The following is an 82,393-nucleotide window of genomic DNA, read 5'->3' on the forward strand; positions in this document are numbered from 1 at the left end:
GACTGCGACGTGGGGAATGCTCCCACGAACCCCAGCGGGTAGACCTGCCACCAGATGGCATGCTGGACCCAGGCGGGTTCGGTCACGGCACTGGTCACGACGGCGCGATCAGCCGACGGCTGCCAGTGTTTGGGCGGTGATGATCGCTTGTGCCACACCGGAAATGATCGCGGCGGCCTTCAACGCCTCCTGGATGGTTTCCCGGCCGACACCGGCTTCGCGCAGCGTGTGCTCGTGAGAGGCCACGCAATCCGGGCATCCGTTGATCGACGACACCGCGAACGACCACAGCTCGAAGTTCGCCTTCTCCACGCCGGGGTTGGCGATGATGTTCATCCGCAACCCCGCGCGCAGATCGTCGTACTTGCCGTCCAGGAAGCCCCGGCCACGGTAGAACACGTTGTTCATGCCCATGATCGATGCGGCTCCCAGCGCCGCGTTGTACGCCTCGGCGGACAGGATGTCGGCCGCCTCGGCCCCAATCTCCGTGAGCACCTGCGTGTTCCGGGTCGCCGCGGCGCTGGCCAGCAGCGTCCCCCACAACTGCTCCGCGTCGAGCTCGGTCGTGCGGGTGATCGAGCCCAGGTTGAGCTTCAGGTCCTTGGCGTACTCCGGCAACGCATCCTTGAGGTTTTCTACGCTCATCTCGCCCTCCTAATCCGACCTTATGCGATCAGGTGAGAATCAGGCCGATTGCTTGAGCAGCTCGGTGGCGTCGAGCGTCGGGTCACCCTTGCGCCAGTTGCATGCGCACAGCTCGTCGGACTGCAGTGCGTCCAGGACCCGCAGCACTTCTTCGACGTTGCGGCCCACGGAACCCGCGGTGACCGAAACGAACTGGATCTCGTTGTTCGGGTCGACGAGGAAGGTCGCCCGGTCCGCCACACCGTCGGCGTTGAGCACACCGGTACCCAGGCTCAGTTCCCGCTTGATGTCCGAAAGCATCGGGAAGGGCAACTTCTTGAGGTCCTCGTGCTGCGCACGCCAGTTGAAGTGCACGAACTCGCTGTCGATCGACACGCCGAGCACCTGCGCGTCGCGGTCTTCGAATTCGTCGTTGAGCTTGCCGAACGCGGCAATCTCGGTCGGGCACACGAAAGTGAAGTCCTTCGGCCAGAAGAACACCACGCGCCACTTGCCCGCGTGGTCCTCGTTGGTGATCGTGGTGAAGTAGTCCTCAGGCTGCTTGGCGTCGACCTTGGACAGATCGCCCGCGATCAATGCAGTCAGCTCGTAGGCGGGGAACTGGTCGCCGATGGTCAGCAGAGGCATATCGCTCCTTGTCTGGATTTAATCAAGATTAGCTTTCCTTCACCATGGTGCCGCGTACCCTAGGTGAAGTAAAGGTGATATTTCCCACTAGAGTTATAGCCATGACCTATAAGAGTTATCAACCCACGATCGCCGGCCTGCGCGCGTTCGTCGCTGTCGCCGAGAAACGGCAATTCAGCAGTGCGGCAGCGGCTCTCGGCCTGAGCCAGTCGACGCTGTCGCAGGCTCTGGCGGCATTGGAAGCCGGGTTGGGCACCCAACTGGTCGAGCGCTCTACCCGGCGGGTGTTCTTGACAACGGAGGGCACCCAGCTGCTGTCGCGTGCCCAGGCCGTCGTGGAGGCGGCGGACGCGTTCAGCGCGGCGGCCGCGGGTTCGTCGGACCCGCTACGGGCCGGCGTGCGGCTGGGATTGATACCCACGGTCGCGCCCTACGTGCTGCCGACAGTGCTGGCCGGCGTTGCCGAGCAGCTGCCGGAGCTGTCGCTGCGGGTGACCGAAGACCAGACCGAACGGCTGTTGGCGGTGTTGCGGGAGGGCGCGTTGGACGCGGCGTTGATCGCCTTGCCCGCCGAGGGCGCCGGCCTCACCGCGATCCCGATCTATGACGAGGATTTCGTGCTCGCCCTACCCCCGGGCCATCCGTTGGCAGGCAAGCGCCGAGTGCCGGCGGCCGCCCTTGCCGACCTGCCGCTGCTGTTGCTCGATGAGGGGCACTGCCTGCGCGACCAAGCCCTCGACGTCTGCACGAAGGCGGGTGTGCGAGCGGAGCTGGCGAATACCCGGGCGGCATCGCTGGCGACTGCGGTGCAATGCGTGACCGGCGGCCTGGGCGTCACGCTCATTCCGCAGAGCGCGGTGCCTGTCGAGGCGTCCCGAAGCCGGCTGGGCCTCGCGCAGTTCACCGCGCCCCGCCCGGGCCGGCGGATCGGTTTGGTTTTCCGGTCGTCGAGCGGGCGCGACGCGTCCTACCGTGAGCTGGCGGGGCTCATCGGCAAATTGGTCAGCGGCCAGCACCAGGTTCGGCTGGTGAAGTAGGCGGCCGCCGGCTGTAAGTTCTGCGTATGGAGAAGGTCATCGCAGTGTTGAGGCGCGCCGAGCCGGATGACGCGTGGTGCGCACGGCAACGCGGCCACGTCGCCGACGCGCTGCTGCAGCTGGGCGTCGCCGGGCTGCAGATGAACGTTCGTGACAGCGCCGTGCGTCACTCGCTGATGACACTGACGACCTTGGATCCGCCAGTGGCCGCGGTGGTGAGCATGTGGACCCAGCAGTGCTACGGCGACCAGACGACCGCGGCACTGAAATTCCTCGCCCAGGAATGCGAGCAGCTGGCCGCCTACCTGGTGACCGAGTCGGTCCCACTGAGCGCCCCGCCCGTCGAACCCGGCACCCGCACACCAGGTCTGGCCAACATCGCCTTGCTGCGCCGGCCTGCCGGCATGGATCAGGCGACCTGGCTGGACCGTTGGCAGCGTGACCACACGGCGGTAGCCATCGAAACGCAGTCGACGTTCGGTTACACCCAGAATTGGGTGGTGCGGGCGCTCACCCCGGACGCACCGGGAATCGCGGGCATCGTCGAGGAGTTGTTCCCGGACGAGGCCATCACCGACCTCAAGGCATTCTTCGGAGCCGCCGACGACGACGACCTACAGGACCGATTGGGCCGAATGGTCGCCAGCACAACCGCATTCGGTGCCAACGAGAACATCGACACCGTGCCGACCAGCCGCTACGTATTCGAGACACCGTTCCGGGATTGAGGACCGCGCATGACAACACTCGACGAGGCCGTCGCGCTGGCCAAGGGAGAAAGCGGTCTGGCGGTGATATCCACCGTTCGCGCCGACGGGACGGTACAGGCTTCGCTGGTCAACGTGGGCCTACTGGCGCACCCTTCGACTGGCGAACAAGTCCTTGGCTTCACCACCTACGGGAAGGTCAAGCTGGCCAACCTGCGCGACAGGCCGCAGCTGGCGGTGACTTTCCGCAACGGATGGCAGTGGGCCACCGTCGAGGGCCGCGCCGAACTGGTCGGCCCCGACGACGATCAGCCCTGGCTCACGGATACGGATCAGCTGCGGTTGCTGCTCCGCGAGGTATTCACCGCCGCGGGCGGCACCCACGACGATTGGGACGAGTACGACCGGGTGATGGCGTCCGAGCGGCGCGCCGTGGTGCTGATCGCCCCAACCCGCGTCTACAGCAACGGCTAGACTCGTTACGCTGCTGGCGTGACGCTGCAGATTGATGACGAAAACCGAGTGCGCACCCTCACGCTGAACCGGCCCGAGGCGCTCAACGCGTTCAATGAGGCCCTCTACGACGCCACGGCCGAGGCGCTGCTGTCCGCCGCCGAGGACCCCGAAGTTGCCGTCGTGCTGCTGACCGGCGCGGGTCGCGGCTTCAGCGCCGGCACCGACCTGGCCGAGATGCAGGCTCGGATCACCGATCCCGGCTTCACCCCGGGTAAGCACGGCTTCATCGGACTGATCAACGCGCTCAGCGCCTTTCCCAAGCCGCTGATCTGCGCGGTGAACGGCGTGGGCGTCGGGATCGGCGCCACCATCCTCGGCTACGCCGATCTCGCGTTCATGTCGTCGACCGCGCGGTTGAAATGCCCGTTCACCAGTCTGGGCGTGGCGCCCGAAGCGGCTTCGTCGTATCTATTGCCCCGGCTGGTGGGCCGGCAGAACGCGGCGTGGCTGTTGATGTCGTCGGAATGGGTCGGCGCCGATGAGGCACTGCGGATGGGGCTCGTCTGGCGCGTCTGCGAACCCGACGAGCTATTGGCGCAGGCCCGTGAGCACGCCGAAATCCTTGCCTCCCGCCCGATTTCGAGCCTGATGGCCGTCAAGCACACGATGATGGAACCGGTCCGCCCGGAGATCGTGGCGGCAACCGCCCGGGAAAATGCGCACTTCGCCGAACTCATGGGTGCGCAAGCCAATGCGGCCGCCCTAACCGACTTCAACAAACGCTGACGCGGTAGCTAAACCGATTGCGCCGCTTGTAAATTGGCAGAATTGGCGAGGATGGCACGCAGGGTGCGCCGGCACCGGCCGCAGTCACCGCCGGCCCCACAGGCTGCGGCGATCTCTTTTGAGGTCGATGCGCCCTGTGCGACGACGTCGCACACGGTCTGGTTGGTCGCCCCAACACAGAGGCACACGTACATCAGCGCACCTCCTGCACGTCCGCATCCCCTTCGTCGTTCGGTCGCCGCTTATTAGTGGAGTCTAACCTAAGTTCGTTAGCCCAGTCTAACCTAACGAAGGGGCGACTTACTTCCGTCGGGCCCTCACTGAGTGCAGCCAAACCTTGCTGGAACATTCCAAGCGGCCGTGGCAAAGTGCTGCTAGAACCCAGGTTTGTGCGCTACAGCCCAGCGCACCCGTCGCGGCAGATACGACAGCCGCTCACACCATAGGAGTGACAATGCAAGGGGATCCGGACGTTTTGCGTCTGCTCAACGAGCAGTTGACCAGCGAGCTCACCGCGATCAACCAATACTTCCTGCACTCCAAGATGCAGGACAACTGGGGTTTCACGGAGTTAGCTGAGCACACCCGGGCCGAGTCCTTCGACGAGATGCGCCACGCCGAGGCGATCACCGACCGCATCCTGTTGCTCGACGGGTTACCGAACTACCAGCGGCTGTTTTCGCTGCGCATCGGCCAGACGCTGCGCGAGCAGTTCGAGGCCGACCTGGCCATCGAATACGAGGTGATGGAGCGGCTCAAGCCGGCGATCATCCTGTGCCGGGAAAAGCAGGACTCCACCACCGCGATCCTTTTCGAGACCATCGTGGCCGACGAGGAAAAGCACATCGACTACCTCGAGACCCAGCTCGAGTTGATGGACAAGCTGGGCGTGGAGCTGTACTCCGCGCAGTGCGTGTCGCGGCCACCCGGCTGACTCTCGGGCGCCGCCCCATGGGGTTTGTGGTTGCCGCCGGTTGACCGTGGGCACTCATTACCATCGAACGCCGTGGGAAGGCAGGCATGACGAGGGCGACACCAGCAGCGGCTCCGGCCGGCCACGCTCCGGATTCGCAACACGGCGATGTCGCGGTCGACGCGCAGCGACGCAATTTCATCTTCGTGGCGATCCTGCTCGGCATGCTCATGGCCGCACTGGACCAGACGATCGTGGCGACCGCGTTGCCGACCATCGTCGCCAATCTCGGTGGCGCAGGCCATCAATCGTGGGTAGTCACCAGCTACCTACTCGCGTCGACCATCATCACCGCCCTCGTCGGCAAGTTCGGTGACATGTTCGGCCGCAAGAGAGTGTTCCAGGCGGCCGTCGTGTTCTTTGTCGCCGGATCCGTGCTGTGCGGGCTTTCGAGTTCGATGGGCATGCTGGTCGCGTCGCGCGCGCTGCAGGGCATCGGCGGCGGCGGGCTCATGGTGACCGCCATGGCCCTGATCGGCGAGGTGATCCCGCTGCGGGACCGCGGCCGCTACCAAGGGGCGATGGGAGCGGTGTTCGGCGTCACCACCGTGATCGGCCCCTTGCTCGGCGGATACTTCACCGACCACTTCACCTGGCGGTGGGCGTTCTGGATCAACGTGCCGATCTCGGTCGTGGTGTTCTTCGTGGCGGCCGCCGCCATCCCCGCGCTGACCGACCGCACCAAACCGGTCGTCGACTACACCGGGATTGGGTTCGTCGGCCTGGGCGCCGCCGGGCTGACACTGGCCACCAGTTGGGGCGGGACCACCTATCCGTGGGGATCGCCCATGATCATCGGCCTGTTCGTCGGCTCGGTGATCGCGTTGTGCGTCTTCGCCTGGGTGGAAAGCCGCGCCGCCGAGCCGATCCTGCCGATCCGCTTGTTCGGGAGCTCGGTGTTCACCGTCTGCTGCGTGCTGTCCTTCGTGGTGGGGTTCGCGATGCTGGGCGCCCTGACATTCCTGCCGACGTACATGCAGTTCGTCGACGGCGTCTCGGCCACCACGTCGGGCCTGCGCACGTTGCCGATGGTTCTCGGGATGCTGACCACCTCGATGGGCAGTGGTGTCATCGTCGGCCGCACGGGCAGATACAAAGTCTTTCCGGTCGCCGGCACCGCCGTCATGGCGGTGGCGTTCTTCCTGATGTCGCGGATGGACCCGTCGACGTCCACTTTCGTCCAGTCGTTGTTCCTCGTCATCCTCGGCGCCGGGATCGGGATGTGCATGCAGACCCTGGTCCTGATCGTGCAGAACACCTCGAGCTTCGACGACCTCGGCGTCGCGACCTCCGGCGTCACCTTCTTCCGGACGATCGGCAGCTCGTTCGGAGCCGCCATCTTCGGCTCGCTGTTCACCAACTTTCTGCACAGCCGGATCGGCCCGGCGATGGCTGCCAGCCGGGCGCCGGCCGCGGCCGCGGCGTCACCGGAGGCGTTGCACCGGCTGCCCCGCCAGGCGGCCGCCCCGATCGTCGCCGCCTACGCCGAGTCGCTCACCCACGTGTTCCTCTGGGCGGTTCCGGTCGCGCTGGCGGGTTTCGTGGTGGCGTTGTTCCTGCGGCAGGTCCCGCTCCGGGAATTCCACGACAGCACAGTCGATCTCGGCGACGCGTTCGGGATGCCGACCAGCGAGACACCGGACCAGATGCTGGAGAACGCGATCGCACGGATGATGCGCGGCGTCCCTGGCATGCGGTTGCGCAGCATCGCGATGCGACCCGATTGCCGACTCGACGTCGCGGGGCTGTGGGGAGTCCTGCGGATCAATCGCTACACGCAGATGTACGGCACCGCCCGGGTCACCGACATGGCCGACTATCTACGGGTACCGTTCGAGGTTCTCGAACCCACCTTCGCGCGCTTGGTGTCCGGGGGTTACGCGCAGCGCGACGGCGAGCAGATCTGGCTCACGCCGGCCGGGGGACAACAAGTGGCCTACGTGCACTCGCTGCTGTTGGCCTGGCTGGTCGACAAGCTCGCCCGGTCGCCAAGCTTCCAGGGCCGCCCGGACCGCCGCGCCGTGGAAGCGGCGCTGGAACGCGTCGCGCATCGCGTTCTGGCGCAACGCGATTGGCAGGATGAGCAACCGACGGTGGCTATCCCGTCGGCCGCTCGCTGACCAGCGTCCGAACCCATTCGCCGCCGTGCCCGGCCCAGGTCCCGACGCGGGCGTACCATCACGCCATGAGCCGAATCGGAACATTTGCTGACGACGACCTGGCCGGCTGGTTTGCGAAGTCTCCGGACATCGGCGGCGCGCTCGGCGGCTTCAGTCAGGCGGTCTACACCAAGAACCGGCTGCCGTTGCGCACCCGCGAACTCGCCCGCGCCGTGATCGCCCACCGCAACGAATGTGTCGTCTGTGTCAACACCCGCGACGAGGACGGACCCGCCGCAGGCGTCGACGAGGAGCTGTACGACCACGTTCACGAGTGGCGCACCTGGCCCGGCTACAGCGAACAGGAGCGGCTGGCGGCCGAATTCGCCGACCGCTTCGCCACCGACCACACCGCCCTGCGCGACGACGAGGATTTCTGGAGCCGCTGCGCCGAACACTTCTCCGACGAATTGCTGGCCGACCTGGCCCTGTCCTGTGCGCTATGGGTGGGCATGGGGCGAGTGCTGCGGACCCTCGACATCGGCCAGGCCTGCAAGCTCACCATCCCCAGCCGCGCATAGTCACCTACATTCGCGGGCACAAACGGCCCCACCGCCGCGTTGCGCTACGTACACAACGACGGGCATGGAGGGTGAAGCCGTGAAGATTCGGTTTGGCGTCGGACTCGGCGCGGACACCGCCCCGGATCAGCTGCACGCCATCGTCGATCACCTCGAGGCCGGCGGGGTGGACTCGCTGTGGTTTTCCGAGTTGGTCTACTCCCCGGCGGTCGATCCGGTGGTCGGCATGGCGTACGCACTCGCGCGGACGACCCGGTTGAAGGTGGGCACGTCGGTGGCCGTGCTGCCGGGGCGGCATCCTGTGCTGGTGGCAAAGCAGTTGGCATCCCTGGCGGCCGTCGCGCCGAAGCGGGTGCTGCCCGTCTTCGGTCTGCGCTCGGCCATACCGGCCGAACGCGAGGTCTTCGTGGTCCCCGACGGCGAGCGCGCGGCGGTGTTCGACGAGTCGCTGCGGCTGCTGCGTGCGGCGCTGGTCGAGGAGTCGGCGACGTTCACCGGCCGGTATTTCAGCGTCACCGATGTGGCCGTCGCCCCGAAACCGACACCGCCACTGGATATCTGGGTCGGCGGTTCGGCACCGGCGGCGTTCCGGCGCATCGGCGCGCTGGGCGACGGCTGGCTTGGCAGCTTCCTCACCCCGGCGGAGGCGCGGGCCGCGCGCGAGGCGATCGAGCGGGCGGCCGCGCAAGCCGGGCGCAGCATCGAGCCCGACCACTTCGGCATCTCATTAGCCGTCGCAGACGACGGGGAACTGCCCGCGGAAATGGCCGCGGCGGTACGCCGGCGCCGCCCGGATCGTGACCCCGGCGAATTGATCGCCGCCGGCTGGGATCGGCTGCACCGGCAACTCGACGCCTACATCGAGGCGGGGCTGACGAAATTCGTCATCCGGCCGGTGGGCACAGCGCCGGTGGACGGCTTCCTCGATCGGTTCGTCACCGAACTCGTCAGCCGGCAGAACTGAGCGATACCGCGGGCGCCGTTTGCCGTATCCGAGCGGTTCGGGGTTGGGAGAATGGCTGCCATGACCGGCCCACCGCTTGCCGCCGCGGCCATTGCCCAGCTCGAGGCCGAGGGCGTTGACACGGTCATCGGCACCGTGGTGAACCCGGCCGGGCTGACCTTGGCCAAGACCGTTCCGATCCGGCGTACGAACACGTTCGCGGATCCCGGGCTGGGGGCCAGCCCGTCGTGGCACGCGTTCGCCATCGATCAGACCGGCATCGCCTTCACCGCCGAGGTGGGCGTGGTGGGGGATCAGCGTCTTCGTATCGACCTGTCCGCCTTGCGCATCGTCGGTGACGGGCTGGCCTGGGCGCCCGCCGCATTTTTCGAACAGGACGGCACACCGGTTCCCGCCTGTAGCCGAGGAACGTTGCGGCGGATCGAGGCCGCGCTCACCGAGGCCGGCATCGAGGCCGTGATCGGGCACGAAATCGAGTTCCTCCTGGTCGGCCCGGACGGCGACCGGCTGCCCTCGACCTTGTGGGCGCAATACGGCCTGGCCGGCGTGCTCGAGCACGAGGCGTTCGTCCGGGACGTGATCGGATCGGCGCTGGCGGCCGGCATTTCGATCGAACAGTTTCACCCGGAGTACGGCGCGAACCAGTTCGAGATTTCGCTGTCACCGCAGCCACCGGTTGCCGCCGCCGATCAGCTGATACTGATGCGACTCATCATCGCCCGCGCCGCCCGCCGGCACGGACTGCGCATCAGCCTGTCGCCCGCACCCTTCGCCGATGGCGTCGGATCCGGTGCACACCAACATTTTTCACTGGCGGTGCCGGAAGGCCCGTTGTTCTCCGACGGCCCCGAATCGCGGGGCATGACGGCGACGGGGGAGAGCGCGATAGCGGGCGTCGTCCGCGGCCTGCCCGATGCCCAGGGCGTGCTGTGCGGGTCGATCGTCTCCGGCTTGCGGATGCGGCCCGGCAACTGGGCCGGCGCCTATGCATGCTGGGGCACCGAAAATCGAGAGGCTGCAGTGCGATTCGTCACCGGCGGACCCGGCAATCCGCGCGGCGGCAACGTCGAGGTGAAAATCGTCGACCCATCGGCGAACCCGTACCTGGCATCGGCGGCCATCCTCGGCTTGGCCCTCGACGGAATCAAGTGCCAGTTGGCGCTTCCGCCCGAGATCACCATCGACCCGTCCCATCTGTCCGATTCCGACCGTGAGCGCGACGGCATCGCGCCCCTGACCGATTCGCAGGCCGAGGCGATCGCGAAACTTGATGGCTCGGAAGCGATGCGACGCATCCTGGGTGATCCGGCGGTCGACATGGTCGTCGCGGTGCGACACCTCGAGCAGGAACGCTACGGCGACCTGGCGCCCGAGCAGCTCGCGGACAAGTTTCGCATGGCCTGGAGCATGTGACGGCGCCGGCTATGGTCTCCCACGCTCTGACCGAACACATCGACGAAGTGGCGCTGATCGATCAGCATGTCCACGGCTGCTGGCTGGCGCCGGCGGACCGGCAGCGCTTTGAGAACGCACTCAACGAGGCCGACACCGAGCCCATCCGGTACTCGGGTTTCGACTCACAACTCGGGTTCGCGGTGCGAGCTCATTGCGCCCCTGTTCTCGGACTGCCCAAACACAGCGATCCGCAGTCATATTGGGAGCGTCGGAGCCAGTTCAGCGAGGAGGAATTGGCCCGCCTGTTCCTAACGGTCGCCGGTGTAAGCGACTGGCTGGTGGACACCGGAATCGGAAGCGGTGGACTCGCCGGCGTGGCCGACATGGCCGGGCTGTCCGGCACGCGTGCGCGTGAGATCGTTCGCCTCGAGGAGGTAGCCGAGCAGGCGGCGCAGGCGCCCGGTGATTATGCGACAGCCTTCGAGGAGATCCTGCGCCGGCGTGCGGCAGGCGCGATCGGCACCAAATCGATTCTGGCCTACCGTGGCGGATTCGCCGGCGATCTCAGCGAGCCGTCAACGACCCAGGTCGCCGAGGCGGCCGGCCGGTGGCGCGAGCTCGGTGGTACCCGGTTGCAGGATCGGGTCTTGCTTCGATTCGGCTTGCACCAGGCGCTGCGGCTGGGCAAGCCGCTGCAGTTCCACGTCGGGTTCGGCGACCGTGATTGTGACCTACTCAAGGCGAATCCGCTTCTCCTGGTTGACTTTCTGCGACAGGCGGCAGACGTCCCGATCGTGCTGCTGCACTGCTATCCCTACGAGCGTGAGGCGGGCTATCTAACGCAGGCGTTCCATAACGTCTTTCTCGACGGCGGGCTGAGCGTGAACCACCTGGGCGCGCGGGCGCCGGCCTTCCTCGCGCGACTGCTGGAGATGGCCCCCTTTTCCAAGATCCTCTACTCCTCGGACGGTTTTGGGCCTGCGGAACTGCATTTTCTCGGTGCGGTCTTGTGGCGCAGGGGTATTGCTCGCGTGCTGGGCGAATTTGTGGATCGCGGCGACTGGAGCGAGGCCGACGCCGTCCGGGTGGTCGATCTCATCGCCCATGAGAACGCCAGGCGCGTCTACCGCGTTTGACCCCCCGTGACGCCGGGGTATACCCCCGGACATGGCGACCGCGAAGGGCGTCTTGGGCTGGGCCCGCGACAAGGTCGTGTCGTGGGTGCCTAAAGCAGACCTCGACCAGCGGGATCCCGACTACATCCGCGACCAGCTGCCGGGTACCTGGCTGCTGGCGTCGCTGTACTTCAGGGCCGATGTGCGAAGCCTGGACCGCATTCCAGCCGAGGGACCGGTGCTGCTGGTGGGCAACCACAGTGGCGGCAACGTGCCGCCCGACACATTTGTGTTCACGCTCGCGTTCTGCTCCTATTTCGGGGTCGAGCGGCCGTTCTACCAGCTGGCGCACGACCTCGTCGTCTCCGCACCTCCGCTCGGGTCGTTACGCAAGTTCGGCACGGTCGCGGCCAACCCCGAAAACGCCCGCCTCGCACTGGAATCCGGGGCGGCCCTGCTGGTCTATCCCGGCGGCGACTACGAGGTGTTCCGGCCCTCGTGGGAACGCCACAAGGTCGACTTCGGTGGGCGCATGGGCTACGTGAAGCTGGCGCGCGAGGCCGGGGTGCCGATCGTCCCCGTCGCCAGCATCGGCGGGCAGGAAAGCGCGCTCTTCCTCAACCGCGGGCAGTGGCTGGCGAAGCTGCTGATGGCTGACAAGTTGCTGCGACTCAAGAGCATCCCGATATCGCTGGCGCTGCCGTGGGGCCTCAACATCAGCGACCTGGCCGGCCATATTCCGCTGCCGACGAAGATTGTCATCGAAGTGCAGGAGCCGATCGAGGTTGACGGGGATGACCAGGCCGTGCACGACAAGGTGATGGCCAGCCTCCAGGGTGGGGTCGATCGCCTGGCCGCCGAACGTCGATTCCCGGTGATCGGCTGATGCGCGTCGAACGCCGCTGCGTCATCAACGCGGACCGCGACGCGGTCTGGAAAATCGTCAGCGACCCGGATTGCTACCCGTCGTTCATGGCGAACCTGGAACGGTGGGAGTCGTCGAACGAGATCCCCTCCGGCGTCGGCGCGCGCTACACCGTGCATTGGAAGATCGGCTCGGTGCCGGTGGGCGGCTTGATCGAGGTTGTCGAGTTCGACGACGGCCGAGACCTGGCGTTCGTGGGCATCACCGGCATCACGCTGCGCGGGCGGATCCGGCTTCGTGATGCCAGCGAGGGCAAAACGAGAGTGACATTTCGACTGTCCTACCAGGCACCCGGCGGGTTGCTCGGCTACATCGCCGACCGCATCGCCGTGCGCCAGGTCGGGCGCACGCTGTCCGAAACCCTGAAAAGCCTCAAACGGATGGCCGAGTCGTAGTCACGGGGATGCGGTGGGCCTCGGTCGTCAGACCAACGCCGAAGCGTCGAACACCCAGCTGGTGTCGCCCGTCGCCAATTTCTCGAAGTGGTTTGGGGGAGCGAAGGCGACCAGACTGTTGAAGTCCCAATAGTCTTTCCAGACGGTAACTTTGCCGTCGACGACTTTGTGGACCGTCACGAATCGCAGCACGCCCTGCTCACCCGTGGCGAATGTCCATGTCTCGGAGTGCTCGTAGAGCACGTCGGAGCCGTTGGACACCAGCACCCCGGCGTGGTTCTCGTAACCGGCCAACTCCTCGAGCCCCATCTTGAGACGTTTGACGATGTCCTCAGGACCACGGGCCGCCAGAGCGGGGACCGGCATGTCGACATAGAGGCAGTCGTCGGACAGAAAGGTTTTGATCGCCTCCCAATCCCGCCGCGAAAGGGCCTGCCACAACCCACGCACGACATCCTCGACCGCGATCATAGATACCTCTGTCATAGCGGCAAATAAACTCTGTCGCCGCGCCGGTGTCAACCGGTCACCCACGTGGGTTCACCCGTCGCGAAACGTCAACCATCCACCTCGGCCATCGAACGGGCGGGCCCCAGGTTTACGGGCAACGACGACCATCCCCGCAACACCCGGGTTTCTCGCCTGCTTCCGGCGCCCGCCGCGCGCACGTCGGGGAAGCGGTCGAAAAATGTCCGCAATCCCACTTCCCCCTCGGCACGGGCAAGGGCCGCACCCAGGCAGAAGTGCCGGCCACCCGAGAAGGCGAGATGCCTTCCGGCGTTTTCCCTTTCGATGTCGAAGCGATGCGGGTCGGGAAATACGCCCGGATCTCGGTTGGCGGCGGCCAGGTACACCAGCACCAGGTCACCACGCTGCAATCGCCGGCCGGCTATCTCGACGTCATTCAGTGCGATCCGCGCGGTCAGCTGCACCGGCGATTCCAGCCGCAGGATCTCCTCGACGGCGTTGGGCCACAGCTCGGGGCGCCGTCTCAGGGATTCGAGGTGTTGGGGCGCGTCCAACAGCATGCGAATGCCGTTGCCGAGCAGATTCACCGTGGTTTCGAAACCGGCGGCCAACACCAGTCCGGCGATCGCCTGCAGCTCTTTTTCGTTGAGATAGGTTTCGGCAGAGCCGCTTTCGGCGGTCTGAATCAGCTGGCTCATCAAATTGTCACTGGGTTCCAGGCGCAACTGCCGCAAATGCTCGTCGAGCCAGGAACTGAAGCCGGCAATCCCCTCCTGCACGCTGCGGTACTGCCGCCAAGGCAATCCGATGTCGAGGCTCGGCGCGGCCAATTCACCGAATTCCAGTACGCGCGCTCGCTCCGCCTCGGGCACACCGAGGATCTCGCTGATGATCGAGACCGGAAGTTGCGAGCAGTACCGCCCGACGATGTCCACCACACCGGACTCGCCGGCCAATCGATCCAACAACTCTGCGGCGGTCTGTTCCACGCGATCTCGCAGCGCGGCAACCGCCCTCGGGGTGAACACCGCCGACACCGTCTTGCGGTATCGGGTGTGGTCGGGCGGCTCGACGGCCAGCAGCGAGGGTGCACGCAGCGGATGTAGGAGGTCATCCCGGGTGCGACGTTCCAGCCACCGCAACGGCGCCGGCAGATTCGATCCGAAGATCAGCACCCGGAAGTCGTCGGACCGTAACAGCTCGTGAGCGATTGCGTGGTCGGCCGTCAGGTAGGCGACGCGACCCTTCACCAGCTTGCCCCGGGCGCGGACTTCGTCGTAGTACCGCACGGGGTCGGCGGCGACCGCCGGATCGGCGATCAGCCTGGCCTGGACGTCGCCTCGGCGAGCTCCGAGCGATGCGGCGCCGCGGATGAAGCCGTGCATCGCGAACCAGTGCACGCGTTCCCTCACTGGCCCTCCCTCGCTCGGGTGTGGTTTCCCAGCCTAGGCCCAGGCCGCCGCGACAGTCAGCACTGCGCGACGAGTTTGAAGTCGGTGGTCACGACTTTGTTGGGGTTGCTGCTGTTGATGCCATACGCGCTACCCGCGATCGTGTACGCGTCGTTGACGAGATCAACGTGCGCGTCTCCCACGCCTCCTTGCCAGAAGCTGCCGGTGAAGCCGTCGACGTTGCGAATCTTCACCCACTGCGGCATCGCCCGGTAACCGCTGAGCAGTACCACTGCTTCGACCCCGCCATCATGGTCGGGGATGTCAATGGTCCGATACATCTGGTCTTGCCGGCATGCCGGGGGACGCGTCGTGTGGGTCGCGCCGTCGATGGTCAGGCGGGCGGCCCGGAGAGGAGTCGTCTGCGACGAGCCGCACCCGGCGGTGCCGACAACGACAGCCACCAAAACCAAAGCGACTGTCAGCAACCGATTCTGCATCAGCCGACCTCCTTACTGTCGCTCTGTCGCTTCGGCGCGAGCGCCGGTAGGGACTTGACGATGCTACGTCGCACGAATTCCGGACTCAGCCCTTTGAACAAGTCAATCAGGCGAATGCTCTTCGGCACATACCAGTGCAACCGCGTTTGATTGTGATAGGCCTGCCACGCCGTCTCGGCCACGCTGCTCGCCGGCATCAACCGGAACATGCCCTTCTTGGGCGCGGTGGCCCGCAGCTGCTCAGCCGTCATGGGAGCGCCGCCGTCGTCGGAGTGGTTGGTCGTCGTCGTGAGGATGGCGGTGTCGATCAGACCGGGCAGCACGTCTGCGACGCGCACCCCGTGTCGCTGCCACTCCACACTCAGCGCCTCGGTCAGACCCTTGACCGCGTGCTTGGTGGACGAGTAGACCGCCAGGCGGGGCATGCCATAGGTGCCCGAGGACGACGACGTCGAGAACATCAGGCTGCCGGGCGTCTTCTTGAGGTACGGAAGTGAGGCGTACGCCCCGGTCAGTACCGCTTTGAAGTTGATGTCGACGACGCGCATCGCAGCGTCATAGGGCACGTCTTCGAACCAGCCGGATTCGCCGATCCCGGCGTTGTTCCACATCATGTCGAGTCCGCCACCGCTGTTGCGGGCGCAGAAATCGGTCAGAGCGCCATCGAAGGCCGCCTTGTCGGTGACGTCGACGGCGCGGGTCCACAGTCGATTGCCACCGAGTTCTTCGTTCAGCGTCGCCAGGCCGGCATCGTTGCGGTCAACGGCGCCAACCCGCCAACCCTTGCCGTGGAACAGCTTCGCGCCCTCGCGGCCCATGCCGCTGCCCGCACCGGTGATGAAGACCGATTTCACGAGCGTCAGCCCGCCTCGACCACGTCTTTGATGCGGTTGAGCGTCTTGGTCATGTCGCGGATGTTGCGGCGCTTGCGCAGGAACCCGCCGAACAACCAGTACACGCCCAGCCATGGCGCCGGGTTGAGCCGGAACGACTCGGTCACGTCGGTCCCGCTACCGCTGGGCGCCAGGCGGTAATGCCAGTTGTTGACCGCCCGGTCACCGAGGAGCACCGCAAAGCCGAATTCGCGCCCCGGTTCACAAGCGGTGACCTTGCATGTCGTCCAGTAGACCGGCCCCATTTCGTTGCGCTTGACGTGACCGCGGAATTTCGCACCGAGGGCCGGGCCGGTCGAATCGCCCAGCCACTCGGCCTCGAATACTTCCGGGGAGAATTTCCCGGTGTTGCGGACGTCCGCGATGAGATCCCAGATCTTGGCCGCAGGCGCCGCCATGTGCACAGTCGCCGAACCTTCCATGGGCTGATCCAAACACAGCCTGGCGCTGGGTGATAGACCGCGGGCGCGTTTCGTCAGCGCGGGACCGTCGCCTGGATCAGTCCGTTGATGATCTGCTTGATGCCCTGGGCGGGGTGCGAGTACCAGCCGATCGGCAGGCCCGAGTTGGCGCCGCACTTCGGCCAGGGCTCCACGCCTTCTTCGGCGAAAACCCGGTTGGCCACAGCGATTTGCTGCTCCCTGGATGCGGTCGCGGGATTGCCGACGCCACCGTATTGAGCCCAGGTGCCCGGTTTGAATTGCAGTCCACCGTATTCGCCGTTGCCGGTGTTGGCGTGCCAGTTGCCACCCGACTCGCACTGCGCGATCGCGTCCCAGTTGGGGGTCGGGGCCGCGTTCGCCACACCTGAGGACGAGGTCATCGACGCTGCAACGAACCCGCCGGCCATTACGGCCTTAACGAGAGGCTTGCAGAGATTTCTCATGCCCAGGATTTCGGCCCGTGTGGCCAAAGCGTTACCTATTCGAAAATGGCGCGAGATCTGCCATCTATCTGCGGAAATCGCCATTTCGGCGGGTTGAATGGCACCGTTAGAAATTGGTGAGGAAAAATTAAACCATTACTGGCAATAAGACCGCGTCGCAGATGAGAGGGCCTGCCGGTAGAGGTCGTCGAGCGCACGGCCTTGGACGACACTGCCCCTGGCGGCGTCGAGCTGTGCGGCACACTCCGGCGAGTGCAGCAGATCCCAGTTGTCCAGAATCTGGGTCAGCATCGTCTGGTTGAGGGTGTCGATCGTTGATCGCGACGCCGACAGCTCCGGCGAATCAGCCGGAGCGGCTGCCGGATTCAGCTTCCAATTCGCGAACCGGCTGTATTCGATGGCCTCGGTGGCGTTGATCTGGTCGCCGAAGACCCGGGTGACGTAGTCGCGGTCGACCCGTCGGACGACGGCGTCGTCGCCCAGCTTCGCCAGCTCTTGCTGAACGCGGGCCGGGTCCTCAACGGCGCCATGGATTCTCCATTTATATGCAGCGACGGGCTCCGCAACTCCCAGCCGTTGCGCGGCGGCGTCGACCAACGCGGATAACGGGCTTGTGGAGTCAGCCCGAGCCGGCGCCACAAGCAACGCCAGGCTGCCGACCACGACACCACAACGCGCGACCAACGGCGGACGGGGCGGGGGGACCCTGCGGCGCATGACGACGATTCTGACGCGTCTGTGGCCTCGCGGCGGCCAAGACGCCCCCATGAGATGTCGCCACAGCGGCCATCGTCGCCAACCGAGCCGCTCGCGATCGAGCCTTAACGCACTACTGCGCCCGACCGAGGCGTCAGGCGCAGTAGTGACCGAGCGTGCGATGCGGTTATCCGCCGCCGCCCTGGGTGGCACCGAGGGCGCCCTGCAGGTCGGGCTTCATCGCGTTGAGCTGGGCTCCCCAGTACTCCCAACTGTGGGTCCCGTTGGCGTTGAAGTTCCACACCGCGTTGTGGCCACCGGCCGCGTTGTAAGCGTCCTGGAACTTCAGGTTGCTGCTGCGCACGAAGTTCTCCAGGAACTCGGCCGGCATGTTCGCCCCACCGAGCTCGGACGGCGTGCCGTTACCGCAATAGACCCAGAGCCGGGTGTTGTTGCCGACCAGCTTCGGGATCTGGATGGTCGGGTCATTCCGCTGCCACGCCGGGTCGCTCGACGGCCCCCACATGTCGTTGGCCTTATAGCCACCGGCGTCGCCCATAGCCAAACCGATCAGGCTCGGCCCCATGCCCTGGGACGGGTCCATCAGGGCCGACAACGAGCCTGCGTAGATGAACTGCGCCGGGTGGTAGGCGGCCAGGATCATCGCCGACGAACCGGCCATCGAGATGCCGACCGCGGCGCTTCCATTCGGCTTCACACTCTTGTTGGACTGCAGGTATTGCGGCAGCTCGCTGGTCAGGAAGGTCTCCCACTTGTACGTCTGGCAGCCGGCCTTCCCGCAGGCCTGGTTGTACCAGTCGCTGTAGAAGCTGGATTGGCCGCCGACCGGCATGACGACCGACAGACCCGACTGGTAGTACCACTCGAACGCCGGGGTGTTGATGTCCCAGCCGTTGTAGTCGTCTTGAGCCCGCAGACCGTCCAGCAGGTACACCGCGGGAGAACCGTTGCCGCCGCTCTGGAACTGGACCTTGATGTTGCGGCCCATACCGGCGGACGGCACCTGCAGGTATTCGACGGGCAGACCCGGCCGCGAAAATGCGTTCGCTGTCGGGGCACCGCCGGCAAGACCGATCAGGCCCGGCAGCGTGGCTGCCGCGGCTGTGCCGACTAAAAGCCGGCGCCTCCAGGCCCGGATCTTCTCGCTCAGAACTGTCATACCTGCCCCTTGTCGATGTGGTCAGTGTGATCGTGATCTCACAGGAATTTACCGTGTGAGTCCGTCAAATGTCGATTGGGACGCGAACGCGTCTCGTTTTGGCATCGCTTTTCGCTTCACTATTTCGCCACCCGACACAGCCGGGCGGCTACAGGGGCATGCATACCCGCTGCGGCATAGCCCAACCCATTGGGGTCGAAAACGCCAGGCAGGACCCCCTGCCAGGCGCGATGAGCGCTCGGCACCCAGGCGATACGCCACGTCATACAAAACATCCAAAACCAGCTCAGACCGGATTGCGGCGCAGCTCGCCGCCGCACAGCCAGTGTCGCGCACTTGACCGTTTGAGGCGCCATCAACGCGCCGCGACACCGGCAATTATCTTCTCGGCCGATAAATCGATGTGGCTTCTGTGGCCCAGGGATTAATCGCCCGAATCGATGCGTGGGTCACCGAAGCTCGGTCGCCCGCTCCACCGCGCGGTGGCCGCGGACCGGCCCCCGCCCCGCCGCGGTTGACGGAGCGCCCTGTCCATCTGGAGATTCCTGACCGGGGCAGCCGGACTTGCACCGACCGCGTAGGCTCTCTCCAAGCAAGCCGATGAAGACCACGCTATCCCGGGTCTGTTCCGGCCCTCACGAATCACCGCACCTGCGGCTTCATGGTGCGTGTGGCTGAGGGCGTCGGAGACGCGGGACCGATTGGGGCATAGATTTGGACACGGTTCTTGGCCTGTCAGTGACGCCTTCCACCATTGGCTGGGTCCTCGCTGAAGGGCACGGCGCAGACGGCACCATCCTGGATCACCAGGAGCTGACGCTGCGCGCAACTCCTGGCATACCCGCAACGGGTACCGCGGAACAGATAGTGGAAGAGGTGCTGCGGGTCGACACCGCGGCGGCCGCTCGCGATCAGCGCCTGCGTGTCATAGGAGTGACCTGGAACGACGAAGCATCTGCGCAGGCGGCGCTCGTCTTGGAGGCGTTGACCGACGCTGGATTCGACAACGTCGTACCGATCCGGTATTCGGAGGCCATCGAGACGTTGGCTCAGGCCATCGGGCCCGTCATCGGCTATGAGCAGGCGGCGGTCTGCGTTCTCGACGATGACTGGGCGACCGTCGTCATGGTCGACACGCACGACGGAGAAGCGCAGATTGCGACCAAGCACGTGCGCGGCGGCTTCGACGGCCTGTCCCGCTGGTTGACCGGCATGTTCGAGCGCAACGGATGGCAACCGGGCGGAGTAGTCGTGGTCGGCGCCGACGACGACATCGATGAACTCTCCTGGCAACTCGAAAAGACCTTGCCGGTACCGGTTTTCGTGCAATCGATGGCCCAGGTGACCATCGCGCGCGGCGCGGCGCTCTCCGCAGCCCGCAGCACAGAGTTCACCGACGAGCAGCTGGTGCAGCGCCTCAACGAACCCGTTCCAGCGCTCACCCCGAAGCGGCAGCTGTCGTACGCCGGAGCCGTGAGCGCGCTGGTGGCCGGTGCCGTCACCTTCGTCGGCTCGGTATCACTGGCGGTGGGGATCCACGTCGGACCGGCCAGCGTGGCCGCCCCGCCCAAGCACGGTGCGCATTCCCCGCCGCATCAGATCGTCGAGGCGGCCACAGCCGTCGCACCGCTTCCGGCGGCCCCACCGACCAGGGTGGCTCCGCAGCCCAAGCCGCCTGCCGGAGAACCGGTTTCGGAGCCGAGCGCTCCGGAAGAACAGCCGGAGGCCGGCGGTGGACGCCAGTCGGACGGCGGCGGCCGGCAGCCGTACCTGACGCGGGTATTGGAGCACATACCCGGCGACACCGGCGATTCGGCCGTTGATTCAGCCCCCCACGACGCGACCGACCCGCAGCCCTGATCCTCTGCCGGCGCTCAATCGCCTTGGGCGCGAATAGCGGAGAACGTCAATGACACTTCATCTGCGACCTGGACAGAACCCATCAGCAGCGAGTAGGGCTTGATGCCGTAGTCGGACTGGCGGATGGTGGATTCTGCTGACATTCGCCACGAGCCCTCGAGATCTTCTGTGCAGAGCTCGATTACGTGGTCGCGCGATTCTCCCCGGATCTGCAGAATGCCCTTCAGGCGGTAGCCGTCGGCGGTCTTCTCGATGGCTTCTGCGACGTAACGAATCTGCGGGAATCGACTGGCCGACAACGATTTCAGGGCGTTGGAGCGCACCAGCGCCTTCTCGGCCCCGGACAGGCCCTTGACACCGCCTTCGCCGCGGAGCACTTCGAACGAGTCGGTCTCGACCACAAGCTCCGCGCTGACAGGCCGAGAGTCGGCCCAGCGCACGGTGGCGCGCCAACGTGTCATCGCGATGGTGAGACGATGGCCCATCCGCGCCGCCCTGCCGGCAACTCCGGTGTGCAGCAACAATTCACCGTCAGCCGGGCCGATCGTCCACACGGAGTCGTTGTCGGAGGTCACGGTGTGTCACATAGTCAAAACGGTGCGATAGTGCGCCCGACCATCTTCCAGAGCCGCATAGCCCTCGGCGGCTTGCGCCAGCGGTAGTTCTTCGATCCATGCCCGCACGCCGGACAGGACCGCGAACTGCATTGTGTCTTCGACTTCCTTCGCCGTCCCGGAGGGATGACCGACGATGCTGACCCCAGGGGTGATCAGCTGCACCGGGCTGATCGGCAGCGGTTCGGGCGTGACGCCGATGGTGACCAGCTCACCTCGGGGGAGTATGCCGCCGACCGTGGCCGCCATGGCTTTGGAATTGCCCGCGGTGGCCAGGACAACCGTCGCGCCGCCAAGATCCTTCAATGCCTCGGCGGGGTCGTTGGCCGTGGAGTCGATGTAGTGATGCGCCCCCAGTTTCCGGGCATCGTCAGCCTTGCCGCTACCGCGATTGATCGCGATCGTCTCGAAGCCCATCGCGCGCGCGAACTGCACCCCGAGGTGGCCCAGCCCGCCGACACCGAGAATCGCCACGCGATCGCCGGGCAGCGCCTTGGTGTGCCTCAACGCGTTATAGGTAGTGACGCCCGCGCACCCCATCGGGGCGGCTTCGGCGTCGGAAAGCTCGTCCGGGATTCGGGCCAGCGCGCTTACCGGCACTGTCGCCGACTCCGCGTAGCCGCCGGGATACTGCCAACTCGGCACCTTGCCGTTCTCGCAGTGGATGAACTGGCCCTTACGGCATTGGTCACAGTGGAAGCAGCATCCGCCGAACCAGCCGACCGCGACGCGGTCACCGACCGCGAAACCCACTACACCGTCGCCGGTTTCGGCGATTTTGCCTGCGATCTCGTGTCCCGGAGTCAGCGGCCACGATATCCCGGGGAACCCGCCATTGACAAAGTGCGCGTCGGTGCCGCAGATGCCGCACGCAGCGACCGTCAGGCGTACCTCGCCGCGCCCCGGCGGTGTCGTTTCCGCGTCGACCAGCTCCAAAGCTGCACCTGCGGACGGGACATGAACGGCTCGATGAGTGGGCATGCCCCTAGCTTGTCACCCCTGGGCCTGATGCGCGACAGGGCACTTCCCGGCCCCATCGGTGTGGTAGTCGACCTGCCAGTGCTTGATTCCGTTGAGCCAGCCCGATCGAAGGCGTTCGGGCTTGCCGGCCGATTCCAGATCAGGCATTGCATCGGCGATGGCATTGAACATCAGGTCGATGGTCATCCGCGCCAGGTTGGCCCCGATGCAGTAGTGCGCGCCGGTGCCGCCGAATCCCACGTGGGGGTTGGGATCACGCAGGATGTTGAAGGTGAACGGGTCGTCGAACACTTCCTCATCGAAATTGGCTGAGCGGTAGACCATTACGACGCGCTGACCCTTCTTGATCTGAACGCCGGACAGCTCGTAGTCCGCCAGCGCGGTCCGCTGGAATGAGGTGACCGGGGTCGCCCACCGGACGATCTCGTCGGCCGTCGTGACGGGACGCTCTCGCTTGTACAGCTCCCACTGATCGGGGAAGTCGGTGAAGGCCATCATGCCCTGCGTGATGGAGTTACGGGTGGTCTCGTTGCCGGCCACGGCCAACAGCATGACGAACATGCCGAACTCGTCGTCGGACAGCTTGTGGCCGTCGATATCGGCCTCGATCAGCTTGGTAACGATATCCGGCCCGGGATTCTGCGCCCGGTCGGCGGCCATCTGCATTGCGTAGGTGATCAATTCGATCGAGGCACCCATGGGGTCATTGCGGGCGAATTCGGGATCCTGGTCACCGACCAGTTCGTTGGACCAGTGGAAGAGTTTCTTGCGGTCCTCTTGGGCCACGCCCAGCAGCCCGGCGATGGCTTGCAGCGGAAGCTCGCAGGACACCTGTTCCACGAAGTCGCCGGAACCCTCTGCGGCGGCGCCGGCGACGATCTGCCTGGCGCGCTCGGCGAGGTCGTCGCGCAGCCGCTCGACGGCCCGTGGCGTGAAGCCCCGCGAGATGATCTTGCGCAGGTGGGTGTGCTGCGGCGCGTCCATATTGAGCAGCACGAACCTGCTCGTCTCGAGCTGCTCGCGGACCGTGCCCTCCTTGTAACGCGGCAGTGCAGTGTTCTCCAGGCTGGAGAAGACGTCGCTGCGCAGCGAGACCTCTTTGACGTCCTTGTGCTTGGACACCACCCAGAACCCGCCATCGTCGAACCCACCAGTCCCGATCGGCTGTTCGTTCCACCAAATCGGCGCGGTCCGGCGCAGCTCGGCCAGTTCTTCCACCGGCAGTCGCTCGGCGTGGATGTCCGGGTCGGTGAAGTCGAAGCCGGGGGGCAGATTGGGGACCGGCTTGGCGGTTGGCTCGACGGTTGGCATTGCCTGCTCCTCGATGACGAAGTGGTCTAGTCGTCCTTCAGCAAGGAAACCACTGCGGCACCTTGGTTGTGAAGCATTGATGCAAGATCGCCGGCCGCAATTGGAACGTGTTCTTGACCGGCGGTTTGCCACCGAGCGGTGGGTGTAGGCCGGCCTTCGCGGTCATGACCCGAATCGGTCTTGTGGCTGACGGTCCGACCGATATGCTTTGGTGCAGGTCACCGGCGACGACAGGCGGGGTAGGACATGATTCGGGAACTGCTCAGCGCCGCTTCGATAGCGGGCATCACGATCGGCTTGGCGCCGTGCGCGGCCGCCGGTTACGACGGCGACGTACCGGGGATGAACTATCAAGCCACGCTGGGCGCCCCGTGCGATAACTACGAGCGCTTCATCTTTGGGCGCGGCACCAGCGGCCAGGCTGAGGCCTGTCATTTCCCGCCACCGAATCAGTTCCCGGCGGCGACCACCGGATACTGGGTGATTTCCTACCCGCTCTACGGAGTGCAGCAGACCGGCGCGAAATGTCCGGGTTCGCAGGCGGCAGCGCAGACGCCGGACGGACTTCCCATGCTGTGCCTGGGAGCTCAGGGCTGGCAGCCCGGCTGGTTCACCGGGGCAGGATTTTTCCCGCCGAGCGGATAATCCGGCGCAGCCATGAACCGCAGTGAGCCCGGCGAACTGGTCGTGCCCCGCTGGCTGCGGTTCGTGCTGGCCTCAGATCGCGCCGGGTCGGCGTGGTACATCGGCACCGGGTTTTTCTTCGCCCCGGTGCTCGCCGTGCTCTCGCCCTGGCCCGTTGTCACCGCCGTGCTGTGGGTCGCCATCGCGGTGGCCGGGCTTTGGCTGGGGCTACTGGGCATCGCCATGGCCATCGGGCTGGCCCGAATAATGCGCTCCGGGGCCGAGATTCCCGACGATTACTGGCGCACGCTGGTGCATTACTGAGGCGCAACGCCGACGAGAAATGGCGCCCGCCACCCGTCTAGAGTCGTAGCAACCGTCCTGCCATAAAGGAGACTCGAGATGGCCTTCAATCCAAAAGATGCAGTCGACGCGGCGAGGGACATCGCGACCAACGCCGTCGAGAAAGCCTCCGACATCGTCGAACACGCCGGCGACATCCTCCGCGGTGACCTTGCCGGCGGCGCCAGCGGCATCGTTGCGAATTCGATCGACATCGGCACCTACGCGCTGGACCGGACGAAGGAAGTGTTCACCGGCCACGACGAAGTCGACGACGTCTAGGCGCGAGGCCCCGCATCAAACGGAGGCGGCCTCGTTGAGCTCGTCGAGCCGGTTGGTGGCTTCCAGGTACTCCTGCACCCAGCGCTCGATGACCGTTGAGGTCTTCTCCACCTTGGTGAACTGCCCGACCACCTGACCGACGGGGTTGAACGCCACGTCGACGGACTCGTTGGGGTACCGGTTGGTGGCCCGCACGGCCATGCCGGACACCATGTACTGCAACGGCATTCCGAGTGGCTTCGGGTTTTCCGGTGCCTCCCATGCCTCGGTCCAGTCGTTGCGCAGCATGCGGGCCGGCTTGCCGGTGAACGAGCGGCTGCGGACGGTGTCGCGGCTCCCGGCCTTGACGTAGGCCTCCTGCTGAACCGGGGTGTTCGAGGACTCTTCGACCATCAACCACTGCGATCCGGTCCAGGCGCCTTGCGCGCCAAGCGCCAGTGCGGCCGCGATCTGCTCACCGCTGCCGATGCCGCCCGCGGCCAGCACCGGAACCGGGGCGACCTCCTTGACGACCTGGGGCCACAGCACGATCGAACCGACCTCCCCGCAATGCCCACCGGCCTCGCCGCCCTGGGCGATGATGATGTCGACACCCGCGTCGGCATGCTTGCGGGCCTGCGACGGCGAACCGCACAGCGCGGCCACCTTCAGTCCGGCCTCGTGAATGTGCTTGATCATCTCAGCCGGCGGAGTGCCGAGGGCATTGGCGATCATCTTGACCTTGGGGTGCTTGAGCGCGACCTCGACCTGGGGAGTGGCCGTGGCCTCGGTCCAACCGAGCAGCTGCAGGGTGTCGCCGTCGCTGTCCTCGACCGGCACACCATGGTCGGCGAGGATCTTCTTTCCGAAGTCGAGATGCTCCTGCGGCACCATCTTGCGCAGCGTCTCGGCCAGCTCCTCCGCGGACAGGTGGGAGTCCATGCCCTCGTATTTGTTCGGGATCACGATGTCGACGCCGTAGGGGTGGTCGCCGATGTTCTCGTCGATCCACTTCAGCTCGATCTCCAGCTGCTCGGGAGTGAAGCCGACCGCTCCGAGCACGCCGAAACCCCCGGCCTTGCTGACCGCCACGACGACGTCGCGGCAGTGGGTGAAGGCGAAAATCGGGAACTCGATGCCGAGTTCATCGCAGATAGGGGTGTGCATTACAACTCCTGGGAGCTCGCCGAATTGGAACGTGTTCTAGTTTAGTACGAAGCTGACTGACGTGGCCAGCGGGCCCTGACCTGCGTCGTATCACTACGACCCGTCACCGTCGTCAGGCCGCGATGCCGTTCGCCACCCACAGGATGAGAAATACGAGCACGCAGGCGGCGCAGAGCAGGTGGTCCCGGCAGACCGATCGGGCCAGCCGCGTCTGCTCGGACGGACTGTCCGCGCGATGCCCGAGCCGCACGGCATCGGGAACCGTGTGCGTCAACGCCAACATGATCGGGATGCCGGCCAGCGGGGCAGAGGTCACTAGCAGCCACCCCGGATCGTGTCCGCGGGCCGCCTGCACCACCAGTGTGACCAACAGGGTGAGCATGACGAGCGCGATCAGACGGTTCATCGGCCGAGACGTAGTGGTCGCGCGGTGGTAGTACGCCGCGATGGCAGCCAACACGACCTCGGGCAGCTCGATCCCGGCCTTCCGGTAGCGGAGAACTTGAACGTCGAAAATCAAGTCCATCCACAACACGGCGAACAGGAACCCGCCGCAGGCCATGAGCAACGAGGCCATGGCGCTCACCCACCTCTGATCCATCCCGGGCACAGCGCCGCAGCGCAGTCCACTTGGACCCATTGTTCTCGGCAGCGCAAGAGGTGCGGAGTCACCGGAACCGTTGGCTGCAGCTCGCGGTCGGCGACGACGCACGCCGACGAGCCAAGCGTCGGATGCCTTGATCCGGTGGCGAGCAACCAGGTAGCGTAGTGCTGCCAATTACGAAACTACGCGTAGCGTAATTGGCATCCAGCCAACGAGAGGATCGGCTTGATGCGCAGCCGCTACGCGGGCGATCCCTTCACCACATCGACACCCGAAATTGCTGCCGCACTGGAGGACGTCAGCGTCCCCACGCTGCTGCTCTCGCTCGTCCATATCACCGGCGACCCACGCTTCATCCGCGACTTCAAGCAGATGGGCATCTTCCTCAACGAGATCCAGGGATTCATGTCGGAGGAGGACAAGGCGCGGGCCCGCAACGAAGCCCTGTCGGTGATCGCCGGGTATCGGGACCGCGGTTGCCCCGAACCGCAGCCGCTGAGCGCCGAACTTCTCCGGGAAATGATGGATTGGGCGGCGTGCGAGCACGTTCCGGACGACTATCTATCGCTGGTTTGTGAAGAACTCGACCTCGACGGCGTCGATCTCCGGCGCCCCGCGGCGTTGCCGGCCGAGCGGGCCGCTGAACTTCCGGTCCTGGTCGTCGGATGTGGCGAATCCGGCATCCTCGCCGGCGTCCGCCTCAAGCAGGCCAACATTCCGTTCGTCATCGTGGAGAAGAACGCGGGCCCCGGCGGAACATGGTGGGAGAACAGCTATCCCGGCGCGCGGGTGGACGTGGCCAACCACTTCTATTGCTACAGCTTCGAACCCAACAACGACTGGACACACTTCTTCGCGGAGCAACACGAGCTGCAGGACTATTTCACCAAGGTCATCGAGAAATACGGCCTGGCTGAGCACGTGCGTTGGCGGACCGAGGTTACCGCGGCCGAATGGAACGACGACGACGGTACCTGGACAATTTCGCTGCACTCGGCCGACGCCCAGACGACCATCGTGCAGGCACGTGCGCTGATCACCGCGGTCGGCCAGCTGAATCGTCCCAACATTCCCGGCTTCGACGGGGCGGACACCTTCCAGGGACCGTCCTTTCACTCGGCGGCCTGGGATCACTCGGTAGACCTGACAGGCAAGCGGGTCGCGGTTGTCGGCGCGGGCGCCAGCGGTTTCCAGATCGCGCCGGCGATCGCCGATGAGGTGGAGCACCTAACCGTGTTTCAGCGCACCGCACAGTGGATGTTCCCCAACCCGATGTATCACGACGAGGTCGCCGACGGTGTGCGCTGGGCGATGCGCCATCTTCCGTTCTACGGGAGGTGGTACCGCTTCCTGGTGCTGTGGCCCGGCTCGGACAAAGGTCTGGATGCCGCCGAAGGCGACCCCGGCTACGCAGACCAGGATCACGCCGTCAGCGACATCAATGCCGCCGCGCACATGATGTTTTCGCAATGGATCACCAGCCAGGTCAACGAAGATCAAGAACTGCTGGCCAAGGTGATGCCCGACTATCCCGCCTGCGGCAAACGGACCCTGCAGGACAACGGCAGCTGGCTGCGAACGCTGCAGCGCGACAACGTCGAATTGGTGCGCACGGCCATCGAGAAGATCACGCCGCACGGCATCGTCACCGTCGACGGCGTGACGCATGACGCCGATGTCATCGTGTACGCCACCGGGTTTCGGCACACCGACGTGCTGTGGCCGCTGAAGGTCACCGGACGAAACGGCACCGACCTGCATCAGATGTGGGGAAGCAGGCCATACGCATACCTAGGGATCACCGTCCCGCAGTTCCCGAACTTCTTCATTGTCTACGGGCCGGGAACCCACTTGGCTCACGGCGGCAGCCTCATCTTCCAGTCCGAGCTGCAGATGCGCTACATCGACCAGTGCCTGGCCCGGCTGGCCGAAACCAACGTGCATTCCATCGAACCGAAACCGGAAGCCGCCACCGATTGGCACCGGCGGACACAGGCACAGATCAAGAAGATGGTGTGGTCTCATCCGGCCGTCAAGCACTCATACTTCAAGAATGCCGACGGGGAGATCCACACCGTGAGCCCTTGGCGTCTCAACGAATACTGGTCGGCGGTGCGCGAGCCCGATTGGTCACAGTTTTCAGTGCGAACGAAAGATTCCGCGCAACAAGGGAAGTGAGCACGCCATTATGCGCACCGTAGTCGTCGACGGGCCCCACAGCATCCGGGTCGACACCCGACCCGATCCAGTCCTGCCCGGGCCCGACGGGGCGATCGTCGAGGTGACTGCCGCCGGGATCTGCGGATCCGACCTGCACTTCTACGACGCCGACTTTCCCATGCCGGACCCGATTGCGCTCGGCCACGAAGCCGTCGGCACCGTGGTCGAAGCCGGACCGCAGGTGCGCAACGTCAAAGTCGGCGACCAGGTCATGGTGTCGTCGGTGACCGGCTGCGGTGCGTGTGCCGGGTGCGCGACCGGCGATCCGGTGATGTGCCATTCCGGTTTTCAGATCTTCGGCGGCGGTGTACTCGGCGGTGCGCAGGCCGACCTGCTCGCGGTGCCCGCCGCGGATTTCCAGCTGCTGAAGATGCCCGAGGGCATCAGCACCGAGCAGGCGCTGCTGCTCACCGACAACCTGGCCACCGGCTGGGCCGCGGCGCAGCGGGCTGATATCCCATCTGGTGGCACGGTCGCGGTGATCGGCCTGGGCGCGGTGGGCCTGTGCTCACTGCGCAGCGCGCTGTTCCACGGTGCAGCAACGGTTTTCGCTGTCGATCAGGTCGATGGCCGGCTGGAGCGCGCCGCCCAGTGGGGTGCCACACCCCTGAAAGCCCCCGCGCTCGAGGCCATCCTCGCCGCCACCGAGGGCCGGGGCGCCGACGCGGTGATCGACGCCGTAGCCACGGACGCCTCCCTGACCGATGCGCTCAACGCGGTGCGCCCCGGCGGCACCGTCTCCGTCGTCGGTGTGCACGACATGAATCCGTTCCCGCTCAACGCCTTGGGCTGCCTGATCCGGAGCACGACGATGCGTTTCACCACCGCGCCGGTGCAGCGCACCTGGCCGGAATTGGTTCCGCTACTGCAGTCGGGCCGCCTCGACGTCGACGGCATCTTCACCACCACAATGCCTTTGGACGAGGCGGCCAAGGGCTACGCCACCGCCGGGTCGCGATCCGGTGACGACGTGAAGATTCTGCTGAAGCCCTAGTCGTTCACCTGGTCGCCGTGATGTACTGCGACCGCATGAAACTGTCGATCTTCGCATCGACCTCCGGCGGGGTCATGCCATAGCCGACTTGCAGATCGAGCGTGCTGCGGACGGGTTCGACGGCCCACGCATGGGCCGTGAGCCACTCCGCCGGGTCCGACTGGGGTTCATACGTCAGCGCCGAAAAGTCCACGTTGCCAGACACATTGACCCCCGGGTGATTGGTCTCCAGAGCGTGGAGCTGGTCGTGGTCGAGTCGCGATCCCAGCGCTCCGATGGCGATCCGGCTGCCCGGTGCGCTGAGCCCGCTGATCCGGGTGAAGAGCGCGTGCTGAGCCTCGTCGGTCAGGTACGGCAGCAGCCCCTCCACCGACCAGGCGCTCGGGCTCTCCACGTCAAAGCCGGCCGCTTCCAACGGTCGCGACCAGTCGGTGCGTAAATCGGCGGCGACGTCGATCCGGCGGGCCTTGGGCGTAGCACCCTGTTCTGCGAGAACCCGGGCCTTGAATTCGAGGACCTTCGGCAGATCGACCTCGAAGACCCTTGTGCCATCCGGCCATGAAAGCCGATACGCCCGCGAATCCAGCCCGGCGGCGACGATCACCGCCTGCCGGATGCCCGCCGCACCGGCGGTGTCAAAGAAGTCGTCGAAGAACCGGGTCTGAACTCCGTACAGGCGGGGAAATGCCGTCTCGTCGTCGGAAGTACCCGGATTGGCAAGCACCCCGGCCAAATACGGGTCCCGCGACGCATCGATGAAGACTTTCGCGTATTCGTCGCGCACCAATGGCTGCGGGCTCAGGGCATGCAGCGCACGCCATCCGGCCACCAGCAGGGCGGTATATCCCACACTGCTGACGATGTCCCAGTTGTCGTCGTCCGAACGGAGCGACCCGAATTCGGGTGGCCTGCTCATGGTTGCCCCTCCCGTCGACTCGGAGCTGAAGCCGACGTTTCCACGGTACCAAGCCGAGCCGGTCTCAAAGCTCCAAAAGCACCGTAACCGGACCGTCGTTCACCAGCTCCACCTGCATGTTCGCACCGAAGACACCGGTCTGGACTTCGGCACCGAGTTGACGCAGCGCATCGGCGAACTCCGCCACCAGCGGCTCTGCGACCGCTCCCGGAGCGGCCGCATTCCATGATGGCCGGCGGCCCTTGGCGGTGTCGGCGTACAGCGTGAACTGACTGACGACCAGGACGGGGGCATCGACGTCGGATGCGGAGCGCTCATCGGCGAGAATCCTTAGTTGCCAGAGCTTCTCGGCGAGCCGCCGGGCCTTTTCGCGATCGTCGCCATGGGTGACTCCGATCATTGCCACCAGGCCCTGCCCATCCGGGCGGATCGCCCCGACTTCTGCGCCCTCGACCGAGACCGTTGCCGACGAGACCCGTTGCACCAACACCCGCATGGGCCTCGATGGTGCCAGATTGCCCGGTTGATGGTTGGGTACGCTCGTTGGGTGTCTGTGCTCGTTGCGTTTTCCGTCACCCCGATGGGGGTGGGCGAGGGTGTCGGCGAGATCGTCGCCGAAGCGGTTCGAGTGGTTCGCGATTCCGGGCTGCCCAATAAGACGGATGCGATGTTCACCGTGATCGAAGGCGAAACCTGGGCGGAGGTCATGGCGGTGGTGCAGCGCGCGGTCGAGGCCGTGGCCGCCCGAGCGCCCAGGGTCAGCACGGTGATCAAAGCGGATTGGCGCGCCGGAACCAGCGACGCACTGACGAAGAAGGTCGCCACCGTCGAGCGCTATCTCTCCGAGAGTTAGTCCGGCATCGCCGATCGAAACGCCTCAGCGGCCGCATCTCCGTGGACGGCGAAGACCACCTTGCGCAGTGACCCCGGTTGGTGCCGCCGGACGGCGGCGACCATCAGCCGCGCCGCCTCGTCGAGCGGAAATCCGCCGACGCCGGTCCCGAACGCGACCAGCCCGAGCGAGCGGCAGCCGAGCTCGTCGGCCTTGCGCAGCGTCGAAGCCGTGGCGGCGGCGATGATGTCCGCCGAGGTCGGGCCGCCGAGCTCCATCGTCGCGGCGTGGATGACGTAGCGCGCGGGCATGTCGCCCGCCGTGGTCTCGACCGCCTCGCCGAGTCCGATCGGCGCCTTCTCGGTTGATTCCCGCTGCACATCGGGTCTACCCGCGCGCGCGATGGCCGCGGCGACGCCGCCACCGTGGCGCAGCTGCGTGTTGGCCGCGTTGGCGATCGCGTCGAGTTCGAGCTTGGTTACGTCAGCCTGAAGTACCTCTAACTCGATCATGGGCTCATTGTCCTCGCACCCCATCAGTAGGCTCGGGGCGGTGAGCGCACGCGCAGGAATCGTTGTCACCGGAACCGAGGTCCTCACCGGACGGGTCCAAGATGCGAATGGCCCGTGGATCGCCGACCGCCTCCTAGAGCTGGGCGTCGAGCTGGCCCACATCACCATCTGCGGCGACCGGCCCGCGGACATCGAAGCGCAGCTTCGGTTCCTCGCCGATCAGGGCGTGGACCTGATCGTCACCAGCGGCGGCCTGGGGCCGACGGCCGACGATATGACGGTTGAGGTGGTGGCCCGGTTCTGCGACCGCGAGTTGGTGTTGGACGCCGAGGTCGAGGAGAAGATCGCCAACATCCTCAAGAGGCTGATGGCGCGCAACCCCGCATTCCAATCCGCTTTGGATCCGGGCACTTTCGAGTCGCTGCGGGCCGCCAATCGCAAGCAGGCCATGGTGCCCGCCGGGGCGCAGGTGCTCGACCCGGTCGGGACCGCTCCCGGCGTCGTCGTGCCCGGCAAGCCGGCGGTGATCGTGTTGCCGGGTCCGCCGCGCGAGTTGCAACCCATGTGGCAGACGGCCATCGAGACACCCGCAGCGCAGGAAGCGATCGCCGGACGGACCGTCTACCGGCAGGAGATGCTGCGCATGTTCGGCTTGCCGGAGTCGGGGCTGGCCGAAACGCTGCGCGACGCCGAACAGGCCGTGCCCGGCTTCGGGCAACTCGAGATCACCACCTGCCTGCGGCGCGGGGAGATCGAGATGGTCACCCGTTATGAGCCGGAGGCCGCCGACGCGTATGCGCGGCTGGTCAAACTGCTGCGGGAGAGGCACGGCCATCAGCTCTATTCCGAGGACGGCTCGCGCGTCGACGATCTGGTCGCGCAGCTTCTGGCCGGCCACCGGATCGCGACGGCGGAGTCCTGCACCGCGGGTCTGCTGGCGGCACGGCTGACCGACCGCCCCGGCTCGTCGGATTATGTGGCCGGTGGTGTCGTGTCCTACTCGAACGAGGCGAAGTCCGAGTTGCTCGGCGTTGATCCGGCGCTGATCGAAGCGCACGGCGCGGTGTCCGAGCCGGTGGCCGAGGCGATGGCTGCGGGCGCCCTGCAGCGCTTCGGGGCCGACACCGCGGTCGCGATCACCGGGATCGCCGGCCCGGGCGGGGGGACGGAAGAAAAGCCGGTGGGCACAGTCTGTTTCAGCGTCACGGCCGGCGACCGCGCCGACACCCGCACGCTGCGGCTTCCCGGCAATCGCTCGGATATCCGGGAGCGCTCGACGACGGTGGCGATGCACCTGTTGCGGCGCCTACTGGGCAACACCGAATAGCGTCACGCCACTTCGCTTGCCAGGAAAGCGCTTTCGGTTGTGCCGAACCGGACCCCGGTGGCGTCCTTCCCGATCAGCGTCAGCACGGCGACGGTGATGAGCACCGGCACGATCGTCGCCGCCAGCGCGAACGGGTAGCCGTGTGATTCGGCGAGGCGTTCCTGGATCGGCAGATTGAATGCCGCCAGCAGGTTTCCGAGTTGGTAGGTCACCCCGGGGTAGAGGCCGCGGATGGCGTCCGGGGACATCTCGGTGAGGTGAGCGGGTATGACGCCCCACGCACCCTGGACGAACAGCTGCATCAAGAACGAACCCAGGCACAGCATCGCCGCGCTGCGCGAGTACGCGAACAACGGGACGATCGGCAGCGCCAGAATCGCACAGAACACGACGGTGTAGCGGCGGCTGAATCTCTGTGACAGCGTGCCGAAGACGAGGCCCCCGATGATCGCGCCGACGTTGTACGCCACCACGATCCACTTGACCGTCGTGCTGGAGAGACTTGCGCCCTGGTTGGCGTGCGCGCCCAGGAAGGTCGGGTAGACATCCTGCGTGCCATGGCTCATCCAGTTGAAGGCCGTCATCAGCAACGCCAGGTAGATGAACCGCCGGATGATCGCGCCGCTGCGCAGCACATCGCGGATTCGGGTGCTGGTGAGCTTCATCTGGTCCTGCGCGGCTTCCCACACCTCGGACTCCTCCACCCGATAGCGAATGACCAGGCTGATCAGGGCAGGCACGATGCTCAGGCCGAACAGCCACCGCCACGACAACCCGAGCCAGTCGATCACCACGAGCGAGGCGACGCTCGCCAGCAGGTAGCCGAATGCGTAACCCTCCTGCAGCAGACCGGAGAAGAACCCGCGTCGCTCCACCGGAACCTTCTCCATCGCAAGCGCGGCGCCGAGCCCCCACTCGCCGCCCATGCCGATGCCGTAGAGCAGACGCAGGATGATCAGGACGGTGAAGTTCGGCGCGAACGCGCACAGGAAGCCCACCACGGAATAGAACATGACGTCGACCATCAGCGGCATTCGCCGGCCGACGCGGTCGGCCCACAGCCCGAAGATCAGCGCGCCGACGGGACGCATGATCAGGGTTGCCGTGGTGACGAATGCGACCTCGGCCTTGCTGTGGTGGAACGTCTTGGCGATGTCGGCGTAGACGAGCACCACGATGAAGTAGTCGAAGGCGTCCATCGTCCAGCCCAGTAGCGCTGCGATGAAAGAGTTCCGCTGATCGGCCGTCAACCGCTGTGTGGTCACGTCAGCATCGTGCAGTACGCGGCGCAATCCCGCGACCTGTTCCACGACGCGGACTCCGGGAGTAAGTTCCGGATACATGCGGATCATCGATGCCGACGGGCATGTAGCCGAGAATTCCTCGCTGGCAATCGAAGCGATCAAGCGATGGCCGCAGCACGTGAAGCTCAGCATGGACGGCCGGCCGGGTTTGACGCTCGAAGGCCGCAACTACCCCGAGGACACGGGGCCTGGCGCGGGTTGCCCACCCGAGCACGGGATCAGCAATGCTCCGGACATCAATTGCCGTTCACCCGAAGGCGTGCTGGGGGACGCGGATCGCGATCACATCGACACGATGGTGCTCTATCCGAGCATGGGGCTGGCCGCGCCCAGTCTCGAGGATCCGGAATTCGCCGCGGGATTCTCGCGCCTGTACAACCAGTGGATCGCGGATTACTGCGCCTCGACGGGCGGGCGGCTGCGCGGCGTCGCCGTGACACCGATCGAGCACGGTCAGGCGGCTATCGACGTGATGACCGAAGCCAAAGAGCTTGGCCTGATTGCGACTCTGGTGCCGCCGGCGCTGAAGAGCCGCAACCTCGACCATCCCGACCTCGACCCCTTCTACGCCGCGGCCGTGGAACTCGGCATGCCGTTGGGCGTGCACGGCGCCCCCGGCATCCATCTGCCCAAGATCGGTGTGGACCGCTTCACGAACTACATCCAGGTGCACTGCGTCAGCTTTCCGTTCGACCAGATGACGGCGATGACCGCGATGGTCTCCGGCGGCGTCTTCGAGCGTCACCCGGAGTTGCGGGTCGCGTTCCTCGAGGCGGGCGCGGGTTGGGTGCCGTTTTTCATGGACCGGCTGCACGAGCATTACGAGAAACGCGGCGACTGGGTGGAGCGCGGTTGGCGGCGCGATCCGCACGACTATCTGGCCGCGGGCAACATCTGGGTGACGTGCGAGCCGGAGGAGCCGATCCTGCCCGGGGTGATCGACGTGCTGGGCGACGAGTTCATCATGTTCGCCAGCGACTACCCGCACTGGGACGGTGAGTGGCCGGAGAGCACCAAGCATTTGCGCACGAGAGCCGACATCAGCGAGGCCTCCCGGGAAAAGATCGGTGGCTTGAACGCGCAGCGCTTCTACAACCTGAACTGAGCGGCCCTACTCGGCGTCAGTCGGGTCAAATTCGATTTGGCAAATGCTCAGACTCGGCCACGGTTGAGGTAATGTTCTGCGCGCAGCTGGTTTGCCGGGGTCACCGTGTGTGCCCCGGCATCGAGTGGGGGCGCTGGTATAGGCCCATCGTGAGAGGGAACCCGGTGTGAATCCGGGACTGTCCCGCAGCGGTATGCAGGAACGACCGCCGTCATCGGCACTGGTTTAAAGACTGGGAAGCGACGGCCATTAGGAGCACCGTTCTCGGTGTGTGCCTGCGAGTCCGAAGACCTGCCAGTTGCGCCGGGCGCGCCGCGTCCGGCGTGCGCGTCGCCTCGTGGATTGGGCAGATGGCCGTTGGCAGGACAGCTGTGACGCCGATCTATCGGTGCGCTGATCGAGTCTGTGGCTGAACGTCTTTTGGAGCGACGAGCATCCCGTCGTATCGAAGGACGATTGATGACACAGCCGCCATTAGCCACAACCACCCTTGCCGCGCCTGGCTTGACCGCCCACGGCCTCGGGGCTGAGCGAACGAGCCGTCAGTCATGACCGCCATGGTGGATTTTGGCCTGTTGCCGCCCGAAATCAACTCTGGGCGCATGTATTCCGGAGCGGGCTCGGCCCCGCTGATGGCCGCCGCGGCGGCGTGGAGGGGAATTGCCGCGGAGCTGCGATCGATGGCACTGTCCCAGAGCTCGGTGATCGCGGGACTGATTGATCAGTGGCACGGTTCGGCGTCAGCGGCGATGGCCGCCGCGGCAAAGCCTTATGCGGCATGGATGAGCGACACAGCCGCCCAAGCCGAGCAGACAGCCGTGCAAGCCACCGCAGCGGCGATGGCGTTTGAAACCGCGTTCGCGGCGACGGTTCCCCCGCCGGTGATCGCAGCGAACCGTGCCATGCTGACGTCGCTGACCGCGGCCAACTTCCTGGGCCAAAACACCGCCGCCATCGCGGCCACGGAAGCCGACTACGGCGAAATGTGGGCCCAGGACGCCGCCGCCATGTACGGCTACGCCGCCGATTCGGCGGTCGCCTCGGCGGTATCCCCGTTCACCCCGCCACCGCCGACCACCGATGCGGCAGGGCAGACCACGCAGGCGGACGCGGTCAGTCAGGCCACCGCGAGCTCGGCAGCGGCGAACACGCAGACAGCCCTATCGCAACTGCAGACAGCGGTGCCGGCGACGCTCGAGAACCTCGCGACGCCGTCCTCATCGGCGTCGTCACCCATGTCGGACATGATCGACTGGTTGGGATTCGGCGGAGCGGATTTCTCGAGCCCGAAGGGCATCCTGAATTTCCTGGCCGGAACGGATGGCTCGCCGATGGGTGCTTTCCTCAACAACAACCTGTTGAACACGATATTTTCGTCCGGGTTCTACATGCCGGGGAACTACCTGGGCACCATGACCGACCTCGCCGGCATGGCGGGCTCGAGTGGCGCAGCGAGCGCCGGCGAAGCTGCGGCCGAGGGCGCGGCGGCCGGAGCGGGATCGCTCGAAGCCGGGCTCACCACCGCGGTCAGCCCTCTGGAGTCAACCAGCCTGGGTAGCGCGGTATCGGCGGGCCTGAATCAGGCGTCCTCGGTTGGGGCACTGTCCGTGCCCTACGGATGGACCACCGCCGCCCCGGAGATCACGCTTGCCACCCAGGCGTTGCCGAGTAACGGTCTGGTTGCCGCCCCCACCGCCGCGGCAGGGGCCGAGGGAGGTCTGCTCAGCGAAATGGCCCTGGCGAGCATGGCGGGACGCGGGATGACCGGCATGAGCGTGGGCGGGCGCCCCATGGGCGTCACCGCTCCTGCGAACCGCCCGTTGCCCATCGTGATCGTGAAACCACCTGCGTCCTGCGCCGACTGAACGGATCCGCGGGCCATTTGGTTGGGCGGGGAACGTCACGCTTCTCAATCATGATGCGCGGCAACGTCCTCGCCACGTCGCTTCGGGAAACGCCGGGGATTGGGCACGAGATGTGTAACGCCGCGCGGCTCCCCGGTTCCGAAGCTCGTACACCGCGGATTATGCGCGGCGATTTCCGCTTACCCTTTGGGCGGCCGGCTGGCAGGATTCGTGGGCATGGGCCCTTTTCTGTTGCGCGCCGCATTGACCGGACTCGCGTTGTGGATCGTCACCCTGTTCGTGCACGGGCTGAGCTTCGTGGGCGGCGACACGAAGCTGGAGCGGGTCGGCATCATCTTCGTCGTCGCGGTGATCTTCGGTCTGGTCAACGCATTCATCAAGCCGATCGTGCAGATCTTGTCGATCCCGCTCTACATCCTGACGCTCGGCCTGTTCCATGTCGTCGTGAACGCGCTGATGCTATGGATCACCGCGCGGATCACCGAACACACCACGCACTGGGGACTGCACATCGATCATTTTTGGTGGACCGCGATCTGGGCGGCCATCGTGCTGTCGATCGTTAGTTGGTTGCTGTCCTTGGTGATTCGGCGCACCGGCGCCTGAGGCTCAGCGGCCCCGCCACCGCGGCGCTCGCTTTTCGGCGAAGGCGCGCGGCCCTTCCTTGGCGTCCTCGGTCTCGAAAATACGGTCGCTGTGCCGGGTTTCGTTGTCATAGGCCGACTCGAGGTCGAGCGCCAGGCCTTCGACCGCTGACTGCTTGGTGGCGAACACCGCGAGCGGCGCGTTGGCGGTGATGCGCGCGGCGAAGTCGTAGGCGCTGTCCATTAATTGGTTCGCCGGGACCACTCTGTTGATCAGTCCCATGGCAAGGGCTCGTTCCGCATCCACCATGTCGGCCGTCAGCAGCAGCTCCATCGCCAATGGGTAGGGCATCTGCCGCGGTAGCCGCACGGTGCTTCCGCCGCCGGCGAAGAGACCGCGCTTGGGCTCCATCACCGCGAAGCGCGCATCCGGGACGGCGATTCGCACGTCGGTGGACGTCAGCATCTCGAAGCCGCCCGCGACGCAGGTCCCGTTGACGGCGGCGACGATCGGCTTGTACACCGGGAACCGGTGCAGGACGGCGTGGATGGCGTCGTCCTTGTTCCACCCCGCGGGCCTGGGCAGGTCACCGGTGAGCTCCGGGATGAATTTCTTCAGGTCGGCTCCGGTGCAGAAGTCACCTTCGACGCCGGTGATCACCGCGACCCAGGCCCGCTCGTCGTCGCGGAAGGCGGCCCAGGCGTGGGCCAAGTCGCGAAAATGGGCCATGTCCAGCGAATTTCGCGTTTCGGGACGATTGATCGTGATGGTGGCGATGTGCTCGTCCAGCCGGTAATCGATGCTCATGCGGCGACTCCGTCGACCAGGCGCAGCACGTCGCGCGCGCAACCCCACGACAGCGTGACGCCGTTGCCGCCGTGGCCGTAATTGTGGACGCACCGCCCCCGCCCGAGCGGCTCGGCTTCCACGCGGACCGACGGACGGTCGGGGCGCAGTCCGGTGATGACCTCGATCACCTCGGCGTCGTTGAGTCGCGGCTCGACCCGGCGGCAACGCTGCAGAATCCGTTCGGTCACGTCGGGGTCGGCCGTGGTGTCCCAGCGGCCGGGGATGCTGATGCCGCCACAGACCACCCGCTGCGGATGGGGGAAGTAACAGGTCCATTCCGGTCCGCTATTGAGTTCCAGAAACAGTTGCCGCAGACCGGGATTGGCGAGCACCACGTGTTGGCCGAACAGCGGCCGCACGGCGTTGTCACCGGTCAGCTCACCCGCGGCGAGGCCGGCACAGTTGACCACGATCTCGGCGGCGTCGGCGGCCTCGGTCAGCGATCGCACGGGATGCTCCTCGACTTCGCAGCCGGCCGCCGCGAGCCGCCGGGTGAGGTAGTCGAGATAGCGCGGCATGTCGATCATCGGCACGGTTGCGCGAAATCCGTTATCGAAGCCCTCGGGAAGGCCGGCCGGATCAGCCGGCCGCAAATCGGGGATCAGCGTTGCCGCAGAGGACATCGCGTCACTCAGCTCACCGACGGCCAGCGCCGGTGCCAGCTGCACACCGGAGTCGGGATCCCCGGCGAGATCGGTGAACACTCGCAAAGAATGCTCGGTCCAGCCCAGCGTCCCGGCCGCGCGCTCGGCCGGTCGTGGGGGAGCCCAGACGGCACCCGCCACCGCCGAGGTGGTCCGCTTCAGCGTCGTGGCCGCCCATACCCGTACCGGCCTGCCGGCCTCGGCCAGGCAGATCGCCGACGTCAATCCGCTGACGCCGGCACCGACGACGACGATCCGTTGCGTATGTGCCACGGCGCCACCGTAGCGAAAACAGGCCCGCCGCGGAGTCGTCGATTACTACCGAGGGCGGTCAAGAATGTGCGGCTTGCGGCGCCGCCGAGGTCGCCGGAGCGACCGGTGCCTGCGGAGCCCGAGACGCCGCCGGGGCCTGCGGAGCAGGAGACGCGGCCGGAGACTGCGGAGCGGGAGACACGGCCGGCGCCTGCGGAGCAGGAGACACGGCCGGCGCCTGCGGAGCCGGAGATGCCGCCGGCGCCCGCTGTGCACCCCCGCCCAGCAGGCTGTTGAGGATGCCGAGCGTGCCCTGCACACCCGCGGGCGGCGCGGTGGCCGGCAACGCAGCGCCCGGCGTCAGCTGCCACGGCTGGCAGCCGGAAGTCTTGAACGCCTTGTCGCCCGGATCGATCTGGACCACCTGCGGCTTCTTGGACATGGCGTTGTCGATGATGCCGCCGTCCGGATTGGTCCGCTTCCAGTAGCAGGTGCCGTCACCGGCGGGGCCGCCGGAGCTGTAGATGCCCGGCGCGATGTCGCTACCCACCGCGTAGATGCCGTCCTTGTCGATGGATGTTTTCGGCCCTGCCGGCGGGGCAGGGGCCCCGGGGGGCGGCGACGCGGCCGGCGCGGGCGCCGCGGGCGACCCCGGGTCCGGTCCCTGCGTCTCGTCCGGATCGGCGCTGGCAACCACCGTGGAGGCGGCCCAGCCCGCAACCATCAGGCTCGCAGCAACGAACCTTGCCGCAGTAGGTACTCCACCCATAGAGATCGAGGGTACCGGGGTCAGGCACCTAATTCACCGTTGCGGCATCGCCGAGCCGCAAAGAACGCCTAGGCGAGCCGCCGCACCCGGCCTGCGTGGCTGAGCGCGTGCTCGTAGGTCTCGAGATTGTCGTGGGAAATCTTCGCGTGGACGCGGCGCTCCAGGAAGAAGCGCAGCACCGGATTGTAGGCGTGATATGTCTCGTGAAACGTCAGCACGGTGGTGCCGTCGGGCTGCTCTTCGAGCTGGTGATAGCCCTCGGCGCGCGACCACAGCGGGGCGCCGACCGCGGTGTACCGCGACAGCTTGTTCAGCTCGGCCTCGGTCACCGTCTCCCACGAGCGCGCCCTGCCGCCGGTCAGCAGATACTTCGGCACGGGGAACCTGCAGGTGCGGACCAGACCCTCACCGGCCTCGTTGCCCTCGTTGAGAATCGTCATGCTGCCGGTCGGCCACTTGAGAACCCGGGGTCGGGGCGCGTTCGGCGGCACCGGTGGATGCAGCACTCGCCAGACCTTATTCGGCGGTGCATCGACGTGGAACCGCACGGTGTAGGACTGCATCAGCCTTCTCCATCAGCAGATGTCCAACTGTTCCAGAACGTGATGGTCTCCGCGGGCGGCCGCTTGGCGGGCCGGAAGTCGGTGCCGATCGTGTAGGCGACGGGGAACAGCGCGGCCTGGGTGACGGTGGGCGGAATGCCGAGCAGGTCGGCGACCTCTTGCTCTTTGAACAGATGCATCGTCGTCCATACCGATCCCAGGCCGCGAGAGCGCAGCGCCAGCAGAAAGCTCCAGCCGGCCGGGATGATCGACGCCCAGGCCGCCGCGGCGATGCCGGGTTCCGCGGTGTCGATGCGCTGGTTAAGACAGGGAATGACGTGCACCGGCACATCGGCCAGCGTCTCGGTCAGGCTCATCGCGCTCTGGTACACCCGCTGCGTCTGCGCGTCGGCCGCGTTGTCGGCCGCATACGCCAGGTATTGCGCGCCGATGCTGCGGTAGATCTCGGCGATGGCGGCCCGCTTGTCCGCATCGGTGATCACCAGCCACCGCCAGTCCTGCGTGTTGCTTGCCGTGGGCGCTTGCATCGCCAACTGGATGCACTCGAGGATCACCTCGCGACCCACCGGGCGGGTCAGGTCGAGGCGTTTGCGAACCGACCGCGTCGTGCTCAGAAGTTCGTCGACGGTGGCGATGTCCATTGGTTCCTTCCGGATGGGTGATCAGAGGTCGATGGCGCACGACTGGTCGACGCCCAGAACGCTCAACGAGCGCCCCAGGCCAAGGAACACCGCGACGCACAGCGTGAGATCGAGGATCTCCTCGTCGGAGAACTTCGAACGAAGTCGTTGAAAGAATTCGTCATTCAGGGAGGCGTGGTCGGTCGCGAAGCGTTCGGCGTACTCGATGCAAAGGCGTTGACGCGGTGTGTATCCCGGGTACATGGCATACGCGGCGACGTTGTCGTAGAGGTTGGGCGCGACCCCGGCATCCAGCACCGATTGGGCGCGGAAGTCCGAGCACGCAACGCAATCGTTGATCTGCGCGATACGCATCCTGGCCAGCTCGCGCTCGTCGGCCGGCAGGATGCTCTGCTGGTACGCGCCGCGGATCATGCGTTCCACCATGTCACCGAGTTGCGGCCGCAGCGTCCAGATCATGGCGGCTTCGCCGCCGGGGCCATCCGGCACATCGAGACGGGCCATCAGCGAACTCCTGCCCGGGGAAGAGAACTAATGAGCCGAGCAAACCAGATCCTGGTCGCCGAGGCCAGGCATAGACCCCGCAAACGGTTGGAGTAGCCGCTTACTCGAAAGCCATGCCTTCTGCGGTGGGAGGCTGCCACTATGCCAGTTATGAGTGGATTTCGGGTGGGACTGGGCAACCAGATCATCAATTCGCGGTATTCGGCGACGGCATTGGCGCGCAGTGATTACTTGACCGCAGCGACGGCCGGCATTGACGCCTACTGGGTGGGCGATCATCTCAATTCGCTTTTTCCCCGGTCGCTTTACACGCCGGAGTACGTCGGGGTGGCGAAAGTGGCACCAAAAATCGACGCGTGCCTAGAGCCTTGGACGCTGCTCGGACATCTCGCCGCTCGCAGCCGGTTCGGTCGCGTCCGGCTCGGTGTCGGCGTCACCGACGCCAGCCGCCGCAACCCCGCGGTCACCGCACAGGCGGCCGCTACTCTGCATTTGATTAGCCGGGGCCGCGCCGTCCTGGGCATCGGCGTAGGGGAGCGTGAAGGCAACGAACCCTATGGTGTCGATTGGACCAAGCCGGTCGCGCGATTCGAAGAGGCACTCGCCACCATCCGTGCTTTGTGGAACTCCGGAGGCAAACTCGTCTCGCGGGATTCGGCCTACTTTCCATTGCGCAATGCGGCGTTCGATCTTCCGCCCTACCGCGGCAAGTGGCCTGAGATTTGGGTCGCCGCCCACGGGCCGCGCATGCTACGAGCCACCGGTCGCTACGCCGATGCTTGGTTTCCGGCGGCTGTGATGCGGCCCAAAGACTATGCACAGGGCCTGCAAGCAGTGCGCACGGCGGCGTCCGATGCTGGGCGCGACCCCATGTCGATCACCCCGGCGGTTTGGCTGTTTGTCGTCACTGGCGGCAGCCGGGATGAGGTCGACGAAACGCTGAATTCGAACGCCTCGAAGGCTTTCGCACTGAACATTCCGGCCGAACGGTGGGCTGACCATGGCGTGGAGCATCCACTGGGTGCTGATTTCTCCGGCGCACAAGACTTCCTTCCGCAATTGCTGGACGAGCAGACCGTGCTTTCTTACGCACGACGAGTTCCGCCGTCGTTGTTGAAGGAAACGCTTCTGACTGGGACGCCGGACGATGTGATCGACCAGGCGGCGGAGTGGCGTGACCACGGGTTGCGTTACTTAGTGGCCGCCAACGTGAGCATTATGCAGCGCAGCCTGCGAAAGAGCCTGGCTACGACAGCGCCCTTCCTGAAGATCTTGCGAGGGTTGAAGAAGTTGTGAGGCACCAGGTTGGCCCTCGCACTAATTGAGCGATCAATCGGCAAAGCCGGCTGTTGCGCGCCGCGGAGTGGTCGCCCTTTTCTAGCTCAGCGGCCCACGCTGTTCAGGATGCGGGCCGCTTCGCCGACCATGTCGGCGACGATGTCCGCGGCGGGACGGATTTCACGTATGCGTCCCACCCCCTCGCCGACCAGTATCGCGGCGGTGTCGAAATCCTCTGCGGCGACGGCCTCTTCGTAGGTTGCGATGGCTTCGGGCAGCCGCGCCGACAGCTCGGTCTCGTTGCCGTGCCAGGTGTCCAGGAAGGCGTTGCCCAGCGCCCGCGCGTTGTACTCCGCGGGCCAATCGAGGCGGCGCACAAGGTCGTAGACGCGGGTACGCACGGTGTCGTCTCCACCTGCCGCGATTGCGCGATCCTGGGCCCGCGGTGACACCAGCGCTTCCGGCGTCGCCCAGAGCCGGGTGCCCACGACCGCACCGTCGGCACCCAGCGACAGCGCAGCCGCCAACCCGCGACCGTCGCCGATGCCGCCGGCCGCCACCACCAACGTGTCTCGTGATCGCTCGGCCACGAAATCGACGACCTCGGGCACCAAGGTGAAAGTCGACCGCACGCTCATTCCATGCCCGCCGGCCTCGCCGCCCTGAGCGACGATGACCTCTGCCCCCACATCCAGGGCGCGGCGCGCCTGAACGAGGTTCTGCACCTGCGCGATGAGCGGAACGCCGGCAGCGTGGATGCGATCGGCGAACGGCTGCAGCTCGCCGAAAGACAGCATCACGGCCGCCGGCCGCTGAGCCAGAGCGACGTCGAGCACTGCGGGATTTTGGGCGAGACTCCAGGTGATGAAGCCGTATCCGACCCGGGCGCCTTCGGCCTTGTCGATCTGGGATCGGAGCCATTCGGCGTCGGGATAGCCCCCGCCGATGAGGCCCAGGCCGCCCGCCTGCGTCACCGCCGCCGCGAGCCGGCCCCCGGAGATCAAGGCCATCGGCGCGAGCAGAATCGGCTGCTCGATTCCGAACAGCTCGGTGAGGCGCGTCGTCATGCTCCCGCTCACTTGAGCTCACCGGTGAGGAACTGCGCCCGACCGTGGCCGAAAGACCAGTCCTCGTCGTCGTTTTCGGTCACGGAAACGATCAGGTCGGCACCGTCTAGCCGGCACCGGTCGGCGAGGCGGGATGCCAGCAGCTCATAGAACTTCTGCTTGAGTTCTCGCGGACGTCGCCGGCTGACCATGTGCACCACCACCTGGCGAGGTGAGCGCTCGATCCCGAGACCGGTGTCCAATGTGACGATCTCGTGGGCCGGGTGGGTCCGCACCACCTGGTAGCGATCCCGCTCCGGGACGCCGAACGCTTCGACAACCGTCTCGTGGATCGCGTCCAGCAGATCGCGAACCTCGACGGGCGTACGACCCTCGATGAGGTCGATATACAACAACGGCATTTTTCCTCCTGCGTACAGCGCGGGTTGCGCCTTCGTTGCAACCGACGTTAGGTCCGCGGGAATCCCGCGAGAAATGCCTTCTATAGGGCATCTATGCTCAGCAGACATGGACGTGGTGCAGGCCGGCCGAGTCGAGTTGCGCCACCTCCGCGCATTCGAAGCGGTGGCGCGCCTCGCATCGTTCACGCAGGCCGCCCGAGAGCTCAGCATCACTCAGCCCGCGCTGAGTCGCACCATTGCGCAGCTCGAGGACGCGCTCGAAGCCACGCTGCTGGACCGGAGCTCGCGGCACGTGGCGACCACCCAGGCCGGCCGAGTCTTTCTCGATTACGTCGAACGGGTACTCGCCGAGCTGGGACGTGGTGTCGACGCCGTCCGGCAGCAGGCGAGCCTCCGCCTCGGGTTCAGCTGGCTGTTGCCCGACCCTTGGGCGCAAGACACCGTCGCGCGATTCGAACGGGCCGCCCGGACCACGGTCAACCTGATTCGCACCGACGACGCGCTCGGTGCGGTCCAGCAGGGGAGGGTCGACGTCGCCCTGGTGCGCGGGCACGTGACGTCGACCGCCGTTCGAATCGTGCACCTTTTCGATGAGCCACGAGTGGCCGTGTGTTCGGTGCATTCACCCTTGGCGGAGCGGACGGAACTGGACTGGGCTGAGGTGCCACGCTGGCCGCTTGTGGTCAACACCGCCAGTGGCACCACCGGACCCTGGTCATGGCCCGCGGGCGCCGGCCCCGAAACCGTGGTCGAGACAACCAATTTCGATGAATGGATCGAATCCGTCGCAGCCGACCGGGGCGTTGGGGTCATTCCCGACGTCGCCATCAGGCGCAACATCCACCCGGGCGTGCGGTTTATCGCGCTGCGGGGGGCTCCCGACATTCCCGTCGTCCTGGCATTTTTGAAGCGGGCCAACAGCCCCGTACTTCGCCGCTTCATCGAGGCGGCCGTCGACACCGCCATGTGACGGATTCGCGTGGGGTCGCGCACGCCGTCAGGCGAGCGGCGCCAGCCCGGAGCGCACCAGGCCCAGGCTCGCGGTCACGTCCGCGCCGAGGTCGCCGGAGCAACCGCTGCGGCCCCAATTCTCCAGCGCGGCAACGAGGGCCGCGGCGATCACAGAACCCGCGACCTCGGCGGCCAGATCGACGTTCGGCAGGCCCGGATTCCGCCCCCTGACGAAATCGGTCAGCACCCGAGCAAACGAGGCCTGCACGACCCGTAGATGACCGGCGATCCGCTCGGCGCTGATCAGCTCCGCGCGGGCGGTCGCGGCTTGGCGCACCACTTCGAGGTCGTGCGGGAACGCGGCAACGCTGGCCAGCACCGCATCGAACAGCGATTCCGAGGGCGGCCGCTGGGCAAGCGCTTCGGCCAGCCACTCCAACTGGGTCTCGTAGTCCTGAAAAAGCACGGCTTCCTTGGTCGGAAAATGCCGGAAGAAGGTGCGTTCGGTGACACCGGCCTCGCGGGCCAGTTCGGTAACGGTGACGTTCCCAAACCCCTTGTGGGCGAAGCTTTTCAACGCCGCCTGGCGAAGTGCCTCATGCGTCGATCGTCGTCGTTGTTCATGACGGTTGCCCGGTGGGGTCATTTCAGCGGTGATCGTATCCCAGGCGGGCGGGTCACGACTGACATCTTCCAATTATGTCAGTACTGACATATTCTTGGCGCGCGGGTTCCCGATCGAGACGAGGGTCAAGGTCATGAGCAATACCGATTACGACGCGATCGTGGTGGGCGCCGGGCACAACGGGCTGACCGCCGCGGCGATCCTGCAACGCGCTGGCCTGCGCACCGTGTGCCTGGAAGCCAACACCTACGCGGGCGGCATGGCCGCGACGGTCGAACTGATCGACGGCTTCCGGTACGAGATCGCCGGTTCGGTGCAGTTTCCGATCGCGAGCCAACTCACCAAGGACCTCGGGCTGGACACGCTGCCGGCGGTCGAGCCCGACGTGATGTCAACCAACATCGGTGAGCACGGCGAAGAGCCGATGATCTTCTACCGCGACCCCATGCGGCTGATGACACATCTGAGCGAAAAGCACGGGCTGGAGGCGGTCGCCGGCATGGCCGAGCTGATCGGCTGGAGCGCGGGACCGGCGAAAGCGCTGGGCCGCTTTGACGTCCGCCGGCCGCCCAAGACTCTCGACGAGATGTATGCCTGCGCGGCCAACGACGACGAACGCCGGGCGATTCACGAAATGCTGTTCGGCTCGGCCATGGACGTGATCGACCGCTACCTTCCCGACAAAGTCAAGCACGCGGTCATGCGGGGGATGCTGGCATTCCTGGCCGTCAACTCGACCTACCGCGGCCCGTACACCTCGGGCAGCGCAACGTGTTTAGCGTTTGCCCTGGCGGTGCCTGACGACAGCACCGCGATGATGACCAAGCTGAAGGGCGGCATCGGCGCGCTCACCGAGCACCTGCGCGAGCTCTTCATCGCCCACGGCGGCGAGATCCGATTCCGCACCAAGGCCGAGGAGATCCTCGTCGGCCAAGGCAAGGTGACCGGCGTGCGGCTGCGAGACGGGTCGACGATCTCGGCGCCCATCGTGATGTCCAACCTGTCGCCCGATGTCACGCTCACCGAATTGATCGCACCCGAACACGTCGCGGCGCAGGTGGTCTCGCGCGTCTCCGGCCGTGACCACCGGGCGTCGTTCGTCCAGATTCACTTCGCCCTCGACGGGCTGCCCGAATTCGCCCCGCCGTACGAATTCCTGAACGCCGAGGGCATGCAACAGTCGGTGGGAATCTTCGGATCACCCGAATCCCAACAGCTGCACTGGGAGAACTGCCGGCGGGGCGTCGTTCCGGACAATCCGTCGATGGGAATGCAGATCCCATCGGTGCACGATCCCGCCATGGCGCCGCCCGGCAAGCACGCGGCGAGCGCGTTTGCCTACGCCTTCCCGGTCGAGGTCAGCCGAGAGCAGCACGGTCATCTCAAAAATGAGATGGCACAACGGGTTATCGACAAGATCACGCGACTGGCGCCGAACTTCAGGGACATCGTGATACGCCATATCACGTTCGCGCCTTACCACATGAACACCATGTTCGGCGCGCCGTCCGGCGACTTCTGTCACGGCCTGCTGCACCCAGACCTGATGGGCCCCAACCGGCCCGGGCCGAAAGGCTTCCTCGATATGCCCATCGGTATCGACGGCCTGTATCTCGCCGGCGCCGGATGCCATGGCGGACCGGGAATCACCTTCACGCCGGGCTACAACGCCGCCTATCAGGCGCTCGACGACATGGCCTGAATCAGGGTTTGCAGACGGGTTCGAGGGGAAGCACGGGGCCACCGGATTGCAGGGACAGCAGGTACAGGTATGTCGCGAGCGAATGTTCGCATGACACCGTGTAGTTGACCAATGTCTTGGGGGGCCACGGGGTCAGGCGGACCGGGATGAGCTCGACCGGATTGAGCACGTGCTCGTAGTCGAGGGGCGGGGGTAGCGCCGGAACGATGTCCAGGCGGTTTGCGACGCGCCACGAGTTTTTGACCACCTGGTCGAAGGTGGCGGCAAACAACGAATCGCCGGTGCGTGGACTGCCGTAGGTGTAGACGGCCGGGGTGGCAATCGTTGTGTTGGCGGCCACGTCAAGGGCGAGCAGTGTCGCGAGGGCACCTCCCAGGCTGTGACCGCAGATCGTCACGGAGCCTACGGGTTGCGGAAGTTTCGCAAGTGCGTTGACCACCGTCGGCGAACCCGGCGTGGCTCCCGTCCGCAGGGACTCGTACATGGCGGTGAAGCCGTCTTCCGTGTTACCGGCGCCGGCCAGGAATGGGCACGGCACTTGAAAAAAGTCGGCGTCGTGAATCCACTCGAGCCATCCTTCGGTGCCGCGGATCGCGATCGCGACGTCACCCGTGTTGTTCTCCTGGCAGATCAACCCGATGGATACTTCGTCGTCGGCTCGGGTCGGATCCATGTCGGTCGCCAGATCGTTGGCGTAGATCGTGGTGACCACGGTGTAGTCGACGCCGCCGGCGCTCAGCGCCTGGCCCGACTTATTGGTCAGATCGCCGGGCGGAGTCGCGTATGTCGCGTTGACGAGCTGGGCGAATTGTATTGCCTGCGTTACATTTACCGTCGATTGCATTGGCATGGCGGCCCCGTTCCGGCTCAGCCACCGAACATTCCGGTGAGCTGCGCTTGCGCGGTCGCGGCGCCCCCGATCGTCTGCGCCGCCTGAACACCGGCCAGGCCACCGGGCAGCTGATAGTCGTTGGGCAGCTGGTAGAGGGTGAACCGGTAATGGTGCGTGCCGCTACCCGCCGGGGGACAGGGACCCTTGTACCCGGACTGGCCGGCCGTGTTCGGCAGCGCGGTCGCCCCGGCCGGAGTCTGGCCATCGGCAGTGCTGCCTGAGCCCGGGGCGATGCCGATGACGACCCAGTGCACATACAAGCCGTTGACGGCATCGGGGTCGTCGACGACGAGGGCGCCACCCAAGGGCGCCGACCACGCCAACGGCGGTGCGATGTCGGCGCCTTTGCACGTGTACTGCACCGGAATCGGCGCACCGTCGGCGAAAGCCGGGCTGCTGATCGTCAACGGCCCATCCGCGGGCGCGTTCGGCGCCGTCCGCCCGAGGGTCGTGACCTTCGGCGCCGACGACGTCGTCGGAGGGCTATTACCCTGGTCGCCGCACCCGACCAGCGCCTCTAGCAGCGCCAGCGTGCCGGCGAGCGCCGCGCTCCGGTGAAATGTGCCCGCCCATCGCGATCCCATGGGAAATAGTCTGACTCGCCCGCACGCAGTCCGGAAGGCCGGATTTCACCGCGATGGGGTGCCGCTACTTGCCGCGCTTCTCGACTTCCAGCACCCGTTTGCGCAATCCCACGGTGGCGGTGTCCATCAGGCTCTTGGCGCCCTTCTTTACCAGGAATCCGGGTACCGGAGCCACCAGATCGACGGTCAGCTCGAAGCGGACCTTCGTGGAGTCCCCGTCGGGCGTCAACGTGTACCGACCCTCCTGGGCGCGTTGCTGTTTGGAGCTGACCAGGGTCCAGCCGACGCCGTCGTCGTAGACGGTGTATGCCAGCTCCTGTTCGTCGCTGACGCCGACGAGTTTGACGACCTGTCTGGATCGGGTCGGGTGGTTCTGGTCGTCGCGCTCGAGCACTTCGACCTCCTTATGCGCCGACGACCACTCGGTCAACGATTCGATGTCGAACAGCACATCCATGATTTCGTCGGGCGTCGCCTCGATGACGACTTCGCGGGAATCGGTGATAGCCATCTCGGGAAGATAGCCGGTGCGCTGCGGCCCGAAACCCGCCGCACAGCGCGTCAGGGAAGCTCGAACCGCTCGCTGAGTTCCCCCGCCGACAGCGGCTGCTCGAGCCGCACCGGGTTGGCCAGGGCGAGGAAAACGCGATCGACGCGACCCACGTCCCGCAACATACGTCGGATATTTTCGACACGTCAACTATTTCCGACATGCTCTCGCGGAGGAACCCGCCCTGGCCGGAGCGCCGGCCGGCTACCTTCCTGGTGTGCATCTCGCCTGGGAACGGCTGACCGGCAGCGTCCACCGCTGCCGGCTCCCGTTCTGCGACGTGACCATCGGGCTGGTGCGCGGCCGCACCGGCGCGTTACTCGTCGACACCGGGACCACGCTGCGCGAGGCCGCCGCGATCGACGCCGACGTCCGGCTGCTCGCCCGGCGCCCGGTGAGCCATATCGTGTTGACGCACAAGCACTTCGACCACGTGCTGGGTTCGTCACTGTTCGCCGGGGCGCAAGTGCACTGCGCGCCCGAGGTGGCCGAACACCTGTCCCTGGGCACCGATCAACTCCGCGAGGACGCGTTGCGTCATGGCGCCGACCCCGCCGAGGTGAACCGTGCAATCGCCGCCCTACGGCCCCCGCGCGGCGGCGCCGACAACGCCGTCGTCGACCTGGGGGACCGGGCGGTGACGATCGCCTACCTCGGGCGTGGCCATACAGCGTCCGACCTGGTGGTGGTCGCCCCCGGAACGGACGAGGGCGAGCGGGTCGTGGTGTTCACCGGAGACTTGGTGGAGGAGTCCGCCGATCCCGCGATCGACGGCGACTCCGATGTCGCGGCCTGGCCCGCGACCTTGGACCGGCTGCTGGCGGTCGGCGGCCCCGATGCGATCTACGTCCCCGGCCATGGCAGCGTCGTCGACGCGGAGTTCGTCCGTCGCCAGCGGGACTGGCTGGCCCGCCGCGCGGCAGGCCAGTGATCGAGAACGTATCGAAAAGTATTGTCTCCCAAGGCGTTGAGGTCACACGGGGGCGCCGCGGACCGACGGCCGAGAATCTCGAGCAGCCAATGCTCCGTCCCGATCGCCGTCCGCCGCCGAAAAACACCCCGCAAGTGCCGGGTGCGCCAACAGTTTTGGCTCGGGTCCTTTGACCCGTGATTGAACTGTTGTTCCCGGGGATAGACTCACGTTCAGTGGAATCGCGTGCGAAGAGGAGCGTAGACATGGCGATCATTGACAGAGACACGCAAGTCCGGCCGTCGTTCGACGACGAGGTCGCCGCCACGCAGCAATACTTCGACGACCCGCGCTTTTCTCGCATCACGCGACTCTTCACGGCCCGCCAGGTAGCCGAGCAGCGCGGCACCATCCCCACGGACTACACGGTCGCCCGCAACGCAGCGATCGCGTTCTACGAGCGGCTGCGCGAACTGTTCGCCGAGAAGAAGAGCATCACCACGTTCGGCCCGTACTCGCCCGGCCAGGCCGTCGCGATGAAGCGGATGGGCATCGAGGGGATCTACCTGGGTGGTTGGGCGACGTCGGCCAAAGGTTCCACCACCGAAGATCCCGGACCCGACCTCGCCAGCTACCCGCTGAGTCAGGTGCCCGACGACGCCGCGGTGTTGGTGCGCGCGCTGCTGACCGCCGACCGCAACCAGCAGTACCAGCGCGTGAGCATGAGCGAGAAGCAGCAGGCGAGCGCTACGCAGTACGACTACCGGCCGTTCATCATCGCCGACGCGGACACCGGCCACGGTGGCGACCCGCACGTGCGCAACCTGATCCGCCGGTTCGTCGAGGTCGGCGTGCCCGGGTACCACATCGAGGATCAGCGCCCCGGCACCAAGAAGTGTGGCCACCAGGGCGGCAAGGTGCTGGTGCCGTCGGACGAGCAGATCAAACGCCTCAACGCCGCGCGCTTCCAACTCGACATCATGAAGGTGCCGGGCATCATCGTCGCCCGTACCGATGCCGAAGCGGCCAACCTGCTCGACAGCCGCGCGGACGAGCGGGACCAGCCGTTCCTGCTCGGCGCCACCAACCTCAACATCCCCTCGTACAAGTCGTGCTTCTTGGCGATGGTGCGCCGCTTCTACGAGCTGGGCGCCAAAGACATCAACGGTCACCTTCTCTACGCGCTCCCCGAAGGGGAGTACGCCGAGGCCGGGGCCTGGCTGGAGCGACAAGGCATCCAAAACGCCGTCTCCGACGCGGTCAACACCTGGCGTGAGGACGGCCAGCAGTCGATCGGCGACCTGTTCGACCAGGTCGAGTCGCGGTTCGTGGCGGCCTGGGAGGACGATGCCGGGTTGATGACCTATGGCGAGGCCGTGGCCGAGGTGCTCGAGTTCGATGCCAGCGAGGGCGAGCCGGCCGACATGAGCGTCGACGAGTGGCGCGCCTTCGCGGCACGCGCGTCCCTGTACTCCGCCAAGAAAAAGGCGAAGGAATTGGGCGTAGACCCGGGTTGGGACTGCGAGCTGTCGAAGACCCCCGAGGGCTACTACCAGATCCGCGGCGGCATCCCGTACGCGATCGCGAAATCGCTGGCGGCCGCGCCGTTCGCCGACATCCTCTGGATGGAGACCAAGACCGCCGACCTGGCCGACGCGAAGCAGTTCGCCGACGCCATCCACGCCGAGTTCCCCGACCAGATGCTGGCCTACAACCTGTCGCCCTCGTTCAACTGGGACACCACCGGCATGACGGACGAGCAGATGAAACAGTTCCCCGAGGAACTGGGCAAGATGGGCTTCGTCTTCAACTTCATCACCTACGGCGGACACCAGATCGATGGCGTCGCGGCCGAGGAGTTCGCCACCTCGCTGCAACAGGACGGCATGCTGGCGCTGGCCCGCCTGCAGCGCAAAATGCGCCTGGTCGAATCGCCGTATCGCACACCGCAAACCCTGGTCGGCGGCCCGCGCAGCGACGCGGCGCTGACGGCCTCCTCGGGCCGCACCGCCACCACCAAGGCGATGGGCGAGGGCTCGACGCAGCACCAGCACCTGGTGCAGACCGAGGTGCCGAAGAAGCTGCTCGAGGAGTGGCTGGCGATGTGGAGCGAGAACTACAGCCTCGACGAGAAACTTCGCGTGCAACTGCGACCCCGCCGGGCCGGTTCGGACGTGCTCGAACTCGGCATCTACGGCAACGACGACGAGCAGCTGGCGAACGTCGTCGTCGACCCGATCAAGGACCGGCACGGCCGCAGCATCCTGCAGGTGCGCGACCAGAACACCTTCGCCGAGAAGCTACGGCAGAAGCGGCTGATGACGCTGATCCACCTCTGGTTGGTGCACCGCTTCAAGGCCGACGCGGTTATCTACGTGACGCCGACCGAGGACAACCAGTATCAGACCGAGAAGATGAAATCACACGGCATCTTCAGCGAGGTCTATCAAGAGGTCGGCGAGATCATCGTCGCCGAAGTGAACCGGCCCCGCATCGCCGAACTGCTGCAGCCCGACCGGGTTGCGCTGCGCAAGCTGATCACCAAAGAAGATTAGCCAGCGGCTCGGACGCGACCACCCCGTCGACCGACGCAACGGCCGCTGATCGTCATCGTAGACTCGGCGCCCCCGCGCGTCGGGACGTCGCAACGCCCTTAAGTACAGACGCGCCCGTCACGCGTGGGCCCGCCCCGTTGCGGTTGATCGACGCATGCGTTGCCAAAAATTTACCTAGCGCACAGTTGCCTAAGTGTAGGATTTAGCTTGTAACAAAAGTGCGTACAGATTTAACAATTGCTCCGTAGTGAGAGGAGCGCCTGATGAGCACCACAATCAAGAATGCGACAGCCGTATTCGGCGGGGCGGTAGCGGTCGTTTTCACTCTTGGATTCGCCCCCGGCGGCGTTAGCCCAACTAGCGGCACATCGACGCCGGCGACGCACTCGTCATCCGGCGCAACCTCGATGCAGACCCGCACACCCGCGCCCGGCGTGCACATCGCCACGCTGACCGGCTGCATTCCGGGAGCGAATTGCTAGCCGACCGTCGTTCACAATGGCCCATCGCGTCCCCGCGATGGGCCATCCTTGTCCGACGCAATCTCGGCGCCGGAATCTGTTTGCGCAATCTCGCCGCGGGGTAAGAAAAAGTGGGCGGCGCGAAGTGGCGCACGTGGAGATCGGGGGATCTGATGAGGTCTGGACCGAGGACGACGGTCGCACTGTTCGGCGGTGCGGCGATGCTCGTGCTATCGGTTGCCTGCGGCGGTGGGCATAAGGGTGGCCCGAGCAGCACCACCACCACTCCGACGACCACACCGTCGTCCAGCGTCGCGCCCACGACTGCGCCCGGAGGCGGCGGCGGTGAGCCCGGCGGCCCCAACGGCGGTGGCGGACCCAACGGCGGCGGCGGCAGTGTGCCTGGCGGCCCGACCGGAGGCGGCGGCCCCGGCGGGGGCGGTGGCGGCATCCCCGGCGGCCCGACCGGCGGCGGTGGCCCCGGCGGCGGTGGCGGCAGCATCCCCGGCGTCGGCGGTGGTGGCGGTGGACCGGGCGGTGGCGGCGGATGCATCGGCAACGTGTGCGGCGGTTACTGATCGCCGAATCGCGTTACCCGAACGCCGAAAACGCAACCACGACGACTTGTTCCCTAGCCGGTGGGGCCGGGAGTACCTGGCCCCATCGGCTGAACCCCTTTTGGGCCTAGGGCCAAACCTGTTTTCCGAGTTATGGTTCTCCCGCAACTCGGATGCAAGGGGACTTCAATGTCGAAGCTCAGATTCGGATATTTCATCGCCCCGTTCCACCGCGCTGGCACCAACCCGACGCTGGCCTTGCAGCGAGATCTTCAGTTCATCGAACACCTCGACGCCCTCGGCTTCGACGAGGTCTGGTTAGGCGAACACCACTCGGCGGGCAGCGAAATCATTAGTTCCCCAGAGGTATTCATAGCTGCCGCCGCCGAACGGGCGAAGCGCATCCGGTTCGGCACCGGGGTCATTTCGCTGTCGTACCACAATCCGCTCTGGGTCGCAGACCGGCTGATGCTGCTGGATCACCTGACGCAGGGACGCATCATCGGCGGTGTGGGACCCGGCTCGCTGCCCAGCGACTCGTCCATGATCGGGCTCACCCCGACCGACACCCGAGAGCTGCTGGAAACCAACCTCGACATCGTCGTGCGGTTGTTGGCGGGCGAGACGGTCAGCGCCAAAACCGCGACCCACCAGCTCTTCGATGCCAAGCTGCAGCTGGCTCCGTACTCCGACGGCGGGATCCCGCTGTCCGTCGCCGCGGTCGCGTCACCGACCGGTGCGCGGCTCGCCGGCAAGCACGGCATCGGCCTGCTGTCGATCGGGGCGACCCTGACGGTCGAGGGTTTCGATGCCCTGGCCTACCACTGGGGCATCGTCGAGGAGCGCGCCGCGGCCTTCGGAGCGCAGGTCGACCGCAACAACTGGAGCCTGGTCGGGTTGTTCCACCTCGCCGAGACCGATGAGCAGGCGCGGGAAGAGGTCAAATTCGGCATCGAGCCATGGTTCCGCTACTTCCAGAAGGTGGCGGCCTTTCCGCAGATGACGATGCCGGGGGAGCAGCTCGACGAGATGATCGACGTGATCAACGAGAACGGGGCGGGCGTCATCGGCACGCCCGAGCGGGCGCGCGCACAGGTGCAACGGCTGTGGGATCAGTCCGGCGGCTTCGGCTGCATGCTCCAGATGGGCCACGAGTGGGCCAACCCCGCCGCCACCCGACGGTCCGCCGAGTTGTTCGCCGCCGAAGTCGTGCCACATTTCCAGGGGCAGGCGCAGCCGACGCTGGATGCCGCCGCACGTGCCGGTCAGGCTCGGGATGCCCTGGCGCAGTCGCAGTTAGACGCCGTGGCGCACATGACGGAGAAGTACGAAAGCGAAAAAACGTCCTAGCAGCGACGCCTGATGCGTTCCACTTGTGTGTTATAAGTCTCGCGGTTCAGGGAACCCCTAGTCGAAGGTGGGGCCTACTGGGGGCACCGTTAAGACAGGAGTTGCAGCAATGATCGGCTCAATCATCCTCGCCATCGTTGTGGGCGCGCTCATCGGCTTGATCGCGCGTCTCCTCATGCCGGGCAAACAAGACATCGGCATGATCATGACCATTGCGCTCGGGGCCCTCGGTGGCTTGATCGGCTCATGGGTGGCCAGTCAGTTCGGCTACCACAATGCCAATGGCGGAATCGCCTGGGTTCCGTTCCTCATCGGAATCGGTGCTGCCATCGTCCTGATCGCGATCTGGGAAACCGTGCGGGGTCGCCGTACCCGCCGGGCCGGGTTGCTTCGGCGGTAATTGTCTCGGTGACGCGCTTAAAAAGCAGCTCAGCTGGGTAAACGCCAAAAAGCGGGCGACCGTCGCTCTGGAGGGACCGGCCTCATGTTCAGGCAACACGCGATGCGCGTCATCGACAAGGATCTGCAGACGATCGCGGCCACCCGTTTGGCGGCGCTTCGCCGCGCAGCTCGGGCTCGGGAGCTGCAGCTACGTCATCCGGTGCCATCCGCCGACGTTGCGGATGAACATCTGGCGGCGCACTCCGGTTGGGAATTTCTCCTTCAGGTACCGGCCTGAACCGACATCGCCTGACGGCGATAGGCGCGACGGACGTTGCGGGGTGCGCGGTCGGCATCCTCATATCGAGACGACAGCCGGGTCTCAGGGGGCGGCTAAGGATGCGGCGCATACCTGAAGGATGACGACCAACACCCCTCACCCGAGGATCGGCGGCGGATGCCGTCGCCGAGTAACGCGCCTCCTTCTTGCGGGCGCGGCGACCGTAGCCCTCCTGGCCCTGTACGACGCGGGGCAGCCCCAGCCCAACGGAGCCACCGTGTCGTCCGGATCGGTGCGTCTGACGGACCTGGCCCTTTCACCCCAGGCCGGCGGCTTCGCCACCGATGACGACGACGATCAAGCCCAGCTGCAGCAGCAGCTGAATCAGCAGCAGCTGCAACAGTCCATGCAACAGGCCCAAGAACAGAACGACGAGGCCGAGCAGCAGTTCAACCAGGACATGCAGCAGCAACAGACCTACGAGAACCAGTTCAACAACCCGTAAATCGTGAATGCGAGCGTGGCGGCCGCTTTGCGCGGCCGTCATGCGCTGTGCGGAAAGCTATCGGCCGCCGTTGGATTCGCGCTCGGCCGCCTTGACCAGCCGGCTGGCGAAGAACCGGACGGCGCCGCCCATCGCGGCGCGCATCAGCGGGCCCGTCCCGCGAACGCCCTCGGTGAATGAGCCGGTCCAGCGGATGTCGGTTCCGCCCGCCGCATTCGGCGTGAGGACCACCTCGCCGGTGTAGTCCTTCGCCGGGCTGGGGGGACCTACCAACTTGTAGGCGTGGCGACGGTCCTGCTCGTACTCGACCGTTTCCTCCTGCACATAGACGGGCCACATGCCCACCTTGCGGATCGCTCCGATGCCGCCCGGGGCGGGATCGCCCTCGCGGGCCCAACTCGAGTGCACCACGATCGGCTTGGCCCACCGCGACCAATTTGCTCCGTCGGCCACCAGCCGGAAGACAGTCGCGGGGGGCGCGCTGCTGGTGCGGGTGACTTCGAAGGCATAGTTGCGGCCCGACATGACAACTCCTGATGGTTGCAAAACGCACGGCCCTGGACGCCGCTGGCCGTAGGCTACCGCCCGCCCCGGGTATCGGCCGGATCGGGTTGATCGTGGCCGGCCGCCCGCTGATCGAACGCCCGCCGGAATCGGCGAATGCGCCCGCCGCTCTTCATGTTTGCCGATTCACCGCCGAGGGATCGTCGGATCGGCCTGCCTAGACTGCAGTGATGAATCGCGATTCCGGCCGGGACGGCCCAGATGGCCTGCTTCGGATCGAGGACTGCCTGGACGAGGCGGGCGGTGTCGCGCTGCCACCCGGGGTCAACCTGATATCGCTCATCGACCGCAACATCGCGAACGTCGGTGACACCGTGGCGTATCGCTATCTCGACTACAGCCGGTCGGCCGACGGGGATGCCGACGAGGTGACGTGGAGCCGGTTCGGTGTCCGGCTGGAAGCCGTCGGCGCGCGCATTCAGCACGTCGCGAGCCGTGGTGAGCGCGTTGCGGTCCTCGCGCCGCAGGGCATCGACTACATCGCCGGCTTCTACGCGGCGGTCAAGGCCGGGACCATCGCCGTCCCGTTATTCGCGCCGGAACTGCCGGGACACGCGGAACGGCTTGATACCGCACTGCGCGATTCCGAGCCCACCGTCCTACTCACGACGACGCCCGCCCGAGAGGCGGTGGAGAAGTTCCTCGACGGCCACCCGCACCTGCGCCGGCCGCGGGTGATCGCGATCGATGAGATACCAGACTCGGCGGGGGAGTCGTTCGTGCCCACCGAGCTCGGCATGGACGACGTCTCACACCTGCAGTACACGTCGGGCTCGACCCGGCCCCCGGTCGGTATCGAAATCACCCACCGCGCGGTGGGCACCAACCTGGTGCAGATGATTCTGTCGATCGACCTGCTGGACCGAAACACCCACGGCGTCAGCTGGTTACCGCTGTATCACGACATGGGTCTATCGATGATCGGGTTCCCGGCCGTCTACGGCGGCCACTCCACGCTGATGTCGCCGACCGCGTTCGTCCGACGGCCCCAGCGATGGATCCAGGCCCTGTCCGACGGGTCCCGGCAGGGCAACGTCGTCACCGCCGCACCGAACTTCGCTTATGAGTGGGCCGCGCAGCGCGGCATGCCCAGCCGCGGTGACGACATCGACCTGCGCAACGTGGTGATGATCATCGGTTCCGAACCCGTCAGCATCGACGCGATCAAGGCCTTCAACAAGGCGTTTGCGCCGTACGGGTTGCCGAAGACCGCGTTCAAACCGTCCTACGGAATCGCCGAGGCAACGTTGTTCGTCGCGACCATCGCCCCTGCCGCCGAGGCGACGGCGGTGTACTTGGACCGCGAAGGCCTGGGCGCTGGACACGCGGTGCCCGTCGACGCGGATTCGCCCAACGCCGTCGCGCAGGTGTCGTGCGGCCAAGTCGCCCGCAGCGAATGGGCCGTCATCGTCGATACCGCAGGCGGATCCGAGCTGCCGGACGGCGCGGTGGGTGAAATCTGGTTGCAGGGCAACAACCTCGGGCGCGGCTACTGGGGGCTGCCCGACGAAACGCGGCGGGCGTTCGGCGCCGTGCTGCGATCGCGGCTCGCCGACGGCAGCCACGCGCAGGGCGCCGATCTGGACCGCACCTGGTTGCGCACCGGCGACTTGGGCGTGTATCTCGACGGCGAGCTGTACGTGAGCGGCCGGATCGCGGACCTGGTGACGATCGACGGCCGCAACCACTACCCGCAACACATCGAGGCCACCGTCGCCGAAGCATCCGAAATCGTGCGGCGCGGATACGTGACGGCGTTTGCCGTGCCGGACGGCGATGCCCGGGATGCCGCCCGGCTCGTCGTCGTGGCCGAACGTGCCGCGGGCACCAGCCGCCAGGATCCACAACCGGCGATCGAGTCAATCCGCGCAGCGGTCGCGCAGCGGCACGGTCTGACCGTCTCGGACGTGCGCCTCCTACCTGCCGGTGCCATCCCACGCACCACCAGCGGCAAGCTGGCCCGCAGGGCCTGTCGGGCCGAATATCTCGGCGGCACCCTCGGCGTCCGCTGATCGGCGGGTCGAACCCGCAAAAGACCCTGCACGCCCGCCGGGCTGGCTAGTCTCCACTCGGAGGCGCGAGATGGTTCTCAAGATGAGGGTGTCGCCGGATTCGATCGGCGGCGACGTGGAGGCGGGCTACGGCAAAGTGGCCGACGCTTTTCGTGCGACCTTTCGCGACGGCGCCGAAGTCGGTGCGGCCGTCGCCGTCTACCGCGACGGCGCCAAGGTAGTCGACCTGTGGGGCGGGTACCGCAACGGGCTGACCCGGGACCCGTGGCAGGCCGACACGATGGTGAATATGTTCTCCACGACCAAAGGCGTCGCCGCCCTGGTCGTGGCGGCGGCGGTATCGCGCGGGCTCATCTCCTACGACGCCAAGGTGGCCGACTACTGGCTGGAATTCGCGCAAGCGGGCAAGGGCGAGGTCACCGTCCGCCAACTCCTGGCCCATCAGGCCGGGGTCTGCGCGCTGAAACCGAAGCCGACGCTGGCCGACGTGGCCGATCCGCGGCGGCTGTCGCCGATCCTGGCGGCCCAGGCGCCGGCCTGGCGACCGGGCACCCGGCACGGCTATCACGCGATCACGCTCGGCTGGTATGAGTCGGAGCTGATCCGCCGGACCGATCCGGCCGGGCGCACGCTGGGCCGGTTCATGGCCGACGAGATCGCCGCGCCGGCGGGACTGGACCTGCACATCGGCCTGCCGGAGTCGGTCGACCGCACCCGAGTCGCCCATATTCACAACTGGGCCCGCGCGGAAACGATGCTGCATCTGGGCGTCATGCCCCCTGGATTCGTGGGCGCGTCGCTCAACCCGATCGGCCTGACGGCACGGACCATCGCGGTGCCGCGTGGCGTCAACCCGTTCAACGGGGACTACAACCGCGACGACGTCAGGGCGGTCGAGATCCCGTCGGCCAACGGCATCGGTACCGCCAGGTCGGTCGCGCGCATGTACGGCAGCGCCGCCTGCGGCGGCAGCGAGGTTCCGCTGAGCCCGGCAACGCTCGATGCGTTGACCGCGCCGGCGATGCCGCCGAGCCAGGGCGTGCGGGACAAGGTGATGCACATCGATGTGGCATATTCGCTCGGTTTCTGTAAGCCCGTCCCGCACTTCGCGTTCGGGTCGTCGGGAAAGGCTTTCGGCACCCCGGGCTTCGGGGGATCGTTCGGATGCGCCGATCCGGACACCGGCGTCGGATTCGCCTACGTGATGAACAGGCTCGGATTCCACCTCTGGAGCGATCCGCGTGAACTGGCCTTGCGGCAGGCATTGTTCCGCGATGTGCTCGGGGTGCGCCCGCAGAGCTGACCGAAAGCCGCCGCTCGTGGTGGCATCCTGGCCATGTGGGCCTGATAATCCGGTTGGCGGAGCTCTTGATCGTGATCCTGCCGCTGACGGGCGCGATCGTCGCCGCAGTGCGGGCGTTCGGCCGACGACACACCGATGCGCCATCGCGGGACATCGACCGGGCACGACCCACCGACCCACCCGCCACCGACGGCGGGGCTGTGAATCAGGCGGCGCAGTGGCGTTCGGTGCGGCGGGTGCTCGACGAGCACGGCCGCACGGACGCGCGCTGGCTCGAGTACGAACTCGACATCGCCAAGCTGCTGGACTTCCCGCTGATGACCGACATGCGCGACGCAAACACGATCGCATTCCACAAAGCCAAGCTGCGGGCCGACTTCCTGCGCCCCGTCAAGGCCGAGGACCTGCTCGACGACCGCGAAGGTGCCGCGCAATACATGGCCGCCGTCGAGGATTACGTCACGGCGTTCAACGCCGCGGAGGCCGAAGCGATCCGCAGACGCCGTAACGATTTCTCCCGGGCCGATCAGCAGCGAATTGCGCGGGCGCAGAGCTTGTTACGGGTCGCGGCCGACCCCGCGGCCGCCGCGCACGAACGCCAGCGCGCCTACGATCTGGCGCGCAACGAACTCGACGGCCTGCTGGTTCTGCCATCCGCGACACAGGCGAACCTCGAGCGCGGGATCTCCGGCGAGCTGGAACGATAGCCGACTGAGCGCATCGCCTACGGGCAGGTGTATCCGCCGTCGATCACGACGTCCGAACCGGTCATGTAACTGGAAGCCTCGCTGGCCAGATACACGTACAGGCCGGTGAGTTCTTCGGGCCGCCCGATGCGGCCGAGCGGTATCTTCGGCTCCCATTGGCGGTGATACTCCGTCAGCGGTTCGACGAGCTCGGTCAGGATGTAGCCGGGGCTGACGCTGTTGACCCGAATGTTGTGCGGCGCCAACTCGACTGCCATCGCCTTGGTCATGTGGATGACGGCCGCCTTGGAGGCGCAGTAGTGGCCGACCTGTTGCGGCACGTTGATGATGCTGCCCGACATCGAGGCGGTGTTGATGATGACACCGCCGCACCCCTGGGCCACCATCGCCCGGCCCGCCGCCTGCGCGGTCAGGAACACACCGGTCACGTTGGTGTCCTGGATGCGCTGGAATTCTTCCGGCGACATCTCCAGCATCGGGACGACCGTGATGATGCCGGCGTTGCAGACCGCGATGTCGATGCCGCCCAGCTCCGCGACGGCCCGATCCACCATGCTGTTCACCTGTTCGGGCCGGGTCACGTCGCATCGGATCGGCACCACCTTGCCGTCGCCGTCCGCCAGCTCGGCCGCGACGCTTTCCAAGGCCTCGATATTCCGGGCCGCGATGGCCACATGGGCGCCGGCTTCTGCGTAGGCCTGGGCCACCTTCCTGCCGATCCCGCTGGACGCCCCGGTGACCAACGCCTTCTTGCCGCGCAGGCTGAACAAGTCCATGACGCTCATCCGAGATCCCCATTCATACGAGCGACCCAAAACCGAAACACGTTCTAGTGTGTGCGCTATGGGCAAATTCAGCAGGGAAGAAATCGATAACGCCGTCGATAACTACACCAACGTCGTCGAAGGGTGCAGCGCCTCGGGCGACTGGCGACCGTTTGCGGACCTGTTCACCGAGGACGTCGTCTATACCGAGCATCACTACGGTGTCTTTCACGGGCGCGAGGCGGTCCGCGACTGGATCGTCGCGGTGATGGCGCCGTTCCCGCACATGCGTTTTCCCAGTGACTGGGTCGCTCATGACGACGACAACGACGCGGTCGTCGTCATGATCAAGAACCTGCTGGACCACCCGACCGACCCGAAAGGTGAGCCGTTTTGGTTCCCGAACTGGACCCGGCTGGTTTACGCGGGCGACGGGCTGTTCTCCAGCGAGGAAGACATCTACAACCCCGACCGTGACGCTCCCGGTGTCGTTGCGGCCTGGATGCAGGCCGGCGGGCAGCTCGCCACGACGGAGATCCTGCAACCCGGCGCTTGACGCCGGAAGCCCTTCCCGCGGTGGCCGCGCTCCGGGGCCGATCACCCAGCGACACGCGCGCGCACCCGCCGCGACCGAACCTTGCTCAGCGCCTGCTCCCAGGCGAGCAAGGTCGTGGCCTTCACGTTGGCGGGTTTGACGCTGTCGCGGGAGAGCAGCGCCGTCGCGGCGGCCTTCGTGGTCGCGGACGCCTTCGACATGTGACCCGAGTCGAAAGGCGGCTGCGGATCGTATTCGAGCGCGAGCTGAATCGCCTTTGCGCGGGATTCGCCGCCGATCCGTCCGGCCAGCCACAGCGCGAGGTCGAGCCCGGCGGACACGCCCGCACAGGTGACGATGTCGTCCTGATGCACGATCCGTTCGTCGGCCACGGGAACCGCGCCGAAGGCCTTCAGAGCGGGGACGGTCAGCCAGTGCGACGTCGCACGCCGGCCGTCGAGCAGGCCGGCGGCCGCCAGGATCACCGACCCCGAGCACACCGATGTCGTCCAGCCCGCGCTCTGGTGTGCCCGGCGCAACCAGTCGAGCAGCGCCTCGTCACGGGCATGGACCGGCGTCGATGGACCTCCGGGAACGAGAATCACGTCGGGGGACGGGGTTTCGGCAAGTGAGTGGGTGGCGCCGATGACCAGCACACCGGAGTCGGCGGTGATCGGCCCTGCTTCGTGCCACACGAAGCGCACCTCGGCGCCGGGCAGGTTGCGCAGCACCTCGTAGGGACCGATCATGTCGAGCGCGGTGAATCCCGGATAGGCCACGATGGCGATTTGGGTCATGGTGTCGTCCTTTCGGTGTCAGGCAAAGGCCTTGCGGTACTGGTCGGGCGAAATGCCTACGCGGCGAAGGAAATTGCGTCGCATGGTTTCCGCCGTGCCGAAGCCACACCGGGCGGCGATCGCGACGACGGTGTCGTCGGTCTCCTCTAGCTGCCGGCGAGCGGCTTCGGTCCGGATGCGTTCGACGTAGTGGCCGGGCGCCTCACCGATTTCGGCGGTGAACACCCGGGTGAAGTGGCGCGGGCTCATCGCGGCCCGGCGAGCCAGATCCTCGATGCTGTGCGGGCTGCCCGGTTCGGCCTCGATCGTCTCCTGCACCTCGCGGATCGAGTCCCTCCTGGCGCGCGGCATCCACACCGGCGCCGCGAACTGCGTCTGGCCGCCCGGTCGGCGCAGATACAGCACGAGCCAGCGCGCGACCGTCTGTGCGAGTTCGGTGCCGTGGTCGTCCTCGATCAGCGCGAGCGTGAGGTCGATGCCCGCGGTGACGCCCGCGGCCGTCCATACGGTGTCCGAGCTCCGCACGAAGATCGGGTCGGCATCGACGTCGATGGCGGGGAATTGCTCGGCGAGCCGCTCGGCGAAGGCCCAATGGGTGGTCACCCGGTGCCCGTCCAGCAGGCCCGCCTCGGCCGCGAGAAACGCGCCGGTGCACACCGTCACGATGCGCCGGGCGTGTGCGGCGACGGCCTTGATCCAGGCGACCAGGTCCGCATCGGCACGGGCCGCGTCGACGCCGGCGCCTCCGGGCAACACGACCGTGTCGATCGGGTCGTCGGGGTTCGGCAGGGGGGACGCCACGAAGGCCAGGCCCGTGGCCGTCTGGACCGGTCGCCCAGCGATCGAGGCCACCACGACCTCGTAGCCGCCGCCCGTCAACAGCGACGCGCCGGTGAACACGTCGTACGGGCCCACGACATCGAGCGCCTGCACGCCGGGGAAGCCGACGATCACCACGTTGCGAGGCATGGTTTCAGTGTTGGGCACGCCGGGGTGCGTCGTCTACGCCATGTATCCCACCAATTAGGACATGGGACCTGCCCCATGGCGGCCACGGCGGCCTTGGCAGACTGTTGCCCATGGCACAGATAACGTTGCGTGGAAACCCGATCAATACTGTCGGCGAGCTGCCTGCCGTCGGATCCAAAGCCCCGGCCTTCAGTCTGGTCGGCGGGGATCTGGCCCCGGTAAGCAGCGAGCAATTCGACGGTAAGCCGTTGGTGCTCAACATCTTTCCGTCCATCGACACGCCGGTGTGCGCCACCAGCGTGCGGACCTTCAACGAACGCGCCGCCGGCGGCGGAGCGACCGTGGTGAACGTCTCGAAGGACCTGCCGTTCGCACAGGCGCGATTCTGTGGTGCCGAGGGCATCGAGAACGTCAAGAGCGGTTCGGCGTTCCGCGACAGCTTCGGTGAGGATTACGGGGTCACCATGACCGACGGCCCGATGGCCGGACTGCTCGCCCGGGCCATCGTGGTGGTCGGGGCCGACGGCAATGTCGCCTACACCGAACTGGTGCCCGAGATCGCGCAGGAGCCCAACTACGACGCGGCGCTGGCGGCGGCGGGCTGATCTCCGCCACGCCAGGCGGCTCGAGCTAGGGCTCGCCCACTCGCTCCGACGTGGCCGCCAGCACCTCGCGGCAGCCTCTCCACATCTCCTTGATGATGTCGGCGGCGGGCGGCAGGTCGTGAATGCGGCCGGCCACCTGACCGGTGTTGGCGACGCTGGCGTCCAGGTCGCCGTCGAAGTAGAGCCGCTGCACGCGTTGTAATGCCGCGGCCCCCTCTGCGGCAGACGTTGCGGTGTCGAGCCGCTCGGCGGCGGGCGTGCGGATGACGCGCATCATTCGGGTGCCGTCGAGGGGGAGCATCACCGTACCGGTCTCGTCGGCCTCGATGACCGCTTGCTTGAGGTTGCCGTGCACAGGCGAGTCCGCTGACGCGAGCAGCCGGGTGCCCATCTGCACCGCCTCGGCGCCGACGACGAAAGCGGCGGCCATCGACCGCGCGTCGCAGATCCCTCCGGCCGCCACGATCGGGATGTCGACGTGGGCCGCCACCAACGGCAGCAGCACCATGGTGGACGCGCCGAACCGGTTCTTGAATCCGCCTCCTTCGACGCCCTCGACCACCAGCCCGTCCACGCCGGCATCGACGGCCTTCTTGGCCGCGGCCAGGGTGCCCACCACGTGGAACACCGTGATGCCCGCGTCGTGGAGACGTTCGGTGAACACCGACGGGCTGCCGGCCGAGGTGGTCACGAACCGAATGTCGTTGGCGACAAGCAATTCCAGCATCGCCGGGTCACGGTTGAACAGCAACGCAATGTTCGCGCCGACTGCCCCGCCGGTGAGCTCACGGACCCGTCGCAGGTCGGCACGGCCCTGGTCCGAGGTGGTCTCGATGATTCCCAGCGCACCGGCATTCGATACCGCCGCCGCCAGGTGGGCACCGGCGATGTACGTCATCGGCGCCTGGATGATCGGGATGTCGATGTGTGCCAGCGCGCAGACCCGGTTGGGTGCGGGGCTTGGGGCACCGGTGGTCATCGGCCCCGCGGATCGATGAGGTCCCGGAAGCCCTCCGACCGGTGGACCGACGCGCCGAGACCGCGCACTCGCTCGGTCAACGCTCGATCGGACGTCACGACGCGAATGTCGTGCGGCGCAGCGTCGGCCGCGACAAGCCGGACGATCTCGTCGTCGGCCGAATTAGCGGCAGCCCTGGGCGCGTGCGCGACGTCGACCACCGATGACGTGACGGCCGTCGACGGCGGTCGTTCAAAAACCACTGTCACCGTTTCTCCTTGGCTCGACGCCCATCGATCCAGCCTTTCCACCAATGTGACCATGGCACCGTTGCGGTCTTTCCACCAGCCATCGGGACGACTTCCGATCACATTCATTCCGTCGACGATCCAGCGCACAACCACACCGTAAACGACGAGCCGCGGCGGGTGATTTCCATTCTTTAAGCCATCAGTGGTTGATACGGTCACCCTCATGACCTCGATCGCCGACACCACAGAACTCGTCGCGCTGGCCCGCGGCATGCGGGACCTGGTGCGCGCCGAAGCGGCGGAATCCGAGCGGCTGCGTACCCTCACCCCGGCGATCGTCGATGCGATGTGGGCCGGCGGCCTGATGTCAGCGTTCAACCCGGTCGCGGCCGGCGGCGCCGAGCCGTCCTTCACCGAGATGATCGAAACCTGGATCGAAATGGCTTGGCAGGATGGGTCATTCGGCTGGATAGGGATTGCCAATCTGCCATCGTCCTTCGCCGCGGCGGCGTACTTGCCCGACGAGGGTTTCGCCGAAGTGTTTACCGCTCATGACAACCGGGTCACGATGGGCGGCCAGTTCTTTCCCAACGGACAAGGCGCCGCCGTTGACGGCGGCTACCTGGTGACCGGCGCGTGGAACTTTGGGTCGGGCATCGGTCACTCGCAATACATTGCGGCCGGCTTCCTGCCGACGGACGACGGGCAGATGCGCTGGATCAGTGAGGGTTTTCCCGAGATGCGGGTCGCCGTGATTCCGCGGGCGGAAATTAGTTTCAACGACGGCTGGTTCGTGCAAGGGCTGAAGGGGACCGGTTCCTACGACTACAGCGCTCAGGAGGTGTTCGTTCCCGAGAGCCGCACGTTCGAACTGTTCGTGCGGCAGCCCTACCGGGGGACGTCGCCGGCCACCCGGATGGGACTGATGCCCGTGACCGCCGCCGGGCACGCGTCGTGGGCGCTGGGCGTGGCCAAAAGCATGCTCGACGACGTCCAGGAGCTGGCCGCGACGAAGTTCCGGATGAGCGACATGGCGTCGCTGGCCAGCCGCCCCACCTTCCAGAAGGGCCTGGCACATCACCGCGCGGCCTGGCGTGCGGCCCGCCTGTTGGTCCTCGACGCGTTCACCACGGCCGAGGCGGCGGTCGCGGCGGGGGAGGAGCTGACACCGGCGCTGCGCGCCGACATGCGGGTGGCCGCCGTCTTCGCCACCGACACGGCACGTGGCTGCGCCGAATGGGCGCATCTGGCCGCCGGGACCAGCTCGATCCGTGAAGGCAGCCGGCTGGAGCGCGCCTTCCGCGACATCTACACCGGAACTCAGCACGCCTTCATCAGCGAGAAGGTCGCCATCGACGTCGCGCAGATCTGGCTGGGCATCATCGAAGACCAGCCCGGGCTGTAAGTCGCCGGGCGCCGGGCCAGTCACCCGATCCGGGTGCGGCACGCCCATTGACGGGGCATTCGATCTAGGTACTGCGCCTGGCCCTCGCTACCATTGCCCGCATGCGCGGCTCAAAAATCCTGATCACCGGTCCGACCGGCCAGATCGCCACCCCCATCGCCCGGGCGCTTGCCGCCGACAACGAGGTCTGGGGAATCGCGCGTTTCACGGACCCCGCCGCGCGAGAACGCCTCGAGAATGTTGGGATTCGTTGCGAGAAGGTGAATCTTGCAGCCGGCGACTTCAGCGCTCTGCCAACGGATTTCGACTATGTCCTTAACCTGGCGGTGGCGAAGAGCGGAAGCTGGGACAAAGACCTGGCGGCCAACGCCGAGTCGGTCGGCCTGCTGATGGCCCACTGCCGCAACGCAAAGGCCTTTCTGCACTGCTCGTCGGCCGCCGTGTACGACCCGCCGGACGACGACCCCCGCAGCGAGCGGGCCGCCCTCGGCGACAACCACAAGCCGCTGTTTCCCACCTATTCCATCTCCAAAATCGCCGGAGAAGTGGTCGCCCGGTCGGTGGCGCGCATCGTCGGCGTGCCCACCACCATCGCCCGGCTCAACGTCCCCTACGGCGACAACGGTGGCTGGCCGTTCTATCACATGGAGATGATGCTGGCCGGCATCCCGATTCCCGTCCCACCCGGAGAGCCCGCCCGCTACAACCCGATTCACGAGGACGACATCATCGCAACCATCCCCAAGCTGCTCGAAGTCGCATCCATCCCGGCGACAACGGTCAACTGGTGCGGCGACCAGACGGTCAGCCTGCAGGAGTGGTGCGACTACCTCGGGTCACTCGTCGGCAAAGAGCCGATCTTCGAGGCGAGCGAACAAGCGCTGCGCGGCAATCCCACCACCATCGACCGCATGCACAAATTGATCGGCGGCACCTCGGTCGATTGGCGCGATGGAATTCGCCGCATGGCGGCCAAATTCCACCCGGAGCTCGTCGGCGTCTGAGGGCGGTAGCCGAGGTGACCAACACATCCGACGCTGCAGAACAGCGTCTGCGCACGCTTGCCGTGCTGCGCCGAGTGCGCGACCGCATCGACCGCGACTACACGCATCCGCTCGACGTCGAAGCGCTCGCGCGCGGGGTGCACATGTCCGCCGGCCACCTCAGCCGCGAATTCCGGCGCGCCTACTGCGAATCGCCGTACTCCTATTTGATGACGCGACGCATCGAGCGCGCGATGGCCCTGCTGCGCCGCGGCGACCTGAGCGTCACCGAGGTGTGCTTCGCGGTCGGTTGCTCGTCGTTGGGCACCTTCAGCACCCGATTCACCGAATTGGTCGGCGTACCGCCCAGCACGTACCGCCGATCGGCTGACGCGCTGGCGGGCATGCCGCCGTGCGTGGCCAAACAGGTGACCAGACCGATCAGGAATCGAGAAGCATCTGCCGTCGGACCGCCCCTAGCCTGACCGCATGAACATCACCATTCACTCGAGCTTCCTTCCCCATGACGACCCGGAATCGTCGCTCGCCTTCTACCGTGACGTCCTCGGGTTCGAAGTCCGCCTCGACGTCGGCAAGGGCAAGATGCGCTGGATCACGGTCGGTCCGCCGAACCAGCCGGACACCTCCATCGTCTTGAACCCGCCGGCCGCCAACCCGGGCATCACCGACGACGAGCGGCGCACCATCGCCGAGATGATGGCCAAGGGCAGCTACGCCACGCTGCTGCTGGCCACCAACGACCTCGACGGCGCCTTCGAGCGGCTGCAGGCCGGCGATGTTGACATCGTCCAGGAGCCCACCGACCAGCCGTACGGGCTTCGCGACTGCGCGGTCCGTGATCCCGCCGGGAATCTCATCCGGATCCAGGAACTGCGCTGAGCGTGCTTGACCAGCCGTGTGCACAATGCTAAGCAAGTGCTCAGCACCGAGCGCACGAGGCGTCGGGGCGCCACGACTGGCAATACGAAAGGGATCAGATGACGGTGCAGACGGTATTGGACGACCTTCGCAAGCGCCCCGGAACGGGTGACGTCATCTCGGTCATCGATCCCGCGACCGAGGAGACGATCACCGAATTCCCCGACTGCGGGCAAGAGGCGGTCAACGACGCAACCGCGCGGGCCAAGGCGACGTTCGAGTCGGGGGTCTGGTCAGAGCTTCCGGGCCGCGAGCGCGCCAAGATTCTCTGGCGGATCGGGGAGTTGATCGACGAACACGCCGAGGAATTCGCCCAGCTCGACTCGCTCAACACCGGCATGCCGTTGCTGCAGGCACAGTTGCAGATGTCGACCTGTTCGGAGTTCTTCCGCTACTACGCCGGCTGGTGTTCGAAGATCAACGGTGTCGCCTACGACGTGAAGACCGACGGCATCGCGACGGACAACTACGTCAACATGCACGCCTACACGCTCAAAGAGCCGTACAGCGTGGTGGGCTTGATCTTCCCGTGGAACGGCCCGATCTTCAACGCGAGCGCGAAGCTTGCCCCGGCCCTGGCCGCCGGCGGCAGCCTGCTCGTCAAGCCGGCAGAGGAGACGCCGCTGTCGGCGCTGCTGTTGGACAGGCTCGTCCACGAGGCCGGTGTCCCCGAGGGCGTCGTCAACCTGCTGACCGGTTACGGCCACACTGCGGGCGCCGCCATCACCGCGCACCCCGACGTCCAGAAGGTCGCCTTCACCGGCTCGACGGAGGTCGGCAAGGAGATCGTGCGGGCCTCGGCGGACAACCTGAAGAAGGTCACGCTCGAACTCGGCGGGAAATCGCCGGTGCTGATCTTCGACGACGCGAACCTGGACAACGCCATCATGATGGCGTCGCTGGGCATCTTCGTGCACTCGGGCCAGGGCTGCGTGTGCGGGTCGCGTATCTTCGCCCAGCGCGGCGTCTACGACCGGGTCGTGGAAGGCATTGCGATGATGGCGAATTCGTTCAAGCTGGGCGCACCGAGCGAGGAGGGCTGCGTCAGCGGCCCGCTGATCAGCCAGAAGCAGTTGAACCGCGTCATGGGCTTCATCGACGAGGGCAAGAAGGACGGCGTCGAAGTGGTCACCGGCGGCCACCGGCTGGACCGCAAGGGCTACTTCGTGCACCCGACGGTGCTCACCAACGTCGACACGAACATGCGGCTGTACCAGCAGGAGATCTTCGGTCCGGTGGTCACCATCCTGCCGTTCGACGACGAAGACGAGGCCGTGGCGTTGGCCAACGACACCACCTACGGCCTGGCGGCCACCGCATGGACGGAGAACCTCGGCCGGGCCCACCGGATCATGCGGCGACTGCAGGCCGGCAGCGTGCAGGTCAATTGCCAGCTGGTCTTCGACCACGATGTGCCGTTCGGCGGATACAAGCAGTCCGGCTGGGGTCACGAGTTCGGTAAAGAGGGCCTCGAGATCTACCTGAAGACGAAGTCGGTCTGGGCTCAGCTCTAGACCCGTTGTTCCACAACGGAAAGTCCCGGACCCCAACCAGGTCCGGGACTCTCCGACTGCCGTCAAACGAGTCAAGAACCCTTGTTGTAGCGAGTGAGGAACCCGACGGAGGCCACCGCGGCGGCGGTTCCGATCACACCCCACAGCACCAACTGGAAAGCCATCGCGCCGAAAAACCAGCCGAAAGTCATTCCGATGTAGAGCATCCAGATCACCCGGTAAAAGCTCCAGATCGCCAGCAGGCCGGTGCTGATCCCGATGTACAGGCTCCGTTGGCGATCAACACGGTTGATCTGCTCTTGGATGCTGGTCGGCACGATGTTCATCTGCTGTCTTCCTTTCCTGGGGCGCCCCCTCCGTGGTGGCGTCGTTGCGGTAAGTACAGGCCCGCCCGCCGGCTACCGATCCCAAACCCTCCGTTCGGCAAGCCCTGCGTTATCCCCGCTTCGCGCCCGAAGGCAAGAGTCGGGTGGCACCGCGGTCCGGGAATCACCCCACTTGCTGCACCGAGCCGCAGGGTGGGTCAACCTAGATGAAGAGCCGTCATCGCTGCCGCCTCGCCCCCACGCGCTTCCCTGGGTATCCGCGGCGGTGTGTGTCGCGGCCCTTTGGCCGACGTCCCTTGGAGAGGAAGGCGAATTCACTCATGATGAGTCCGATCAAGCTCGCCGCACAAATCGCCGAATCGGTCCTGGCGGTAGTAGGCATCCGGGTCGGTACCGAGGAGCCGACGCACACCGACCAACCGCTCACCGCCACCGTCGAGATACGCCATTACGGTCCGCGGATTGCCGCCGAGACGACCGTGAACGCCGACGAGAACCGTGCTCGCAACGTCGGTTTCCGCCGACTGGCGGGATACATATTCGGTGGCAATCGGCGCGATCAATCGATCTCGATGACGGCACCCGTCAGCCAGCAGCCGAGCCGGCGAGGCGAGCAGATCGCGATGACCGCACCTGTCGCCCAATCCGCTGCCACCGACAGTGGCTGGTCGATAAGGTTTTTCATGCCTGCACAGTGGACGATGGAGACCCTTCCCGCGCCCGAAAATGATCAGGTCCGCCTCGTCACCGTGCCGCCCACGACCGTTGCGGTGCTGCGGTTCAGTGGCGACCGCAGCCCCAGGGCGGTCACCGCTCGCACAAATGAGTTACTGCAGGTATTGCAGGACAAGGGGATTCAACAAACTGGAGATCCCGAGGCCTGGTTCTACGACCCACCGTGGACGTTGCCGATACGGAGGCGCAACGAGATCGCAATTCCCATCGATCCGGCATCGGCACTCGATTAGCCGGTTTGACAGCCGTTCGGTTTCGCGGAATCGTCAGGATAGCCAGAAAGTGGACGCTCGGCCGCTGACCGGGACGGGGCTTATTCTTCGGGACCTTGCACCCCGCGCTGTGGCGTTCCCGCCGATCGAGCCCTAGCGGGGCGTCTACGCCCTCCTCGCATTCGGCTGAGGCTCAGCCGACCATGACCGCCAGCTCGCCGACGTGTTTGCCGTTGACGGATTATCAGCGCGCCATAGCCTCGGGAACGCTCCCGTTCTACCCTGCACAAAGGGGCCGATCGACCGGAGGTTGACTGGATGAACCCGATGCCCCGCACGGCGCTCCTCTGGATCGCCGCGCTCACCGCGCTGATTGCGACCTCGTCGACGGGGCCCGCGGGCGCCGATCCGCCGCCCACCGAGGTGATCACCGTGATGGCCGTCGGGCCCGGCGGAGAAGCGATGAACGGCTACAAGGTGGCTTCCGGGCCGGGTAACGTTGGGCAGGCCAGCGTCTGCTCGGAACCGTCGCCGTCGGCGGTTGCCGACAACGTCTACTCCTGTTCGCCGAGCGCGGCCGGAGCCGGCACTTGCTGGCCCTCGACGCCGGGATCTCTCCTGTGCGTGGACAATCCGTGGGACCTGCAGATGCACCGGGTGATGTTCGACGGTCAGCTTCCGCCCGTGCATCCGACCGCCAACCCGGACCCGTTCGCGCTCGCCCTCGACGACGGGACGCATTGCCTCCTGCGCAACGGTGGCGCCTGGGGTGGGCGAGCCGACGGGTACGTCGGCGTTTACGGATGCGGCGCCAGCGGCGGGAGCGACCCTGCTGTGTTGTGGCTGCCCAGCCAGGGCGCGGGAACCTGCATCGACCGCTCATCGCCGGTGTGGACCGTCAAAGTCGGTCACCTCGGCGCACCGGACGCGGTTCTTCCGCCGCCTACGACCCGCGCGGTGACCGCCGCCTGGTTCGCCGGAGGCCGGGCCGGTCAGTAGCACGGCGGCGATACTGCTATAACGCACGCATGTCAGGTCCTGGGCACACGATCACCAATGTTTCCGATATCGCTAGGTGGACGGCGCTGCACCGGGCGACAGAATCCGGCCGCCCCGATGCGCCTGGTGGATGCTCGATTTCGCGTTTCCCGGCCTGAAGAAGCGGACGAACAGGAACCTCGCTGGGATTGCGGCGAACGCACCGTTCAAGTTCGCACCCGAGAGCGGCCTGGCCTTCTTCGAGGATCTGGGCTGGCGGACCGTCGAAGCGGAGTCTGTGCTCGAGGCCGCCTACCGATTGCGTCGCCTACCGCTGTGGATGCGCCCACTGGGATGGCTGCCTCGCACGGATTTGCGCCGTCCTGGCGGCAGACCCACGAGCGCGGTCGCACTGCTTACCCACTAGATGCCGGGGCGGTAAACCCCCGAAGGCGCCTACCAGACGCGTATCCAGTCGATGAGCATGTCGGCGGGGTAGCTGCCCGGGCCCGGGTCTTCACCACCCGATCCGGCCACTGCCAGGTTGAACACCGGATAGACCGTGTAGCCCGCCCCGTTGAAGGGCCAGTCCGGCAGCGAGCTCGCCGGCACGTCGAAGTAGGGCGCAGCGCCGTCGGTGTAGTCCCTCCAGAATCGGATGCCCGCCTCGTCCCACTGCGTGCGCCAGGTGTGCCAGGCGCTGTCCACCGCGATGTTGTGGGTCTTCCATTCGCCACCGTTGGCTTTGGCGTGGACGGTGGTCGCCGAGGGCCATTTGCCGTTGCCGTACCACTCCATGACGTCGATCTCGCCCTGATCGTCATTGCCGAGCCAATAAGCGGGCCAGGCGCCCGGCGTCAGGCAGTTCAGCTTGATCCGGGCTTCCCAGGTGTGGCCCACACCGCCGCGCCACAGGCTTTGCACTTTGCCGCTGTAGTAGGTGGGGCCGTCCTTGGTGGCGCGCAGCACCAGGTTGGAATTGCCGTCGACGAACACGTTGCGGCGGTCGTCGCGGTACTGCCCGATGTGCTCGGGCAGCTCCCAAAAGGTCGGGTCCTTGATCGTCTCGCGGGCTTTGGCGATCGCCCATTTCGACCCGTCGGGCGCGGAGCCGGCCGGACCGTCGAAGTCGTCCGAGAAGATGTAGTTCCCGGCCTGGCCGCTCGGTGCCGCGGGCGGCGGTATCCGCCCGGAGGGCGTGTCCGGTCGGGGCGGGTAGGCCCAGGCTTTCGGGGCGGGCAGCGTGGCTGCCAGCACCCCGATCCCGGTTGTCAGAATCATGCGGCGGCGATCGATCTCCGGCATAAGCAAGGAACCCTAGCAGCCGACCGTGCGCGATGTTCAAACGGCAAATTGTCGGCGGCTGCCGCTATCGTTCGGATCGCGGCCGGGCCAGGACGGACGGCGGCACTGCAGTGGCAACGGATTGCGTACGCAAATTCACGGCCAATTCTCATCTTGACAGGTGGTTTGGTCTCAGGATACGGCGGGCATTCTGGAATCACGATCCGATAACCACTGTTTTAGCTTTTGCGGGTGGTCTGAAAGGAGTTGACGATCGTGGCGACAAAATCAGAAGGCACGGTTATTTTCCTTCAGTCCCATCCGTTATGGATCGCAGCTCAGCGGCGCGAACGCGAACGCAATGACGCAATGCGTCGCCACCCGGCTTTCCGCGCCCGCCAGCGCGTCGCCGCCACTGGCGGCCGGGTCACGCCGATGATCCGCGACTTCAAGCTGTACTCGGGCACCAACACTCCGGCCTGAATTCGCGCCTGAATTCGTGGTGATCCCAATCACATCCGGTGGCAAAGCGCGCGCGAGCAATCAACTAATTGGCCTCTTCAGTGCGATAGCCCTCGTATTCTGATCCAGTCATTTATCCGACAACCCGACGTTACTACCGTGCGTAGTAGTCAATCCCGCCCGGACGTCGCGGCGCCGATGTCAAGGACCCCACCGCCGTCTGGGTCATCAACCTCGACTATCGGGTCGTCGACGTCGTCGAATTCCAGCCGCAGCGCCCGGGACATGATGGCGTGCATTACGTACATGGTGGTGGTGTAAGTGAATTCGAGGATCTCGGCGTCGGTAAAGACCTCCCGCAGCTGGGTGAATAACCGCTCGGGCACCCGACCGTGTTGGCCGGCAAGGCAATCCGCGTAGGCCAGCAACAACCGCTCGGTGTGATCGAAACAGTCGGCGGTTTCCCAGGACGGTATGGCCGCGATTTTCTCTTCCGACAAGCCCGCCGACCGGCACGCCTTGCAGTGTTGCGAGAAGACGAACTGGCTGCCCACCACCCATCCCGCCCGGATCTGGCCCAATTCGCGGTGGTCGGCCCGGATCGAGACCTCTTCACGGTAGAGGCGGAAGCCGCGCACGGCATGGCGCAGGGCGGCGGGGGACTGCGCCATCACCGTCCACCAGTTGCCGGGAGTGCCACCGACAGCGCCCGGCTCCGCCACCGGATCACGGTCGCCGAACATGAAGTCGTACATCTTCAGCGTGAATTCGTCGCTGACTTCATCGCGCGGGATCGGATTCAGACGCGGCATTGCGCCTCCTCTCGGCTGGCGGCGGGGATCTGGCGATGGCGCAGATTGCATTCGATCGTAGGGTTCTGCTGTTGCCGCACCGTAGTTCTCTGCGGGTACGGCGCTGTCGACCACTGACCGCAGCGGCGGATTCGCCAGCTGTCTGCGGCGTTACGCGGTCAAGAGGGCGGGCGCGCGGCCGACGCGTAAATCAGAGCTTGCCGGCGACGAAGTCTGCGGCCTGGTTGGCCATGCCCGCGTCGATGTAGGCGCCGGCGAGGTGTTGGGGCCAGTTTTCCTTCCAGGTGTTCGGGTCGGCCGGGTTGCAGATGGGATCCGCGCCGTGGCACAACTCGATGGTCCGGTCGTTGTAGGTCGGGTTGAAGTTGGTGATCGGACCCACCCATTGGCTCCCGTTGCCAAACAGTGCGACAGCGGCGATGTGCTGGTCAGCGCCCGCCGGCAGCGGGCTGTCGAACCCGAACGCGCCGATGGGCGCGGCCAGCACGACGTCGGTGACCGCCGCGCCCAGCGAGTAGCCGCCCAGCACCAGCCGGGTGTCGGGGCAGGTGTTGATCATGTCCTGGACGTGGTGGCTCATGTTGTTGGCACCCTGGGCGACCTCGGTATCGGCCGGATACTGCACCGCGTATACACCCACGGTCTTATTCACCTTGTTGCGCACATCGCTGATGAACGCGTTGCCCAGCACACCTGGGCCGGGTGACTCATTACGGCCGCGGGCGAACACGATCTGCACCGGCGGGCAGTTCGCGGCCGAGGCAGACGGTGCCGACCCCGGCGTACCGGAAGGAAGCACCGCTGCGGGCAGGATCGAGGCGGCCGCGGCCATAACTGCGGCGAGGCCAACACCAGCAACGTTAAGCAAGGCGCGCACGCAAATGATGGTAGAGCGAACCCGCTCCGCGCGCTGGGCAGCCGGTATACAGACCGCGGGTGATCGCTCAGCGCGAACAACGACCGCGGTGCGGGGCGGTGCCGGGCGAGACGATAGGTTCAGCTAATGAGCCACGTCGACGCGAATGCGCCCGAGCGCTTGTTCGCGCTGGCTGAACAGGTGCAGGGATTCATGCCGGCCGACGAGGGGCGCGCGCTGTACGCCGCCGCGCTGCGGTACCTCGGCGGTGGAATCGGCGTCGAGATCGGCACGTACTGCGGCAAATCCACCCTGTTGCTGGGCGCGGCGGCCCAACAAACCGGCAGCGTGCTTTACACGGTCGACCACCATCACGGTTCCGAGGAGCACCAGGCCGGCTGGGAATATCACGACGCGTCGATGGTGGATGACGTCACGGGTTTGTTCGACACACTGCCGACGTTTCGTCGTGCGCTCGATACCGCCCAACTGGACGACAACGTCGTCGCCATCGTCGGCAAGTCACCGCTGGTGGCGCGGGGATGGCGCACACCGCTGCAGTTCCTCTTCATCGACGGCGGCCACAGCGAGGCGGCCGCGAACCAGGATTTCGACGGCTGGGCCAAGTGGGTCGACACCGGTGGGGCGCTGGTCATCCACGACGTTTTTCCCGACCCGAAGGACGGCGGGCGGCCACCCTATTACATCTACTGTCGCGCACTGGATTCCGGACAGTTCCGGGAGATATCAGCGACCGGGTCGCTGAGGCTGCTCGAACGTGTCAGCGGCCGGCCGGGGGCACAGGTCTAGCGGGTCACCGGCCCGGGCCGGTGCCGACGCATTCGCAATCGAAGTCGGTCTGCAGGCCCACGGGGAGCTCGTCGCCGCGGAAGATTCCCGCGCCGGCGGTGGTGTTCGACAGGGCGTCCGCCGCCAGGATCATCGCCGCGCCGGTCCAGGTGGTGCGCTCCTCGGGCCAGCGCTTGCCGTCCGCGAAAACGAGTCCCGTCCAATACGATCCGTCGTCCTCGCGGAGATGCTGCATCGCGGCGAACTGCCGGTGGGCATCCGCGCGCTGCCCGATCGCGTCCAGCGCCATCACCAGCTCGCAGGTTTCGGCACCGGTCACCCATGGACGATCGCCGACGCACCGGATGCCCAGACCGTCGACCACGAACGCATCCCAGCGCTGCGTGATGCGCGCGGCCGCCGCCGGACCGCGCAGGGCGCTACCGAGGATCGGGTAGTACCAGTCCATCGAGTAGCGGTCCTTTTCGGTGAACGCCTCGGGGTGCGCTGAGATGGCGTGACCCAGGCGGCCCAGCGCCAGTTCCCACTCGGGCTGGGGATCTTCGACCAGAGCAGCCAGGGCAAGCCCGCACCGGATGCTGTGAAAAATGCTCGAGCACCCGGTCAGCAGAGCTTCCGGCAAAACACCGGATTCGCTTCGCGCCCAACCGATCTCGCCATAGCCGATTTGCATGTCGATGACGAAGTCGATCGCTTTGTGCACCACCGGCCACATCTCGGCCGCGAACGACTCATCACCGGTGACCAGCACGTGGTGCCACACACCGGCGCCGATGTACGCGCAGAAGTTGCTGTCGCTGTTGGCGTCTTCGATGACGCCCGCGCGAAACTGGATGGGCCATGAGCCGTCGGGGCGCTGCGTGTCGCGGCACCAGGCGAAGGCCGCCCGCGCCGGCTCCAGCAGTCCCGCGGCGGTGAGCGCCATCGCGCACTCGATGTGGTCCCACGGATCGGTGTGCCCGCCCTCGAACCAGGGGATGGCACCCGATGGTTCCTGTGCGGCGGCGATGGAGAGTGCGGTCTGTCGACATTGCCCGGGAGTCAGGACCCCCGGAACCGCGGGCGGGTTAGACCGATGCAACTGAATACCCTTCAGTCGCCTGGCTTTTCGCCTCCTGCGGTTTGACGAAGTACATGGCTACGCTCTTGCCCACCAGTGGATTGAGCAGCGACTCCGCCAGCTGGGTGACCTTTGGCCGCTGCATCAGGTCCCATACCAGCAGTTTGTGATAGGCGGTGACCGCACGGTGGTCGGTGTTCTGCACGCCGACAGCGCATTTGAGCCACCAGAAGGGGGAGTGCAGCGCGTGGGCATGGTGGGTATGGGTCAATTCCATTCCGCCGTCGGAGATCTTGCCGCGCAATTCACTGGCCCGGTAGATGCGTACGTGGCCGCCCTCGTTGCTGTGGTACTCGTCGGAGAGCAACCAGCACACCTGCTCGGGCAGCCACCGCGGCACGCTGACGGCCAGCGTGCCACCGACTTTGAGCACCCTGATCAGCTCGGCGATGGCCGCGTCGTCCTGGGGGATGTGTTCGAGAATCTCCGACGCGATGACGCAGTCGAATGTCTGGTCGGCGTAGGGCAACTTCAGCGCGTCACCGACGACCACCTTCGCCGACGCAGCGGCTGGCGCCTCGCCGGTTTCGGCCATCGCGCGCAGGATGGCGTCCACCGAACGCAATTCGTCCTCGTCGCGGTCGAAGGCGACGACGTCGGCGCCACGCCGATACGCTTCGAACGCATGCCGGCCCGCCCCGCATCCGACGTCGATGACCGTGGTCGACGGTCCGATCTCGAGCCGGTCGAAATCGACTGTCAGCATCGTGCTCCGCCCGCCGCGTTGCGCGCGATCGCCCGCTCATAGACCCGCACGGTCTGAGCGGCCACGGCCTCCCAGCTGAAGACGTTGACGGCGCGGGTGCGGCCCGCCTTGCCGAGGCTGCGGCGCTTCTCCGGGGAGTCCAGGAGTTCACCGAGCGCGCTGGTCAGCGCATCCACGTCGGCGGGCGGCACCAGCTCGGCGCAAGCACCGTCCGTCCCAAGGACTTCCGGCAGCGCGCCGACCCGGCTGGCGACGATCGGGGTGCCGCTGGCCATGGCTTCCACCGCGGGCAGCGAAAACCCTTCGTAAAGCGAGGGAATACAGGCGACCTCCGCGGACGCGAACAAGGCGGCCAGCTCGGCGTCGGACAGCCCGCTGGTGATGTGCACTATGTCGGAGATCCCGAGTTCGGCGATGAGTTTGTGGGTCGGGCCGTTCGGCTCCACCTTGGCGACCAACCGCAGCTCGAGATCCCGGACGGTGCGCAGTCGGGCGACGGCCTGCAGCAGGGTGCGGACGCCCTTCAGCGGGGTATCGGCGCTGGCGATCGCGATGATGCGCCCGGGCTCGCGGGGGGCGGATCCCGGTTTGAACAGCTCGGTGTTGACCCCCAGCGGCACGACGTGAAGTTGCTCCGGCGCGACGGCGAAGTCGGCGACGATGTCCGACGCCGACGACGACGAGACCGTCAAGAGGTCGGGGATGTGCCGGGCGACCTCTTGCTGCATGTCCAAGAACCCATACCATCGGCGCACCAACGGCTTTCGCCACCACCGCGCGGCGGCCAGGTCCAGTACCCGATCGCGGGTGATCGGGTGGTGCACGGTGGCCACGACGGGAAGTCCCGCCTCGGCGATGCTGAGCAGTCCGGTGCCCAGGCTCTGGTTGTCGTGAACGACGTCGAAATCCGTTGCCCGCTGGGCCAGTAGCCGCGCCGCCCGCATCGTGAACGTCCGCGGTTCCGGAAAGCCCGCGGTCCACGTGGTGAGCAATTCCAGCAGGTCGATCGAGTCTCGAATTTCGCTCGGCCGCGGCACCCGAAACGGGTCCGGTTCCCGATACAAATCGAGGCTGGGCACCTCGGTGAGCCGGACCCGCGGATCGAGCAGGTCGGGATACGGCTGTCCGGAAAACACCTCAACGTCGTGACCGAGTTCGACCAGGCCGTGGCTGAGATGGCGCACGTAGACGCCCTGTCCGCCGCAATGGGTCTTACTACGGTAGGACAGCAGGGCAATTCGCATACTCAACTCTTCTTTGCTGGAAAATGACCACGGGTGGCAACGAATGGCGCCGAATACATCGCGGTCAACGGGCTCCCGAACTCCGTGACAGCAAATTGGACATGTGTCCAGACTATAGTTCGATCACCTAATCGAGCGCAACGAGCAGGAAATCCGCGGACCCGCGCGCAAGCAACCCCCGGGATGTCCGACACGCAAAGATCATGCCACTGGGCAGCGGCCACGATCTTTCCGGCCGGTCGATTCCGGACGGGCGACGGCTGAGCGCTGACCGGCGCAGATCGGCCGAAGGAAGCCGTGGGCTTTTGTTACCATCGCGCGGTGCGGGATTCGGCCGGCCGGGGTGGACGCGGGGATCAACGATGGCCCTCGCGGCGCGAGGTCCTCAAATACGCCGGCACCTACGCCTTGACGCCGGCCGTGCTGAGCCTGGGCGCGCTGGCCCAAAGCCCCGGCGCCCCGAAGGCGTCAGCCGCCGGCATGAAGCTCATCGATTTCGCCGAGCGCAGGATCGCTCCCAATGAGATCAAGTCGGCGGGCTACGACGGCGTGGTGAATTACGTTTCGCTGTCGCGGCCGGGCGCGAACTTCGAGGCCAAACCGCTGACAAAGGACTACGCCGACGCGCTGCGGGCGGCGGGGCTGCATATCGTCAGCAACTTCCAGTACGGGAAGCCGGGCTGGCCGGATCCGTCAGATCTCACGCGCGGGTATGACGGCGGCGTGGCCGACGCTCATAGCGCCATGCAGTTGCACTCCGCGGCGGGAGGCCCGAACTCGGCCCCTATCTTCTTCAGCGTTGACGACGCCATCGATGCCAACACGTGGAATACGCTTGCGGTGCAATGGTTTCGAGGGATCAACTCGGTGTTGGGCGTGGGCCGCACCGGCATCTACGGGGACGCCCAGGTGTGCGGATGGGCGATCAGGGACGGCGTCGTCGGGCCGTCCACCAGCGCCGGACACCAATGGGTGTGGCAGACGAGGTCCTGGTCGCACGGCGATCGCGAACCCGCGGCGGTGCTCTACCAAACGGTCGTCAACAGCCCCGGGAATCCGGGCCCGCTGCTGGGCGGCATCAATGTCGATGTCGACGACGTCCTCGCCGCGGACTTCGGGCAGTGGGAT

General features: G+C 66.2%; 93 protein-coding genes, 3 pseudogenes and 1 riboswitch. Of the genes and pseudogenes, 50 read left to right on the forward strand and 46 right to left on the reverse strand.

Translation table 11 applies throughout. The features are described 5' to 3' along the window. Nucleotides 1-108 precede the first annotated feature (108 nt). Both AC5Y4H_RS21410 and AC5Y4H_RS21415 read right to left on the reverse strand, forming a co-directional pair. Entirely contained in the window at nucleotides 109-645 is a 537-nt protein-coding gene (locus AC5Y4H_RS21410; RefSeq protein WP_499984775.1) for an alkyl hydroperoxide reductase, read from the reverse strand. A 39-nt stretch (nucleotides 646-684) separates the two neighbouring features. Continuing rightward, entirely contained in the window at nucleotides 685-1,272 is a 588-nt protein-coding gene (locus AC5Y4H_RS21415; RefSeq protein WP_499984777.1) for a peroxiredoxin, read from the reverse strand. 101 nt (nucleotides 1,273-1,373) lie between these two features. On the opposite strand from AC5Y4H_RS21415, the gene AC5Y4H_RS21420 reads away from it, so the two are divergent. Genes AC5Y4H_RS21420 through AC5Y4H_RS21435 form a run of 4 tightly spaced genes read left to right on the forward strand, consistent with a single transcriptional unit; the run spans nucleotide 1,374 to nucleotide 4,258 of the window. Beyond that, nucleotides 1,374-2,309, forward strand: coding sequence for a hydrogen peroxide-inducible genes activator (locus AC5Y4H_RS21420; protein ID WP_499984780.1), 936 nt, complete (start codon nucleotides 1,374-1,376; stop codon nucleotides 2,307-2,309). Nucleotides 2,310-2,335: 26 nt separating this feature from the next. Next, nucleotides 2,336-3,037 carry an EthD domain-containing protein gene (locus AC5Y4H_RS21425; protein WP_499984782.1) on the forward strand — a complete coding sequence of 234 codons (702 nt, stop codon included), beginning with the start codon at nucleotides 2,336-2,338 and terminating at the stop codon, nucleotides 3,035-3,037. A 9-nt stretch (nucleotides 3,038-3,046) separates the two neighbouring features. Then, the gene (locus tag AC5Y4H_RS21430; protein ID WP_499984784.1) at nucleotides 3,047-3,490 is read left to right on the forward strand and encodes a PPOX class F420-dependent oxidoreductase; all 444 of its coding nucleotides are present in this window, start codon (nucleotides 3,047-3,049) and stop codon (nucleotides 3,488-3,490) included. 18 nt (nucleotides 3,491-3,508) lie between these two features. After that, complete coding sequence (locus tag AC5Y4H_RS21435; protein WP_499984785.1) at nucleotides 3,509-4,258, forward strand: enoyl-CoA hydratase/isomerase family protein; 750 nt, start codon at nucleotides 3,509-3,511, stop codon at nucleotides 4,256-4,258. A gap of 8 nt (nucleotides 4,259-4,266) precedes the next feature. Here AC5Y4H_RS21435 and AC5Y4H_RS21440 read toward each other — a convergent pair whose 3' ends face one another. After that, nucleotides 4,267-4,452, reverse strand: a complete 186-nt coding sequence (locus tag AC5Y4H_RS21440; RefSeq protein ID WP_499984787.1) for a (2Fe-2S)-binding protein — start codon at nucleotides 4,450-4,452, stop codon at nucleotides 4,267-4,269. A 260-nt stretch (nucleotides 4,453-4,712) separates the two neighbouring features. Between AC5Y4H_RS21440 and bfr the strand changes: the two genes are divergently transcribed. The 8 genes from bfr (at nucleotide 4,713) to AC5Y4H_RS21480 (ending at nucleotide 12,705) form a co-directional block, all read left to right on the forward strand. Continuing rightward, a complete protein-coding gene (gene bfr, locus AC5Y4H_RS21445) occupies nucleotides 4,713-5,192 on the forward strand; it encodes a bacterioferritin (RefSeq protein ID WP_499984789.1) in 480 nt (159 codons plus the stop codon). An 86-nt stretch (nucleotides 5,193-5,278) separates the two neighbouring features. Then, entirely contained in the window at nucleotides 5,279-7,351 is a 2,073-nt protein-coding gene (locus AC5Y4H_RS21450) for a DHA2 family efflux MFS transporter permease subunit (RefSeq protein ID WP_499984792.1), read from the forward strand. A gap of 65 nt (nucleotides 7,352-7,416) precedes the next feature. After that, complete coding sequence (locus tag AC5Y4H_RS21455; protein WP_499984794.1) at nucleotides 7,417-7,911, forward strand: carboxymuconolactone decarboxylase family protein; 495 nt, start codon at nucleotides 7,417-7,419, stop codon at nucleotides 7,909-7,911. Between the two features lie 79 nt (nucleotides 7,912-7,990). Next, a complete protein-coding gene (locus AC5Y4H_RS21460; protein WP_499984796.1) occupies nucleotides 7,991-8,875 on the forward strand; it encodes a TIGR03854 family LLM class F420-dependent oxidoreductase in 885 nt (294 codons plus the stop codon). A gap of 60 nt (nucleotides 8,876-8,935) precedes the next feature. After that, nucleotides 8,936-10,288, forward strand: a complete 1,353-nt coding sequence (locus AC5Y4H_RS21465) for a type I glutamate--ammonia ligase (protein WP_499984798.1) — start codon at nucleotides 8,936-8,938, stop codon at nucleotides 10,286-10,288. Nucleotides 10,289-10,299: 11 nt separating this feature from the next. After that, nucleotides 10,300-11,406 (forward strand): amidohydrolase family protein, encoded by a 1,107-nt coding sequence (locus AC5Y4H_RS21470; RefSeq protein ID WP_499984803.1) that lies wholly within the window; start codon nucleotides 10,300-10,302, stop codon nucleotides 11,404-11,406. 31 nt (nucleotides 11,407-11,437) lie between these two features. After that, a complete protein-coding gene (locus tag AC5Y4H_RS21475; RefSeq protein WP_499984807.1) occupies nucleotides 11,438-12,271 on the forward strand; it encodes a lysophospholipid acyltransferase family protein in 834 nt (277 codons plus the stop codon). After that, nucleotides 12,271-12,705 carry an SRPBCC family protein gene (locus AC5Y4H_RS21480; protein ID WP_499984809.1) on the forward strand — a complete coding sequence of 145 codons (435 nt, stop codon included), beginning with the start codon at nucleotides 12,271-12,273 and terminating at the stop codon, nucleotides 12,703-12,705. Before AC5Y4H_RS21475 ends, AC5Y4H_RS21480 begins: the two co-directional genes overlap by 1 nt. 27 nt (nucleotides 12,706-12,732) lie before the next feature. Here the strand turns inward: AC5Y4H_RS21480 and AC5Y4H_RS21485 are convergent, their stop codons facing one another. From AC5Y4H_RS21485 to ag85B, 8 genes are all read right to left on the reverse strand, one after another. Next, nucleotides 12,733-13,176 (reverse strand): nuclear transport factor 2 family protein, encoded by a 444-nt coding sequence (locus AC5Y4H_RS21485; RefSeq protein ID WP_499984967.1) that lies wholly within the window; start codon nucleotides 13,174-13,176, stop codon nucleotides 12,733-12,735. Between the two features lie 86 nt (nucleotides 13,177-13,262). Further along, on the reverse strand, nucleotides 13,263-14,558 hold the full coding sequence (locus tag AC5Y4H_RS21490; RefSeq protein WP_499984968.1) for a cytochrome P450: 1,296 nt from the start codon (nucleotides 14,556-14,558) through the stop codon (nucleotides 13,263-13,265). An 83-nt stretch (nucleotides 14,559-14,641) separates the two neighbouring features. Continuing rightward, a complete protein-coding gene (locus AC5Y4H_RS21495) occupies nucleotides 14,642-15,064 on the reverse strand; it encodes a lipoprotein LpqH (protein WP_499984811.1) in 423 nt (140 codons plus the stop codon). After that, the gene (locus AC5Y4H_RS21500) at nucleotides 15,064-15,918 is read right to left on the reverse strand and encodes an SDR family oxidoreductase (protein ID WP_499984812.1); all 855 of its coding nucleotides are present in this window, start codon (nucleotides 15,916-15,918) and stop codon (nucleotides 15,064-15,066) included. The genes AC5Y4H_RS21495 and AC5Y4H_RS21500 overlap by 1 nt, the downstream gene beginning before the upstream one ends. 5 nt (nucleotides 15,919-15,923) lie before the next feature. Next, nucleotides 15,924-16,397: an SRPBCC family protein gene (locus AC5Y4H_RS21505; protein ID WP_499916790.1), complete on the reverse strand. Its 474-nt coding sequence runs from the start codon at nucleotides 16,395-16,397 to the stop codon at nucleotides 15,924-15,926. 35 nt (nucleotides 16,398-16,432) lie between these two features. Then, nucleotides 16,433-16,843, reverse strand: a complete 411-nt coding sequence (gene rpfC / locus AC5Y4H_RS21510; protein WP_499984814.1) for a resuscitation-promoting factor RpfC — start codon at nucleotides 16,841-16,843, stop codon at nucleotides 16,433-16,435. A 135-nt stretch (nucleotides 16,844-16,978) separates the two neighbouring features. Next, on the reverse strand, nucleotides 16,979-17,560 hold the full coding sequence (locus AC5Y4H_RS21515) for a chorismate mutase (protein WP_499984816.1): 582 nt from the start codon (nucleotides 17,558-17,560) through the stop codon (nucleotides 16,979-16,981). A 166-nt stretch (nucleotides 17,561-17,726) separates the two neighbouring features. Then, nucleotides 17,727-18,719 (reverse strand): diacylglycerol acyltransferase/mycolyltransferase Ag85B, encoded by a 993-nt coding sequence (ag85B, locus tag AC5Y4H_RS21520; protein WP_499984818.1) that lies wholly within the window; start codon nucleotides 18,717-18,719, stop codon nucleotides 17,727-17,729. A 714-nt stretch (nucleotides 18,720-19,433) separates the two neighbouring features. Here ag85B and AC5Y4H_RS21525 point away from each other — a divergent pair. Then, complete coding sequence (locus AC5Y4H_RS21525; protein WP_499984820.1) at nucleotides 19,434-20,579, forward strand: DUF7159 family protein; 1,146 nt, start codon at nucleotides 19,434-19,436, stop codon at nucleotides 20,577-20,579. Between the two features lie 14 nt (nucleotides 20,580-20,593). Here the strand turns inward: AC5Y4H_RS21525 and AC5Y4H_RS21530 are convergent, their stop codons facing one another. Genes AC5Y4H_RS21530 through AC5Y4H_RS21540 form a run of 3 tightly spaced genes read right to left on the reverse strand, consistent with a single transcriptional unit; the run spans nucleotide 20,594 to nucleotide 23,485 of the window. Beyond that, nucleotides 20,594-21,154 carry a YceI family protein gene (locus AC5Y4H_RS21530; protein WP_499984822.1) on the reverse strand — a complete coding sequence of 187 codons (561 nt, stop codon included), beginning with the start codon at nucleotides 21,152-21,154 and terminating at the stop codon, nucleotides 20,594-20,596. Between the two features lie 6 nt (nucleotides 21,155-21,160). Beyond that, nucleotides 21,161-22,174 carry an alcohol dehydrogenase gene (locus AC5Y4H_RS21535; RefSeq protein WP_499984824.1) on the reverse strand — a complete coding sequence of 338 codons (1,014 nt, stop codon included), beginning with the start codon at nucleotides 22,172-22,174 and terminating at the stop codon, nucleotides 21,161-21,163. Between the two features lie 12 nt (nucleotides 22,175-22,186). Beyond that, nucleotides 22,187-23,485: a cytochrome P450 gene (locus tag AC5Y4H_RS21540; protein WP_499984826.1), complete on the reverse strand. Its 1,299-nt coding sequence runs from the start codon at nucleotides 23,483-23,485 to the stop codon at nucleotides 22,187-22,189. 246 nt (nucleotides 23,486-23,731) lie between these two features. Between AC5Y4H_RS21540 and AC5Y4H_RS21545 the strand changes: the two genes are divergently transcribed. The 3 genes from AC5Y4H_RS21545 (at nucleotide 23,732) to AC5Y4H_RS21555 (ending at nucleotide 24,733) form a co-directional block, all read left to right on the forward strand. Then, the gene (locus tag AC5Y4H_RS21545) at nucleotides 23,732-24,130 is read left to right on the forward strand and encodes a hypothetical protein (RefSeq protein ID WP_067356000.1); all 399 of its coding nucleotides are present in this window, start codon (nucleotides 23,732-23,734) and stop codon (nucleotides 24,128-24,130) included. A 12-nt stretch (nucleotides 24,131-24,142) separates the two neighbouring features. Beyond that, nucleotides 24,143-24,433 (forward strand): hypothetical protein, encoded by a 291-nt coding sequence (locus AC5Y4H_RS21550; protein ID WP_499984829.1) that lies wholly within the window; start codon nucleotides 24,143-24,145, stop codon nucleotides 24,431-24,433. Nucleotides 24,434-24,511: 78 nt separating this feature from the next. Beyond that, nucleotides 24,512-24,733, forward strand: coding sequence for an Rv1893 family protein (locus tag AC5Y4H_RS21555; RefSeq protein ID WP_499984831.1), 222 nt, complete (start codon nucleotides 24,512-24,514; stop codon nucleotides 24,731-24,733). 15 nt (nucleotides 24,734-24,748) lie between these two features. Here AC5Y4H_RS21555 and AC5Y4H_RS21560 read toward each other — a convergent pair whose 3' ends face one another. Together AC5Y4H_RS21560 and AC5Y4H_RS21565 are read right to left on the reverse strand one after the other, a co-directional pair. Then, nucleotides 24,749-25,879, reverse strand: a complete 1,131-nt coding sequence (locus AC5Y4H_RS21560; RefSeq protein ID WP_067355990.1) for a nitronate monooxygenase — start codon at nucleotides 25,877-25,879, stop codon at nucleotides 24,749-24,751. Between the two features lie 112 nt (nucleotides 25,880-25,991). Further along, a complete protein-coding gene (locus AC5Y4H_RS21565; protein ID WP_499984836.1) occupies nucleotides 25,992-26,456 on the reverse strand; it encodes a hypothetical protein in 465 nt (154 codons plus the stop codon). A 255-nt stretch (nucleotides 26,457-26,711) separates the two neighbouring features. On the opposite strand from AC5Y4H_RS21565, the gene AC5Y4H_RS21570 reads away from it, so the two are divergent. Both AC5Y4H_RS21570 and AC5Y4H_RS21575 read left to right on the forward strand, forming a co-directional pair. Further along, complete coding sequence (locus AC5Y4H_RS21570) at nucleotides 26,712-28,661, forward strand: flavin-containing monooxygenase (RefSeq protein ID WP_499984840.1); 1,950 nt, start codon at nucleotides 26,712-26,714, stop codon at nucleotides 28,659-28,661. A gap of 10 nt (nucleotides 28,662-28,671) precedes the next feature. Continuing rightward, entirely contained in the window at nucleotides 28,672-29,697 is a 1,026-nt protein-coding gene (locus tag AC5Y4H_RS21575; protein WP_499984843.1) for an alcohol dehydrogenase catalytic domain-containing protein, read from the forward strand. A gap of 4 nt (nucleotides 29,698-29,701) precedes the next feature. Here AC5Y4H_RS21575 and AC5Y4H_RS21580 read toward each other — a convergent pair whose 3' ends face one another. Both AC5Y4H_RS21580 and dtd read right to left on the reverse strand, forming a co-directional pair. Further along, a complete protein-coding gene (locus AC5Y4H_RS21580; RefSeq protein ID WP_499984845.1) occupies nucleotides 29,702-30,613 on the reverse strand; it encodes a class I SAM-dependent methyltransferase in 912 nt (303 codons plus the stop codon). Nucleotides 30,614-30,677: 64 nt separating this feature from the next. Further along, complete coding sequence (gene dtd, locus AC5Y4H_RS21585; protein WP_499984847.1) at nucleotides 30,678-31,109, reverse strand: D-aminoacyl-tRNA deacylase; 432 nt, start codon at nucleotides 31,107-31,109, stop codon at nucleotides 30,678-30,680. A gap of 51 nt (nucleotides 31,110-31,160) precedes the next feature. On the opposite strand from dtd, the gene AC5Y4H_RS21590 reads away from it, so the two are divergent. Beyond that, the gene (locus AC5Y4H_RS21590) at nucleotides 31,161-31,466 is read left to right on the forward strand and encodes an MTH1187 family thiamine-binding protein (protein WP_499984849.1); all 306 of its coding nucleotides are present in this window, start codon (nucleotides 31,161-31,163) and stop codon (nucleotides 31,464-31,466) included. Here AC5Y4H_RS21590 and AC5Y4H_RS21595 read toward each other — a convergent pair. Continuing rightward, nucleotides 31,463-31,957 (reverse strand): macro domain-containing protein, encoded by a 495-nt coding sequence (locus AC5Y4H_RS21595; protein WP_499984851.1) that lies wholly within the window; start codon nucleotides 31,955-31,957, stop codon nucleotides 31,463-31,465. The genes AC5Y4H_RS21590 and AC5Y4H_RS21595 overlap by 4 nt on opposite strands. A gap of 40 nt (nucleotides 31,958-31,997) precedes the next feature. Between AC5Y4H_RS21595 and AC5Y4H_RS21600 the strand changes: the two genes are divergently transcribed. Beyond that, nucleotides 31,998-33,284: a competence/damage-inducible protein A gene (locus AC5Y4H_RS21600; protein WP_499984853.1), complete on the forward strand. Its 1,287-nt coding sequence runs from the start codon at nucleotides 31,998-32,000 to the stop codon at nucleotides 33,282-33,284. 2 nt (nucleotides 33,285-33,286) lie between these two features. On the opposite strand, the gene AC5Y4H_RS21605 is transcribed toward AC5Y4H_RS21600, so the two are convergent. After that, nucleotides 33,287-34,549 carry an MFS transporter gene (locus AC5Y4H_RS21605; protein ID WP_499984855.1) on the reverse strand — a complete coding sequence of 421 codons (1,263 nt, stop codon included), beginning with the start codon at nucleotides 34,547-34,549 and terminating at the stop codon, nucleotides 33,287-33,289. 76 nt (nucleotides 34,550-34,625) lie between these two features. Between AC5Y4H_RS21605 and AC5Y4H_RS21610 the strand changes: the two genes are divergently transcribed. The 3 genes from AC5Y4H_RS21610 to AC5Y4H_RS21620 all read left to right on the forward strand — a co-directional run bounded on the left by AC5Y4H_RS21610 (nucleotide 34,626) and on the right by AC5Y4H_RS21620 (nucleotide 38,164). Beyond that, entirely contained in the window at nucleotides 34,626-35,693 is a 1,068-nt protein-coding gene (locus tag AC5Y4H_RS21610) for an amidohydrolase family protein (RefSeq protein WP_499984858.1), read from the forward strand. 117 nt (nucleotides 35,694-35,810) lie between these two features. After that, a riboswitch (cobalamin riboswitch) is annotated at nucleotides 35,811-36,006 on the forward strand. Nucleotides 36,007-36,241: 235 nt separating this feature from the next. Then, nucleotides 36,242-37,558 (forward strand): PPE family protein, encoded by a 1,317-nt coding sequence (locus AC5Y4H_RS21615; protein ID WP_499984860.1) that lies wholly within the window; start codon nucleotides 36,242-36,244, stop codon nucleotides 37,556-37,558. Between the two features lie 216 nt (nucleotides 37,559-37,774). Further along, nucleotides 37,775-38,164, forward strand: a complete 390-nt coding sequence (locus AC5Y4H_RS21620) for a phage holin family protein (RefSeq protein WP_499916463.1) — start codon at nucleotides 37,775-37,777, stop codon at nucleotides 38,162-38,164. Between the two features lie 3 nt (nucleotides 38,165-38,167). Here AC5Y4H_RS21620 and AC5Y4H_RS21625 read toward each other — a convergent pair whose 3' ends face one another. The 6 genes and pseudogenes from AC5Y4H_RS21625 to AC5Y4H_RS21650 all read right to left on the reverse strand — a co-directional run bounded on the left by AC5Y4H_RS21625 (nucleotide 38,168) and on the right by AC5Y4H_RS21650 (nucleotide 42,365). Next, nucleotides 38,168-38,950 carry an enoyl-CoA hydratase/isomerase family protein gene (locus AC5Y4H_RS21625; protein WP_499984863.1) on the reverse strand — a complete coding sequence of 261 codons (783 nt, stop codon included), beginning with the start codon at nucleotides 38,948-38,950 and terminating at the stop codon, nucleotides 38,168-38,170. Continuing rightward, entirely contained in the window at nucleotides 38,947-39,909 is a 963-nt protein-coding gene (locus AC5Y4H_RS21630) for an FAD-dependent oxidoreductase (RefSeq protein ID WP_499984865.1), read from the reverse strand. Before AC5Y4H_RS21630 ends, AC5Y4H_RS21625 begins: the two co-directional genes overlap by 4 nt. 238 nt (nucleotides 39,910-40,147) lie before the next feature. Continuing rightward, nucleotides 40,148-40,657 (reverse strand): annotated as a pseudogene (locus tag AC5Y4H_RS21635) (Rv1352/Rv1906c domain-containing protein); the annotation flags it as partial. Nucleotides 40,658-40,725: 68 nt separating this feature from the next. After that, nucleotides 40,726-41,220 carry an SRPBCC family protein gene (locus AC5Y4H_RS21640; protein ID WP_499984869.1) on the reverse strand — a complete coding sequence of 165 codons (495 nt, stop codon included), beginning with the start codon at nucleotides 41,218-41,220 and terminating at the stop codon, nucleotides 40,726-40,728. Beyond that, a complete protein-coding gene (locus AC5Y4H_RS21645; protein WP_499984871.1) occupies nucleotides 41,220-41,861 on the reverse strand; it encodes a nitroreductase family protein in 642 nt (213 codons plus the stop codon). The genes AC5Y4H_RS21640 and AC5Y4H_RS21645 overlap by 1 nt, the downstream gene beginning before the upstream one ends. Before the next feature lie 21 nt (nucleotides 41,862-41,882). Then, the gene (locus tag AC5Y4H_RS21650) at nucleotides 41,883-42,365 is read right to left on the reverse strand and encodes a carboxymuconolactone decarboxylase family protein (protein ID WP_499984873.1); all 483 of its coding nucleotides are present in this window, start codon (nucleotides 42,363-42,365) and stop codon (nucleotides 41,883-41,885) included. 150 nt (nucleotides 42,366-42,515) lie between these two features. Here AC5Y4H_RS21650 and AC5Y4H_RS21655 point away from each other — a divergent pair, with 150 nt between their 5' ends. After that, nucleotides 42,516-43,661, forward strand: coding sequence for an LLM class flavin-dependent oxidoreductase (locus AC5Y4H_RS21655; RefSeq protein WP_499984875.1), 1,146 nt, complete (start codon nucleotides 42,516-42,518; stop codon nucleotides 43,659-43,661). Nucleotides 43,662-43,747: 86 nt separating this feature from the next. Here AC5Y4H_RS21655 and AC5Y4H_RS21660 read toward each other — a convergent pair whose 3' ends face one another. Together AC5Y4H_RS21660 and AC5Y4H_RS21665 are read right to left on the reverse strand one after the other, a co-directional pair. Beyond that, nucleotides 43,748-44,710 (reverse strand): NAD(P)H-dependent flavin oxidoreductase, encoded by a 963-nt coding sequence (locus AC5Y4H_RS21660; protein ID WP_499984878.1) that lies wholly within the window; start codon nucleotides 44,708-44,710, stop codon nucleotides 43,748-43,750. A gap of 8 nt (nucleotides 44,711-44,718) precedes the next feature. Further along, nucleotides 44,719-45,111, reverse strand: coding sequence for a tautomerase family protein (locus AC5Y4H_RS21665; protein WP_499984880.1), 393 nt, complete (start codon nucleotides 45,109-45,111; stop codon nucleotides 44,719-44,721). Nucleotides 45,112-45,217: 106 nt separating this feature from the next. Between AC5Y4H_RS21665 and AC5Y4H_RS21670 the strand changes: the two genes are divergently transcribed. After that, on the forward strand, nucleotides 45,218-46,081 hold the full coding sequence (locus AC5Y4H_RS21670) for a LysR family transcriptional regulator (protein ID WP_499984882.1): 864 nt from the start codon (nucleotides 45,218-45,220) through the stop codon (nucleotides 46,079-46,081). 27 nt (nucleotides 46,082-46,108) lie between these two features. Here the strand turns inward: AC5Y4H_RS21670 and AC5Y4H_RS21675 are convergent, their stop codons facing one another. Further along, nucleotides 46,109-46,708: a TetR/AcrR family transcriptional regulator gene (locus tag AC5Y4H_RS21675; protein ID WP_499984884.1), complete on the reverse strand. Its 600-nt coding sequence runs from the start codon at nucleotides 46,706-46,708 to the stop codon at nucleotides 46,109-46,111. Between the two features lie 112 nt (nucleotides 46,709-46,820). On the opposite strand from AC5Y4H_RS21675, the gene AC5Y4H_RS21680 reads away from it, so the two are divergent. Continuing rightward, entirely contained in the window at nucleotides 46,821-48,389 is a 1,569-nt protein-coding gene (locus AC5Y4H_RS21680) for a phytoene desaturase family protein (RefSeq protein WP_499984888.1), read from the forward strand. 1 nt (nucleotide 48,390) lies between these two features. On the opposite strand, the gene AC5Y4H_RS21685 is transcribed toward AC5Y4H_RS21680, so the two are convergent. The 4 genes and pseudogenes from AC5Y4H_RS21685 to AC5Y4H_RS21700 all read right to left on the reverse strand — a co-directional run. After that, nucleotides 48,391-49,239, reverse strand: a complete 849-nt coding sequence (locus AC5Y4H_RS21685; protein ID WP_499984892.1) for a lipase family protein — start codon at nucleotides 49,237-49,239, stop codon at nucleotides 48,391-48,393. Between the two features lie 17 nt (nucleotides 49,240-49,256). Continuing rightward, on the reverse strand, nucleotides 49,257-49,865 hold the full coding sequence (locus AC5Y4H_RS21690; protein WP_499984897.1) for a YbhB/YbcL family Raf kinase inhibitor-like protein: 609 nt from the start codon (nucleotides 49,863-49,865) through the stop codon (nucleotides 49,257-49,259). 64 nt (nucleotides 49,866-49,929) lie between these two features. Beyond that, nucleotides 49,930-50,376: an SRPBCC family protein gene (locus tag AC5Y4H_RS21695; RefSeq protein WP_499984900.1), complete on the reverse strand. Its 447-nt coding sequence runs from the start codon at nucleotides 50,374-50,376 to the stop codon at nucleotides 49,930-49,932. 56 nt (nucleotides 50,377-50,432) lie between these two features. Then, nucleotides 50,433-50,540, reverse strand: a pseudogene (locus AC5Y4H_RS21700) (transcriptional regulator); the annotation flags it as partial. Nucleotides 50,541-50,632: 92 nt separating this feature from the next. Here AC5Y4H_RS21700 and AC5Y4H_RS21705 point away from each other — a divergent pair. From AC5Y4H_RS21705 to AC5Y4H_RS21740, 8 genes are all read left to right on the forward strand, one after another. Beyond that, nucleotides 50,633-51,346, forward strand: a complete 714-nt coding sequence (locus tag AC5Y4H_RS21705) for an MBL fold metallo-hydrolase (RefSeq protein WP_499984904.1) — start codon at nucleotides 50,633-50,635, stop codon at nucleotides 51,344-51,346. A 245-nt stretch (nucleotides 51,347-51,591) separates the two neighbouring features. Further along, complete coding sequence (gene aceA, locus AC5Y4H_RS21710; RefSeq protein ID WP_499984907.1) at nucleotides 51,592-53,880, forward strand: isocitrate lyase ICL2; 2,289 nt, start codon at nucleotides 51,592-51,594, stop codon at nucleotides 53,878-53,880. A gap of 263 nt (nucleotides 53,881-54,143) precedes the next feature. Continuing rightward, complete coding sequence (locus AC5Y4H_RS21715) at nucleotides 54,144-54,362, forward strand: hypothetical protein (RefSeq protein WP_499984908.1); 219 nt, start codon at nucleotides 54,144-54,146, stop codon at nucleotides 54,360-54,362. 152 nt (nucleotides 54,363-54,514) lie between these two features. Continuing rightward, on the forward strand, nucleotides 54,515-54,919 hold the full coding sequence (locus AC5Y4H_RS21720; protein ID WP_499984910.1) for a hypothetical protein: 405 nt from the start codon (nucleotides 54,515-54,517) through the stop codon (nucleotides 54,917-54,919). Between the two features lie 168 nt (nucleotides 54,920-55,087). Continuing rightward, nucleotides 55,088-56,248, forward strand: a complete 1,161-nt coding sequence (locus AC5Y4H_RS21725; protein ID WP_499984912.1) for an LLM class flavin-dependent oxidoreductase — start codon at nucleotides 55,088-55,090, stop codon at nucleotides 56,246-56,248. 109 nt (nucleotides 56,249-56,357) lie between these two features. Beyond that, nucleotides 56,358-56,648 carry a GlsB/YeaQ/YmgE family stress response membrane protein gene (locus AC5Y4H_RS21730; RefSeq protein ID WP_499984914.1) on the forward strand — a complete coding sequence of 97 codons (291 nt, stop codon included), beginning with the start codon at nucleotides 56,358-56,360 and terminating at the stop codon, nucleotides 56,646-56,648. An 84-nt stretch (nucleotides 56,649-56,732) separates the two neighbouring features. Then, a complete protein-coding gene (locus tag AC5Y4H_RS21735) occupies nucleotides 56,733-56,927 on the forward strand; it encodes a hypothetical protein (RefSeq protein WP_499984918.1) in 195 nt (64 codons plus the stop codon). Nucleotides 56,928-57,048: 121 nt separating this feature from the next. Then, nucleotides 57,049-57,414, forward strand: a complete 366-nt coding sequence (locus tag AC5Y4H_RS21740) for a hypothetical protein (protein WP_499984920.1) — start codon at nucleotides 57,049-57,051, stop codon at nucleotides 57,412-57,414. A gap of 57 nt (nucleotides 57,415-57,471) precedes the next feature. Here AC5Y4H_RS21740 and AC5Y4H_RS21745 read toward each other — a convergent pair whose 3' ends face one another. Next, entirely contained in the window at nucleotides 57,472-57,939 is a 468-nt protein-coding gene (locus tag AC5Y4H_RS21745) for an SRPBCC family protein (RefSeq protein WP_499984922.1), read from the reverse strand. 209 nt (nucleotides 57,940-58,148) lie between these two features. On the opposite strand from AC5Y4H_RS21745, the gene AC5Y4H_RS21750 reads away from it, so the two are divergent. The 3 genes from AC5Y4H_RS21750 to AC5Y4H_RS21760 all read left to right on the forward strand — a co-directional run bounded on the left by AC5Y4H_RS21750 (nucleotide 58,149) and on the right by AC5Y4H_RS21760 (nucleotide 62,000). Next, entirely contained in the window at nucleotides 58,149-59,990 is a 1,842-nt protein-coding gene (locus tag AC5Y4H_RS21750) for a fatty acyl-AMP ligase (protein WP_499984924.1), read from the forward strand. 70 nt (nucleotides 59,991-60,060) lie between these two features. Beyond that, the gene (locus tag AC5Y4H_RS21755) at nucleotides 60,061-61,293 is read left to right on the forward strand and encodes a serine hydrolase domain-containing protein (protein WP_499984927.1); all 1,233 of its coding nucleotides are present in this window, start codon (nucleotides 60,061-60,063) and stop codon (nucleotides 61,291-61,293) included. 35 nt (nucleotides 61,294-61,328) lie between these two features. Then, entirely contained in the window at nucleotides 61,329-62,000 is a 672-nt protein-coding gene (locus AC5Y4H_RS21760; protein WP_499984929.1) for a hypothetical protein, read from the forward strand. 17 nt (nucleotides 62,001-62,017) lie between these two features. On the opposite strand, the gene AC5Y4H_RS21765 is transcribed toward AC5Y4H_RS21760, so the two are convergent. Beyond that, nucleotides 62,018-62,785 carry an SDR family oxidoreductase gene (locus AC5Y4H_RS21765; RefSeq protein ID WP_499984932.1) on the reverse strand — a complete coding sequence of 256 codons (768 nt, stop codon included), beginning with the start codon at nucleotides 62,783-62,785 and terminating at the stop codon, nucleotides 62,018-62,020. Nucleotides 62,786-62,843: 58 nt separating this feature from the next. Between AC5Y4H_RS21765 and AC5Y4H_RS21770 the strand changes: the two genes are divergently transcribed. Then, complete coding sequence (locus AC5Y4H_RS21770) at nucleotides 62,844-63,320, forward strand: nuclear transport factor 2 family protein (RefSeq protein ID WP_499984933.1); 477 nt, start codon at nucleotides 62,844-62,846, stop codon at nucleotides 63,318-63,320. A gap of 41 nt (nucleotides 63,321-63,361) precedes the next feature. On the opposite strand, the gene AC5Y4H_RS21775 is transcribed toward AC5Y4H_RS21770, so the two are convergent. Both AC5Y4H_RS21775 and AC5Y4H_RS21780 read right to left on the reverse strand, forming a co-directional pair. After that, nucleotides 63,362-64,096, reverse strand: coding sequence for a DJ-1/PfpI family protein (locus tag AC5Y4H_RS21775; RefSeq protein WP_499984935.1), 735 nt, complete (start codon nucleotides 64,094-64,096; stop codon nucleotides 63,362-63,364). An 18-nt stretch (nucleotides 64,097-64,114) separates the two neighbouring features. Next, nucleotides 64,115-65,065, reverse strand: coding sequence for a GlxA family transcriptional regulator (locus tag AC5Y4H_RS21780; protein WP_499984937.1), 951 nt, complete (start codon nucleotides 65,063-65,065; stop codon nucleotides 64,115-64,117). A 110-nt stretch (nucleotides 65,066-65,175) separates the two neighbouring features. On the opposite strand from AC5Y4H_RS21780, the gene tpx reads away from it, so the two are divergent. After that, a complete protein-coding gene (tpx, locus tag AC5Y4H_RS21785) occupies nucleotides 65,176-65,670 on the forward strand; it encodes a thiol peroxidase (RefSeq protein WP_499984939.1) in 495 nt (164 codons plus the stop codon). A 25-nt stretch (nucleotides 65,671-65,695) separates the two neighbouring features. On the opposite strand, the gene AC5Y4H_RS21790 is transcribed toward tpx, so the two are convergent. Further along, nucleotides 65,696-66,649, reverse strand: a complete 954-nt coding sequence (locus tag AC5Y4H_RS21790; RefSeq protein WP_499984941.1) for an NAD(P)H-dependent flavin oxidoreductase — start codon at nucleotides 66,647-66,649, stop codon at nucleotides 65,696-65,698. After that, on the reverse strand, nucleotides 66,646-67,026 hold the full coding sequence (locus AC5Y4H_RS21795) for an NYN domain-containing protein (RefSeq protein ID WP_499984943.1): 381 nt from the start codon (nucleotides 67,024-67,026) through the stop codon (nucleotides 66,646-66,648). Before AC5Y4H_RS21795 ends, AC5Y4H_RS21790 begins: the two co-directional genes overlap by 4 nt. A 76-nt stretch (nucleotides 67,027-67,102) precedes the next feature. Between AC5Y4H_RS21795 and AC5Y4H_RS21800 the strand changes: the two genes are divergently transcribed. The 5 genes from AC5Y4H_RS21800 (at nucleotide 67,103) to AC5Y4H_RS21820 (ending at nucleotide 71,720) form a co-directional block, all read left to right on the forward strand. Then, nucleotides 67,103-68,284: an acyl-CoA dehydrogenase family protein gene (locus tag AC5Y4H_RS21800; protein WP_499984944.1), complete on the forward strand. Its 1,182-nt coding sequence runs from the start codon at nucleotides 67,103-67,105 to the stop codon at nucleotides 68,282-68,284. A 101-nt stretch (nucleotides 68,285-68,385) separates the two neighbouring features. Further along, on the forward strand, nucleotides 68,386-69,288 hold the full coding sequence (locus tag AC5Y4H_RS21805) for an NAD-dependent epimerase/dehydratase family protein (protein WP_499984946.1): 903 nt from the start codon (nucleotides 68,386-68,388) through the stop codon (nucleotides 69,286-69,288). Nucleotides 69,289-69,302: 14 nt separating this feature from the next. Next, nucleotides 69,303-69,752 carry a helix-turn-helix transcriptional regulator gene (locus tag AC5Y4H_RS21810; protein ID WP_499984948.1) on the forward strand — a complete coding sequence of 150 codons (450 nt, stop codon included), beginning with the start codon at nucleotides 69,303-69,305 and terminating at the stop codon, nucleotides 69,750-69,752. Between the two features lie 4 nt (nucleotides 69,753-69,756). Further along, nucleotides 69,757-70,167, forward strand: coding sequence for a VOC family protein (locus AC5Y4H_RS21815; RefSeq protein WP_499984950.1), 411 nt, complete (start codon nucleotides 69,757-69,759; stop codon nucleotides 70,165-70,167). Between the two features lie 98 nt (nucleotides 70,168-70,265). Beyond that, nucleotides 70,266-71,720, forward strand: a complete 1,455-nt coding sequence (locus AC5Y4H_RS21820; RefSeq protein WP_499984952.1) for an aldehyde dehydrogenase family protein — start codon at nucleotides 70,266-70,268, stop codon at nucleotides 71,718-71,720. A gap of 71 nt (nucleotides 71,721-71,791) precedes the next feature. On the opposite strand, the gene AC5Y4H_RS21825 is transcribed toward AC5Y4H_RS21820, so the two are convergent. Continuing rightward, nucleotides 71,792-72,046: a hypothetical protein gene (locus AC5Y4H_RS21825; RefSeq protein WP_067357821.1), complete on the reverse strand. Its 255-nt coding sequence runs from the start codon at nucleotides 72,044-72,046 to the stop codon at nucleotides 71,792-71,794. A 323-nt stretch (nucleotides 72,047-72,369) separates the two neighbouring features. Here AC5Y4H_RS21825 and AC5Y4H_RS21830 point away from each other — a divergent pair, with 323 nt between their 5' ends. The 3 genes and pseudogenes from AC5Y4H_RS21830 to AC5Y4H_RS21840 all read left to right on the forward strand — a co-directional run. Beyond that, a complete protein-coding gene (locus AC5Y4H_RS21830) occupies nucleotides 72,370-73,014 on the forward strand; it encodes an SOUL family heme-binding protein (RefSeq protein ID WP_499984969.1) in 645 nt (214 codons plus the stop codon). Between the two features lie 297 nt (nucleotides 73,015-73,311). Continuing rightward, nucleotides 73,312-73,992, forward strand: coding sequence for a hypothetical protein (locus tag AC5Y4H_RS21835; RefSeq protein WP_499984954.1), 681 nt, complete (start codon nucleotides 73,312-73,314; stop codon nucleotides 73,990-73,992). Nucleotides 73,993-74,110: 118 nt separating this feature from the next. Beyond that, nucleotides 74,111-74,398 (forward strand): annotated as a pseudogene (locus tag AC5Y4H_RS21840) (class I SAM-dependent methyltransferase); the annotation flags it as partial. A 29-nt stretch (nucleotides 74,399-74,427) separates the two neighbouring features. Here AC5Y4H_RS21840 and AC5Y4H_RS21845 read toward each other — a convergent pair. Beyond that, nucleotides 74,428-75,276 carry a glycoside hydrolase family 16 protein gene (locus AC5Y4H_RS21845; RefSeq protein WP_499984956.1) on the reverse strand — a complete coding sequence of 283 codons (849 nt, stop codon included), beginning with the start codon at nucleotides 75,274-75,276 and terminating at the stop codon, nucleotides 74,428-74,430. Nucleotides 75,277-75,531: 255 nt separating this feature from the next. On the opposite strand from AC5Y4H_RS21845, the gene AC5Y4H_RS21850 reads away from it, so the two are divergent. Then, nucleotides 75,532-75,738, forward strand: a complete 207-nt coding sequence (locus tag AC5Y4H_RS21850; protein ID WP_499984971.1) for a hypothetical protein — start codon at nucleotides 75,532-75,534, stop codon at nucleotides 75,736-75,738. Between the two features lie 149 nt (nucleotides 75,739-75,887). On the opposite strand, the gene AC5Y4H_RS21855 is transcribed toward AC5Y4H_RS21850, so the two are convergent. Together AC5Y4H_RS21855 and AC5Y4H_RS21860 are read right to left on the reverse strand one after the other, a co-directional pair. Beyond that, nucleotides 75,888-76,529, reverse strand: coding sequence for a carboxymuconolactone decarboxylase family protein (locus tag AC5Y4H_RS21855; protein ID WP_499984960.1), 642 nt, complete (start codon nucleotides 76,527-76,529; stop codon nucleotides 75,888-75,890). 190 nt (nucleotides 76,530-76,719) lie between these two features. Beyond that, nucleotides 76,720-77,361, reverse strand: a complete 642-nt coding sequence (locus AC5Y4H_RS21860; protein ID WP_499984972.1) for a cutinase family protein — start codon at nucleotides 77,359-77,361, stop codon at nucleotides 76,720-76,722. Nucleotides 77,362-77,532: 171 nt separating this feature from the next. On the opposite strand from AC5Y4H_RS21860, the gene AC5Y4H_RS21865 reads away from it, so the two are divergent. Beyond that, on the forward strand, nucleotides 77,533-78,195 hold the full coding sequence (locus tag AC5Y4H_RS21865; RefSeq protein WP_499984962.1) for a class I SAM-dependent methyltransferase: 663 nt from the start codon (nucleotides 77,533-77,535) through the stop codon (nucleotides 78,193-78,195). Between the two features lie 4 nt (nucleotides 78,196-78,199). Here the strand turns inward: AC5Y4H_RS21865 and mmpH are convergent, their stop codons facing one another. From mmpH to manT, 3 genes are read right to left on the reverse strand one after another with little or no spacing between them, the layout of a single operon-like run. Continuing rightward, a complete protein-coding gene (gene mmpH / locus AC5Y4H_RS21870) occupies nucleotides 78,200-79,276 on the reverse strand; it encodes an MMP endo-(1,4)-3-O-methyl-alpha-D-mannosidase (protein ID WP_499984963.1) in 1,077 nt (358 codons plus the stop codon). Further along, complete coding sequence (locus AC5Y4H_RS21875) at nucleotides 79,263-80,021, reverse strand: class I SAM-dependent methyltransferase (protein WP_499984964.1); 759 nt, start codon at nucleotides 80,019-80,021, stop codon at nucleotides 79,263-79,265. Before AC5Y4H_RS21875 ends, mmpH begins: the two co-directional genes overlap by 14 nt. Next, complete coding sequence (gene manT / locus AC5Y4H_RS21880) at nucleotides 80,015-81,265, reverse strand: MMP alpha-(1->4)-mannosyltransferase (protein ID WP_499984965.1); 1,251 nt, start codon at nucleotides 81,263-81,265, stop codon at nucleotides 80,015-80,017. The genes AC5Y4H_RS21875 and manT overlap by 7 nt, the downstream gene beginning before the upstream one ends. Nucleotides 81,266-81,586: 321 nt before the next feature. Between manT and AC5Y4H_RS21885 the strand changes: the two genes are divergently transcribed. Then, nucleotides 81,587-82,393, forward strand: an 807-nt coding sequence (locus AC5Y4H_RS21885) for a DUF1906 domain-containing protein (RefSeq protein WP_499984966.1), incomplete at its 3' end; no start/stop codon positions are given.

This window comes from Mycobacterium sp. NGS58 (assembly GCF_059812385.1).

Excerpts from the sequence above, each read along its gene's own strand:
- AC5Y4H_RS21545 (WP_067356000.1), top strand. The coding sequence starts at position 23,732 with ATGATTCGGGAACTGCTCAGCGCCGCTTCGATAGCGGGCATCACGATC.
- AC5Y4H_RS21825 (WP_067357821.1), bottom strand. The coding sequence starts at position 72,046 with ATGAACATCGTGCCGACCAGCATCCAAGAGCAGATCAACCGTGTTGAT.
- AC5Y4H_RS21440 (WP_499984787.1), bottom strand. The coding sequence starts at position 4,452 with ATGTACGTGTGCCTCTGTGTTGGGGCGACCAACCAGACCGTGTGCGAC.
- AC5Y4H_RS21560 (WP_067355990.1), bottom strand. The coding sequence starts at position 25,879 with ATGCACACCCCTATCTGCGATGAACTCGGCATCGAGTTCCCGATTTTC.
- AC5Y4H_RS21755 (WP_499984927.1), top strand. The coding sequence starts at position 60,061 with ATGGTTCTCAAGATGAGGGTGTCGCCGGATTCGATCGGCGGCGACGTG.
- AC5Y4H_RS21655 (WP_499984875.1), top strand. The coding sequence starts at position 42,516 with ATGAGTGGATTTCGGGTGGGACTGGGCAACCAGATCATCAATTCGCGG.
- AC5Y4H_RS21515 (WP_499984816.1), bottom strand. The coding sequence starts at position 17,560 with ATGCGCCGCAGGGTCCCCCCGCCCCGTCCGCCGTTGGTCGCGCGTTGT.
- AC5Y4H_RS21820 (WP_499984952.1), top strand. The coding sequence starts at position 70,266 with ATGACGGTGCAGACGGTATTGGACGACCTTCGCAAGCGCCCCGGAACG.
- AC5Y4H_RS21865 (WP_499984962.1), top strand. The coding sequence starts at position 77,533 with ATGAGCCACGTCGACGCGAATGCGCCCGAGCGCTTGTTCGCGCTGGCT.
- AC5Y4H_RS21720 (WP_499984910.1), top strand. The coding sequence starts at position 54,515 with ATGAGGTCTGGACCGAGGACGACGGTCGCACTGTTCGGCGGTGCGGCG.
- AC5Y4H_RS21550 (WP_499984829.1), top strand. The coding sequence starts at position 24,143 with ATGAACCGCAGTGAGCCCGGCGAACTGGTCGTGCCCCGCTGGCTGCGG.
- AC5Y4H_RS21465 (WP_499984798.1), top strand. The coding sequence starts at position 8,936 with ATGACCGGCCCACCGCTTGCCGCCGCGGCCATTGCCCAGCTCGAGGCC.
- AC5Y4H_RS21490 (WP_499984968.1), bottom strand. The coding sequence starts at position 14,558 with ATGCACGGCTTCATCCGCGGCGCCGCATCGCTCGGAGCTCGCCGAGGC.
- AC5Y4H_RS21780 (WP_499984937.1), bottom strand. The coding sequence starts at position 65,065 with ATGCCTCGCAACGTGGTGATCGTCGGCTTCCCCGGCGTGCAGGCGCTC.
- AC5Y4H_RS21735 (WP_499984918.1), top strand. The coding sequence starts at position 56,733 with ATGTTCAGGCAACACGCGATGCGCGTCATCGACAAGGATCTGCAGACG.
- AC5Y4H_RS21740 (WP_499984920.1), top strand. The coding sequence starts at position 57,049 with ATGACGACCAACACCCCTCACCCGAGGATCGGCGGCGGATGCCGTCGC.
- AC5Y4H_RS21875 (WP_499984964.1), bottom strand. The coding sequence starts at position 80,021 with ATGCTGACAGTCGATTTCGACCGGCTCGAGATCGGACCGTCGACCACG.
- aceA (WP_499984907.1), top strand. The coding sequence starts at position 51,592 with ATGGCGATCATTGACAGAGACACGCAAGTCCGGCCGTCGTTCGACGAC.
- AC5Y4H_RS21410 (WP_499984775.1), bottom strand. The coding sequence starts at position 645 with ATGAGCGTAGAAAACCTCAAGGATGCGTTGCCGGAGTACGCCAAGGAC.
- AC5Y4H_RS21535 (WP_499984824.1), bottom strand. The coding sequence starts at position 22,174 with ATGCCCACTCATCGAGCCGTTCATGTCCCGTCCGCAGGTGCAGCTTTG.
- AC5Y4H_RS21855 (WP_499984960.1), bottom strand. The coding sequence starts at position 76,529 with ATGCCGCGTCTGAATCCGATCCCGCGCGATGAAGTCAGCGACGAATTC.
- AC5Y4H_RS21625 (WP_499984863.1), bottom strand. The coding sequence starts at position 38,950 with ATGAGCATCGATTACCGGCTGGACGAGCACATCGCCACCATCACGATC.
- AC5Y4H_RS21595 (WP_499984851.1), bottom strand. The coding sequence starts at position 31,957 with ATGATCGAGTTAGAGGTACTTCAGGCTGACGTAACCAAGCTCGAACTC.
- AC5Y4H_RS21480 (WP_499984809.1), top strand. The coding sequence starts at position 12,271 with ATGCGCGTCGAACGCCGCTGCGTCATCAACGCGGACCGCGACGCGGTC.
- AC5Y4H_RS21695 (WP_499984900.1), bottom strand. The coding sequence starts at position 50,376 with ATGGCTATCACCGATTCCCGCGAAGTCGTCATCGAGGCGACGCCCGAC.
- AC5Y4H_RS21640 (WP_499984869.1), bottom strand. The coding sequence starts at position 41,220 with ATGCAGTCCTACACCGTGCGGTTCCACGTCGATGCACCGCCGAATAAG.
- bfr (WP_499984789.1), top strand. The coding sequence starts at position 4,713 with ATGCAAGGGGATCCGGACGTTTTGCGTCTGCTCAACGAGCAGTTGACC.
- AC5Y4H_RS21650 (WP_499984873.1), bottom strand. The coding sequence starts at position 42,365 with ATGGCCCGTCTCGATGTGCCGGATGGCCCCGGCGGCGAAGCCGCCATG.
- AC5Y4H_RS21800 (WP_499984944.1), top strand. The coding sequence starts at position 67,103 with ATGACCTCGATCGCCGACACCACAGAACTCGTCGCGCTGGCCCGCGGC.
- AC5Y4H_RS21565 (WP_499984836.1), bottom strand. The coding sequence starts at position 26,456 with ATGGCCTCGTTGCTCATGGCCTGCGGCGGGTTCCTGTTCGCCGTGTTG.
- AC5Y4H_RS21665 (WP_499984880.1), bottom strand. The coding sequence starts at position 45,111 with ATGCCGTTGTTGTATATCGACCTCATCGAGGGTCGTACGCCCGTCGAG.
- AC5Y4H_RS21620 (WP_499916463.1), top strand. The coding sequence starts at position 37,775 with ATGGGCCCTTTTCTGTTGCGCGCCGCATTGACCGGACTCGCGTTGTGG.
- AC5Y4H_RS21730 (WP_499984914.1), top strand. The coding sequence starts at position 56,358 with ATGATCGGCTCAATCATCCTCGCCATCGTTGTGGGCGCGCTCATCGGC.
- AC5Y4H_RS21615 (WP_499984860.1), top strand. The coding sequence starts at position 36,242 with ATGACCGCCATGGTGGATTTTGGCCTGTTGCCGCCCGAAATCAACTCT.
- AC5Y4H_RS21425 (WP_499984782.1), top strand. The coding sequence starts at position 2,336 with ATGGAGAAGGTCATCGCAGTGTTGAGGCGCGCCGAGCCGGATGACGCG.
- AC5Y4H_RS21675 (WP_499984884.1), bottom strand. The coding sequence starts at position 46,708 with ATGACCCCACCGGGCAACCGTCATGAACAACGACGACGATCGACGCAT.
- AC5Y4H_RS21725 (WP_499984912.1), top strand. The coding sequence starts at position 55,088 with ATGTCGAAGCTCAGATTCGGATATTTCATCGCCCCGTTCCACCGCGCT.
- AC5Y4H_RS21860 (WP_499984972.1), bottom strand. The coding sequence starts at position 77,361 with ATGGCCGCGGCCGCCTCGATCCTGCCCGCAGCGGTGCTTCCTTCCGGT.
- AC5Y4H_RS21430 (WP_499984784.1), top strand. The coding sequence starts at position 3,047 with ATGACAACACTCGACGAGGCCGTCGCGCTGGCCAAGGGAGAAAGCGGT.
- dtd (WP_499984847.1), bottom strand. The coding sequence starts at position 31,109 with ATGCGGGTGTTGGTGCAACGGGTCTCGTCGGCAACGGTCTCGGTCGAG.
- AC5Y4H_RS21470 (WP_499984803.1), top strand. The coding sequence starts at position 10,300 with ATGGTCTCCCACGCTCTGACCGAACACATCGACGAAGTGGCGCTGATC.
- AC5Y4H_RS21715 (WP_499984908.1), top strand. The coding sequence starts at position 54,144 with ATGAGCACCACAATCAAGAATGCGACAGCCGTATTCGGCGGGGCGGTA.
- AC5Y4H_RS21835 (WP_499984954.1), top strand. The coding sequence starts at position 73,312 with ATGAACCCGATGCCCCGCACGGCGCTCCTCTGGATCGCCGCGCTCACC.
- AC5Y4H_RS21660 (WP_499984878.1), bottom strand. The coding sequence starts at position 44,710 with ATGACGACGCGCCTCACCGAGCTGTTCGGAATCGAGCAGCCGATTCTG.
- AC5Y4H_RS21745 (WP_499984922.1), bottom strand. The coding sequence starts at position 57,939 with ATGTCGGGCCGCAACTATGCCTTCGAAGTCACCCGCACCAGCAGCGCG.
- AC5Y4H_RS21815 (WP_499984950.1), top strand. The coding sequence starts at position 69,757 with ATGAACATCACCATTCACTCGAGCTTCCTTCCCCATGACGACCCGGAA.
- AC5Y4H_RS21670 (WP_499984882.1), top strand. The coding sequence starts at position 45,218 with ATGGACGTGGTGCAGGCCGGCCGAGTCGAGTTGCGCCACCTCCGCGCA.
- AC5Y4H_RS21540 (WP_499984826.1), bottom strand. The coding sequence starts at position 23,485 with ATGCCAACCGTCGAGCCAACCGCCAAGCCGGTCCCCAATCTGCCCCCC.
- AC5Y4H_RS21775 (WP_499984935.1), bottom strand. The coding sequence starts at position 64,096 with ATGACCCAAATCGCCATCGTGGCCTATCCGGGATTCACCGCGCTCGAC.
- AC5Y4H_RS21455 (WP_499984794.1), top strand. The coding sequence starts at position 7,417 with ATGAGCCGAATCGGAACATTTGCTGACGACGACCTGGCCGGCTGGTTT.
- tpx (WP_499984939.1), top strand. The coding sequence starts at position 65,176 with ATGGCACAGATAACGTTGCGTGGAAACCCGATCAATACTGTCGGCGAG.
- AC5Y4H_RS21805 (WP_499984946.1), top strand. The coding sequence starts at position 68,386 with ATGCGCGGCTCAAAAATCCTGATCACCGGTCCGACCGGCCAGATCGCC.
- rpfC (WP_499984814.1), bottom strand. The coding sequence starts at position 16,843 with ATGAGAAATCTCTGCAAGCCTCTCGTTAAGGCCGTAATGGCCGGCGGG.
- AC5Y4H_RS21830 (WP_499984969.1), top strand. The coding sequence starts at position 72,370 with ATGAGTCCGATCAAGCTCGCCGCACAAATCGCCGAATCGGTCCTGGCG.
- AC5Y4H_RS21575 (WP_499984843.1), top strand. The coding sequence starts at position 28,672 with ATGCGCACCGTAGTCGTCGACGGGCCCCACAGCATCCGGGTCGACACC.
- AC5Y4H_RS21475 (WP_499984807.1), top strand. The coding sequence starts at position 11,438 with ATGGCGACCGCGAAGGGCGTCTTGGGCTGGGCCCGCGACAAGGTCGTG.
- AC5Y4H_RS21555 (WP_499984831.1), top strand. The coding sequence starts at position 24,512 with ATGGCCTTCAATCCAAAAGATGCAGTCGACGCGGCGAGGGACATCGCG.
- AC5Y4H_RS21450 (WP_499984792.1), top strand. The coding sequence starts at position 5,279 with ATGACGAGGGCGACACCAGCAGCGGCTCCGGCCGGCCACGCTCCGGAT.
- AC5Y4H_RS21570 (WP_499984840.1), top strand. The coding sequence starts at position 26,712 with ATGCGCAGCCGCTACGCGGGCGATCCCTTCACCACATCGACACCCGAA.
- AC5Y4H_RS21690 (WP_499984897.1), bottom strand. The coding sequence starts at position 49,865 with ATGGGATCGCGATGGGCGGGCACATTTCACCGGAGCGCGGCGCTCGCC.
- AC5Y4H_RS21765 (WP_499984932.1), bottom strand. The coding sequence starts at position 62,785 with ATGAGCGTCATGGACTTGTTCAGCCTGCGCGGCAAGAAGGCGTTGGTC.
- AC5Y4H_RS21580 (WP_499984845.1), bottom strand. The coding sequence starts at position 30,613 with ATGAGCAGGCCACCCGAATTCGGGTCGCTCCGTTCGGACGACGACAAC.
- AC5Y4H_RS21645 (WP_499984871.1), bottom strand. The coding sequence starts at position 41,861 with ATGGACATCGCCACCGTCGACGAACTTCTGAGCACGACGCGGTCGGTT.
- AC5Y4H_RS21610 (WP_499984858.1), top strand. The coding sequence starts at position 34,626 with ATGCGGATCATCGATGCCGACGGGCATGTAGCCGAGAATTCCTCGCTG.
- AC5Y4H_RS21485 (WP_499984967.1), bottom strand. The coding sequence starts at position 13,176 with ATGATCGCGGTCGAGGATGTCGTGCGTGGGTTGTGGCAGGCCCTTTCG.
- manT (WP_499984965.1), bottom strand. The coding sequence starts at position 81,265 with ATGCGAATTGCCCTGCTGTCCTACCGTAGTAAGACCCATTGCGGCGGA.
- AC5Y4H_RS21685 (WP_499984892.1), bottom strand. The coding sequence starts at position 49,239 with ATGCCAATGCAATCGACGGTAAATGTAACGCAGGCAATACAATTCGCC.
- AC5Y4H_RS21790 (WP_499984941.1), bottom strand. The coding sequence starts at position 66,649 with ATGACCACCGGTGCCCCAAGCCCCGCACCCAACCGGGTCTGCGCGCTG.
- AC5Y4H_RS21750 (WP_499984924.1), top strand. The coding sequence starts at position 58,149 with ATGAATCGCGATTCCGGCCGGGACGGCCCAGATGGCCTGCTTCGGATC.
- AC5Y4H_RS21495 (WP_499984811.1), bottom strand. The coding sequence starts at position 15,064 with ATGCAGAATCGGTTGCTGACAGTCGCTTTGGTTTTGGTGGCTGTCGTT.
- AC5Y4H_RS21420 (WP_499984780.1), top strand. The coding sequence starts at position 1,374 with ATGACCTATAAGAGTTATCAACCCACGATCGCCGGCCTGCGCGCGTTC.
- AC5Y4H_RS21680 (WP_499984888.1), top strand. The coding sequence starts at position 46,821 with ATGAGCAATACCGATTACGACGCGATCGTGGTGGGCGCCGGGCACAAC.
- AC5Y4H_RS21770 (WP_499984933.1), top strand. The coding sequence starts at position 62,844 with ATGGGCAAATTCAGCAGGGAAGAAATCGATAACGCCGTCGATAACTAC.
- ag85B (WP_499984818.1), bottom strand. The coding sequence starts at position 18,719 with ATGACAGTTCTGAGCGAGAAGATCCGGGCCTGGAGGCGCCGGCTTTTA.
- AC5Y4H_RS21415 (WP_499984777.1), bottom strand. The coding sequence starts at position 1,272 with ATGCCTCTGCTGACCATCGGCGACCAGTTCCCCGCCTACGAGCTGACT.
- AC5Y4H_RS21845 (WP_499984956.1), bottom strand. The coding sequence starts at position 75,276 with ATGCCGGAGATCGATCGCCGCCGCATGATTCTGACAACCGGGATCGGG.